Annotated in this window: 98 protein-coding genes, 3 tRNA genes and 1 pseudogene (2 of these 102 running past the window's edge); 56 read left to right on the plus strand and 46 right to left on the minus strand. The window is 61.7% G+C overall.

Translation table 11 applies throughout. The features are described 5' to 3' along the window. Both proB and Q8K09_RS10495 read left to right on the plus strand, forming a co-directional pair. Positions 1-147 carry the end of a glutamate 5-kinase gene (proB, locus tag Q8K09_RS10490; RefSeq protein WP_305254912.1) on the plus strand. 972 nt of this gene lie to the left of the window's left edge, so the window shows 147 of its 1119 coding nt (coding positions 973-1119); its start codon lies beyond the left edge, outside the window; the stop codon is at positions 145-147. A gap of 127 nt (positions 148-274) precedes the next feature. Then, positions 275-733, plus strand: a complete 459-nt coding sequence (locus Q8K09_RS10495) for a CreA family protein (RefSeq protein ID WP_305255061.1) — start codon at positions 275-277, stop codon at positions 731-733. 524 nt (positions 734-1257) lie between these two features. On the opposite strand, the gene rpsT is transcribed toward Q8K09_RS10495, so the two are convergent. Further along, positions 1258-1536: a 30S ribosomal protein S20 gene (gene rpsT, locus Q8K09_RS10500; RefSeq protein ID WP_305254913.1), complete on the minus strand. Its 279-nt coding sequence runs from the start codon at positions 1534-1536 to the stop codon at positions 1258-1260. Between the two features lie 195 nt (positions 1537-1731). On the opposite strand from rpsT, the gene murJ reads away from it, so the two are divergent. The 6 genes from murJ to ispH all read left to right on the plus strand — a co-directional run bounded on the left by murJ (position 1732) and on the right by ispH (position 9494). Beyond that, positions 1732-3276, plus strand: coding sequence for a murein biosynthesis integral membrane protein MurJ (murJ, locus tag Q8K09_RS10505; RefSeq protein ID WP_305254914.1), 1545 nt, complete (start codon positions 1732-1734; stop codon positions 3274-3276). A 76-nt stretch (positions 3277-3352) separates the two neighbouring features. Continuing rightward, the gene (gene ribF / locus Q8K09_RS10510; protein WP_305255062.1) at positions 3353-4312 is read left to right on the plus strand and encodes a bifunctional riboflavin kinase/FAD synthetase; all 960 of its coding nucleotides are present in this window, start codon (positions 3353-3355) and stop codon (positions 4310-4312) included. A 14-nt stretch (positions 4313-4326) separates the two neighbouring features. Beyond that, positions 4327-7158, plus strand: a complete 2832-nt coding sequence (ileS, locus tag Q8K09_RS10515) for an isoleucine--tRNA ligase (RefSeq protein ID WP_305254915.1) — start codon at positions 4327-4329, stop codon at positions 7156-7158. 309 nt (positions 7159-7467) lie between these two features. Then, a complete protein-coding gene (gene lspA, locus Q8K09_RS10520) occupies positions 7468-7968 on the plus strand; it encodes a signal peptidase II (RefSeq protein ID WP_305254916.1) in 501 nt (166 codons plus the stop codon). Then, positions 7965-8402: a peptidylprolyl isomerase gene (locus Q8K09_RS10525; protein ID WP_305254917.1), complete on the plus strand. Its 438-nt coding sequence runs from the start codon at positions 7965-7967 to the stop codon at positions 8400-8402. Before lspA ends, Q8K09_RS10525 begins: the two co-directional genes overlap by 4 nt. Before the next feature lie 147 nt (positions 8403-8549). Next, the gene (gene ispH, locus Q8K09_RS10530; protein ID WP_305254918.1) at positions 8550-9494 is read left to right on the plus strand and encodes a 4-hydroxy-3-methylbut-2-enyl diphosphate reductase; all 945 of its coding nucleotides are present in this window, start codon (positions 8550-8552) and stop codon (positions 9492-9494) included. 287 nt (positions 9495-9781) lie between these two features. Here ispH and Q8K09_RS10535 read toward each other — a convergent pair whose 3' ends face one another. From Q8K09_RS10535 to Q8K09_RS10570, 8 genes are read right to left on the minus strand one after another with little or no spacing between them, the layout of a single operon-like run. Then, positions 9782-10222 (minus strand): type IV pilin protein, encoded by a 441-nt coding sequence (locus tag Q8K09_RS10535; protein WP_305254919.1) that lies wholly within the window; start codon positions 10220-10222, stop codon positions 9782-9784. Then, on the minus strand, positions 10222-14700 hold the full coding sequence (locus Q8K09_RS10540) for a PilC/PilY family type IV pilus protein (protein WP_305254920.1): 4479 nt from the start codon (positions 14698-14700) through the stop codon (positions 10222-10224). The genes Q8K09_RS10535 and Q8K09_RS10540 overlap by 1 nt, the downstream gene beginning before the upstream one ends. A 15-nt stretch (positions 14701-14715) precedes the next feature. Continuing rightward, the gene (locus tag Q8K09_RS10545) at positions 14716-15042 is read right to left on the minus strand and encodes a hypothetical protein (RefSeq protein ID WP_305254921.1); all 327 of its coding nucleotides are present in this window, start codon (positions 15040-15042) and stop codon (positions 14716-14718) included. 10 nt (positions 15043-15052) lie between these two features. Further along, on the minus strand, positions 15053-15589 hold the full coding sequence (locus Q8K09_RS10550; RefSeq protein ID WP_305254922.1) for a PilX N-terminal domain-containing pilus assembly protein: 537 nt from the start codon (positions 15587-15589) through the stop codon (positions 15053-15055). Between the two features lie 11 nt (positions 15590-15600). Further along, positions 15601-16434 carry a PilW family protein gene (locus Q8K09_RS10555; RefSeq protein WP_305254923.1) on the minus strand — a complete coding sequence of 278 codons (834 nt, stop codon included), beginning with the start codon at positions 16432-16434 and terminating at the stop codon, positions 15601-15603. Continuing rightward, positions 16431-16991, minus strand: a complete 561-nt coding sequence (gene pilV / locus Q8K09_RS10560; RefSeq protein ID WP_305254924.1) for a type IV pilus modification protein PilV — start codon at positions 16989-16991, stop codon at positions 16431-16433. The genes Q8K09_RS10555 and pilV overlap by 4 nt, the downstream gene beginning before the upstream one ends. A 16-nt stretch (positions 16992-17007) precedes the next feature. Beyond that, on the minus strand, positions 17008-17592 hold the full coding sequence (locus tag Q8K09_RS10565; RefSeq protein ID WP_305254925.1) for a GspH/FimT family pseudopilin: 585 nt from the start codon (positions 17590-17592) through the stop codon (positions 17008-17010). A 41-nt stretch (positions 17593-17633) separates the two neighbouring features. After that, on the minus strand, positions 17634-18158 hold the full coding sequence (locus tag Q8K09_RS10570; RefSeq protein ID WP_305254926.1) for a GspH/FimT family protein: 525 nt from the start codon (positions 18156-18158) through the stop codon (positions 17634-17636). Positions 18159-18255: 97 nt separating this feature from the next. Here Q8K09_RS10570 and thiO point away from each other — a divergent pair, with 97 nt between their 5' ends. Further along, positions 18256-19347, plus strand: a complete 1092-nt coding sequence (thiO, locus tag Q8K09_RS10575) for a glycine oxidase ThiO (protein ID WP_305254927.1) — start codon at positions 18256-18258, stop codon at positions 19345-19347. Between the two features lie 412 nt (positions 19348-19759). On the opposite strand, the gene Q8K09_RS10580 is transcribed toward thiO, so the two are convergent. Then, positions 19760-20761, minus strand: a complete 1002-nt coding sequence (locus Q8K09_RS10580; RefSeq protein WP_305254928.1) for an outer membrane protein assembly factor BamD — start codon at positions 20759-20761, stop codon at positions 19760-19762. A gap of 317 nt (positions 20762-21078) precedes the next feature. Between Q8K09_RS10580 and rluD the strand changes: the two genes are divergently transcribed. The 6 genes from rluD to clpB all read left to right on the plus strand — a co-directional run bounded on the left by rluD (position 21079) and on the right by clpB (position 29210). Then, positions 21079-22053 (plus strand): 23S rRNA pseudouridine(1911/1915/1917) synthase RluD, encoded by a 975-nt coding sequence (rluD, locus tag Q8K09_RS10585; RefSeq protein ID WP_305254929.1) that lies wholly within the window; start codon positions 21079-21081, stop codon positions 22051-22053. Further along, positions 22053-22790, plus strand: a complete 738-nt coding sequence (gene pgeF / locus Q8K09_RS10590; RefSeq protein WP_305254930.1) for a peptidoglycan editing factor PgeF — start codon at positions 22053-22055, stop codon at positions 22788-22790. Before rluD ends, pgeF begins: the two co-directional genes overlap by 1 nt. A gap of 261 nt (positions 22791-23051) precedes the next feature. Next, entirely contained in the window at positions 23052-23288 is a 237-nt protein-coding gene (locus tag Q8K09_RS10595; RefSeq protein ID WP_305254931.1) for a PP0621 family protein, read from the plus strand. After that, positions 23278-24870 (plus strand): PAS domain-containing sensor histidine kinase, encoded by a 1593-nt coding sequence (locus tag Q8K09_RS10600; protein ID WP_305254932.1) that lies wholly within the window; start codon positions 23278-23280, stop codon positions 24868-24870. The genes Q8K09_RS10595 and Q8K09_RS10600 overlap by 11 nt, the downstream gene beginning before the upstream one ends. A 2-nt stretch (positions 24871-24872) precedes the next feature. Further along, positions 24873-26210, plus strand: coding sequence for a sigma-54 dependent transcriptional regulator (locus Q8K09_RS10605; RefSeq protein ID WP_305254933.1), 1338 nt, complete (start codon positions 24873-24875; stop codon positions 26208-26210). Between the two features lie 435 nt (positions 26211-26645). After that, complete coding sequence (clpB, locus tag Q8K09_RS10610) at positions 26646-29210, plus strand: ATP-dependent chaperone ClpB (RefSeq protein WP_305254934.1); 2565 nt, start codon at positions 26646-26648, stop codon at positions 29208-29210. Positions 29211-29904: 694 nt separating this feature from the next. On the opposite strand, the gene Q8K09_RS10615 is transcribed toward clpB, so the two are convergent. Both Q8K09_RS10615 and Q8K09_RS10620 read right to left on the minus strand, forming a co-directional pair. Continuing rightward, the gene (locus Q8K09_RS10615; RefSeq protein ID WP_305254935.1) at positions 29905-30237 is read right to left on the minus strand and encodes a PilZ domain-containing protein; all 333 of its coding nucleotides are present in this window, start codon (positions 30235-30237) and stop codon (positions 29905-29907) included. Between the two features lie 16 nt (positions 30238-30253). After that, positions 30254-32590: a DUF1631 domain-containing protein gene (locus Q8K09_RS10620; protein WP_305254936.1), complete on the minus strand. Its 2337-nt coding sequence runs from the start codon at positions 32588-32590 to the stop codon at positions 30254-30256. Positions 32591-32800: 210 nt separating this feature from the next. On the opposite strand from Q8K09_RS10620, the gene Q8K09_RS10625 reads away from it, so the two are divergent. From Q8K09_RS10625 to Q8K09_RS10635, 3 genes are all read left to right on the plus strand, one after another. Continuing rightward, positions 32801-32876: transfer RNA gene (locus Q8K09_RS10625), tRNA-Asn, on the plus strand. A gap of 10 nt (positions 32877-32886) precedes the next feature. Then, a tRNA-Pro gene (locus tag Q8K09_RS10630) sits at positions 32887-32963 on the plus strand. A 5-nt stretch (positions 32964-32968) separates the two neighbouring features. Beyond that, a tRNA-Lys gene (locus Q8K09_RS10635) sits at positions 32969-33044 on the plus strand. 189 nt (positions 33045-33233) lie between these two features. Here the strand turns inward: Q8K09_RS10635 and Q8K09_RS10640 are convergent. From Q8K09_RS10640 to Q8K09_RS10655, 4 genes are all read right to left on the minus strand, one after another. After that, positions 33234-34541 carry an NAD(P)/FAD-dependent oxidoreductase gene (locus Q8K09_RS10640; RefSeq protein ID WP_305254937.1) on the minus strand — a complete coding sequence of 436 codons (1308 nt, stop codon included), beginning with the start codon at positions 34539-34541 and terminating at the stop codon, positions 33234-33236. 150 nt (positions 34542-34691) lie between these two features. Further along, positions 34692-34865, minus strand: coding sequence for a DUF3094 family protein (locus Q8K09_RS10645; protein WP_305254938.1), 174 nt, complete (start codon positions 34863-34865; stop codon positions 34692-34694). 82 nt (positions 34866-34947) lie between these two features. Beyond that, positions 34948-35442, minus strand: a complete 495-nt coding sequence (locus tag Q8K09_RS10650) for an MOSC domain-containing protein (protein ID WP_305254939.1) — start codon at positions 35440-35442, stop codon at positions 34948-34950. 355 nt (positions 35443-35797) lie between these two features. Then, positions 35798-36427 (minus strand): DUF1780 domain-containing protein, encoded by a 630-nt coding sequence (locus Q8K09_RS10655; RefSeq protein WP_305254940.1) that lies wholly within the window; start codon positions 36425-36427, stop codon positions 35798-35800. 480 nt (positions 36428-36907) lie between these two features. Between Q8K09_RS10655 and Q8K09_RS10660 the strand changes: the two genes are divergently transcribed. Together Q8K09_RS10660 and Q8K09_RS10665 are read left to right on the plus strand one after the other, a co-directional pair. Continuing rightward, positions 36908-37597, plus strand: a complete 690-nt coding sequence (locus Q8K09_RS10660; protein ID WP_305254941.1) for an energy-coupling factor ABC transporter permease — start codon at positions 36908-36910, stop codon at positions 37595-37597. A gap of 156 nt (positions 37598-37753) precedes the next feature. Continuing rightward, the gene (locus Q8K09_RS10665) at positions 37754-37969 is read left to right on the plus strand and encodes a hypothetical protein (RefSeq protein ID WP_305254942.1); all 216 of its coding nucleotides are present in this window, start codon (positions 37754-37756) and stop codon (positions 37967-37969) included. A 429-nt stretch (positions 37970-38398) separates the two neighbouring features. On the opposite strand, the gene yacG is transcribed toward Q8K09_RS10665, so the two are convergent. Beyond that, entirely contained in the window at positions 38399-38605 is a 207-nt protein-coding gene (gene yacG / locus Q8K09_RS10670; RefSeq protein WP_305254943.1) for a DNA gyrase inhibitor YacG, read from the minus strand. Further along, on the minus strand, positions 38602-39210 hold the full coding sequence (gene coaE / locus Q8K09_RS10675) for a dephospho-CoA kinase (protein ID WP_305254944.1): 609 nt from the start codon (positions 39208-39210) through the stop codon (positions 38602-38604). Before coaE ends, yacG begins: the two co-directional genes overlap by 4 nt. Positions 39211-39432: 222 nt before the next feature. On the opposite strand from coaE, the gene Q8K09_RS10680 reads away from it, so the two are divergent. Continuing rightward, positions 39433-39966, plus strand: a complete 534-nt coding sequence (locus tag Q8K09_RS10680; protein ID WP_305254945.1) for a transposase — start codon at positions 39433-39435, stop codon at positions 39964-39966. A gap of 217 nt (positions 39967-40183) precedes the next feature. Here the strand turns inward: Q8K09_RS10680 and Q8K09_RS10685 are convergent, their stop codons facing one another. Genes Q8K09_RS10685 through pilB form a run of 3 tightly spaced genes read right to left on the minus strand, consistent with a single transcriptional unit; the run spans position 40184 to position 43987 of the window. Further along, positions 40184-41056 (minus strand): A24 family peptidase, encoded by an 873-nt coding sequence (locus Q8K09_RS10685; RefSeq protein WP_305254946.1) that lies wholly within the window; start codon positions 41054-41056, stop codon positions 40184-40186. Between the two features lie 3 nt (positions 41057-41059). Then, positions 41060-42280 carry a type II secretion system F family protein gene (locus tag Q8K09_RS10690; RefSeq protein ID WP_305254947.1) on the minus strand — a complete coding sequence of 407 codons (1221 nt, stop codon included), beginning with the start codon at positions 42278-42280 and terminating at the stop codon, positions 41060-41062. Between the two features lie 3 nt (positions 42281-42283). After that, entirely contained in the window at positions 42284-43987 is a 1704-nt protein-coding gene (gene pilB / locus Q8K09_RS10695) for a type IV-A pilus assembly ATPase PilB (RefSeq protein ID WP_305254948.1), read from the minus strand. A 234-nt stretch (positions 43988-44221) separates the two neighbouring features. Here pilB and Q8K09_RS10700 point away from each other — a divergent pair, with 234 nt between their 5' ends. The 6 genes from Q8K09_RS10700 (at position 44222) to Q8K09_RS10725 (ending at position 47821) form a co-directional block, all read left to right on the plus strand. Beyond that, the gene (locus Q8K09_RS10700; RefSeq protein WP_305254949.1) at positions 44222-44407 is read left to right on the plus strand and encodes a prepilin-type N-terminal cleavage/methylation domain-containing protein; all 186 of its coding nucleotides are present in this window, start codon (positions 44222-44224) and stop codon (positions 44405-44407) included. Between the two features lie 35 nt (positions 44408-44442). Beyond that, a complete protein-coding gene (locus tag Q8K09_RS10705) occupies positions 44443-44907 on the plus strand; it encodes a hypothetical protein (RefSeq protein ID WP_305254950.1) in 465 nt (154 codons plus the stop codon). Positions 44908-44993: 86 nt separating this feature from the next. Continuing rightward, complete coding sequence (locus tag Q8K09_RS10710; RefSeq protein ID WP_305254951.1) at positions 44994-45173, plus strand: prepilin-type N-terminal cleavage/methylation domain-containing protein; 180 nt, start codon at positions 44994-44996, stop codon at positions 45171-45173. 83 nt (positions 45174-45256) lie between these two features. Then, entirely contained in the window at positions 45257-46066 is an 810-nt protein-coding gene (locus tag Q8K09_RS10715; protein ID WP_305254952.1) for a hypothetical protein, read from the plus strand. A gap of 1 nt (position 46067) precedes the next feature. Further along, positions 46068-46907, plus strand: a complete 840-nt coding sequence (locus Q8K09_RS10720) for a hypothetical protein (RefSeq protein WP_305254953.1) — start codon at positions 46068-46070, stop codon at positions 46905-46907. Beyond that, positions 46904-47821: an ABC transporter ATP-binding protein gene (locus Q8K09_RS10725; protein WP_305254954.1), complete on the plus strand. Its 918-nt coding sequence runs from the start codon at positions 46904-46906 to the stop codon at positions 47819-47821. Before Q8K09_RS10720 ends, Q8K09_RS10725 begins: the two co-directional genes overlap by 4 nt. 442 nt (positions 47822-48263) lie before the next feature. On the opposite strand, the gene Q8K09_RS10730 is transcribed toward Q8K09_RS10725, so the two are convergent. From Q8K09_RS10730 to nadC, 5 genes are all read right to left on the minus strand, one after another. After that, complete coding sequence (locus tag Q8K09_RS10730; protein ID WP_305254955.1) at positions 48264-48623, minus strand: type II toxin-antitoxin system PemK/MazF family toxin; 360 nt, start codon at positions 48621-48623, stop codon at positions 48264-48266. Then, positions 48617-48865: an antitoxin gene (locus Q8K09_RS10735; protein ID WP_305254956.1), complete on the minus strand. Its 249-nt coding sequence runs from the start codon at positions 48863-48865 to the stop codon at positions 48617-48619. The genes Q8K09_RS10730 and Q8K09_RS10735 overlap by 7 nt, the downstream gene beginning before the upstream one ends. Before the next feature lie 332 nt (positions 48866-49197). Beyond that, positions 49198-49482, minus strand: a complete 285-nt coding sequence (locus Q8K09_RS10740; protein WP_305254957.1) for a type II toxin-antitoxin system RelE/ParE family toxin — start codon at positions 49480-49482, stop codon at positions 49198-49200. Next, positions 49472-49714, minus strand: coding sequence for a CopG family ribbon-helix-helix protein (locus Q8K09_RS10745; protein ID WP_305254958.1), 243 nt, complete (start codon positions 49712-49714; stop codon positions 49472-49474). Before Q8K09_RS10745 ends, Q8K09_RS10740 begins: the two co-directional genes overlap by 11 nt. Positions 49715-49814: 100 nt before the next feature. Further along, positions 49815-50663, minus strand: coding sequence for a carboxylating nicotinate-nucleotide diphosphorylase (nadC, locus tag Q8K09_RS10750; RefSeq protein WP_305254959.1), 849 nt, complete (start codon positions 50661-50663; stop codon positions 49815-49817). A gap of 321 nt (positions 50664-50984) precedes the next feature. On the opposite strand from nadC, the gene Q8K09_RS10755 reads away from it, so the two are divergent. The 5 genes and pseudogenes from Q8K09_RS10755 (at position 50985) to Q8K09_RS21285 (ending at position 57663) form a co-directional block, all read left to right on the plus strand. Then, positions 50985-53273 (plus strand): DUF1631 domain-containing protein, encoded by a 2289-nt coding sequence (locus tag Q8K09_RS10755; RefSeq protein WP_305254960.1) that lies wholly within the window; start codon positions 50985-50987, stop codon positions 53271-53273. Between the two features lie 459 nt (positions 53274-53732). Then, entirely contained in the window at positions 53733-54296 is a 564-nt protein-coding gene (ampD, locus tag Q8K09_RS10760; RefSeq protein WP_305254961.1) for a 1,6-anhydro-N-acetylmuramyl-L-alanine amidase AmpD, read from the plus strand. Further along, positions 54293-55129: a regulatory signaling modulator protein AmpE gene (gene ampE, locus Q8K09_RS10765; protein ID WP_305254962.1), complete on the plus strand. Its 837-nt coding sequence runs from the start codon at positions 54293-54295 to the stop codon at positions 55127-55129. The genes ampD and ampE overlap by 4 nt, the downstream gene beginning before the upstream one ends. 1472 nt (positions 55130-56601) lie before the next feature. Further along, positions 56602-56805: pseudogene (locus Q8K09_RS21280) on the plus strand (HAMP domain-containing protein); the annotation flags it as partial. Between the two features lie 153 nt (positions 56806-56958). Next, complete coding sequence (locus tag Q8K09_RS21285) at positions 56959-57663, plus strand: methyl-accepting chemotaxis protein (RefSeq protein ID WP_370869511.1); 705 nt, start codon at positions 56959-56961, stop codon at positions 57661-57663. A gap of 274 nt (positions 57664-57937) precedes the next feature. Here the strand turns inward: Q8K09_RS21285 and Q8K09_RS10775 are convergent, their stop codons facing one another. Both Q8K09_RS10775 and cra read right to left on the minus strand, forming a co-directional pair. After that, positions 57938-58720, minus strand: a complete 783-nt coding sequence (locus Q8K09_RS10775; RefSeq protein WP_305254964.1) for a TatD family hydrolase — start codon at positions 58718-58720, stop codon at positions 57938-57940. Positions 58721-58860: 140 nt separating this feature from the next. Next, entirely contained in the window at positions 58861-59856 is a 996-nt protein-coding gene (cra, locus tag Q8K09_RS10780; RefSeq protein ID WP_305254965.1) for a catabolite repressor/activator, read from the minus strand. A 169-nt stretch (positions 59857-60025) separates the two neighbouring features. Between cra and ptsP the strand changes: the two genes are divergently transcribed. The 4 genes from ptsP (at position 60026) to Q8K09_RS10800 (ending at position 66216) form a co-directional block, all read left to right on the plus strand. Continuing rightward, positions 60026-62902 (plus strand): phosphoenolpyruvate--protein phosphotransferase, encoded by a 2877-nt coding sequence (ptsP, locus tag Q8K09_RS10785; protein WP_305254966.1) that lies wholly within the window; start codon positions 60026-60028, stop codon positions 62900-62902. Further along, a complete protein-coding gene (gene pfkB, locus Q8K09_RS10790) occupies positions 62902-63837 on the plus strand; it encodes a 1-phosphofructokinase (RefSeq protein WP_305254967.1) in 936 nt (311 codons plus the stop codon). Before ptsP ends, pfkB begins: the two co-directional genes overlap by 1 nt. A 21-nt stretch (positions 63838-63858) precedes the next feature. Then, positions 63859-65586: a fructose-specific PTS transporter subunit EIIC gene (locus Q8K09_RS10795; RefSeq protein WP_305254968.1), complete on the plus strand. Its 1728-nt coding sequence runs from the start codon at positions 63859-63861 to the stop codon at positions 65584-65586. A gap of 231 nt (positions 65587-65817) precedes the next feature. Then, positions 65818-66216, plus strand: coding sequence for an endonuclease domain-containing protein (locus Q8K09_RS10800; protein WP_305254969.1), 399 nt, complete (start codon positions 65818-65820; stop codon positions 66214-66216). A gap of 183 nt (positions 66217-66399) precedes the next feature. On the opposite strand, the gene Q8K09_RS10805 is transcribed toward Q8K09_RS10800, so the two are convergent. After that, positions 66400-67983, minus strand: coding sequence for a peptide chain release factor 3 (locus Q8K09_RS10805; RefSeq protein ID WP_305254970.1), 1584 nt, complete (start codon positions 67981-67983; stop codon positions 66400-66402). A gap of 434 nt (positions 67984-68417) precedes the next feature. Between Q8K09_RS10805 and Q8K09_RS10810 the strand changes: the two genes are divergently transcribed. After that, positions 68418-69581, plus strand: a complete 1164-nt coding sequence (locus Q8K09_RS10810; protein WP_305254971.1) for a type III PLP-dependent enzyme — start codon at positions 68418-68420, stop codon at positions 69579-69581. A 193-nt stretch (positions 69582-69774) separates the two neighbouring features. Here Q8K09_RS10810 and Q8K09_RS10815 read toward each other — a convergent pair whose 3' ends face one another. The 5 genes from Q8K09_RS10815 to Q8K09_RS10835 all read right to left on the minus strand — a co-directional run bounded on the left by Q8K09_RS10815 (position 69775) and on the right by Q8K09_RS10835 (position 75962). After that, entirely contained in the window at positions 69775-71352 is a 1578-nt protein-coding gene (locus Q8K09_RS10815; protein ID WP_305254972.1) for a sulfite reductase flavoprotein subunit alpha, read from the minus strand. A 128-nt stretch (positions 71353-71480) separates the two neighbouring features. After that, on the minus strand, positions 71481-72356 hold the full coding sequence (locus Q8K09_RS10820) for a DUF4198 domain-containing protein (RefSeq protein WP_305254973.1): 876 nt from the start codon (positions 72354-72356) through the stop codon (positions 71481-71483). Between the two features lie 60 nt (positions 72357-72416). Next, entirely contained in the window at positions 72417-72929 is a 513-nt protein-coding gene (locus tag Q8K09_RS10825) for a DUF2271 domain-containing protein (RefSeq protein ID WP_305254975.1), read from the minus strand. A gap of 10 nt (positions 72930-72939) precedes the next feature. Further along, on the minus strand, positions 72940-73533 hold the full coding sequence (locus Q8K09_RS10830; protein WP_305254976.1) for a PepSY-associated TM helix domain-containing protein: 594 nt from the start codon (positions 73531-73533) through the stop codon (positions 72940-72942). A gap of 194 nt (positions 73534-73727) precedes the next feature. Next, positions 73728-75962 carry a TonB-dependent receptor domain-containing protein gene (locus Q8K09_RS10835; protein ID WP_305254977.1) on the minus strand — a complete coding sequence of 745 codons (2235 nt, stop codon included), beginning with the start codon at positions 75960-75962 and terminating at the stop codon, positions 73728-73730. A gap of 394 nt (positions 75963-76356) precedes the next feature. On the opposite strand from Q8K09_RS10835, the gene Q8K09_RS10840 reads away from it, so the two are divergent. From Q8K09_RS10840 to Q8K09_RS10870, 7 genes are all read left to right on the plus strand, one after another. Beyond that, positions 76357-78609, plus strand: coding sequence for a catecholate siderophore receptor Fiu (locus tag Q8K09_RS10840; protein ID WP_305254978.1), 2253 nt, complete (start codon positions 76357-76359; stop codon positions 78607-78609). Between the two features lie 77 nt (positions 78610-78686). Further along, positions 78687-79364 carry a Fe2+-dependent dioxygenase gene (locus tag Q8K09_RS10845; protein WP_305254979.1) on the plus strand — a complete coding sequence of 226 codons (678 nt, stop codon included), beginning with the start codon at positions 78687-78689 and terminating at the stop codon, positions 79362-79364. A gap of 1 nt (position 79365) precedes the next feature. Further along, positions 79366-80478, plus strand: coding sequence for an alpha-hydroxy acid oxidase (locus Q8K09_RS10850; protein ID WP_305254980.1), 1113 nt, complete (start codon positions 79366-79368; stop codon positions 80476-80478). A 212-nt stretch (positions 80479-80690) separates the two neighbouring features. Continuing rightward, complete coding sequence (locus tag Q8K09_RS10855) at positions 80691-83213, plus strand: sulfite reductase flavoprotein subunit alpha (protein WP_305254981.1); 2523 nt, start codon at positions 80691-80693, stop codon at positions 83211-83213. A 184-nt stretch (positions 83214-83397) separates the two neighbouring features. Then, positions 83398-84144, plus strand: a complete 747-nt coding sequence (locus Q8K09_RS10860; RefSeq protein WP_305254982.1) for a 5-oxoprolinase subunit PxpA — start codon at positions 83398-83400, stop codon at positions 84142-84144. After that, positions 84141-84818 (plus strand): 5-oxoprolinase subunit PxpB, encoded by a 678-nt coding sequence (gene pxpB, locus Q8K09_RS10865; protein WP_305255063.1) that lies wholly within the window; start codon positions 84141-84143, stop codon positions 84816-84818. The genes Q8K09_RS10860 and pxpB overlap by 4 nt, the downstream gene beginning before the upstream one ends. Continuing rightward, positions 84815-85735, plus strand: a complete 921-nt coding sequence (locus Q8K09_RS10870; protein WP_305254983.1) for a biotin-dependent carboxyltransferase family protein — start codon at positions 84815-84817, stop codon at positions 85733-85735. The genes pxpB and Q8K09_RS10870 overlap by 4 nt, the downstream gene beginning before the upstream one ends. A gap of 228 nt (positions 85736-85963) precedes the next feature. On the opposite strand, the gene Q8K09_RS10875 is transcribed toward Q8K09_RS10870, so the two are convergent. The 6 genes from Q8K09_RS10875 to Q8K09_RS10900 all read right to left on the minus strand — a co-directional run bounded on the left by Q8K09_RS10875 (position 85964) and on the right by Q8K09_RS10900 (position 92745). Continuing rightward, the gene (locus Q8K09_RS10875) at positions 85964-86944 is read right to left on the minus strand and encodes a peptide ABC transporter ATP-binding protein (protein WP_305255064.1); all 981 of its coding nucleotides are present in this window, start codon (positions 86942-86944) and stop codon (positions 85964-85966) included. After that, on the minus strand, positions 86944-87912 hold the full coding sequence (locus tag Q8K09_RS10880; protein WP_305254984.1) for an ABC transporter ATP-binding protein: 969 nt from the start codon (positions 87910-87912) through the stop codon (positions 86944-86946). The genes Q8K09_RS10875 and Q8K09_RS10880 overlap by 1 nt, the downstream gene beginning before the upstream one ends. A 141-nt stretch (positions 87913-88053) precedes the next feature. Further along, positions 88054-88959, minus strand: a complete 906-nt coding sequence (locus tag Q8K09_RS10885; RefSeq protein WP_305254985.1) for an ABC transporter permease subunit — start codon at positions 88957-88959, stop codon at positions 88054-88056. Between the two features lie 150 nt (positions 88960-89109). Then, entirely contained in the window at positions 89110-90120 is a 1011-nt protein-coding gene (locus Q8K09_RS10890; RefSeq protein ID WP_305254986.1) for an ABC transporter permease subunit, read from the minus strand. Positions 90121-90219: 99 nt separating this feature from the next. Next, the gene (locus tag Q8K09_RS10895) at positions 90220-91818 is read right to left on the minus strand and encodes an ABC transporter substrate-binding protein (RefSeq protein WP_305254987.1); all 1599 of its coding nucleotides are present in this window, start codon (positions 91816-91818) and stop codon (positions 90220-90222) included. A 213-nt stretch (positions 91819-92031) separates the two neighbouring features. Then, positions 92032-92745 carry an SIMPL domain-containing protein gene (locus Q8K09_RS10900; RefSeq protein WP_305254988.1) on the minus strand — a complete coding sequence of 238 codons (714 nt, stop codon included), beginning with the start codon at positions 92743-92745 and terminating at the stop codon, positions 92032-92034. A 289-nt stretch (positions 92746-93034) separates the two neighbouring features. On the opposite strand from Q8K09_RS10900, the gene Q8K09_RS10905 reads away from it, so the two are divergent. The 3 genes from Q8K09_RS10905 to Q8K09_RS10915 all read left to right on the plus strand — a co-directional run bounded on the left by Q8K09_RS10905 (position 93035) and on the right by Q8K09_RS10915 (position 96000). Further along, positions 93035-94288, plus strand: coding sequence for an ATP-binding protein (locus Q8K09_RS10905; protein WP_305254989.1), 1254 nt, complete (start codon positions 93035-93037; stop codon positions 94286-94288). Positions 94289-94301: 13 nt separating this feature from the next. Then, positions 94302-94862 carry a response regulator transcription factor gene (locus Q8K09_RS10910; protein ID WP_305254990.1) on the plus strand — a complete coding sequence of 187 codons (561 nt, stop codon included), beginning with the start codon at positions 94302-94304 and terminating at the stop codon, positions 94860-94862. A gap of 196 nt (positions 94863-95058) precedes the next feature. Then, complete coding sequence (locus Q8K09_RS10915; RefSeq protein WP_305254991.1) at positions 95059-96000, plus strand: AEC family transporter; 942 nt, start codon at positions 95059-95061, stop codon at positions 95998-96000. Between the two features lie 50 nt (positions 96001-96050). Here the strand turns inward: Q8K09_RS10915 and Q8K09_RS10920 are convergent, their stop codons facing one another. The 5 genes from Q8K09_RS10920 to gatC all read right to left on the minus strand — a co-directional run bounded on the left by Q8K09_RS10920 (position 96051) and on the right by gatC (position 101077). Next, complete coding sequence (locus Q8K09_RS10920; protein WP_305254992.1) at positions 96051-97145, minus strand: calcium/sodium antiporter; 1095 nt, start codon at positions 97143-97145, stop codon at positions 96051-96053. A gap of 98 nt (positions 97146-97243) precedes the next feature. Continuing rightward, positions 97244-97690 (minus strand): septal ring lytic transglycosylase RlpA family protein, encoded by a 447-nt coding sequence (locus Q8K09_RS10925; RefSeq protein WP_305254993.1) that lies wholly within the window; start codon positions 97688-97690, stop codon positions 97244-97246. Between the two features lie 60 nt (positions 97691-97750). Continuing rightward, entirely contained in the window at positions 97751-99199 is a 1449-nt protein-coding gene (gatB, locus tag Q8K09_RS10930; protein WP_305254994.1) for an Asp-tRNA(Asn)/Glu-tRNA(Gln) amidotransferase subunit GatB, read from the minus strand. 139 nt (positions 99200-99338) lie between these two features. Further along, positions 99339-100793 (minus strand): Asp-tRNA(Asn)/Glu-tRNA(Gln) amidotransferase subunit GatA, encoded by a 1455-nt coding sequence (gatA, locus tag Q8K09_RS10935; RefSeq protein WP_305254995.1) that lies wholly within the window; start codon positions 100791-100793, stop codon positions 99339-99341. Then, positions 100790-101077, minus strand: a complete 288-nt coding sequence (gatC, locus tag Q8K09_RS10940; protein WP_305254996.1) for an Asp-tRNA(Asn)/Glu-tRNA(Gln) amidotransferase subunit GatC — start codon at positions 101075-101077, stop codon at positions 100790-100792. The genes gatA and gatC overlap by 4 nt, the downstream gene beginning before the upstream one ends. Positions 101078-101412: 335 nt before the next feature. Between gatC and mreB the strand changes: the two genes are divergently transcribed. The 8 genes from mreB (at position 101413) to tldD (ending at position 112430) form a co-directional block, all read left to right on the plus strand. Beyond that, positions 101413-102450: a rod shape-determining protein MreB gene (gene mreB, locus Q8K09_RS10945; protein WP_079203152.1), complete on the plus strand. Its 1038-nt coding sequence runs from the start codon at positions 101413-101415 to the stop codon at positions 102448-102450. Positions 102451-102587: 137 nt separating this feature from the next. Continuing rightward, positions 102588-103505: a rod shape-determining protein MreC gene (mreC, locus tag Q8K09_RS10950; protein WP_370869505.1), complete on the plus strand. Its 918-nt coding sequence runs from the start codon at positions 102588-102590 to the stop codon at positions 103503-103505. After that, on the plus strand, positions 103502-103990 hold the full coding sequence (gene mreD, locus Q8K09_RS10955; protein WP_305254997.1) for a rod shape-determining protein MreD: 489 nt from the start codon (positions 103502-103504) through the stop codon (positions 103988-103990). Before mreC ends, mreD begins: the two co-directional genes overlap by 4 nt. A gap of 41 nt (positions 103991-104031) precedes the next feature. Continuing rightward, the gene (locus Q8K09_RS10960; protein ID WP_305254998.1) at positions 104032-104652 is read left to right on the plus strand and encodes a nucleoside triphosphate pyrophosphatase; all 621 of its coding nucleotides are present in this window, start codon (positions 104032-104034) and stop codon (positions 104650-104652) included. Positions 104653-104707: 55 nt separating this feature from the next. Then, positions 104708-106165, plus strand: a complete 1458-nt coding sequence (gene rng / locus Q8K09_RS10965; RefSeq protein ID WP_305254999.1) for a ribonuclease G — start codon at positions 104708-104710, stop codon at positions 106163-106165. A 31-nt stretch (positions 106166-106196) separates the two neighbouring features. Continuing rightward, on the plus strand, positions 106197-110024 hold the full coding sequence (locus Q8K09_RS10970; RefSeq protein ID WP_305255000.1) for a YhdP family protein: 3828 nt from the start codon (positions 106197-106199) through the stop codon (positions 110022-110024). Positions 110025-110116: 92 nt separating this feature from the next. Then, the gene (locus Q8K09_RS10975; RefSeq protein WP_305255001.1) at positions 110117-110971 is read left to right on the plus strand and encodes a carbon-nitrogen hydrolase family protein; all 855 of its coding nucleotides are present in this window, start codon (positions 110117-110119) and stop codon (positions 110969-110971) included. 16 nt (positions 110972-110987) lie between these two features. After that, positions 110988-112430 carry a metalloprotease TldD gene (gene tldD / locus Q8K09_RS10980; RefSeq protein WP_305255002.1) on the plus strand — a complete coding sequence of 481 codons (1443 nt, stop codon included), beginning with the start codon at positions 110988-110990 and terminating at the stop codon, positions 112428-112430. 48 nt (positions 112431-112478) lie between these two features. Here tldD and yjgA read toward each other — a convergent pair whose 3' ends face one another. Further along, complete coding sequence (yjgA, locus tag Q8K09_RS10985) at positions 112479-112997, minus strand: ribosome biogenesis factor YjgA (protein ID WP_305255003.1); 519 nt, start codon at positions 112995-112997, stop codon at positions 112479-112481. 116 nt (positions 112998-113113) lie between these two features. On the opposite strand from yjgA, the gene pmbA reads away from it, so the two are divergent. Continuing rightward, positions 113114-113503, plus strand: the start of a protein-coding gene (pmbA, locus tag Q8K09_RS10990; protein WP_305255004.1) for a metalloprotease PmbA. Its footprint extends 957 nt past the window's final position; only the first 390 of its 1347 coding nucleotides appear in the window; the start codon lies at positions 113114-113116; its stop codon lies beyond the right edge, outside the window.

Raw genomic sequence — 113503 nt, forward strand, 5'->3', positions numbered from 1 at the left:
GGGCGCGAAATCGCCCGTGGCCTGGCCAACTACAGTGCGCTCGAGGCGCAAAAGATCATCGGTCAACCGTCGGATGCCATCGAAAGGTTGCTCGGTTATGTCGATGAGCCCGAGTTGATTCATCGGGATAATTTGATCTTGGTCTGAAACCTATTCAATGTTTGCTGTGCGTCCGCCTTGCAGCGTTGAGCGCGGGCTCGCAAAGCTTCAGTGCGGCCCGAAGCGAGCAGTGTTTATGTGCAGCTAATTCTGGTCTGAGGATGTGGTAATGCGAATGCGCAAAGTGCTGCTGGGTGCGCTGCTGGTGTTGCCGATGTGTGCGTCGGCCGAGCAGATAGGTGAGGTGTCCACGGTGTTCAAGTGGATGGGGGCGAACGACAAGATCGTGGTCGAGGCCTTCGATGATCCCAAGGTGGCGGGCGTGACCTGCTATCTGTCGCGCGCCAAGACTGGCGGGGTCAAGGGTAGTCTGGGGTTGGCCGAGGACCGTGCCGAAGCCTCGATCGCCTGTCGTCAAACCGGGCCGGTCAGTTTCAATGCTGGGCTGAAAGACGGTGAAGAAGTGTTTCGCGAGCGCACCTCGCTGGTATTCAAGACCATGCAGGTGGTGCGATTCTTCGATGAAAAGCGCAACACCCTGGTCTACCTGGTGTACAGCGATCGGGTGATCGAAGGCAGTCCGCAGAATGCGGTGACTGCCATTCCGATCATGCCCTGGCCGGAAAAAACCTGAGAGGCTGTGTCTGCGTGAGCGGGTAAGTGTGCGCTGTCGTCGAGCCGTAGGGCGCGCCGTGCGCGCCGGGGTGACGCGGGCATGATCTGATCAATCTATTCGGTGCGCGCAGCACACCCTACGGTGCGTAACCGCTCCCATGCCCAAGCCCTCCATCGCGTCTGCAATCATTCAGCGTCATGGATGGCTGCGCTCAAATCGTAGGGTGCGCCGTGCGCTCTGGGGTGACGCGGGCTTGATCTGTTCAATCTATTCGGTGCGCGCAGCACACCCTACGGTGCGTAACCACTCCCATGCCCAAGTCCGCCATCGCGTCTGCCGTCATTCAGCGTCATGGATGGCTGCGCTCAAATCGTAGGGTGCGCCGTGCGCACCATGTCCCCGCAATCAATGGTGCGCACGGCGCACCCTACGTCGGTCAATCGCGGCAGCTCGGGTGGGGCACCGCTAATCGTTTTCAGGCAATAAAAAACCGACCCTGAGGTCGGTTTTTTAAGAACTAGCAGTAAAGCGTGAGTCGCTAATTAAGCGGCTACTGCTTCGCTGAGGGCCTTGATATGGCCATTCAGGCGGCTTTTATGGCGCGCTGCTTTGTTCTTGTGGATGATGCCTTTGTCGGCCATACGGTCGATGATCGGCACAGCCAGGGTGTAAGCGGTTTTTGCTACGTCAAGATCTTTGGCGTCAATAGCCTTGACCACGTTCTTGATGTAGGTACGGACCATGGAGCGCTGGCTGGCGTTATGGCTACGACGCTTCTCAGCCTGTTTTGCGCGTTTTTTGGCAGAAGGTGTATTGGCCACCGTCAAGCTCCTCGAAAAAAAACTGTGGGTTACAAACAAATAAGGCCGCGAATAATGCCGATATGAGAGCTTGCTGTCAAGCCTGTTGGCTTTTACCTGTGCTGGCCTGACCAGTGGTGGACCGCTACACTCATTGCCTTTGCACGCCGACGGATTGTCCGTGGCTGTGCTTGTTTGCGGAAACCGAATTATTACATGAATTTGCTCAAGTCGCTGGCCGCTGTCAGCTCCATGACCATGCTTTCGCGTGTACTGGGCTTTGTGCGTGACACCATTATTGCTCGCACCTTCGGTGCTGGCGTGGCTTCGGACGCCTTTGTGGTGGCGTTCAAGCTGCCAAATCTGTTGCGTCGAATTTTTGCCGAGGGCGCCTTTTCCCAGGCATTTGTGCCGATTCTGGCTGAGTACAAGACCCAGCAGGGCGATGAGGCGGCGCGTACTTTTCTTGCTTACGTGACCGGACTGCTGACCCTGGTGTTAGCCCTGGTGACCTTTATCGGGATTCTCGCTGCACCCTGGATTGTCTGGATATCGGCCCCGGGCTTCGCCGACGAGGCCGACCGGTTCGCCCTGACCACCGATCTGCTGCGGGTGACGTTCCCCTATATCCTGTTGATTTCCCTGTCGTCGCTGGCTGGGGCGGTGCTCAATACCTGGAATCGCTTCTCGGTGCCGGCCTTCGTGCCGACCCTGCTAAACCTCAGCATGATCGTCTTCGCGTTATTTCTGACGCCCTATTTCGACCCGCCAATCATGGCCCTGGGCTGGGCAGTGTTGGTGGGTGGCCTGTTGCAGCTGCTGTTCCAGCTGCCGCATTTGCACAAGATCGGCATGCTTGTGCTGCCGCGCCTGAATCTCAAGGACACCGGCGTGTGGCGCGTGGTGAAGCAAATGGGGCCGGCGATTTTCGGTGTGTCGGTCAGCCAGATCTCGCTGATCATCAATACCGTCTTCGCGTCATTTCTGGTCGCAGGCTCGGTTTCCTGGATGTACTACGCCGACCGCCTGATGGAGCTGCCAGCGGGTGTGCTGGGTGTTGCGCTGGGGACTATTCTGCTGCCGGCCCTGTCGAAGACTCATTCCGGTGCCAGTCGCGAGGATTATTCCAGGCTGCTCGACTGGGGGTTGCGCTTGTGCCTGGTGTTGGCGCTGCCCAGTGCGGTCGCGTTGGCGATTATCTCCGAACCGCTTATCACCTCGCTGTTCCAGTATGGCAAGTTCACTGCGGCCGATACGCTGATGACCCAGCGCGCCCTTATTGCGTATTCGCTGGGGTTGGTTGGCATCATCCTGGTGAAAATTCTTGCGCCGGCCTTCTACGCCCAGCAGAACATCAGGACTCCGGTGCGGATCGGCCTGGTAACGCTGCTGGCGACTCAGGCAATGAATGTGCTGTTTATTTTCGTGATTCCCCTGGCCCATGCCGGCCTGGCGCTGGCCATCGGTCTGGCGGCCTGCCTGAATGCCGGGCTGTTGTACTGGCAACTGCGCAAGCGCGATATGTTTCAGCCGCAGCCGGGCTGGGCGCTGTTCCTTTGCAAGCTGCTGCTGGCGTTGCTGGCGATGGCGGCTGTGCTGCTACTGAGCATGCAGCATCTGCCAGCGTGGGCGGACGGCACTATGCTCTGGCGTCTCCTGCGCCTGGGTGGGCTGGTCGGGGTGGGATTGCTGGCTTATTTGAGCGTGTTGGCGTTGCTGGGCTTTCGGTTACGGGATTTTGCCCGGCGCAGCGCGCTCTGATGGAAGCTGATTTGCTGCCTGTCGTCCACTGCCCGGTGTGCGTATAATCGGCGACTTTATGAGCAAGAAGCACGCTATGCAGCTGGTTCGAGGCCTACACAATCTGCGGCCCCAGTATCGGGGCTGTGTCGCCACTATTGGCAATTTCGACGGCGTCCATCGTGGCCATCAGGCCATTCTGGCGCGCCTGCGTGAGCGCGCGGCCGAGTTGGCGCTGCCCAGTTGTGTGGTGATTTTCGAGCCGCAGCCGCGCGAATTCTTTGCCCCCGATACAGCGCCGGCGCGCCTGACACGCTTGCGCGACAAACTCGCGTTGCTTGCCGCCGAAGGTGTCGATCGGGTGCTATGCCTGAGCTTCAATCCACGCTTGCGTGAGTTGAGCGCCGCCGAATTCGTCCAGACAGTCCTGATCGACGGGCTGGGTGTGCGGCATCTGGAGGTCGGCGATGACTTCCGCTTTGGCTGCGACCGGGTCGGCGACTTCGCCTTTCTGGAACAGGCCGGTGAGCGCGAAGGCTTTACCGTCGAGGCCGCCGCGACGGTCGAGTTGGATGACGTGCGTGTCAGCAGTACCCGGGTGCGGCAAGCGCTGGCTGCGGGTGATTTCGCCTTGGCCGAACACCTGCTGGGTCGTCCGTTCCAGATCGCCGGACGCGTATTGCACGGGCAAAAGCTCGGGCGTCAGCTGAACGCACCTACCGCCAACGTGCAGCTCAAGCGCAAGCGCGTGCCGCTGAGCGGGGTTTACCTGGTCAGCACCGAGGTGGACGGTCAGCCGTGGCCGGGTGTCGCCAACATCGGCGTGCGCCCGAGTGTGGCGGGCGATGGCAGTGCCCATCTCGAAGTGCATTTGCTGGATTTTGCCGGTGATTTATATGGCCGGCGTTTGACGGTGGCATTCCACCACAAGCTGCGTGAAGAGCAGCGCTTCGCCTCACTCGAGGCACTCAAAACGGCCATTGCTGCCGATATTGCCGCCGCCCGTGCCCATTGGCAGGGTCAACCGCACAACCTGTTGGCAGGGCCAACCGTTTAAATGAAGAGCCTGAAATGACCGACTACAAAGCCACGCTAAATCTGCCTGATACCCAGTTCCCGATGAAGGCTGGCCTGCCGCAGCGCGAGCCGCAGATTCTGCAGCGCTGGAACGACATGGGTCTGTATCAGAAGCTGCGGCAGCTGGGTGAAGGCCGGCCGAAATTCGTCCTGCACGACGGCCCGCCCTATGCCAACGGCAGCATTCATATCGGTCATGCGGTCAACAAGATCCTCAAGGACATCATCACTCGCTCCAAGACCTTATCCGGGTATGACGCCCCCTACGTGCCGGGCTGGGATTGTCACGGTCTGCCGATCGAGCACAAGGTCGAGACCACCTTCGGCAAGAATCAGCCGTCCGACCTGACTCGTGAGCGCTGCCGCACCTATGCCGGCGAGCAGATCGAAGGGCAGAAGGCCGACTTCATCCGTCTCGGCGTGCTTGGCGACTGGGACAACCCCTACAAGACCATGGACTTCGCCAACGAAGCCGGCGAGATCCGCGCCCTGGCCGAGATGGTCAAGCAGGGCTTCGTGTTCAAGGGCTTGAAGCCGGTCAACTGGTGTTTCGACTGTGGATCGGCCCTGGCCGAAGCTGAAGTCGAGTACCAGGACAAGAAATCCGATGCCATCGACGTGGCATTCCCGGTCGAAGATGCCGACAAGCTGGCCGCCGCCTTCGGTTTGGCCAGCCTGAGCAAGCCTGCCAGTATCGTGATCTGGACCACTACGCCCTGGACCATCCCGGCTAACCAGGCGCTCAACGTCCACCCCGAATTCAATTACGCCCTGGTTGATACCGGCGACAAACTGCTGGTCCTGGCCGAAGAGCTGGTCGAAAGCAGCTTGCAGCGCTTCGGTCTGCAGGGCGAGGTGATTGCCATCGCCAAAGGCGAGACGCTTGAGCTGATCCGTTTCCGTCATCCGTTCTACGCGCGTTTTTCGCCAGTCTACTTGGCCGATTACGTCGAGCTGGGTGCGGGTACCGGTGTTGTCCATTCGGCGCCGGCCTATGGCGAGGACGACTTCCGTTCCTGCAAAGGCTACGGCATGAGCAATGACGAGATCCTCAGCCCGGTGCAGAGCAATGGCGTGTATGTCAGTGATCTACCGTTCTTCGGCGGCCAGTTCATCTGGAAGGCCAACCCGAATATCGTCGCCAAGCTCGACGAAGTCGGTTGCCTGCTTAAGCATGAAGCCATCCAGCACAGCTACATGCACTGCTGGCGGCACAAAACTCCGCTGATCTACCGCGCCACGGCGCAGTGGTTTGTCGGCATGGACAAGCAGCCCAACGAAGGCGACAGCCTGCGCCAGCGGGCGCTGGCCGCCATCGAGCAGACCGCATTCGTCCCGGCCTGGGGCCAGGCGCGCCTGCACGGCATGATCGCTGGTCGTCCCGACTGGTGCATCTCGCGTCAACGTAACTGGGGCGTGCCGATCCCGTTCTTCCTGCACAAGGAAAGCGGTGAGCTGCACCCGCGCACCGCCGAGCTGATGGAAGCCGTAGCCGTGCGCGTCGAGCAGGCGGGCATCGAAGCCTGGTTCAAGCTGGATGCCGCCGAGTTGCTCGGTGACGAGGCCGCTCAGTACGACAAGATCAGCGACACCCTGGACGTCTGGTTCGACTCCGGCACCACCCACTGGCACGTGCTGCGCGGCTCCCATCCGCTCGGTCACGCCACCGGCCCGCGCGCCGATCTGTACCTGGAAGGCTCCGACCAGCACCGTGGCTGGTTCCACTCATCCTTGCTGACCGGTAGCGCCATCGACGGTCACGCGCCCTATAAAGAGCTATTGACCCACGGCTTTGTGGTCGACGAGAACGGTCGCAAGATGTCCAAGTCGATGGGCAACGTGGTCGCTCCCCAGGAAGTCAACGACAGCCTGGGCGCCGACATCCTGCGCTTGTGGGTCTCGTCCACCGACTACTCCGGCGAAATGGCCGTGTCCAAGGTGATCCTGCAGCGCAGCGCCGACTCCTACCGGCGCATTCGCAACACCGCGCGCTTCCTGCTATCCAACCTCAGCGGTTTCGACCCGGCGCAGCACGTGCTGCCGGCCGCGGACATGCTCGCCCTGGATCGCTGGGCGGTGGACCGCGCCTTGCTGCTGCAGCGCGAAATCGAAGAAGCCTACGGCAGCTACCGTTTCTGGAATGTCTACCAGAAGGTGCATAACTTCTGCGTGCAGGAGCTGGGCGGCTTCTACCTCGACATCATCAAGGATCGCCAATACACCACCGCCGCCGACAGCGTGGCGCGGCGTTCTTGCCAGACCGCACTGTTCCACATTGCCGAAGCGCTGGTGCGCTGGATCGCGCCGGTGCTGTCGTTCACCGCTGACGAGTTCTGGCAGTACCTGCCGGGCGAGCGCAACGAATCGGTGATGCTCAATGGCTGGTACCAGGGCCTGAGCGAGCTGCCGCAAGATTTCGAGCTGAGCCGCGAATTCTGGGAGCGGGTCATGGCGGTCAAGGTCGCGGTCAACAAGGAAATGGAAGGCCTGCGCGCAGCCAAGGCCATCGGCGGCAACCTGCAGGCTGAGGTGACGCTTTATGCCGAAGACAGCCTGATCGCCGACCTGAGCAAGCTCGGCAATGAGCTGCGCTTCGTGTTGATCACCTCCACCGCCAGCCTGGCACCGCTCGCCAGTGCGCCAGCGGATGCCGTAGCCACCGAAGTTCCAGGCCTGAAGCTGAAGATCGTCAAATCCGGCCATGCCAAGTGCGCTCGTTGCTGGCACCATCGCGAAGACGTCGGCGTCAACCCGGCGCACCCGGAAATCTGCGGTCGCTGTGTGGACAACATCGAAGGCGCCGGCGAGGTTCGTCACTATGCGTGATGGCAGCCGCGCCGCTGTGCACTGTAGGACAGCCCCCGTCGTCCAGGCGCCGCGCTGTCGCGCAGCAAGCGGGAGGCTCAAGGATCAAGCCGTAGGATGGGTTAGGCGCCCGCAAATTGACCTGCTGCCAGCAGAGCAAATGCGCCGTAACCCATCATCGATATTCGCCCTGCCAGCGGCTGCCGGCATAAATCGCCCGATGGGTATCGCTGCGCTCAACCTACGCGGCCGCGCCATCCTACGGTTACTGGCTCCTGCAAGACTTGGTGCAGATTTAATTTCTTCTACAGAAAAACCTGGAGGGCATTCATGAGCGCCCGTTTTGGCCGGTTGCCCTGGCTATGGTTGAGCCTACTGGTATTCGTGATCGATCAAGCCAGCAAGTTCTGGTTCGACAACAACCTGACCATGTACCAGCAGATCGTGGTGATCCCTGAATACTTCAGCTGGACCCTGGCCTACAACACTGGCGCGGCCTTTAGCTTCCTGGCCGGTGCCTCGGGCTGGCAGCGCTGGTTCTTCGCGGCTATCGCCGTGGTGGTCAGCGTAGTGCTGGTGGTCTGGCTCAAACGCCTGAAACCGGACGAAACCTGGCTGGCCATGGCGCTGGCGCTGGTGCTCGGCGGCGCGCTGGGCAATCTGGTCGACCGTGTGGTGTTTGGCCATGTGGTCGACTTTATTCTGGTGCACTGGCAGCACCGCTGGTACTTCCCGGCCTTCAATGTCGCGGACGCCGCTATTTCCCTTGGTGCCATCCTCTTGGCGCTGGATATGTTCAAAAGCAACAAGTCCGGAGAAACCACCCCATGACTGACGTACGTATCGGGCCGGACAGGGAAGTCACCCTGCATTTCGCCCTAAAACTGGAAAACGGCGACGTGGTCGACAGCACCTTCGACAAGCAGCCGGCCACTTTCAAGGTCGGCGACGGCAATCTGTTGCCGGGTTTCGAGTCCGCTCTGTTTGGCTTCAAGGCCGGCGACAAGCGCACCGTGCAAGTGCTGCCCGAGCATGGCTTCGGCCAGCCTAACCCGCAGAACGTGCAGATCATGCCGCGCAGCCAGTTCAAAGACATGGAACTCTCCGACGGCCTGCTGGTGATCTTCAACGACGCCGCCAATGCCGAGCTGCCGGGCGTGGTCAAAGCCTTCGACGACAGCCAGGTGACCATCGACTTCAACCACCCGCTGGCTGGCAAGGCGCTGAGCTTTGATGTGGAAATCATCGCGGTCAAAGCGCTCTAGCTAGCGTCTCTGCTTCTGTGGGAGCGGCTTTAGCCGCGAAGCCCTTGCGGCTGGCGGCTACTGCCGCCCCCACGGTCTTGCCGGCCCACCCTACGAGTGATCCCGCGTTACACTCTTCATCCTCAAGTTCCCGCGTGCCGAGGCCCCATGCATATCAAACTCGCCAACCCCCGCGGCTTCTGTGCCGGTGTCGACCGGGCCATCGAAATCGTCAACCGCGCCCTGGAAGTCTTCGGTCCGCCGATCTACGTGCGCCATGAAGTGGTGCACAACAAGTTCGTGGTCGAAGACCTGCGCGCCCGCGGCGCCGTCTTCGTCGAAGAGCTGGATCAGATCCCCGATGATGTCATCGTCATCTTCAGTGCCCACGGCGTATCCCAGGCCGTGCGCAGCGAAGCCGAACGGCGTGGTTTGAAGATATTCGACGCCACCTGCCCGCTGGTGACCAAGGTGCATATGGAAGTGGTGCGCTACAGCCGTGAAGGTTGCGAATGCATCCTTATCGGCCACGCCGGTCACCCGGAAGTCGAAGGCACCATGGGCCAGTACGACGCCAGCAACGGCGGCGCCATCTACCTGGTGGAAGACGAGGCCGATGTCGAGCGCCTGCAAGTGCGCAACCCCGAGGCCCTGGCCTTCGTCACCCAGACCACCCTGTCGATGGACGACACCAGCAAGGTCATCGACGCTTTGCGCGCCAAGTTCCCGGCCATTGGTGGACCACGCAAGGACGACATCTGCTACGCCACCCAAAACCGCCAGGACGCGGTCAAGCAACTGGCCGCCGAAAGCGACGTGCTGCTGGTGGTCGGCAGCCCCAACAGCTCCAACTCCAACCGCCTGCGCGAACTGGCCGACCGCATGGGCACCCCGGCCTACCTGATCGACGGTGCCGAGGACCTCAAACGCGAATGGTTCGACGGCGTTGCCAGCATCGGCATCACCGCCGGCGCCTCAGCCCCCGAGGTGCTGGTGCGCGGCGTGGTTAGTCAATTGCAAGCCTGGGGCGCGGTAGGGGAAAGCGAGCTGGAAGGGCGGCCGGAGAATGTGACGTTCTCGATGCCGAAGGAGTTGCGGGTGAGGCAGGTGTAAGGCTTAAGGCTGCGCTGCCGGGCCGCCGAGCGCACGGAGCGAAGCCGGAAGCGATAACCCGCCAGAATCGCGCGCGGCTGAACCATCGGTGCATGCAGCCTACAGCGAGCGTCACCCTACCGATTACAGGTTATCCAAGGTCGAGGAGTTGTTCGAGATCGTAGGGCGGCTTCGGAGCGCAGAGACAACCCGCACGTTTGCTCCGCGCCGCCGAACCATAGTGCATTGCCTTCGGCGAATGTCACGCCCCAAGGATCACGGATTGCTTCCGATCCACTCTTAGTCACTTACCAGCAGGTTTGCACTGTGCCTGTTCCCGTCTCGGCTTTTACTCCTCGACTGTCCAGGCTGAGGTTGCCGCACTGGCTATCGCCTGTTTGTGGGCCAGTAGTGGTTGCAACCAGTCGCACGCAGCGGGAAATAGGGGTTCCCGCTGCGCAGACTTCGGCCGCAATACTGTAGCGCTGTTCGTCACTGATCACGGGAGCATTGGCTGCTGTGTTAGGGAATGCTAGGCCGCCGACTCCCAGGTTGGCGGTATAAGTTTGGTTCTGTGAGTAGAACCGTTCCTGTGTCTGCATGATCTGGGTCAGTTTGGCATGGCCATCGGAGCGGCCCGACTTGAGCATGTATTGCTGGTAGCTAGGGTAGGCTATTGCGGCAAGTATGCCGATTATAGCCACCACAATCATCAACTCGATCAGCGTGAAACCGCGCTGGTATCGCATCAGTTTTCTCTCCAGTAAGTGGTTGTAACTGGGGCGGGATTCTCACAGAAATCCGCGCCATCGACACAGCCGTCTGGGCCTCCACCACTCCCGCCCGCAGCCCCTAATCCGCCAATTTCTGAACCATTGACGATATTTGGAGTGCCATCATCGGAAAATATGATGGCCGGCGATGGCGGGATACCCGAGCGCACCAAAGCGTAGCTGCGGATAGGTACCTCGTTCTTGCTGAAGATCGCACTGGCATCGCTCAGGCTCAAGGCGTATGAACGGCCACGTCCTACGTCTGGGCCGCAGGTGGTTATGGTCTCTCCACGGGGGCTGAAAGTGTTGAACAAAACGGCGCCGCGGAAGGAGAGCGATGCGGAGAGCACCTTTTCTCCTTTGGGTAGGCGCAAGAACCAGCCTTGGCTATTGTCCAGTAGCGTTTTGTTGGGTACGTAGTTGTTGCCTGGGGTAAGTTGTGCATAGAGCTCGTTGATGTCTTGGCGTAAGGCTGGCAAGCCGTTGTCGGTATCAAGAGTGGCAAGCTGGGCCTGATCGATCAGGTACTGGTAGGCCTCGAACGTCGCCAGATCATCCCCGTAGATGGCTTTGGCCGCTGCGAGTTGCTCGGCGCTCAGAAGTCCGGAGCTTTCGTCGTAGGCAGCGGTGGATATTGCATTTGCTTCTGCCTGAGCGGTCGCTGCTTGGCTAACGAGTGCTGAGCGCTCGGTCTCTAAGGATTGAAGCAGTGCGATGTTGCCGGCCAGGTTGGTCGCGGTATTAGCCAGTTCTGTGTTTTTAGCGATTTCTTCTCGAGCCAGAAGCTCTTCCACGCTCTGCAGTGGTCCGGACTGTGGTCCTGTAAGGGCCTGCAAGCCATTCAGGGCCGTCTGGATACCAGCTGTGTCGCTGCTGCTGATGGCGCTTTTCAACTGGGTTAAAGCATCTTGCAGTGCGGTCTTGCTGTCACCGGAGTTCAGCTCATCGCGTTTGGCAGACCCGGGAGCGTCGGCATAGTCTTGATTCAGGCTATCCAGGCCAGCTTGAAGGGTGTTGATGGTGTCGTCATCCGCTGATGCGGCCTTAGCCGCGACGATTGCCTGTTCCTTGTCCAGAATTTGCTGATAGAGCGATCCCAGTTCGCTTTGTAGGTTGGTCAGTGTGCTGTAGAGCCCTACCAGGGACTCGGCTTGGGTATGCAGTACGTTCTTCTTGTCAAAGGCTGCTTGTGCTACCGCAGCAGCGCTGCTGTACGCGCTAATAGCAGCAGTTTCTGCTGCAGTTGCAGCGTCCAGGTTTGCCACCGTCTCTGGGGTCGAGAGGGCGTCATCAGCTGCTTGCGCGGACTCCTTGGCGGTAACAGCGGCGGCTTTGTTGGCAGCGGCGCTATTGTAGGCGGCATCTTTATCTGCCAAGTCGGCATCCGCTTCAGCGCGTGCTTGTTGCATGGCTGCCAAGCTCTGCTGGCTTTCAAGCAGGCCTTGCTGGAGTGTGCTTTGCTCAGTGCTTTCTGCGGCATGGGCAAGCAAATAGGGATCGGCTGCCATAATGGCGTCAATTTCGGACTGTTTGTCATTGGCGCTGCTGTTGGCTTGGAGCATGGCGTTGTACTTGGCAGTGAAGAGCGATGCGTCCTTGTGCGCGTTGAATGCATCGCGGGCGGATGCTACGGATTGGTTGAGGGCATTGATCAGGGCCTCCGCCTCTGCGATATCTTCTAGAATCCCTGCAGCCTCGGCATCGGTAAGGTCGACACTGGATACATCGACCAGATCGCTTTCAGTGATCGGCTTGTCTGGACTGATTTCAGTGGCCCCGTATGCATAGCTTGCAGGCTTGTTGAAGACATTGGCATCGCGTAGCACATAGAAGCGATCAATGGTGTCTTCGCTGAGCGGGTGCGCCCGATAACCTGAGCCAAGAGAGATGGTGAAGTACGTCTTTCCGCCGCGCTCCCGAACCAATGCGACGTCCGGAGTGCTGAAGAACCGGCGGTTATTCAGTGCGGAGTCCCCTCCGACGCTAGCGATGCGACCGCCAGTGGCCAGGTTGGCGGCGCCCGTGTTGGCGTTATTAATATCGAAGCGGAACACCTGAGCGCGGCTATCAGCGGCATAAAGGATATCGGCCAGGCCATCACTGTTGATGTCGATGACTACGGGGTCGGCCGGCATGCTGTGAGTCATGCTGGCCAGTTTCAGGTTGGCGCCGGTGTCGGAAGCATTGCTGGCGCGCCAGATCAACTGGCCGGTGTCGGCGTTGACGATATACAGGCTATTGCCATAGTTGTCGTTGGCGGTAGGGGTGTTGGGGCTGTCAACGTCCTGAATCGGGTCGTAGCCGCCAGTAAAGATCAGCACCTTGGTGGCTGTGCCGTTGACCTTGATGCTTGCCAGTTTTGGTGTCGACCAGGTTTGGCCGAGTTTCTCGAAGCCGGGGGTTGAATCGGTAGTTGTACCGCCCTTGATCACCCATTTGAGTGCCGGGGTGTTGATGTTCCCCACATCCAGGGCGTAATAGTTGCGGCCACCACGACGCATGCCGGCATAGAGAATACTTTTTGTGATATTGCGGGTTTTTGCCGTTGTGTCGAGACTGCCGTACTCAACCCATAGATTGAACTGGCCGTCCATGCCATAGCGCTTGGCATCGGATCCCTTGGGGTCCTGATAATAGGCATTGAGGTTGGACAGCAGTTCCTTGGGAATGAAGGCGAATTTTTCCGCGCCGGTCTTGGGGTCTACCGCATGGATAAAGCCTTCATTGGTGCCGAAGAACATATAGAGCTGTTCAGGGGAAGTGGCTGTGCCGTTCTTGGCAGCCTCGACGCGTACCAAGTCTTCATCGGTCTTGTAGGCCACCAGGCGCGGTTCGTTATGCAGGACGTCAGCAAGCTGCAAGCGCGCCTGGCTTGTGAGGGGGTCGATCCCTCTGCCCCACTTGATGGCGTTCTCTCTGGCTGTGTCCGAGCCGGTTGCCGTGCCAACACCGAGCATGGTTTTGCTAATGGCGGTGTTGGATGTCGTCAGATCATGGGCGCTGCTGGTTAATGACACGCTTCCTGTTACACCTGCCGACGCGGTGGGCGAGCGATCAGTCGCTGTCCAGGTGAACAGATTGCGCGCGTCGGGGTTGCTCAGCAGGCCAGCGATTCCGCCTTTTGCTACGTCACGACCATCCTGAAGCGACCAGTAACTCGATGCACTTTCCTTGAAAAAACCGGTTGCTTCATCAACCGCAGGTTGACCATTTTTATCAACGATTTGCGCTGCAGTCTTGTTGCCGTTGACGTCGGTGGTTTCCGCCTGGAATTTGTAGCGTTTAACGTTGCCGACCCAGCGGGCACCTTCCGCAGGGCGGAACAGGGCGTAGTAAAGGTCGTTGCGGTAGCCCAGGTTGTTGTAGGCGCTTACCGCGACGCTAGGGGTGGCGAAGGTCGTGTTTTCCGCAAGAATTTCCACCAGAATCGACTTGAGTGCAGTCACCAGGCCAGAGGTATCGTCGGTGGTGAAGTAGCGGCCATTGCCTGCACTAGCCGTGTTTTGCAGCAGGGTTTGGTTGGTAGCAAAGCCGATGGTGTAAGTGCTGATCGTCTGCTTGCCGGGCTGCGAAGAGCTAACGTCTTGGTTGGCCAAATGCTCGGCAAGGTGAGGCATGCACTCGCCACTGTAGTTGCTACTGCTAGTACCCGGGTTACGGCAGTTGGCGTTGGCAGTGGTGTATTGCGTGTTAGCTGCCCCCGCGACGCTGATCAATGAGCGAATGTCGTTGTTGGCGGCGTTGTCATAGGTGGGGGCTCCGTCGGTGAGCAGAATTATATTGCTCTTCTGGCAGGAGTATTGGATTGGGCTGGAATAATTGCCTCCACTCTTGGATGAGGAAACACTTGGTTTAGAGGTCAAATAACCGCTGCCACTGCTATTTTCATAAGCTGCATAAGTGCTGCCACCAAACTTCGGTGCTGCGCCTTTCATATAAAGCGCAGCCTCATAGAAGGATTCTGAAAGAGGAGTATTAGGGTACGCGTAAAGGCTGTTTAGCTCTGTCTTGAAGTCATCGGCAACCGTGCTTGCTCGTCTTACGGGGATGGCAACCATCCCGCCTTGCATATTGCTGCCGCCGTCTGCGTAGGCGTCAAAGTGCATCAGTCCAATATTGACATCGTCGCTTAAGCGCAATTCTTCAATAAGCTCGTTGGTTACGTCTTTGACGACTTGCAGTCGAGTCTTGCGATAGGTTTTGTTTTTTCCACTCCCGCTCTCAACACAGCGGTTGCGAATACCTCTATCCGAAATTTCGCAGGTGGTTCCATTTACTGCAGCATCCATAGACCCCGAGTTATCGATGACGAACATCAGATTGGGGCGAACCTGCTGATCCTCTGGAAGGCTGCGGCTGACATAAATCTCCGTGTCGTCAGCTAGTGCAGTTTGCAGGGTGAGGCTTATATAACAGAAGCTGCCAAGGACAAAAGCAAACGGGCGAATGTTCATATTTATGATGTCCTGTTATTTGGCAACGATTTCGCTGATGGCGTCGATCGGCTTGCTGCGAATGAATACGGTGCCTATCAATGTTTGCCCATCTTGCAGCGCATTGGCCGCTGTCTTGCGACCTTGGATATAGAGTTGTGCGTCGGGAGTGAAGGGCAGCAGGCGCAGAGGGCAATCTGGGCAGGGAGACAGTTCGCCGTACGGGTAACCGCCAGTCATACGGACAGTGACGGTCGCCATTTCCAGCGGGCTATAGCTATTTATATCGCTATCTTCGGCATGGGTAATGCCTGTCAGTAGCAGGGTGGCGGTCAGGGCGAAGTAGGCGGTCAATCGGCTCATGGTATTTCCCCTAACCTTTGGTGTTCATGAAGATAATGCCCTGCGATTGCTCGGAGTAGGCGCCGTTGTCCATTTGCGAGCGGGTTTGCAGTTCATAGTCGGTGCATTCGAAGCGCTCGACGTTGGCCCCGGTACAGAGGCTTGTTTTGGTATAGCGAACCACGGTGAAACCTGGGGCTGGAATGGGCGTCGTAGTGTCTACGGCCCTTCTGGTCGTGTTGGGTAGGCCGAGTTGCTTGAGTTCGGTGGCGGTGAGTTTCTGTGGGTAACCGTCTGCGCCATTACTGAACGATCCTGCGTTTATTGCATCGAGTAGCGGTGCGCGTCCTAGCAAGCTGGCATTGAAGGCGAGCAGTTCTGAGCGAATTTCGTTCTGTGCCTGTTGGAATGTTTCATTACGGAACTGCGAGTTGCTGGCCATGCGTTCTTCCAGCGTGGAGAACTGCATGGCGGTGATGCCTGCAATAGTGAGTACGACCAGAAACACCAGCGCAACGATCAAGGTGGCACCGGTTTGGCGGGAGTGGGTTGCAAGGGTCATGTCCATAGTGCCGAGCCTCAATAGGTATTACGCAGCTTGATAGTGGTAGTGAATATTTGCCGGGATTTGCCGTCGTTAAAGGAGATGGGGGCTGCATCCAGCAGTACATATTGGCGAGCAGGGGCAGGGGGACTAACGGCGTTCATTGAATTGGCCAAGACGGCAATACGGACGGCCAGCACATTTTCCCAATTGCTTACGCGATCCGCAGAGACGTATTGATTGACACTGCTGGTATCGCCTCCTGTGCTAATGCCATATTGCACTTGCAAGGCATCTATACCGTCGATAAGCCTTTGTGCTGTTGCTCCAGTTACCCAGCCACCGCGAGTGTTTCTTGATCGGCAGCCAAGTGCTGGGTGGGGCTCTCCGTTGGCAGGGTCGGCCTCGATGATCACAAATTGGTTGATGATTATGTCCGTGTCATTAATGGCATGGGTACCTGTGCCATTCACGCCAAGACAATCGCGGCGCAAATTATCCTGGATGCGTGGCTGAAGTACGAATGCGACGTTATCCGACTCTTCATCGACGCCTTGGCTGCTACAGGTGCCCGAATCATTGCAGATGCCATTGCCGGGACTGGCGATAGTGGAGGGTAGGCTTACGGATAAATTGGCTGCTTCGACATAGCCGGCATGGCGTGCGCTTTGGGCGATAAATTCGAGCGCGAACCGGCCATTCTCCTGCAGGCGCGATGCAGACTCATTGCTGGCATAGGTTTGTTTCGATGAGAGGAAAACCTGGACAACCCCTGTCATCAGCAGGAGGCTGATCACCAAGGCGACTAGCAGTTCGACGATGGACATCCCGCATTGACGATATTGCAGGCTCTGTCGGCGGTGGCTCATCGTTCTATCCTCAGTTCAGATGTCGATCCATCTTTTGTAGCGGATCGGCTGCTTTTGGACAGCCAGTTCAAGCTCAGATCCAGGTCGTTTCCGTCACTTTCGGCATCGAGTAATGTTCCTGCCTCTGGCGGGATAATGAAATCCCGACTATTGAAGCGTGCATCAATGGTGTTGAAGGTCGCGATATCGACGTAGCTGCATTGGGCTTCCCAAGTATCGAATGCTGCCATCTCCTGCGCATTGCAGTTGCTGGCCGTAATCTTGGAAGCGCTGCTGGGGTTGTAATGGTCTGCACACATTCTGGCGGGCAGTGCTGCGCAGTTTGGCGCTGCTGCGTACTGAGCAGCAGTTCCGTCCGGGTTAGCCCGCATACGTTCGATTAGATCCTGCATAAGCCAAACAGACTGAGAGCGTTGTCCGCTGTCGGCAGTACTTTGCAGGGCGTTAAGTTGAAGTGCCGCCAAGCCAAGCAGTCCAACGGTAAAAATTAGCAAGGCGACCATTACCTCGATCAACGAGGCGCCCTGTTGTCTGTGTTTCTGTTTTGGTAGGTTCATGATGCTTCCTCCTCGATCAGCTGCAAGCCGCGTCTCTAGTCATGTGTTTGACTTCTGCCCGGCCTTGGCGATTCAGGCTGATGCAGCGAGCGCTTTCCCCGGTAACCTTCAAATTGGGCGATGTTATTGCCAGTGCTGCGTTGGTTTGGGTGGTCGTGCCATCACGACGGAAGACAAGTACCGGAGGGTTGGCTATGCCAGAACTGGTGATGCTGACGCCGTTGGCTGAAGAGAACACCCGCACTACATCAGCATGATTGCAGCTGTTGATGGTGCTGGGGCCGACACACCAGCCCGCGCTCCATCCGTTGGCTGTCCCCGTTACGGGGATTAGCCGGACATCTCGATTGAGCTTGATGGCTTCACTGCGAGCAAAGGCAAGTGACAGCATCATTTCATTGGTCTGGGAGCTCACGCGTTGTTTAATGGCGAAGTCACCCATGGCGGGAATCGCTATCGACAAGATGACTCCCAGCAGTGCCAGGGTGATCATCAGTTCGATCAGGGTAAAACCGGATTGTTGCTTCATCGTCTCTGATCCTTTTAGCTCTACTGACATCATTGCCAGCAACCTGTCGAGCTTCAAATCGATATGAGACATCCGGTTTCTTTGTGGTGCTGAGTGGTCGGCTCAGGTTGCGCTTACAAGGGACAGCGAGCTTCACTGCTTGAAACTTTCATGCGCCCTTGTCGGTTGATTACGATTGCGCCAGGTTTGGCGCTACCCTGTCGAGGGCATAGGCTCATGGTGCCATTGCTGACAAAGGTCACGCCTTGGCTGCTGAAATGTATCGAGTTAGTAGGCCGCATGCCGCGCCAGTTCAGCGCTATTCCGCTAGGGAGTTGCAGCGTGCTGATGATTTCCTCGCCAGGATCCAGACGACGGTTGCCGTTGCTGTCGATAAAGCTACTCAGGCTTTCAGTCCATTGTTGGCTGCAAGTCTCTTGTACTGTCAGCGGACATAGTGTGACTCGACTTTGCCGAGTCATGGCCAAATAGCGGGCCTGGGTGGCCATATGGAAGAGGTCGGTTTGTAGGCTGTGCATTTTCTGCTTGTGTATCCAGCCAGAGACAGCTGGAGTGGCAATGCCAAGCAATGATGCAGTCAAAGCCAGTGCCATAAGCGCTTCGAGCAAGCTGAAGCCTGCATTCGAGGAAGATCTCATCCTGAGTTCCTAAATGTTGTCCCTAACACCGATATGACCTTAGTCCATTTTGTGGGTTTGTCTGCTTTTTTTGTCTGGGTATGCGGAGCGTGATGTTTTGACTGAGATAGTGATAGTCGGCGGGGGGATTGCCGGGCTGCTGACAGCGCGCAATTTAGGTGCCGCGGGTTGCCAGGTAGTACTGGTAGAGCGCGGAGCGATAGGCTCTGAATCTTCTTGGGCCGGTGGCGGTATCGTCTCGCCGCTGTACCCCTGGAACTACAGCCCAGCGGTGACGGCGTTGGCGCACTGGTCGCAGGATTTCTATCCGCAGCTGGGGGCGAAGTTGCTGGAGGATACCGGTGTCGATCCCGAGGTGTATGTCACCGGTTTGTACTGGCTAGATCAGGAACAGGCCGCCCCCTTGGCCTGGGCTGCGCGTGAGCAGCGGCCGATGCAGGCGGTCTCCGTCGAGTCTGTTTACCGGGCGGTGCCGGCGTTGGCCGGTGGCTTCTCGCAGGCGTTGTTCATGTCGGGGGTGGCCAATGTGCGTAATCCGCGCTTGATCAAGGCACTACGTGCCGCGCTGGCGCAGATGCCGAATGTGACGGTGCATGAGCAGTGCGCGGTAAGCGGGTTTATCCGCGAGGGCGAGCGGATTTGTGGCGTGCATACCTCCGCCGGCGAGATGCGTGCCGATCGCGTGGTGGTTGCCGCTGGTGCCTGGAGTGGCGAGTTGTTGCGCAGCTTGAGTATCGAGTTGCCAGTCGAGCCGGTGAAGGGGCAGATGATCCTCTACAAGTGCGCCGAGGATTTTCTCAGCAGTATCGTGCTGGCCAACGGGCGCTATGCGATTCCGCGGCGCGATGGTCATGTCCTGATAGGCAGCACCCTCGAGCATGTGGGGTTCGACAAGACGCCTACCGAAGAAGCCCTTGCCAGTCTCAAGGCGTCGGCGGTCGGGCTGTTGCCAGCGCTGGTGGATGCCGAGGTGGTGGGTCATTGGGCCGGATTGCGCCCAGGGTCGCCGGAGGGGATTCCCTTTATCGGCCCGGTGCCGGGGCATGACGGGCTCTGGTTGAACTGCGGGCATTTCCGTAATGGCCTGGTGCTGGCGCCGGCCTCCTGCCAATTGTTGACCGATCTGCTGCTCGGGCGTGAGCCGATCATCGATCCGACGCCATACGCGCCCGAAGGGCGTTTGGGTTGAGAGCTCATGCTCAACGGGGCGCATCATCCCGTGCGGGGGCGGCGTTTTTGTAGGATGGCGTTGAGCGCAGCGATACCCATCACCGCGATCTGCGGCAAACCAATAAAATCCGCCGGAGGGGCAACTGTTTGATGGGTATCGCTGCGTTCAACCGCATCCTACGAAAGCCCTGCGGTCACCAATCGGCCAGTGCGTCGTCGGCAGGCACGCGGTCTGCGCTGTTAATCCAGTGGTCTAGTTTTGCGGGTGCATGCAGGGTGTTGTGATGGGTATCGCTATGCTCAACGCCATCCTACAGAAGCCCAGGCGCCAGCCCGTGGATCGGATTATTCCCCGCCCATAAAAAATGCCGCGCACTTGTTTAGAGTGCGCGGCATTTTGCTGAAGCTCGCGGTTGAGGCGGTTCAGTTGCTCAGTCGAACAGGCCGAAGGTCATGTAGCTGAACCAGGAGCGCTTGCTGCCTTGGGCTGCCTGGCTGGCTTGATCTTCGCTGGTCGATTTCAGCTCTTCGGGGATTTGTTCGGCAGCGTCTTCGTACTGACGGATCACGTCCTGGCTGGCGCGGGTTTCGCCTGGCGGCAGCGGCGTATCGCTTTCGATCAGGCCGAGAGTGGCCTTGGCCAGCCACGAGCGGCTGTCGCTTTCTTCCTCGCGCGGCACGAATTTGCCGTCGACCAGGCTGGGGTGATCCGGGTAGTTGAGCGTGAGGGTTTCCAGGCTGGTTGCGGCCAGTTCGTCCAGGGTCAGGCGCTGGTAAGCCTCGGTCATGACTGCCAGGCCATCGGCAACCGATGGCGTTTCCTGGAAGTTTTCCACCACATAACGGCCACGGTTGGCTGCGGCGACGTAAGCCTGGCGAGTCAGGTAGTAGTGAGCTACATGGATTTCATACGCGGCCAGCAAGTTGCGCAGGTAGATCATGCGCTGCTTGGCATCCGGGGCATAGCGGCTGTTCGGGTAGCGGCTGGTGAGCTGGGCGAACTCGTTGTAAGAGTCGCGAGCGGCACCGGGGTCGCGCTTGGTCATGTCCAGCGGCAGGAAGCGGGCAATCAAGCCGCGATCCTGGTCGAAGGAGGCCAGGCCCTTGATGTAGTAGGCGTAGTCGACATTCTGGTGCTGCGGATGCAGGCGAATGAAACGCTCGGCTGCAGACCTTGCAGCTTCCGGCTCGGCGTTCTTGTAGTAGGCGTAGACCAGCTCCAGCTGAGCCTGTTCGGCATAGCGGCCGAACGGGTAGCGTGACTCGAGAGCCCTGAGCTTGGTCACCGCACTGGTGTAGCTCTTGTTGTCCAGATCGCTTTGAGCCTGCTGGTACAGCTCGGTCTCACTCAGGTTCTCGTCGAGAACCTCTTTGGACGAGCAGGCAGCGGTAAGGGCGAGGATGGCGATCAGCAGCAGGTGTCTCACTTGCATGGCGGCTTGCGTCCCTGTGACGGCGGCTGTCTTGAGCAAAGCCGTCCTGTTATGATGAGCGCCCCCGGTGACCCTGGGGCAAAGACGCCGTATTTAACCACAAGCGCGTAGCCGAAACCAAAAGTAGGTCCAGCTGGCATTTCATTTTGGCCGCAGGCTTACGGGTTGCGCTGCAAATGCAGCCAGTTCGTAGTGACGGGCTGGCCAATGTAGTGGCTACTGGGCGGCGTCTCACGCCTTGCCTGGCCTGATTTGTCGCGGCAATCGGCGTGTAATGACCCATCCACCGACCCTTGAGTCCCCCATTGTTGCCGAGCATGTCCCCTATTAATAAGCAGACCATTGAACTGAACGCCGAGGTGCCCACTGATATGGGCGGTCAACGCCTCGACCAAGTCGCCGCCCAACTGTTCGCTGAGCACTCGCGTTCGCGCCTGACTGCCTGGATCAAAGACGGGCTGTTGACTGTCGATGGTGCCGTGGTTCGCCCGCGTGACATCGTGCACGGCGGGTCGTTACTGGCGCTGCGCGCCGAACAGGAGGCCCAAGGTGAATGGGTCGCCCAGGACATCCCTCTGGACATCGTCTATGAAGATGACCACATGTTGGTGATCAACAAGCCTGCGGGGCTGGTGGTGCACCCGGCCGTAGGGCACGCCGATGGCACCCTGCTCAACGCCCTGCTGTATCACATACCGGATATCGTCAATGTGCCGCGCTGCGGCATCGTCCATCGCCTGGACAAAGACACCACCGGGCTGATGGTGGTGGCCAAGACCATCGAAGCGCAGACGCGCCTTGTCGATCAGTTGCAAAAGCGCACGGTCAGCCGGATCTACGAGTGCATCGTGATTGGCGTGATCACCGCTGGCGGCAAAATCGACGCGCCCATTGGTCGTAGCGCAGCGCAACGCCAGCGCATGGCGGTCAGCGATGGCGGCAAGCCGGCAGTCAGCCACTATCGGGTGCTGGAACGCTTCCGCTCGCATACCCACTCGCGGGTCAAGCTGGAAACCGGGCGTACTCACCAGATTCGCGTGCACATGAGTCATGTCGGCTATCCGCTGGTCGGTGACCCGGTCTACGGCGGGCGTTTCCGCATCCCGCCTGCAGCCAGCCAGACCATGGTGCAGACCCTCAAGGAATTCCCGCGTCAGGCGCTGCATGCACGCTTCCTTGAGCTGGATCATCCTGTTACCGGGCAGCGGATGAAGTGGCAGTCACCGCTGCCGGATGACTTCGTGTGGCTGTTGACGCTGCTGCGTCAGGATCGCGAGGCGTTTATCGGGTGATGTCACAGGCTGCTCATGACTGGCTGACGCCAGATTGGCCGGCACCCGCCTGGGTCAGGGCCTGTATTACGACGCGCAGCGGCGGCCTCAGTGCCGCGCCCTTCGACAGCTTCAACCTCGGTGAGCATGTCGAGGATGATCCTGTGGCCGTGGCCAAGAACCGCCAGCGCCTGATCAGTCAGTTGGGCTGCAAGCCGGCCTGGTTACGTCAGGTGCACGGCGTTAGCGTCGTGTCTGCCGAACCGGGCGACGTCGCCGAAGCCGACGCCAGCTGGACTGCCACGCCGAATGTGGCCTGTACCGTGATGACTGCCGATTGCCTGCCGGTGCTGTTTTGCGACCGTGCCGGCAGTCGTGTCGCCGCGGCCCATGCGGGCTGGCGCGGGCTGGCTGGCGGTGTGCTGGAGGCAACCCTGGATGCGTTGGCCGTAGTGCCAGAAGACGTACTGGTCTGGCTTGGGCCGGCGATTGGTGCGCAAGCCTTTGAAGTCGGTGCCGAGGTGCGCGACGCCTTCATGGCCGCGCATCCTCAGGCTGGCGAAGCCTTTGTTGCCAGTATTAATCCGCATCGTTTTATGGCTGATATTTATCAGCTGGCGCGGATCCGCCTGGCGGCGTGCGGCGTTACGGCGGTGTACGGTGGCGGTTTCTGCACCTACAGCGATCCGCGCTTTTATTCCTACCGTCGCGCCGCCCAGACCGGTCGCTTCGCCTCATTGATCTGGCTGGCCAGATAAGCCTGTAGATCGCGCGGCACTCAAGCTGGCGGGCTGTCCCTGCGCGCCGAGCGGACGGCGGCCCGGCCGGCCTATGATCTCGGGCAATCCGCTAATTCGGGGTAATCCGCAATTGCGGTATGGTCTGGCTGCCGAGCCGCTGATTGTTGCCAACCAGCCAGCAGAATAGCCGCTGTGCTGACGTGACATCCGTGGCTAAACTGCAAGGCTTTCCAATAAACTGCCTTCAATCATCTGCCTTTCCGACAAGAAGAGAGCGTTATGGGCCTGTTCCGCCTGCTGTTCTGGATAGCCATTATCGTCGCCGCCTTCTGGCTCTGGCGGCGCTTTACCCGCCCTGCGAAGCGCTCCGAGCAACACCGGGAAAGCCCCGCGCCCATGGAGCGTTGCGCCCATTGTGGGGTGTATCTGCCTCGCGAAGAGGCGTTGAGCAATGCTGGAGACTGGTATTGCAGCCAGGCCCATCTCAAGCAAGGCCCCAAACCTGGTGAGCGTTGAAGCCCTAGCGCTCAGCGGTATTCAGGGCCGCCGTGTACTGCGGCTCTATCATTTTTATCGCCTGACCATCGGTGTGCTGCTGGTGTTGCTGATCTCCAGCGACATGGATGCCCAGTTGCTGAAGCTGGCCCACGCTGAGCTGTTTCGCTATGGCAGCTGGTTTTACCTGATTCTGAATATCCTGGTGGTCGCGCTGGTCAAGCGGCCCGCGCACCTAGGGCAGATCTTCAGTCTGGCCCTGGTCGATGTGATTCTGCTGTCTGCGCTGTTCTATGCGGCCGGCGGCACGCCCAGCGGGATCGGCAACTTACTGATCGTTGCGGTGGCCATCGCCAATATCCTGCTGCGCGGACGCATCGGTCTGTTGATTGCTGCCGTTGCCGCCATCGGCCTGATCTACCTGACCTTCTACCTCAGCCTCAGTCGCCCGGAAGCCAGCGCTCAATATGTGCAGGCCGGAGCGCTCGGCGCCCTGTGCTTTGCCGCGGCCCTGCTTCTGCAGGGACTGACCCGGCGCCTGCAAGCCAGCGAAAGCCTGGCCGAACAGCGCGCCGCGGACGTGGCCAGCCTGGAAGCCCTGAATGCCCTGATCCTGCAGCGTATGCGTACCGGCATCCTGGTGCTCGACGAGCAGCATCGGGTGCTGCTGGCCAACCAGGGCGCGCTGCACCTGCTCGGCCGCGATGCGTTGGCTGGCAAAATTCTCGACCCGCACTGCCCGGAACTGGTCAAGCGCCTGCAGCAATGGCAGCACAATCCAAGCCTGCGTCCCTCGAGCCTGCAGGCGTTTGCCGATGGCGCGGTATTGCAGCCGAGCTTCATCGCCCTGCAGCGCAGCGGCGAGCGGCACACCCTGGTGTTTCTCGACGATATTTCGCAGATTGCCCAGCAAGCCCAGCAGCTAAAACTCGCCTCCCTCGGCCGCCTGACCGCCGGCATTGCCCACGAAATCCGCAACCCGCTCGGCGCGATCAGCCATGCGGCGCAGCTGCTGCAGGAGTCGGAAGACCTGCATGGCCCCGATCAGCGCCTGGCGCAGATCATTCAGGATCACTCGCGGCGCATGAACCTGGTGATCGAGAACGTTCTGCAGCTGTCGCGCCGGCGCCAGGCCGAGCCGCAACTGCTGGACCTGAAATACTGGCTGCACCGTTTTGCCAGCGAGTTTCGCAGCTCGGCGGCGCCCGGGCAGACGCTGCATCTGGAAACCAAGAGCGGCACCGTGCAAACCCGCATGGACCCTCATCAGCTGACTCAGGTGCTGACTAATCTGGTGCAGAACGGCCTGCGCTACAGCGCGCAGAACAATCCGCAAGGGCAGGTCTGGCTGCGACTATTGCGCGATGAAAGCAGCGATCTGCCGGTGCTGGAAGTCCTCGATGACGGCCCAGGCGTGTCGCCCGAGCAACTGCAGCACATCTTCGAGCCATTCTTCACCACGGAAAACAAAGGCACCGGCCTGGGCCTGTATATTTCCCGCGAGCTGTGCGAAAGCAACCAGGCGCGACTCGACTACAAACCGCGCGAAGGTGGTGGCAGCTGCTTTCGCATCACCTTCGCCCATCCACGCAAACTGAGCTGACCATGACCCGCCAGAGAGCCCTGATCGTCGACGATGAGCCCGATATCCGCGAACTCCTGGAAATTACCCTGGGTCGTATGAAGCTCGACACCCGCAGCGCGCGCAACGTCAAGGAAGCGCGTGAGTGGCTGGCCAAGGAGCCGTTCGACCTGTGCCTGACCGATATGCGCCTGCCCGACGGCACGGGTCTGGATCTGGTGCAGCACATCCTGCAGCGCCATCCCCAGGTGCCGGTCGCGATGATCACCGCCTACGGCAGCCTGGACACCGCGATTAATGCGCTGAAAGCCGGCGCCTTTGACTTCCTGACCAAGCCGGTCGACCTCGCCCGCCTGCGTGAACTGGTCGCCACCGCCCTGCGCCTGCGCTCGCCGGACAGCCAGGAGCTGCCGGTCGACAGCCGCCTGCTCGGTGAGTCGCCGCCAATGAAGGCGCTGCGCAAGCAGATCCTCAAGCTCGCGCGCAGCCAGGCGCCGGTGTATATCAGTGGCGAATCCGGCAGCGGCAAGGAGTTGGTCGCGCGCCTGATCCACGAGCAGGGCGGTCGTGGCGAACAACCCTTCGTGCCGGTGAACTGCGGCGCGATCCCGTCGGAGCTGATGGAAAGCGAGTTCTTCGGCCACAAGAAGGGCAGTTTTACCGGCGCCATCGAAGACAAGCAGGGCCTGTTTCAGGCCGCCAATGGCGGCACCCTGTTCCTCGATGAAGTTGCTGACTTGCCCTTGCCGATGCAGGTCAAACTGCTGCGCTCGATTCAGGAGAAAGCCGTGCGCGCCGTCGGTGGCCAGCAGGAACTGGTGGTCGATGTGCGCATTCTCTGCGCCACCCACAAAGACCTGGCTGGCGAAGTCGCCGCCGGGCGCTTCCGCCAGGATTTGTACTACCGCTTGAACGTCATCGAACTGCGCGTGCCACCGCTGCGCGAGCGCCGCGAAGACATCGCCCACCTGACCGAGGTGATGCTCAAGCGCCTGGCCGAAGGCCCCGGCTTGAGCCCGGCCAGGCTCGACAGCGATGCGCTGGACAAGCTCAAAAGCTATCGCTTCCCCGGCAACGTGCGCGAGCTGGAGAATATGCTCGAACGCGCCTACACCCTCTGCGAAGACGACCGCATCACTGCTGGCGACCTGCGCCTGGCCGATGCCTGCGGTGCCGGCGAAAACGGCGACGCCAGCCTGGCGCAGATCGACAACCTGGAAGATCACCTGGAAGACGTCGAGCGCAAGCTGATTATGCAAGCCCTCGAAGAAACCCGCTGGAACCGCACCGCAGCCGCCCAACGCCTGGGCCTGAGCTTCCGTTCGATGCGCTACCGGCTGAAGAAGCTGGGGATCGACTGAACGCGCAATAAACGCTGCGCCGTAACCCATCATGGGCGCAACGCAGGTCTGGCGCCCGATGGGTATCGCTGCGCTCAACCCATCCTACGAGTCCCGACCAACGCGGCCGACCCCTTCGGCAAAGTCGTGGAGTGCCGCGATTTTAGGCGCCCATAAATTGGCCTGCTGTCAGCAGAGCAGATGCGCCGTAACCCATCATGGGCGCAACGCAGGTCTGGCGCCCGATGGGTATCGCTGCGCTCAACCTATCCTACGAGCCTCGACCTGCGCGGCCCGGCCATCCAGCTAAACCGCGTTGCGCCGCTGGGCATGACTCAGATCAACGTTGCCGCGCTTGAAACTTGCACAATCGTCCTCATCTAGTCTTCATCTCGCAGGCTTTCAGTACAGGGGTGTTCATCGCGCCGGCCTGCTTTTAATAGGAAGGATGATGCAATGCGAATCGACCGTTTAACCAGCAAGCTGCAACTTGCACTCTCTGACGCCCAATCCTTGGCCGTCGGCCTCGATCATGCCGCTATCGAGCCACTGCACCTGATGCAGGCGCTGCTCGACCAGCAGGGCGGTTCGATCAAGCCGCTGCTGATGCAGGTCGGCTTCGACGTAGGCAGCCTGCGCCAGGCATTGAGCAAAGAGCTCGATCAGCTGGGCAAGATCCAGAACCCGACCGGCGACGTCAATCTGTCCCAGGATCTGGCGCGCTTGCTCAATCAGGCCGACCGCCTGTCCCAGCAGAAGGGCGACCAGTTCATCTCAAGCGAACTGGTGTTGCTCGCCGCGCTGGACGAAGGCACCCGCCTGGGCAAATTGCTGCTCGCCCAGGGCGTGAGCAAGAAAGCCCTGGAAAACGCCATCAGCAACCTGCGCGGTGGCGATGCGGTGAATGACCCGAATGCTGAGGAGTCGCGCCAGGCTCTGGATAAATACACCATCGATCTGACCAAGCGCGCCGAAGAAGGCAAGCTGGACCCGGTAATCGGCCGTGACGACGAAATCCGCCGCACCATTCAGGTATTGCAGCGCCGCACCAAGAACAACCCGGTGCTGATCGGCGAACCGGGCGTGGGCAAGACCGCGATTGTCGAAGGCCTGGCCCAGCGCATCGTCAATGGCGAGGTGCCGGATGGCCTGAAGGACAAGCGCGTGCTGTCGCTGGACATGGGTTCGCTGATCGCCGGGGCGAAATTCCGTGGCGAGTTCGAGGAGCGCCTGAAGGCGGTGCTCAACGAGCTGGGCAAGCAGGAAGGGCGGATCATCCTGTTTATCGACGAAATCCACACCATGGTTGGCGCCGGCAAGGCCGAAGGCTCCATGGACGCCGGCAATATGCTCAAGCCGGCCCTGGCCCGTGGCGAGTTGCACTGTGTCGGCGCCACCACGCTCGACGAGTACCGCCAGTACATCGAGAAGGACGCCGCCCTGGAGCGGCGCTTCCAGAAGGTGCTGGTCGACGAGCCGAGCGAGGAAGACACCATCGCCATCCTCCGTGGCCTCAAGGAGCGCTATGAGGTGCACCACAAGGTGGCGATCACCGACGGCGCGATCATTGCCGCGGCCAAGCTCAGCCATCGCTACATCACCGACCGCCAGCTGCCGGACAAGGCCATCGACCTGATCGACGAGGCGGCCAGCCGCATCCGCATGGAAATCGACTCCAAGCCGGAAGTGCTCGACCGTTTGGAACGCCGGCTGATCCAGCTCAAGGTCGAGGCCCAGGCGTTAAAGAAAGAGGACGACGAGGCGGCGATCAAGCGCCTGGAGAAACTCAAGGAAGACATCGCCCGCCTGGAGCGTGAGTACGCTGATCTGGAAGACATCTGGAAGGCAGAAAAAGCTGAGGTACAAGGCTCGGCGCAGATCCAGCAGAAAATCGAACAATCGCGCCAGGAGCTGGAAACAGCGCGGCGCAAGGGTGACCTGAGCCGCATGGCCGAACTGCAGTACGGCATCATCCCGGATCTGGAGCGCAGCCTGCAGATGGTCGACCAGCACGGCAAGACCGAGAACCAGCTGCTGCGCAGTAAGGTCACCGAGGAAGAAATTGCCGAAGTAGTGTCCAAGTGGACCGGCATTCCGGTGAGCAAGATGCTTGAAGGCGAGCGCGACAAGCTGTTGAAGATGGAAGGTCTACTGCACCAGCGGGTGATCGGCCAGAAAGAAGCGGTGGTCGCCGTGGCTAATGCGGTACGGCGTTCACGCGCCGGGTTGTCCGACCCAAATCGGCCAAGCGGCTCCTTTCTCTTCCTCGGCCCGACCGGGGTGGGCAAGACCGAGCTGTGCAAGGCTCTGGCCGAGTTCCTCTTCGACACCGAGGAGGCGCTGGTGCGCATCGACATGTCCGAGTTCATGGAGAAGCATTCCGTGTCGCGGCTGATCGGTGCCCCGCCCGGCTATGTCGGCTACGAAGAGGGTGGTTACCTGACCGAGGCGGTACGCCGCAAACCCTACTCGGTGATCCTGATGGACGAGGTGGAGAAGGCTCACCCGGATGTGTTCAACATCCTTTTGCAGGTCATGGAAGACGGCCGCTTGACCGACAGTCACGGGCGCACCGTCGATTTCAAGAACACCGTGATCGTGATGACCTCCAACTTAGGCTCCGCGCAGATCCAGGAGCTGGTCGGTGATCGCGAGGCGCAACGCGCGGCGGTGATGGATGCGGTGAGCACGCACTTCCGCCCGGAATTCATCAACCGTATTGATGAGGTGGTGATCTTCGAGCCGCTGGCCCGCGAGCAGATTGCCGGCATCGCGCTGATCCAGCTGAACCGTTTGCGTCAGCGTCTGGCCGAGCGCGAGCTGGGTCTGGAGTTGAGCGATGAGGCCTTGGACAAGCTGGTTGCCATCGGTTACGACCCGGTCTACGGCGCGCGACCGCTGAAGCGGGCGATCCAGCGCTGGATCGAAAACCCGCTGGCGCAGTTGATCCTCGCCGGCAAGTTCGGCCCAGGCAGCACCGTCACCGGCACGGTCGAAAACGACGAAATCGTTTTCGTCTGAGCCCCAGCTGCACTGAAAACGCCCCGTCACGGTTAGCGCCGTGCGGGGCGTTTTTCATGGGGTCGCGGCCTGGTAGTGAGCCTGCAGACACGGCTCTTGTAGGATGGGGCGGGCCGCGCAGGCTTGAGCGCAGCGATACCCATCGGCGGCCACGCGGGTCAAGGGTCAAGCTGTGGCGTAGCCCAATAAGCCCCGGCGCAATCCGGGGGCGGTTGGGCGGGTGCTGGAGTTTGCCGGGTTTTCTCCAGATCGTCGTGATGGGTATCGCTGCGCTCAACGCCATCCTACGAGCGCGCACAGCGTTGAACGGGTCGAAAACGACGAAATCGTTTTCGTCTGAGCCCTAGCTGCACTGACAACGCCCCGTCACGGTTAGCGCCGTGCGGGGCGTTTTTCATGGGGTCGCGGCGGTCTGGATTTCAGTGGGATGTGTCGGGTGGCGGTCCTGCGCTGATACCGCGCCCCCCGGCGGGCCATTGGCGGTCCTGCGCCATTCGCGGCCAAGGCCCCTCCCACAACGGCGCCAGCGCACCGCAGCTTATTCATTCGCGACCAGGCCCGCCCTCACAAGAGCACCACCGCCCTGTAGGAGGGGCCTTGGCCGCGAACCGTGGTTCAAACTCGAAAACCGCGCGAGACGCAAAGAGATACGCCCGCACAAGGCGACAGTTTTTTCATGCCATGCCGCCAGTGTTTAAAGATGCTCGAGCAGCACGTCCAGTGCGGTGGCCTGGTCGGGTTCCAGTTCGATGATATGAAAACCGGCCCAGCAGTGTTGGCCGTCGGCGCCGGGGCGGCTCCATAGGCAGTCGGCGCTCAGCTGGATCTCGCCGACCCCATCAATCACCTGTTCGCTGACCAGGCGACATTCGACCACGGTGTCTGCTCGGTGCGGCGTGTCGCTGAACAGCATAAAGCCGTCAGCGGAGAGGTCTGCCACGCGGCCGAGGCGCTGCCCGCTGCGCAGGTCGAAGACTTCCAGATGCAGCTCGGTGCTGTGACGGCTGTGCTGACGACGATCATCCATGGCGGCTCCTGGCGGGTTAGCGGGATTTGCCCGTGCGTTCGCTAAAGCGCTGCAGCACACGATAAATGGCGTTGAGGGCGCGATCCACCAGCGGTGCATCGCGTTCGGGTGGAACGATGCGGGCAATGCCTTGTTCCATTTCGCTGGCCAGCAGGGTCAGGGGTTTGATCGTCGCCCGCTGGCCGCTGTGATCGACAAACATGTAATTGCGTGTGGTCGGGCTAAACCAGGAGAGCTTGAGTAGGCGGGGCTGGTTGTCCGTGAGGAACTCGAACCAGGTGCCGAACTCGATCTGTGTCAGCTCTTGGGCAAATGTCTGCGCGCGAGCAGATAGACCAGACTCCTGTGGCGCCAGAGTGGCGAGCAGCGCGTCCTCGCCGAGCATGGCGCCGAGTGCGCTTGGCGCCAGCTGCGGGGTAAATGTGTCGGCAAGCTGTGGTTGTTTGGCTTGCGCGGCGTACTGGCATGCGACCAGGTCTTGCAGCAGGCGGCGGATGCCGTCCTCGTGGTAGCCGCCGAGCAATTGCAGGCCTTTGCGCACATCGTCCAGCAGGGTCACGCGCAGCGCCTGCAATTGTTGGCGGCCATTCTCATCCAGTGGCGTGCCGCTCCAGGCCAGCTGCTCAGCCACTTCACAGGTGCGCTGCCATTCGCTGCTGCTTTCGCCGTGGCGCAGCAGGGTGAATACCAGTACGTCGGCCCACGTCAGTTCGAGGAAGTTGCGAATGATCCCCGGCGGGCGGCGTTGGTGCAGGCTGCGGGCAATCACCTCGAGAGCCTGCTGGCGGGCGCCGAGTAATTTATCGCGCCCTTTGGCGGCTTCTACGGCGCGACGCTCGCGCAGTTCGACCTTCTGCTTGAGTGTGGCGGTGTATTCGTCGAACTGCGTGAGCAGCCCCTCGAACAGCATTATGGCGTCAGGGTTCGCTCTGATTACCTGTTCAACCACCCATTGCATTTTAGCCAGCAGGGCGCGCTCATTGGTTTCGCCACCATAGAGCACGCCTGCTTGGGCCATACCATTGAGCAGGCGCCGCGCCGGGTGGGTGTGCTGGGTGAATAGCGCCCTGTCTTGCAGTGCCACTCTCAGGTAAGGGGTGTGCAGGTGAGACAGGACGGTTTTGTAGCTGTCGAGCAGGCAGTTGTCATCCAGAATGAAGTCGAACAGCATGCCGACCAGATCAATCACGTCGGCTTCCTTGTCCGACAGTTTCTGTTGGCCTGGGCGCTGGCTGAAGGCTTCCAGTTGTCGCTGCAAGTCGGCTTTTAAACCACCGACACGCTGTGGACGCTGCAGGCGCTGCGCCAGTTCATCGGCAGACTCGTGTTGCATGCGGTTCAGGGCATCGAGCAGATCGCCAGCGCTGTAGGTGCTGGTGGCGTTGGGCGGGGTATAACTGGCAATGCTGGGCGTGCCGCCGAGCAGGGGTGCACCAATATCCCGCTGGCGATGTTTGCCGAGCAGGGCGGTCAGGCTCTGCAGCAGTGCCGTCGGATTACTCGGGGGCGGCCCGTCGAGGTCGAGCGGTTCTATCGGGGCCGCGCTTGCCGATGGGCTGCCAGTCGCCTGGGGATTGGCCTCTGCCGTCCGTGCCGTTGTGGTGACGGGGGTGTGCGTGGTTGGGGCAGGACGCGAGTTGGCAGCGCGTTGCGCACTGTATTTAAGGTCGGGCACCACGCCAGCATCTATCAGGCGTTGATTGAGGGCGCTATATACAGTGTCGAGGCTGAGCATCACATGCTTGTCGAACAAACTGTAGAGAATGGTTTTGATCTGCAGCGGCAGTGGATTGGTTGCCAGGGCCTGGCGAAATGCCTGGGCAATCATCTGCGGGCCGAAGGGGTTGTTGCCTTCGCCCAGTTGCTGTCCATTGTTGAGCAGCGCCAGGCGCTGCTCCAGTGCATATAGTTGCTGTGCGCAGCGAGATCTGACCTGGCTGACCATAGTAGTGATCAGCAGGCTTTCCTCGTACTCCTCGTTTTGTATCAGGGAGAGCTGTTCGGCATCCAGTTCGGTGGTGCAGGGCGCAGGCTTTAGCTTGCCTTCAAGGAAGTCGGAGAAATTCTGCGAGATTGTCTGGTGGTAGGTTCGTTCGATCTGCGGCCGCTGTTTGCGAATCTCGCGCATGCTCTCGAAGAACAGATTTTGCACCTGATTATTCTCGGCCTTTTCCGCACACTCGAACAATGTGTCATCGACCTGGCCGAAAACCCCCGTCAGTTGCTCCGCCAGACGGTTCATCACCAGCTTGCGGCAGCTTTGTACCAACTCGCCAAAACGTGGCTGAATGCCACGACTGGCCAGGGTTGGCGCTGGTTTCTGCGTGCTTGGTGGGTTGTCCTGGTTGCTCATGGACTTTCCTGGTTAAGGCTGTGTGGCGAACGTACCCTGAGCTGATCACACTCAAAGTAGATATAGCAGGCCGTCACTCACGTGCAAAGCATTGTCATAAAAGCAATTTAAGGGGTTGACAGGTTTCTTAAGATCCGTAGAATGGCGCGCCTCAGACACGGGAAACGGTTTACGCCAAAGCCTAGTGAAAGAGAACTGAAAGCACGAAGTTCCGCGATAGCTCAGTCGGTAGAGCAAATGACTGTTAATCATTGGGTCCCAGGTTCGAGTCCTGGTCGCGGAGCCAATCTTTCAATCGGGGTATAGCGCAGTCCGGTAGCGCGCCTGCTTTGGGAGCAGGATGTCGGGAGTTCGAATCCCCCTACCCCGACCATTTTTGGGTCGTTAGCTCAGTTGGTAGAGCAGTTGGCTTTTAACCAATTGGTCGTAGGTTCGAATCCCACACGACCCACCATTTTCACCTGCAGTTGTTTGCAGCGTTGAATCTTAAGGTTGAGATGAGATGTTCATCGGCAACCGTAAAAAAGCGCCCTCCGGGGCGCTTTTTTTATGGGTGCGATTTGTGTGCTTGCACCGGGCGTAGGGTGCGCCATGCGCACCGGCGTCCGTGACGGTGGCATGGGTGACGCACCCTGCGCTGCGATCAGTGCAGCTTCAGGCGTGGCTCGGTGCTGCGGCCGATGCGGTCGCTGAGCATCAGCAGCATGGTGCGCAGCGGGCCGTACAGCGCCATCTGGTGCATGCGATAGAGCGAGACGTAAAACACTCGGGCCAGCCACCCTTCGAGCATTACGCTGCCCGTGAGGTTGCCCATCAGATTGCCGATCGCGGAAAAACTCGACAGCGAAATCAGTGAGCCGTAATCGCGGTAGCGGTATTCCGGCAGGGCCTGGCCCTGGCTTTCGATGCGCAGTTTCAGCGACTTGGCCAATAGCGACGCTTGCTGGTGAGCGGCTTGGGCGCGTGGCGGTACATTGCGGCCTTCGCTGCCGGGTTGCGGGCAGGCGGCGCAGTCGCCGAAGGCGAAGATATTGTCGTCGCGGGTAGTTTGCAGGGTAGGGCGCACCTGCAGCTGGTTGATCCGATTGCTTTCCAGGCCGTCAAGATCCTTGAGGAAGCCGGGCGCACGAATCCCCGCAGCCCAGACCTTGAGGCTGGCGGTAATGGTGTCGCCCTGGGCGGTGATCAGGGCGTCGCGGGTCACCTGGCTGACCGACGCGTTAGTCATGACCGTCACCCCGAGTTTTTCCAGGGTCTTGTGCACCGGCTTGCTGATTCGCTCCGGCAGCGCCGGCAGCACCCGTGGCCCGGCTTCGATCAGGGTGATGCGCATGTTTTCCGGACGGATGCTGTCCAGCCCATACGCTGCTAATTGATGCGCGGCATGGTGCAGTTCGGCAGCCAGTTCCACGCCCGTGGCCCCAGCGCCGACGATGGCCACGTTGATTTGCTCGGTGGTATCGCTCTGGCTGGCGTGGGCGCGTAAATAGTGGCTGAGCAACTGGCGATGGAAGCGCTCGGCCTGCTCGCGGGTGTCGAGAAACAGGCAGTTCTCGGCAGCGCCTGCGGTGCCGAAATCGTTGGTGGTGCTGCCAACTGCGATCACCAGGCTGTCATAGCCCAGTTGCCGCTCGGGCACCAACACCTCGCCACGCTCGTCGAGTGTGGCACTGAGCGTGACGCGTTGTTCGGCGCGGTCGAGGCCAGACATGCGCCCGAGCTGGAACTCGAAGTGATTCCACTTGGCCTGGGCCACGTAGTTCAGTTCGTCTTCCGAGGAATTCAGCGAGCCGGCGGCCACCTCGTGCAGCAGCGGTTTCCAGATGTGCGTCAGGTTGGCGTCGACCAGGGTGATGCTGGCTTTGCCGCGTTTACCCAGAGTTCTACCCAGGCGGGTAGCAAGCTCCAGGCCGCCGGCACCGCCGCCGACGATCAGGATTCGATGGGACATTGATCACTCTCACAAGGCTTGGAAAAAATTCGTTAACGAGGTGGTGAAAACCGCCGTGGCGTGACGTCAGCCGGGGGCGCCTGGAGGCAGCCACAACCGGCGGGCGTTTTTCACATCATCTTCAGTGTTGCCGGGCGAGCGCAAAGCAGCTCATAGCACCAGGCGACCCAGAAGACGGCTCAGCAGGCCCATAGCAATCACCGCAATGAGAATGATCAACAGCAGGCGCCATACCTTGAAAGGTTGACGTTCAACTTGATGCTGCGGGGCACTCAGGTACTGGTCGACGCGTTTTTGATCGTCGGGACTCAGGCGGCTGGACATAGGAACCTCTAAGGGTCAGGCCGTGCGAAAACGTCAGGGTTCTCGGGCGGCCTGTGGATGATGGCTATTTTAGCCGTGGCATTCACAATGGCTCAACGTGCAGGTCGTCACTCAGGCGAATAATCCCGCCCTGCAGCACTCTGGCGGTGATGCCGCCGTGGCCGCGCACCGCCTGGAATGTGCCGCACCCAAGGCGCTCTTCAAGCCGCGCGCAGGGCTGGCACCAGCCGGTGGTTTCCAGAACAGCCTGGCCGATGCGAAAGCGCCGGCCTTTGAGGCTGAACAGGTTGATACCACTGATGGCGATATTACGCCGTAAATCCTGCGGCACAATCGGTTGGTTGGCGGGGCGGCCGAGCAGGGCGCTGATCACCGCCAGATGCTCCCACTGGATCAACGTGACCTGCCGCGCATTGCGTGGCCCCGGGCGGCTGTGGTCGCCGGTCAGGCCGGCTTCGCGGCGTGCCTCCACCGCATCCAGCTCGAGCATGGCGCCACGCGAGGCAGGGCGCACACCAATCCAGCGCACCTGGCCATGTTGCGGCACGGCGGCGAGCAATTCTTGTAGTGGACTCATTGCTGCTCAATGTCCCTTGCGTGACTCGTGAGGTGGAGCGGCTGTCGCGTCAACCATCAACTGTCGGCGCGCTGTCGCGCCGCAAACTGTGTAGGAGCCAGCTTGCTGGCGATGCTTTTGATCTGCAAGGATCGCCAGCAAGCTGGCTCCTACAGGGGTCATGTTCATATTAAATTTCTACATATAAAACAATTAGTTATCTTGTGTCTGATGGGGGTCAGCTGGCTGACGATGCTTTTGATCCACCAATCACCAGGACGCCGGATCGCCGCAAGCAGGCGCCTACGAAAAATACGGGTTTCGGCAAGATTCGACATTGCTACAGCGTTCCAGGCCCTTCTCACCGGCTCGACCCTCACAGGCTGATTCCGACATCGAACAATACGCTGCGGCCGAGATTAGTGCGCAGAAAATCTGGGGCGTCTGGATGCGCGAACAAGACCCGCGCAAAGGTCGGGCCAACCAGCGACAGCGAACGCCAGCCCTGACGCAGAAACTCGGTGGGCGGCGGGAAGTGACTGTTGAAGTCGGGCACGACGCGCTTCAGGCTGACGAACGCCAGCATGTCCAGTTCGCCGGTGTCGAGGCCGCGTTCGCTATAGTTGTGCGCTTTTTTGCGCAGTGTCGGGGCCAGGCGTGCCTGCAGTTCTGCGGCGCCGATGCGCCGTGGTTTGGCTTCGCGGCGCACCAATTGACTGAGGGAGAAGGCGCTGCGCCGCCGCTCCACCTCGGCGCGCCACTCATCGTTAAGGCGCCGGCCTTCATCCAGTACGTAAAACACCTCGAAGTTGGCCTCGCGAAACAACACGTCCGGCGGCTCCTGCTCCGCCGCACCGAACTCCTCAAGCCGATGACTGACATTCAAGGCTTGCAGCAGGCGCTGGCACATCCAACGCTCCCGCTCCCACTTGCGGGCATTGGAAAGAAACGCGTTAGCCTGCTCAGCCTGGTGCGTGAGCAAGCGCAAATAATCTGAATCATCCATGCCTACAGCTTAGCCCGCAGTCGCGCAGGCTTGGTAGCCCAGAAAGATGAATGCGCTGCCTATCACCCCGTAGATGGATCGGCCACGTAGGATGGCGTTGAGCGCAGCGATACCCATGCTGTAGCGTTGAGCGCAGCGATACCCCTCAAGCGGTTTATGTCTGTACCTGCACGCATGGCGAATATCGATGATGGGTTAAGGCGCGGTTGTTCTGCTGGCGGCAGGTCAATTTGCGGGCGCTTAACCTACGCGGGCCGCCCCATGCTTCGGTCTGAATCATCCATGCCTGCAGCTTAGCCCGCAGTCATGTGGGTGGTATCCCGGAGAGATTAATGCGCTGCCAGAGCTTCGCGGCTGAAGCCGCTCCCACGGGAGTAGGGGCGCTGGTTTGCGCTTTGCTTCAGCCGCGAAGCTTTTATTCGCCGCCGCGCGCGGGTGTAGACTGGTTGCGTTCATTCTTCAGGGGTTGGGTGCTTAGTCATGATTGCTGCCGAATTACTCTCACCCACCAGCCAGGTCGTCGGCTGGGTCATCTATCTGCCTGTGCTGCTCTGGGCCATATGGCGGGCGCCGTGGCTGGAGTTGTTCAGCGACCAGCGCCGCCAGCATTTGCTGTTCGGCACGGTGCTCGTGCTGTTCGTGCTGTGGCTGGTGCGCCGCGACTTTGACTCGGGGCTGTCTTACCACTTCATCGGTATGACGGCGGTGACGTTGCTGCTCGACTGGCCGCTAGCGATCCTTGCCGGTTTTGTCGCCCAGCTTGGCATGCTCCTGCTGGGTCGGCAGGACATGGCAGCTCTGGGCATGAACGGCGCGTTACTGGTGCTGATACCGGTGCTGGTCACCGAGCTGTGTGCGCTGCGGGTCGAGCGCGCTCAGTCGCGCAATCTGTTTGTGTACATCTTTTTCAGCGGCTTTTTCCCCGCGGCACTCGCTACGCTGCTCTGCATCTTCGCCGGGCTGGGCGTGTTATGGGTCGACGGCTTGTTCCCGATGCCGCCCTGGCTCGAAGACTTCGTCGGCTACCTGTGGCTGGTGATATTCCCCGAGGCGTTTATCAACGGAATAGTCGTCACCGCGCTGGTGGTGTTCTATCCCGACTGGCTGGAAACCTTCAATGGTTCGCGCTACCTGGCGGCGCCCTGGAAGGACGACAACAAGCCACAGTGATGGCGCAGGCTTCAGCAAGCTGATCGGGTTTGCCGCGTTGACTCAGATCAACAAGCCCGCTCACGAGTCTGCCAGGCTCTGCGAGCAAGAGTGGCAGGGTAGGTTGCTCAGTCCGCTCTTGCGATCACTTACGATTACAACAGCGGAGGCAACCTCATGGGTGTACACGAATGGGCCAGGCAGCAAGTTGAGCAGAGCCTGCAGCAGGCGTCAGCACAGGGTTTCGATCCCGCGCTCGGCTTGCGCGCCTTGCTTGGCGCGGTGGTGGAGCGCAGCCGCGCTGAGCGCGAAGCCAAAGACCTGGCCGCCGAACTGCAGTTCCTCGCCGAAAACCTCGACGATGAGCGCGACTACAGCTTCATGCGGCCCTGATCCGGCGCATCACTCGCCGCCCGTAGGGTGCGCCATGCGCACCAGCCGCTGTGCTCATGGTCGGGAATGCTGGTGCGCGCGGCGCACCCTACCGTCAGATTTGTTGGCGCATCCCCGAGCCATGCCACCGCCCGTAGGGTGCGCCATGCGCACCAGCTGCTGCGCTCATTGCCGGGATGATTGGTGCGCGCGGCGCACCCTACCGTCAGATTTGTCGGCTCATCCCTGAGCCATGCCACCGCCCGTAGGGTGCGCCATGCGCACCAGCCGCTGCGCTCATTGCAAGGATGATTGGTGCGCGCGGCGCACCCTACCGCCAGATTTGTCGGCGCATCCCTGAGCCATGCCACCGCCCGTAGGGTGCGCCATGCGCACCAGCTGCTGTGCTTACTGCCGGGAATTTTGGTGCACGCGGCGCACCCTACCTCGTCAATGCTGACGCGGTGGTTGATCCAGGTCGCTGGAGAACAGGTCGTCTTCCAGGTCGCCGCCGGGGATGGCGTGCTCTTCCGAGGCCCAGGCGCCGAGGTCGATCAGCTTGCAGCGATCCGAGCAAAACGGCCGTTGTGGGCTCTGTGGGCCCCATTCGACCGGGGCGTTGCAGGTCGGGCATTTCACGATAGTAGGTTGGCTCATGACTGGCCTCCGCGCAGGGTCAGGTAAAAAGTGTGCAGGCGTTCGACTTCGCTTTGCAGCCAGGTCAGGTCGCGATCATTGAGCAGCACATCATCGGCATGCTGCAGGCGTTGTTCGCGGCTGGTCTGGGCCTTGAGAATCGCCTGCACCTGTTCGGCCGAGCTTTGGTCGCGCTGCATGGCGCGTTGCACTTGCAGGTCTTCAGGGGCATCGATCACCAGCACCCGCTGGGTCAAACGCTGCTGGCCAGACTCGACCAGCAACGGCGACACCAGAATCGCGTAAGGCGACTCGGCGCGCGCCAGGTATTGGCTGATCTCCTGGCCGATCAGCGGGTGCAGCAGGGTCTCCAGCCAGCGCCGTTGCTCGGGGTTCTGGAAAACCAGGCCGCGCAGCGCCGTGCGGTCGAGCTGACCGTCAGGCCGCAACACCGCTTCACCGAAGTGCTCGACAATTTTGGCCAGTGCCGGCGTGCCCGGCTCAACCACCCAGCGCGCCGCATGATCGGCATCGACCAAGTGCACGCCTTGATCGATAAAATGCTGCGCGACGGCGCTTTTGCCGCTGCCGATACCGCCCGTAAGGCCAAGGATCCAGGGTTTCATCTTCGCGTGCGGCTCTCGTTGGCCATAAACAGGGCTGCAATTGTAGAGCAGGAGCCAACGCCCTGGCGAATCGGGCGCCGGATCGCCTAGGCTTTGTAGGATGTGGTTGAGCGTAGCGATACCCATCAAGCGGTTGTGCGGTTGCAGCGATTCCCATCATTTAATCAACCCGCCCGGCATCAACTACACTGCCTAGCCTTACCCTGCAAAGGACTGCAGCCCATGACCGCTTACCGTCGCGATCACACGCCGGGCGCCACCTGGTTCTTCACCCTCAATCTGGCCGATCGCCAACGCGGGTTGCTTACTGCGCAGGTCGACCTGCTGCGCGCTAGCTTTGCCAGGGTCATGCGCCAGCATCCCTGGCGTATCGAGGCCATCGTCATTCTTCCCGATCACCTGCACGCCCTCTGTACCCTGCCGCCCGGCGATGCCGACTTTGCTGTGCGCTGGCGCCTGATCAAAACCGGCTTCTCCCGCGCATTACCTGGCGGTGAACAGATTTGCGCCAGCCGCCGGGGCAGGGGCGAGCGCAGTATCTGGCAGCGGCGTTATTGGGAGCACCGCATCCGCGATGATCAGGACTTCGTCCGGCATGTCGACTACATCCACCACAACCCACGTAAGCACGGCCACGTAGAACGAATAGCCGATTGGCCGTGGTCGTCCTTTCACCGCTATGTGCGGGCGGGTTTGTTGCCTGAAGATTGGGCCGGAAATGATGGTCCAGGCAGCGAATACGGCGAGCAGCAATGAGCAGATTGATCGTTTATAGCCAACCGCGTTTTGTAGGATGTGGCGGGCCGCGTAGGTCGGGCCGCGTAGGCTTGAGCGCAGCGATACCCATCAATCGGTTACCCAGCCGCCGGGTTTTATGGGTTTGCCGAAGATTGCCGTGATGGGTATCGCTGCGCTCAACGCTACAGCATGGGTATCGCTTCGCTCAACGCCATCCTACGGGACCTGCGTCATCCTATGAGCCAAACCCGGCAAATTGCAGGTAGGTTCCGGTGATCTGTTCGCCCCAGGTCAGGGCGATCCAGCCGGCGATGGCGAGGTAGGGGCCGAAGGGGATTGGGGTGCTGGTTTCGGCGTTGCGCAGGCGCAGCATGATAAGGCCGAGCACGGCGCCGACCAGCGATGACAGCAGGATGGTCAGCGGTAGTATTTGCCAGCCGCCCCAGGCGCCGAGCATGGCCAGCAGCTTGAAGTCGCCGTAGCCCATGCCTTCCTTGCCGGTCACCAGCTTGAACAGCCAGTACACCGACCACAGGCTCAGGTAGCCGCCAATCGCGCCCCACAGCGCGGCTTCCAGGCTGGTGAACAGGCCGAAGTAGTTGGCGATCAGCCCCAGCCACAGCAACGGTAGCACCAAGGCGTCCGGCAGCAGTTGATGGTCGGCGTCGATCAGGCTCATCGCCAGCAGGCCCCAGGTCAGCAGCAGCATGCCGGCGGTCTGCCAGGTAAAGCCGAAGTGCCAGGCCACGTACGCCGACAGCAAACCGCAGGCCAGTTCCACCAGCGGGTAGCGTAGGCTGATCGGCGCCTTGCAGCTGGAGCATTTGCCGCGCAAGAACAGGTAGCTGATTACCGGCAGATTTTCCCAGGGGCGAATCTCGTGGCCGCAGTGCGGGCAGCGCGAATTAGGCAGAATCAGGTTGAAGATAGGCCCGTGGGGCAGTTCCGGCAGTTCGAGAATTTCCCGAGCCTGGGCCTGCCAGTCGCGTTGCATCATCACCGGCAGGCGGTACACCAGCACATTCAAAAAGCTGCCGATCAACAGCCCCAGCAGCAGGCAAACCCACATAAAGGCCGACAGGTCGCCGGCCAAAAACTCTAGCAGCATAAATTAGCCAACCACCGAACCCAGCTGGAAGATCGGCAGGTACATGGCAATGATCAAGCCGCCTACCAGCACACCAAGCACCGACATGATCAGTGGCTCCATCAGCACGGTCAGGTTGTCGACGGCGTTGTCCACCTCGTCCTCGTAATAGCCGGCGACCTTGTCCAGCATCTCGTCCAGCGAGCCGGATTCCTCGCCGATGGCGGTCATCTGAATGGCCATGCTCGGGAAAATCCCGGTGCTGCGCATCGAGAAGTTCAACTGGGTGCCGGACGACACGTCATTGCGGATCTTGTGCACGGCATTGCGGAACACCACGTTGCCGGTCGCTCCGGCCACCGAGTCGAGCGCCTCGACCAACGGCACGCCGGCAGCGAAGGTGGTCGCCAGGGTGCGCGCATAACGCGCCACCACCGCCTTGTACATAATGTCGCCAACGATGGGCGCCTTGAGCAGGGTGCGGTCGAGGAAGTCGCGGAATTTCTCCGAGCGCTTGAACACCCATTTGAAGGTGAAGGCAATGGCGAAGATGCCAAGCGCAAACATGAACCACCATTCCTGCAGCCCGCGCGACATATTCACCACCACCTGGGTGAACGCCGGCAGTTCGGCGCCGAAACCGGCGAACACGCTCTCGAATTGCGGCACCACCTTGATCAGCAGGATCGCCGTGACGATCACCGCCACCACAATCACCGCGATCGGGTAGGTCATGGCCTTCTTGATCTTGGCCTTCAGTGCTTCGGTCTTTTCCTTGTAGGTAGCGACGCGGTCGAGCAGGGTTTCCAGCGCGCCGGACTGCTCGCCGGCATCGACCAGGTTGCAATACAGGTCATCGAAGTACAGCGGCTTCTTGCGCAGCGAGGCGGCGAAGCTGTTGCCCGCGGCAACCTCCTGCTTGATTTCATCGATCAGCTTGCGCATGTTCGGGTTGTCGAAACCCTCGCCGATGATGTCAAACGACTGCAGCAACGGCACCCCGGCCTTCATCATGGTGGCCATCTGCCGGGTGAACAGGGCAATGTCCAGCGGCTTGATCTTCTTGCCGGCGCTGAACAGCGACATCGGCTTTTTGCGCACCTTGAGCGGGTTGATACCCTGCTTGCGCAACTGGGCCCTGATCAGGGCAGGTGACTGCCCGATCAATTCGCCCTTCATCTTGCCGCCTTTCTTGTCGGTGCCTTCCCAGAGAAAAACACTGGTTGCTACAGCTTTGGCCGCCATCGGTTAGTCCTTTGTCACGCGGTTCACTTCTTCGAGGCTGGTGATGCCCTGCATGGCCTTCAGCAGGGCCGAAGTGCGCAGGTCATTGAAGCCGTCTTTGCGCATTTGCGCGGAGATATCAATGGAATTGCCTTCTTCCATGATAATCCGTTGCAATGCAGGCGTGTTTTTAACCACTTCATAAATTCCGATACGGCCCTTGTAACCGCCGTTGCAATTTTCACAGCCCACCGGCCCGTAAATCTTGAAGCTGCCGATCTGCTCTGCCGGGAAGCCTTCCTCCAGCAGCGCCTCACGCGGGATCTGCACTTCCTTCTTGCAATGCCCGCATAGCTTGCGCGCCAGGCGCTGGGCGATGATCAAACTGACCGAGGTGGCGATGTTGAACGAGGGTACGCCCATGTTGCGTAAGCGGGTCAGGGTTTCCGCGGCGCTGTTGGTGTGCAGGGTCGACATCACCATGTGCCCGGTTTGCGCTGCCTTGATCGCGATCGAGGCGGTGTCCAGGTCGCGGATCTCGCCGACCATGATGATGTCCGGGTCCTGACGCAGGAAGGCGCGCAGCGCGGCGGTAAAATCCATGCCCTGTTTGGGGTTGACGTTGACCTGGTTGATGCCTTCCAGGTTGATCTCCACCGGGTCTTCGGCGGTGGAGATATTCACGTCCACGGTATTGAGGATGTTCAGGCCGGTGTACAGCGACACCGTCTTGCCCGAGCCGGTCGGCCCGGTCACCAGGATCATGCCCTGCGGCTGCTTGAGCGCCGCCATGTACAGGTCTTTCTGCCCCGGCTCGTAGCCCAGCGCATCGATGCCCATCTGTGCGCTGGAGGGGTCGAGAATCCGCATCACGATCTTCTCGCCCCACAGGGTCGGGCAGGTGCTGACCCGAAAGTCGATCGACTTGGTTTTCGAGAGGCGCATCTTGATCCGCCCATCCTGCGGCCTGCGGCGCTCGGAAATATCCAGCGCCGCCATCACCTTCAAGCGTGCCGAGATGCGTGGCGCCAGCTGGATCGGTGGGCGGGCGATTTCCTGCAAAATACCGTCGGTGCGAAAACGCACCCGGTAGGTTTTTTCGTACGGCTCGAAGTGCAAATCCGAAGAGCCGCTCTTGATCGCGTCCAGCAGCATCTTGTTGACGAAGCGCACCACCGGCGCGTCGTCGGCACTTTCGCCGGCAACCCCGTCTTCCTTGTTGTTATCCACCGCCTGCACGTCGAGGCCGTCGAGGTCGACGTCGGCCAGGTCTTCCATGCCGCTGTTGGTCGACTCGAAGAACTTGTCGATGGCATCGCCAAGCTTGTCGTCCTCCACCAGCAGCGCTTCGGTACTGAGGCCGGTGCTGAACTGGATGTCGGTAACCGCCTGGTGGTTGGTCGGGTCAGACAGGGCCACGAACAACTTGTTGCCGCGCCGGTACAACGGCAGCACGCGGTGCTGGCGACACAGCTTTTCGCTGACCAGTTCGCGCGGCTGGCTGTCCTTGTCGATGGCCTTGAGGTCGCACAGCGGCACGCCGAACTGCTCGGAGGCGATTTCCGCCACTGCGCTGCTGCTGGCCAGCTTGTTCTGCACCAGGTAAGACACCAGCGGGATCTTGTTGCGCAGCGCCTGGGCCTGGGCCTGGGCGGCGGCGCGTTCATCGAGCAGTTCGGCGTTGACCAGTTGCCGAGCCAGGCCGGTCAGATTCGGAGCGTCGTTCATTGCAGCCTGCTAATCGAAGGGAGGCGGATGCTGCTGACTTATAGCCTATACGCGCGCCAAGCCCAAGTGCGGCAGCTACGGCTGACAAAAAACGTCAGTTGTTGCCGTGCTGGGTGCGGGCTGGTTTGTGCTGGGCTGCGGGCAATCCCTTGTTTGGCGTGTTCTGTTGAGTTGGCACGTCATCTGCTATATCCCTAGCAGGTCAACGACCTTAACCACACTAGGAGCTTATCCATGAAGTCTCTCAAGAAACAAAAAGGTTTTACCCTGATCGAGCTGATGATCGTAATTGCGATTATCGGGATTTTGGCTGCTATTGCTATTCCGCAGTTTAACGAGTACCGCGCTAGGGCCAACGATTCCACAGCTAACGCTGATGCGAAAAACGCCATCACCGTAATGACGGCTGCTCAGCGCTAGGCTGAAACCAACGAATCGTTTCTGGAGAAAAGATTATGAAAAAAGTAATTTTTGGATTGGTCGCTGGACTTGCTGTTTCAGCTAACGTAATGGCAGCAGATGCTGGTGCAGCTATTCCAAGTGGTACGGCCATTGATACAACGGTTGCAGCAGGTTGCTCGTTGTTATCTGAGGCAGTTGTCATAAACTTATCGAATAATGTTTTTGGTGCATATGCTTGCAACGTTGTAGACAACATCATTGCTGTTGCTACATGTCATCCGACTGGGCGCAAGGGCCCTGTAACCGTAGCTTGTCTTACTGACGCTACCACTCCGGTTCCAGGCTGCACAGCTACCCCAGATACTGGGGATGCAGCTAATGCGGGTACTGCATCGGTGCAAGGCGGGCTTGCCTACACTGGTAGTTCGAACGGTGGGCGTGTAGGTGGTACCAATGCGGCTACCTGTGTTGCTGGCGGTAACACCATCGCCGAGGCTGCAGCTGCAGCGCTACCTTAACCCGCGTAGGTTCAATAGAAAGAGGGGCTTTGAGGCTCCTTTTTTTATTGATGGTGAGCCTAGACAGTATGCAGTCGGAGCTTGGTATGAGGAAGCCTACGCGAGGTTTCAGTCTGATTGAACTAATGATTGTTGTTGCGATTATTGCGATATTGGCTGCAATCGCTGCGCCTTTATTTAACAATCACAAGGCGCGGGCTGCCGACGCCAGCGCTTTTGCAGATGCCAAAAATAGTATGCAAGTGATGGCTGCGGCGCAGAAGTAGTTTGGTTTATATTTGGCTCGATCGCGGTGGTTTTTTTACAGGCTAAGTACCTCCCTTTATTACTGCATGAGTTTATTGATGTAATGTCCATGTCTTCCGATTTTCTTGTCGCCATTCGTATCGCAGTACGGGCGCGGTTTTTTTTGTTCACGTTCTGGCTGTTTATCGTCTTGGTAGTAGTGGTTCTAATGGCAGCGCAGTTCAGTGCTCGTCAGCCTGCGACCGTTGCATTGGATATTGGCTTTTCGACTATTCGCCTGCTGTTGCCACTGGGGGTAGTGCTATTGATTCAGGAGTTGCTCTCCCGCGAGTTTGATCGGCGCTATTTCCTCAACTCACTGGCTTATCCGCGTCCACGGTATAAGCTGTTGCTTGGCCGTTTTGCCGCAGTTGCCGTCTTGACCCTTGGCCTGCTGCTGGCAATCGCGTTGTTGTTGGCGCTGCTGGTGGGGTTGATTAGCCAGGGTTATGCGCAGGGTACCCCGGTGGCGTTGGATCACCATTATCTGGTAAGTATTGCTTTTTTCGCGTTGGATTTGCTGCTGCTGACCGCGCTGGCCTGCCTGCTCGCCGTAGTCGCCTCGACCCCTAGCTTCGTACTGATCGGCACCTTTGGTTTTATGCTGGTGGCGCGCTCCTTTGCCGCCATTATTGAGTTGCTTACTCGTGATGCTTCGCTGGTCGGCGATGCCGAGAACTACCGCGCAGGTGTCGGCCTGCTTGGTTACTTGCTGCCGGATCTCGGCGCCTTGGATGTGCGCATGGTCGCCCTCTACGGCAGCATGGACTTCCTGCCCGCCGACTGGCCTTGGCTGCTGCTCTCCAGCCTGGCTTATATAGTTGCCTTGTTGGCGCTCGCAGTCTGGGCGCTGCAACGCAAGCGGTTTGCCTGATATGCGTAGCCGCTACGCTCCACTTTTGCTGGCTCTGTTGGGCTTTGCCTTGTTTGCCGGTATAGCCTTCTGGCGTGCCCAGCAGCCGTTGTCGCTCGAGCAACCGCAGGTACAGGATCGGGTGGTGATCGCCGCGCCTATCCTGCTGGCGCTGTATGGCGGCGATCGCTTCCTCGCCGCCGATCTGGAAACTATGCGCCTGGCTGCCACCGGGATACAGGATGGCCAGAGCGATACTAACTATCTGATCCGCGCCCAGCAGGTCGTCGCGCAGCTGAATGGCTGTCATGAAGACAACTATTACCTGGCCAACGGCCTGCTCACCTGGGGCGGCGCGGTCAGCGAGGGCAGTCAGGTGCTGCGTGCGGCGGTGCAGTGCCGTACCTGGGACTTTGCCCCGGCGTTTTTCTATGGCATCAATCTGGCGTTCTTCCAGCGTGATATCGCCGAGGCGCAGCGCATTCTCGAACTGGGCGCGCAGCGCTCGCCGGAGAATGCCGCAGGCCTGCGCAAGCTGGCGGTGATGCTGCAGGCGGAAACCTTCGCCGATGAAAAGCTGGCCTTGAATTACCTGCTGCAACAGCGCGATGCCGCCAGCGACCCCAAATTGCGCGATATGCTCGACAAGCGCGTCGTGCGCCTGCAAGGTCTGGTCACCCTGCGCCAGGCACAACGGCGTTTCGAGGCGGAAAACGGTGTGCTGACCAGGCTGGAGCAACTGGTCGAAGCCGGGCTATTGCCGGCCTTGCCGGATGACCCGCTCAGGCTCGGCTACGAGTTGCGCGAGGGGACAATCATTTTGAAGAAACTGAAAATCGCCGGCATGGAGGATCAGTCGTGAGTGCTGCACTGGAATTTCATGGCGTCAGCCAGACCTTTCGCGTCAAGGGCAAGGCGGTGCAGGCGCTGCGCGAGGTCAGCTTCAGCCTGGCCGAGGGCGAAGTGTTCGGCTTCGTCGGGCCCAATGGCGCCGGCAAGTCGACCACCATCAAGGTCATGCTCGACATCATCAACGACTACCAGGGTCGGGTCAGCCTGTATGGCACCTGCGCGCGCCAGGCCGAGGCGCGCCAGGGCGTGGCCTACGTGCCGGAAGCCCCGGCGCTGTACGAGCAATTCACCCCGCTGGAAATCCTGCGTATGGGCTTGTCCATGTACGGCATCCGCCGCGCGGACGAAAAGGCCTGGTGCCTAAACTGGCTGGAGCGCTTCTCCATCGGCGCCTCCGCCAACCGGCGCATCCGCGAGCTGTCCAAGGGCACCGTGCAGCGCGTGGCGCTGGCCCACGCCATGGTGGTGCAGCCCAGGTTGTTGGTGCTCGACGAGCCGCTGTCCGGCCTCGACCCGGTCGGGCGCAAGGATGTGGTGGATATCCTCAACGAGTACAAGAGCCAGGGCGGCGCGATCTTCTTCACCTCCCACGTGCTGCACGACGTCGAACGCATCGCCGACCGCTTCGGCTTCATCAACCAGGGCCAACTGCTGACCGTGCGCTCGCCCCGCGAACTGGCCGCCGAACGCGCCGACTACATGCTGGTGCGCTTCAACGCCGACCACGCCATCCACCCCGACGCCCGCCCACTGCGCGACGGCGAGTTCGAATACGAACTGACCCAAGCCGCACTGCCAGCCTTCATCGCCCAACTCAACCAGACTGGCGGCCACCTGCTCACGGTAAAACCGGCGGTATCGCTGGAAAGCGTGTTCTTCAAAATCCTCGACGCCGCCGCCGGCAAACCCCAGCCCACCCATTAGAATGCGGCGGCCCTCGGCGCTTTTGTAGGATGGCGTTGAGCGCAGCGATACCCATCAACCGGTTGCCAAACCGCCGAATTTTATTGGTTTGCCGCAGATTTTCGTGATGGGTATCGCTTCGCTCACCGCTACAGCATGGGTATCGCTGCGCTCATCCTACGCGGCCCGCACCATCCTACGGGGTCGTAGGCTTTTGTCGGATGCGGCGGGCCGCGGCGGCTTTTGTAGGATGTGGTTGAGCGCAGCGATACCCATCAACCGGTTGCCAAACCGCCGAATTTTATTGGTTTGCCACAGATCGCTGTGATGGGTATCGCTACGCTCAACCCCATCCTACGGGAGGTGACCGCAGCGCCTTTGTAGGATGTGGTTGAGCGCAGCGATACCCATCGGGAACCTCAGGGTCAGAGTCGATTTCTGGTACCGACCACTGATCTCCGCTCTACTCCTCCAGCAGAGCACCAACACAGTCGAGGACTTGCACGATGTCGGTCGGCGCTTGTTCTTTGAAGCTGGCCTTGCGCGCTCGCCAGTCAAGCGTGCGAACCTGATGGCTGTGAATGCTGCCCTGAGTGTCGGCACCAGAGCCCATCAACGTGACCAAGAACCCTTGGTCGCGTGCATTCTCAGCTCGGCCCTGAGATACCGGACAGACCAGCGCGAGTCCAAAGGCGTCGTTGAATTCACGTTTTGATAACACCAGGCAGTAATGCTCACCCTGCATCTCGCGACCGGTGGACGGGTCGACGTTCAAATGCCAGAGTTCACCTCGACCGGGCACACTCGGTGGACGCCTCACCATTGTTCGTTGCCGACCGCTGCCATTTCATCCCAGCCTTCGACCCGCGCCTCTTTCGGGGTCGCGGCAATCAGTTCGGCCAGGGTGGGTTTCTTTCGGCTGGGCTTTACCACCAGGGCATCCCCTTCGATTTTCCAAACCAGCTGGCAGCCGGCAACCAAATGGTTCTGGGCTGCAAACGCCGCCGGTACCGCCAAAATCAATGAGCCGCCCGAGCGGCGAAGCGCAACAGTACCCATGTCCATATCCTCTTCATGTTTTACATAAGTAAAACTAGGCATTGGTCAATAGGGAAATCTTGGCGTGGTAACCCTGCCGTGGACGCTCTACGTCCGTCGTGCTGAGGCGGTTTGGCACGGTTACCCCTTGTGTTTGCATGTGTGCAAGGTGGCGGATGATGGTGCGCGGCAATCTCCACGTTTACTGCGCTTGCGCCGCACAATCCGTAGGGTACGCTGGGCCGCACAGGCTGCGCGCACCAATGAACCCACACCACGGTCGCGGAAGTCGGTGCGCACGGCGCACCCTACGGGCGACGGTTTCGCACGCCAGATCGTAGGGCGGAATCGTAGTGCCGTTACCAGCGTTGCGGCTGGCTCCGTGAGGTATGAAATACCCGCAGTATCTCTATGATTTGGCGATTCACGCGGTAGGGGATCAGGTATCGGGAATCGAGTACGACTAACTCCCGAGTGCCGGGGACTCGGCCGGGGCGGCCAAGGTCGGGTTGGGTTTCAAGCAGGGCGATTGCTGCCAGGATGCGTGATGCGGTGCGTTGAGCTGCTTGTGGGTCTTCAGCTGCAATGAAAGCGATTTCTTCGTCCAGGTTGCGCAGGGCCGTCCGTAGCCATTTAATCTGCATTCACGCCCCACTTGTTGCGCAGCGCTGCTACTTCGGCAGGGCTTGCAAAGTCGCCATTATCGGCTTCGGTGAATGCGCTTTGGATTTCCCCGATCTGCCATTCGTTTAGCGCGATGTACTCGCGAATAGCTTCTGCAGCCAGAAAAGACCTGCTCCTGTTGGTCGATCCGGCCAGGGCGTCCAGGCGAGCCTTGGTGTCTTCCTCTAGTCGGATGGTCATTGTGGTGGACATGGCAATTATCCCTAGTGCGTGTTTGTGTACAAAGTAGCACATGATCGGTGCGGGACAAATTCTGACCTGAGGCCTGCGCCGTTTGCCGCGACCTGACTGCTTACAAGCTCAACCGCATCGATAAATCCACCGCCTTCACGTCCTTGGTCAGGGTGCCGATGGAGACGTAGTCGACGCCGGTTTCGGCAATGCTGCGCAGGGTGCTCTCGTTGACGCCGCCGGAGGCTTCAAGCTTGGCGCGGCCTTGGGTGATGGTCACCGCGTGGCGCATGTCGTCGAGCGACAGTTCGTCGAGCATGATGATGTCGGCGCCGGCGTCGAGGGCTTGTTGCAGCTCTGCCAGGCTTTCCACTTCGACTTCCACCGGTTTGCCGGGGGCGATCTTGTGCGCGGCTTGCACGGCTTCGACGATGCCGCCGCAGGCTGCGATGTGGTTTTCCTTGATCAGGAAGGCGTCGTACAGGCCGATGCGGTGGTTGTGGCAGCCGCCGCAGGTGACCGCGTATTTCTGCGCCAGGCGCAGGCCGGGCAGGGTCTTGCGGGTGTCGAGCAGTTTGACCGCGGTGCCGTGTACCAGGTCGGCGTAATGCTGGCAGCGGGTGGCGACGGCGGACAGGGTTTGGAGGAAGTTCAGGGCGCTGCGCTCGCCGCTGAGCAGGGCGCGCGCCGGGCCTTCGAGGTGGAACAGGACCTGGTTGGGGCTGACGCGCTCGCCGTCGCGTACTTGCCAGTGCACGGCAACGCGCGGGTCGAGCTGGCGAAACACGGCATCGACCCAGGCCGTGCCGCAGATCACGGCGGCTTCGCGGGTGATGATGGTAGCGTGGGCCAGGCGTTCGGCCGGGATCAGCTGGGCGGTGATATCGCCGCTACCAATATCCTCGGTCAGGGCGCGCCGCACATTAGCCTCGATTTCGGCAGTCAGGTCGGCGAGGGTTAGGTTCGGCATGGTCGGCTCCGCGGTCAGGGTCGGGCGATTATAGGGATTGCCGGCGGCGGTTGCAGCGAGATTGCGCGTCTGCGGCCGGGTACGGTGTGGTCTGGCCTTAATGGTTGCGTTGGTCGGGTAGTGCTCGTCGTTGTGCGGCGGGTGCTTTATATCTGTGACCTGTGTCATGTCCGCAGGAAAAGCTTGTTCGCGATGAGCGCGGCACACCTATAATGCTTTTAACTTAAATTGACGCCATAACTTTGACGTCACGGATGACGCTCGGTTTGTTGCGATGTAGATCGGTTGGCCCAGGCAGGGGCGGTCTGCGGGAGAGTCACAATGAAGACTGACGCGAATGTGGTGCACCTGAACAAGGTAGCCGCGGAGCAATCGCCCACTTCACCGGCAGGAAGACTGCCCGTGGCGCTCATTCATTTGCGCGACAAGGCCGTGCAACAGCTCAAGCAAGCCTTGCAGGCGTTGTTCGACAATGCCGACGATACGCTGTTCGAGATGGCCGATCGGGCAGCCAGCAATGGCGAGCAGAACGCCTTCTTTGAAGCCATGCGCGACCTGCGTCTGAAGCGCAAGAATATCGAGCGCAGCTTCCTGCAGAAAGTCATCGAGCCTTTCGCCACTCTCAATCAATACGAAATTGGCAAGCCGGTCGAGGCTGTTTCGTTCGACAGCCTGGCGCTGGTGCAGCACGACGAGCTGGAAGAGTCGGTGGCGTTGGACGCCATGGTGGCCAAGGTCATGAGCCGCGATGGCGTGGCGGTCAGCCACCTGACTACGCGGCTGAATGCGCTGGTCAGCAAGAAGCTCGACGACATGTCCAATCCGCTTGGTCCTGCTTTGCTGTGTGGCGCTTTTCTCGAGGCGTGCAGCAGCTTGGGGGTGGAGATCAAGGTCAAGCTGATCATCTTCAAGTTGTTTGAAAAATATGTGCTGGCCGATCTCGATCAGCTCTATGCCGAAGCCAATCAGAGTCTGGTCACTGCCGGTGTGCTGCCGGAGTTGAAGTCGGCGCCTGCACGGCGCAACCCGGAGCGTTCCGGGGCGGCTGGGCAGGTGGGTGGCATCACTGGTGAGCAGGCCGGTGAGGGCGTGCAGGAAGTGTTCGTGGCCTTGCAGACGTTGCTTGCCCAGGTGCGCGGCACCGGCTTGCCACGGCGCGAGCTGCCGGCCGATGCGGCGCCGATTACCAGTAATGACCTGCTGCGTTTGCTCTCCCATATGCAGCAGCATGCACCGGCGCAGGTGAGTAATGATTTCGACCTGCGCGAGCAGCTTGAACAGCTGCTCAGCCGCGCCAGCGTCAGGAGCGGCAAGGCGCGGGTGGTTGGTGAAGTTGATGAGGACGTTATCAATCTGGTGTCGATGCTGTTTGAGTTCATTCTCGATGACCGCACCCTGCCGGATTCGCTGAAAGCCTTGATCGCGCGTTTGCAGATTCCCATGCTCAAGGTTGCGGTGCTGGACAAGACTTTCTTCAGTCGCGGCAGCCATCCGGCTCGGCGTTTGCTCAATGAAATCGCCTCGGCCGCCCTGGGCTGGGGTGAGCAGGACGATAGCCAGCGCGACAGCCTGTATCAGAAGATCGAGCAGGTGGTGCAGCGCCTGCTCAATGACTTTGTCGACGACCCACTGATATTTTCCGAATTGCTGGCGGACTTTCTCGCCTTTACCGGTAACGAGCGGCGGCGCAGCGATCTACTGGAGCAGCGCACTCGCGATGCCGAAGAAGGCAGCGCCAGGGCTGAACTGGCGCGCCGCGAGGTGGAGCAGGTGCTCAATGAGCGCCTGCTGGGAAAGTGCCTGCCCGAGGTGGTGGTGCGCCTGCTGCAGGAGGCGTGGAGCAAGGTGCTGATGCTGACCTGCCTCAAGCACGGTGCCAACTCACTCGAGTGGCAGGCTGCGCTGGCGACCATGGATGATCTGGTCTGGAGTGCGCAAACCCACGAGGACCCACAGGCCCGTCTGCGTTTGCTCGAACTGGTGCCGGGTCTACTCAAGGCGTTGCGTGAAGGAATGGCCAGTGCGGCGTTCGACCCGTTTTCCACCGGCGAGTTTTTCAGTCAGCTGGAGGCGCTGCATGTGCAGGCGTTCCAGCGGTTCAAGCGAGTGATGCCGGCTGTCGACACGGTTCAGCGCGAGGTGCCGGCAGCGCTCGACGCTGAGATGAATGCGGCCTTGCCTGCGGGCGATGTCGAGATGCCCTTGCTGGAGCTGCCGCCAGCGCTAGAGCCACATGGTGTGGCGATGGTCGAGGTGGTCGAAGAAATCGTGCTGCTGGCGCCAGGTCGAAGCACCCCGGATGAGACCGAGATTTGCCTGCCAGATGATGACGAAGCCCTGCTGCAGGTGGATAACCTGCGCGTAGGCAGTTGGGTGGAGTTTCAGGAAGACGAGGAGTACAAGCTGCGCTGCAAGCTGGCGGCGGTGATCAAGCCGACTGGCAAGTACATCTTCGTCAACCGCACCGGCATGAAGGTGCTGGAAAAGACCCGCATGGGCCTGGCTGTGGAATTCCGCCGCAAGAGCATTCGCCTGCTCGACGATGCGCTGCTATTCGACCGGGCGCTGGAATCGGTGATCGGCAACCTGCGTAGGCTCAAGGGCACCTGAGGCTGTCTATGCGGCACTCGAGGCTGCCGTTGTAGGATGGTGCGGGCCGCGTAGGATGAGCGCAGCGATACCCATCAAGCGGTTGGTGCCTGTACCCGCCGGCATGGCGACTATCGATGATGGGTTACGGCGCCTTTGTTCTGCTGACGGCAGGTCAATTCGCGGGCGCCTAACCCATCCTACGAAATCGCGGCGTTCCACGTCCCGTAGGATGGTGCCGTCAGCTCCCGTAGGATGGCGCGGGCCGCGTAGGATGAGCGTAGCGATACCCATCAATCAGTCAACGGCCCTTCGCGGCCAAGGCCCCTCCTACGGTGCGAGGGTGTTCTTGTGGGGGGGGCTTGTCCGCGAACGCCGCAGGCCCATGAGCAAGTTTAGACGTGGTGACGATCAGCAATCGCCAGTGCTTGGCCCCGCTGCCGGCCTGCTCTAGAGTGGTGGCTCGTCCAAGGAGCCTTTATGCAGCTGGATCCCCGCAGTGGCTGGTGCCAAGGTGCACACCACTGTCCATCGCCCAATTTCAATCAGCGCCCGCAGGGAGAGGTTTCCTTGTTGGTGATCCATAACATCAGTCTGCCGCCTGGGCAGTTCGGCACCGGCAAGGTGCAGGAATTCTTCCAGAATCGCCTGATCGCCGATGAGCATCCATACTTTGCCGAGATTGCTAGCTTGCGCGTGTCGGCGCATTTTCTGATCGAGCGCGACGGCGCGGTCACCCAGTTTGTCTCGTGCGGCGAGCGCGCGTGGCATGCCGGGTTGTCGTGTTTTGCCGGGCGTGAAAACTGCAACGACTTTTCTCTGGGGGTCGAGTTGGAAGGCACCGATGAGCAGCCCTTCAGCGATGCGCAATATGCCGCATTGGTTGAGCTGACGGCCGAGTTGCAAAGGGTGTATCCGTCGCTCACCCTAGAGCGTATCTGTGGGCACAGCGATATCGCCCCGACCCGTAAAACTGATCCCGGCCCGGCGTTCGACTGGTCACGCCTGCGTGCCGCACTGATGGATAGGAAGGAGCACGTATGAGTTTTCTGGTGTTGTTGCTGGTGCTGTGGGTCGAGAAGTTTTCAGCGTGGCGCAACAAGATCCAGCAGGACGGCCCCTGGCTGCGGCTGTTGGCTAAAGTGGAGGGGCAAGCAGGCGGTGTCCAGAACCCATGGTTGGCGATTGCGCTGCTGGTGGTTCTGCCGCTGCTGGCGCTGGGTTTGCTGCTGATTGTGCTTGAGCCGCTGGCCTACGGTTGGTTGGTGTTGCCGGTGCACCTGCTGGTGCTTATTTACAGCCTCGGGCGGGGCGACTTGCAGGCGGCGCTCGGGCCGTTTCGCGACAGTTGGCGGCGCGGCGATAGCGAGGCCGCCTATCTGGTCGCCCGGCGTGACCTGGCTCTTGAAGCCGACGAGGAGGGCGCGCTGCTGCAGCGGGTGCAGGGGCATCTGGTGTGGCAGGCTTATCAGAGTTTCTTCGCGGTGATTTTCTGGTATGCCCTGCTTGGCCCGTTGGCGGCCTTGGCGTATCGGCTGTTGGCCCTGCTGGCCGAGCATGCTGGGCAGGAGAACTTGCGTGAACGCGCCGTGCAGTTGCGGCATGCCTTCGACTGGATGCCGGTGCGGGTGCTGGCGGCAAGCTTCGCCCTGGTCGGCAATTTTGTGGCGGTCAACCGGGCGTTGCTGCACGAACTGTTGAGCTGGGATATCACTGCTGCGCAACTGGTGATCGATGTCGGGCGCGCGGCGTGCGAAACGCCGGAGCCGGTGCTCGGTGAAGCCGGGGTGAGCAGCCTGGATGGCTTGTGGCAGCTGCTGGTGCGTGCGGCCGTGTTTTGGTACGCCGTGTTTGCCCTGTGGGAGCTGTTTTACTGAGCCACTGCGGTCGATGGGTTAGGCGCTCGCAACTTGACCGGTTGTCAGTAGAACAGGCGCGCGGTAACCCATCATCGTAGGTGTAGGCATAAATCGCCCGATGGGTATCGCTTTGCTCAAGCCTACGCGGCCCGCACCATCCTACGCGCCGCACCATCCTGCGTGACCGCAGCGCTTTTGTAGGATGGCGTTGAGCGCAGCGATACCCATCAACCGGTTGTCAAACCGCCGAATATTGTAGATATGCCGCAGATCATCGTGGTGGGTACCGCTTTGCTCAAGTCTGCGCGGCCTGCGCCATCCTGCGCTTACCTAAAGTTACAGAAACCCACGTCGATAACGGGTATACAAGGTAGGTGCTCAAGCAATGAGCTGCGCTACCGGCATCTTCCGTATTGATCAGGACGTCATGGGTCGGGATGCATGAGAGGCGATGGTTTTTACCATGGTCTTTCTGACTCGACTTTGTAGCGCCACATAACAATAAAAGTGGGAGACGCCCTTTGAAGACCGTGCTGTATCCGGCCATCGCGCTAATGAACCGCCTCAGCTTCGGCATGAAGTTCAGCTTGATCAGTGTCCTGTTCTTTCTGCCCATGCTGGTCACCAACTTTTATCTGGTGCGTGACTCCTACCGCCAGTTCGTCAGCACCCAGGCGGCGCTGGAGAGTCTTGAGCTGTTTGGCACGGCACTGCTGATGCGGCGCGATCTGGAACGCTTTGCCGGCCTGCTGGAAGTCAAAATGATGATCGGCCAGTCTGACAACTCAGGCGATCTCGATGCTCGAATCTCCCGTGAGCAGAGTGGGTTGGAGGCTTCGTTGCAGGGCTTGATGCCGGTTGCGCATGAGGCTGATCAAGTTGTCGAGTTCAACACTCGGCGTGACGAAATGATCGCCGATCTGCAGATCGTGAAACTCGATGATTCGCTGCAGAACAAAGCTGCCGTGGCGCAGAAGCTGCTGGGCAAACTGCAGGTGTTCATTCGGTTGGTCGCTAGTCAGGCGGGTCTGAGCCAGGATCGACAGAATGATGTGCGGCAGATGACCGAGCTGGTCTCCGTGGTTACGCCCAGGGTTACCGCGGCGTTGAGCGAGGGGCGTGCGGTAGGTGCCTACTCCCTGGGCCAGGGCTTCCTCAACTCTGCGGCGAGCATCAAGCTTGATGACCTGCTGCTTGAGTTGGAAAAACTCCATGGTGACTACGGGCAGAGTCTGCAAGACGCGCTGAATACCAGTCAGGACGCCCGTACGGCCCTGGAAAGTCTGGCCGAGGCCAGTCAGTCGACGCTGCAGGACGCTGTGCGGTTATTCGAAGACAAGGTGGTGGTCGCCGATACGCTGGACACGCCATGGCCACAGTTTTTCGATGAGGTCGGCGCAATAATCGGCACGACATACCAGTTCAACGATGCGGTGCTGGCATTCCTTGAGCAGCAACTGCAGGAGCGCCTGCAGGAAAATCGCGGACAGATGGCCTTGCTGGTGGTTGCGCTGGTGGTTGTATTCCTGCTGATCGGTTACCTCTATGGCGCCTTCTACGTGTCGACGCGCAGCACGTTGAAGAGCCTTGGTGAGGTTATGGACAAGGTTGCCGCAGGCGACATGACGGTTAGTTTCACGCCGCAAAGCAAGGATGAGTTGGGCGAGTTGGGGCTGGTGTTCAATCAAACCGTGAAGAAAATCCATGACTTGATCGAGCGGGTCGGTCAGACCGTGGTCGAGGTCGAGCGTCAGGCCGATAGCGTCGAGTTGGTCTCCGGTGAGAGCAACCAGGCGGTCGCCGGGCAGCGCAGCCAGATCGAGCAGGTGGCGACGGCGATGAACCAGATGTCCGCTACCGCCCAGGAAGTGGCACGCAGTGCGGCCGCGGCGGTCGATAGCGCGCAAAGCGTGAACCGCGAAACCGTTAACGGTCGCGCTTTGGTCGAGTCCCAGGTGGGCAGCATTCAGCGCCTGGCCGGTGAGATCGACCAGTCGGTGGTGGTGATCAATCAGCTGGCCAGCGACAGTGCCTCGATCAGCCAGGTGCTGGACGTGATCAAGGGCATCGCCGAGCAGACCAACCTGCTGGCGCTCAACGCAGCCATCGAGGCCGCGCGTGCCGGTGAGCAGGGCCGTGGTTTCGCGGTGGTTGCCGATGAAGTGCGCAACCTGGCCAAGCGCACTCAGCAGTCCACCGGGCAGATCGAGAGCATGATCGGCAAGCTGCAGGGTGGCGTCGGTGCGGCGGTCAAGGCGATGGGCGCCAGCCATCAGATGGCCAGTGGTACGGTCAGCGAGTCGGCCAAGGTGCAGCTGGCGCTGGAGAATATTCTTGCCGCGGTGGGCATGATCGTTGATCAGAGCCAGCAGATTGCCGCCGCCGCCGAGCAGCAGACTGCAGTGGCTCAAGATATCGATCAGAACATCGTCGAGATCAATCATGCCGGCGAGCGCGCAGCTGTCGGCGCCAGTCAGGCCGCGACAGCTAGCCGCGAACTGTCCGGGCTGGTGTTACGGCTTAAGCAATTGATTGGCGCGTTCCGCGTCTGAGCGTCGTCGCAGCACCGACAGGCCCGCCATTTGGCGGGCCTTGTTGTGTGTGGGCAGTTTGCCGGCGGCCGGCACACCCTGCAAAACTGTGCGCTTTCGTAGGATGGCGTTGAGCGTAGCGATACCCATCGACCGGTTGCCCGGCCGCCAAATTTTATTGGTTTGCCGCAGCTCGCCGTGATGAGTATCGCTGCGCTCAAGCCTACGCGGCCCGCCGCATCCTACGTGGGTATTCTGCCAAACGCTGTGGTCGCCGGTCGGTTGCGTTGTGGGCTCAGCGCGTCCAGCCAAACAATTGTTCGGCGTTGCGGCTGCTGGCTTTGGCCAATTGTTCCGGGCTGACGTTCATCAATCGCGCCAGTTCGGTGCAGATTTCCGGCAGGTATTGCGGGCTGTTGCGCTGGTGCGGGTGCATGGCGGGGGCCATGTCCGGGGCATCGGTTTCCAGTACCACGGCATCCAGCGGCAAACGCGTCAGGGTCTGTTGCAGGCGTTTGGCCTGGGGCCAGGTCGCTGCGCCGCCGAGGCCCAGCTTGAAGCCGAGCTTGAGGTATTCGCGGGCTTCTTCAACACTGCCGGCAAAGGCATGAATGATGCCGCCGCGCGACGGCTTGAGGCGTTTCAGGGTGGCGATGGTCGCGGCATGGGCGCGGCGTACGTGCAGCAGGGCGGGTAGCTCGAACTCGATGGCCAACTTGAGCTGCGCCTCGAATAGCCGTTGCTGCTGCTCGCGGTCCAGTTGCTCAAGAAAGTAATCCAGGCCGAATTCGCCCACCGCGCAGAGCTGCGGGTGGCCAGCCAGGCGCTGCAGCCAGTCACGCAATTCGCTCAGGTGTTCGGGGTGATGCTTGTCGAGGAACACCGGGTGCAGGCCAAAGGCGGCGTACAGGCCGGCATCGCCCTGCACCAGATCCCACAACCGTTGCCAATTGCCCTGATGCACGCCGAGCACCACCAGGCGCTCGACGCCCAATGCACGGCTGCGTGCGAGCACTTCGGTGCGGTCGGCGTCGAAGTCGGGGAAATCGAGGTGAGTGTGGGTATCGATCAGGCGCATGCATTGGATCATACGCCGCCCGGCTTTTTTGTAGGAGCCAGGGGGACGCCTAGTCCTTGCTGGCGATCAGCGGGTATGCGGTCCGATGGGCAATAGCCGGGACGCCGGACCGCAGCAAGGACTAGGCGTGCTCCTGGCGCCTACTGCACTCGGCGGATCTTGAGGATGCGCGGGATGGCCTCGATGCCCGGTTGGTAGTCATCCTGCTCGATGGCGCGCAGGATCAGAGCGAGGACACGGTCGGCGATTTGGGCGTGTTGCTGGGAGATTGCGTTGACCCGCAGTGGCAGAAAATCCAGCAGCTGAGTATCGCCGAAGGTGGCCAGGCGCAGGCCGTCGACGGTTGGCCCCGGCTGTTCCTGCAGGGCATCGAACACCCCTTCGAGCAGCACGTAGGCGGTGGTGACCAGCGCATCCGGCAGGTCGGCGGGGTTGTCCAGCAGGGCGCGCATCTGCCGGTAGCCGCTAGCGCGGTTGAACTGTTCGGCGTGGCTGACGCTGATGCTGCCGGCGAAACCGTTCAGGGCTTGGCGAAAGCCGCGTTCGCGGGCCTGGCTGATCGGCAGCTCCGGGCGCGCGCCGATCAGGGCGATATGCCGTGGCGGCGGGCTGAGCAGGCTGGCGGTGAGTAGGGCGCCGGCCTGCTGGTCGTCGCTGACCACCGAGCAGATGTGCGCAGGATCTAGGGCGCGGTCGACGGCGATCACCGGCACGCCAGCCGCGAGCAAGCGCAGGTAGGCCGGCTCATCTTGCGGCAGGCAACTGGCGACGATCAGCGCGTCGCAACGCCGCGAGCGGAACAGTTCGAGCAACTGGCGTTCGCTGTCTGGGTCGTCATCGGAGCTGGCGATCAGCAATTGGTAGCCGGCGGCGCGGGCGCGCTGTTCCAGTAGCTTGGCCAGGCGCGCATAACTGGGGTTTTCCAGGTCCGGCAGGATGAAGCCCAGGCAGCGACTCTGCCCGCGGCGCAGGCCAGCTGCTTGCTGGTCGGGGCGGTAGCCATGCCGTTCGACCACTTCCAGAACCCGCGCCACGGTGGCGGCGCTGATCCGCCGTTTGTCGGCCTGGCCGTTGATCACGTAACTGGCGGTGGTGACTGAAACCTGGGCCAGACGGGCGATGTCGCTGAGTTTCACGGGTGGGTTCCTGGGCGGGAAAAGGCAGGGCTTCAAGGATCGCCGATTATCAGGTAACGTGCCAGTCGTTAGGTGAAACGATTCAGCATGTGGCCGGAATGACTATTCTATGACGAGTAGTCGGGGGCTTCAGGCTAGCCGCGCCGTCAGTTGCCAGAGGATATCTTCAATGCTTGAGTTGAATGTCACGCAGATCCAGATGGGCCGCAGTGCCCCGGATAAACAGGCGGCGCTGGCGCTGCTTGCTGATTGCCTGATCGCCGATGATCTGGTGACTCCCGGTTATCTCGCCGGCATGCAGGCGCGCGAAGCGCAGGGTTCGACCTACCTGGGCCAGGGCATCGCGATTCCCCATGGCACGCCCGAAACCCGCGATCAGGTGTATCGCACCGGCGTGCGCCTGATTCAGTTCCCCGAGGGGGTGGACTGGGGCAATGGGCAGATGGTCTACCTGGCGATTGCCATCGCCGCCCGTTCCGATGAGCACCTGCGTTTGCTGCAGCTGCTGACCCGCGCCCTCGGTGAAGGCGATCTCGCCCCGGCGTTGCGCGTGGCCCTGGAGCCTGCGGCGATAGTTGCGCTGCTGCAAGGTGCGCCGCAGGAGCTGGCGCTGGACAGTCAATTGATCGGCCTGGGCGTGGCGGTCGAGGATTTCGACGAGCTGCTCTGGCAGGGCGCCCGCCTGCTGAAGAAGGCCGGTTGCGCCGATTCGGGCTTCGCCAACAGCCTGGCTTTGGGCCAGCCGCTGCCGCTGGGCAATGGCCTGTGGTGGTTGCACAGCGATCAGGCGGTGCTCAGCCCGGGTCTGGCGTTTGTCACCCCGGCGCAGCCGCTGGAGTATCAGGGGCAGCCATTGACCGGCCTGTTCTGCCTGGCCAGCCTGGGCGAGGCCCATCGGCAACTCCTCGAGCGGTTGTGCGATCTGCTGATCGAGGGGCGTGCGTCGGCCTTCAGCCAGGCGACCAGCAGCCGCAGCGTGCTTGAGGCCCTGGGCGGTGAGGTGCCCGCCGATTGGCCGATGTGTTCTGTGGTGCTGGCCAATACCCATGGTCTGCACGCGCGCCCGGCCAAGGCCTTGAGCGAAATTGCCCTGGCTTTTGCCGGCGAGGTGCGCGTGCGCCTGGCGGGCGAGGTGGGGGCCGGGGTGTCGGTCAAGAGCCTGAGCAAGCTGCTGGCGCTGGGCGCGCGGCGTGGTCAGACGTTGCAGTTCAGCGCCGAGCCGGCGATTGCCGGCGAAGTCCTGCCGGCCCTGGAAGCCGCCGTGTTGGCGGGCCTGGGGGAAAGCATCGAACCCTTGTCGCTGGCCGAGGCTGCGTTGCCGGTCAGCGTTGCGGCAACGCTCAGCGCGGCGCCCACGCTACAGGCGCCGGCTGCCGGGGCGCGGTTGCAGGCGGTTGCAGCTGCACCGGGTATCGCCATCGGTCCGGCGCTGGTACGGGTGCCGCCAGTGCTGGATTACCCGCAACAAGGCCAGGGTGCGGCCCTGGAGCGGCAGCGTTTGAGCGCGGCGCTGGAGCAGGTAAACACCGACATCCAGCGTTTGGTCGAGGCCACGGCCGAAGCCAATATCCGCGAGATTTTCATTACTCACCAGGCGATGCTGCGTGACCCGGCCCTGGGTGATGACGTGGCCGTGCGGCTTGACCAGGGGCTTAGCGCCGAGGCGGCCTGGGCTGGCGAGATCGAGACGGCCGCCGCCCAGCAGGAAGCCTTGCATGATGCGCTGCTGGCCGAGCGCGCCGCTGACCTGCGCGACATTGGCCGTCGCGTGCTGGCCCGGTTGTGTGGCGTCGAGGCGCTGCGCGAACCGGACGAACCCTACATTCTGGTGATGGACGAAGTGGCGCCTTCGGATGTCGCCAGCCTCAATCGCCAGCGCGTCGCTGGCATCCTCACCGCTCGCGGTGGCGCCACCGCGCACAGTGCAATTATCGCCCGCGCGCTGGGTATCCCGGCGGTGGTGGGCGCTGGTGCTGCGGTGCTGGCGTTGGCTCAGGGCACTGTGCTGTTGCTCGATGGCGATCATGGTCTGCTCCGCGTGGCGCCCGATCAGCAGACCCTGGAGCAGGCGATGCGCCAGCGCGAGGCCAGCGAGATTCGCCGCGAGCGCGCCCATGCCGAGCGCATGCAGCCGGCCGTGACCCGCGACGGTCATCGTCTGGAGGTGGCGGCTAATATCGGCGCCAGCGCTGAAACCGCCGCGGCGGTGGAGGCGGGCGGCGAGGCGGTCGGCTTGTTGCGCACTGAGTTGGTGTTCATGGATCACGCCCAGGCGCCGAACCAGGCCACCCAGGAAGCCGAGTACCGCCGCGTGCTGGATGCCCTCGATGGACGACCGCTGGTGGTGCGCACCCTGGATGTCGGTGGCGACAAGCCGCTGCCTTACTGGCCGATGCCGGCGGAGGTGAACCCATTCCTGGGCATGCGCGGTATCCGCCTCAGCCTGCAGCGCCCGGAAATTCTCGAAACCCAGCTGCGCGCCTTGCTCGCCGCCGCCGACGGACGGCCGCTGCGGATCATGTTCCCGATGGTTTGCTGCGTCGAGGAGTGGCGCACCGCGCGGGATATGGCGCTGCGCTTGCGTGAAGAAATGCCGCTGGCCGACCTGCAACTGGGGATCATGGTCGAGGTGCCGTCGGCGGCGCTGCTGGCACCGGTGCTGGCGCGCGAGGTGGACTTCTTCAGCATCGGCACCAACGACCTGACCCAGTACACCCTGGCCATCGACCGCGACCACCCGACCCTGTCGGCCCAGGCCGATGGCCTGCACCCGTCGGTATTGCGCCTGATCGGCATGACCGTCGAGGCCGCCCATGCCCACGGCAAGTGGGTCGGGGTGTGCGGCGAGCTGGCCAGCGACATGCTCGCGGTGCCCTTGTTGGTCGGCCTGGGGGTGGACGAGTTGAGCGTCTCGGCGCGCAGCATCGCGCTGGTCAAAGCGCGGGTGCGTGAGCTGGACTTCAGCCAGAGCCAGTTGCTGGCCCAGCAGGCCCTCGGTCTGGATAGCGCCGCGGCAGTGCGCGCCCTGGTGGAGGAGATCGGCTGATGGCACGCATTCTGACGCTGACCCTCAATCCGGCGCTGGACCTGACGGTGTCGCTCGATACTTTGCAGGCGGGCGCCGTCAATCGCAGCCTGGGGCTGAGCAGTCATGCCGCTGGCAAGGGCTTGAACGTGGCCCAGGTGCTCGCCGACCTCGGGCACAAGGTCACCGTTAGCGGTTTTCTTGGGCTGGCCAATGCGGCGCCTTTCGAGGCGCTGTTCGCACGCCGTGGTTTTGTCGACGCCTTCGTCCGCGTGCCTGGCGAAACCCGCAGCAATATCAAGCTGGCCGAACGCAGCGGGCGGATCACCGACCTCAACGGTCCGGGACCGCAGGTCGAGGCGAGCCATCAGACCGAGCTGCTCGAGGCGCTGGAACAGATCGTGGCCGGCCATGATGCCATCGTGGTCGCCGGTAGCCTGCCGCAGGGCGTCAGTCCCGCATGGTTCACCGGCCTGCTGCGCCGGTTGCAGGCATTCGGCTTGCCGCTGGCGCTGGACAGCAGCGGCGCCGCGTTGCGCGCCGGGCTGGCCGTGGCGCCGTGGCTGATCAAACCCAACGAGGAGGAACTGGCCGACGCCTGTGGCGTGTCACCGTCCTGCGTGGCCGATCTGCAAGCGGCGGCACTGCGTCTGCGTACCCAAGGCGTCGAGCATGTGCTGCTGTCGCGCGGCGCCGAGGGCGTGTTCTGGTTCGGCCCGGACATCGCGTTGCAGGCGCGGCCGCCGCAGGTCGCGGTGCTCAGTACCGTGGGCGCCGGCGACTCGCTGCTCGCTGCCACGTTACACGGCCTGCTGGCCGGTTGGCCGGCTGAGCGCACCTTGCGTCTGGCCACCGCAATTGCCGCGCAGGCGGTCACCCAGCTCGGTTTCGGTATTCACGACAGGGAACAACTGGCGCGCCTGGAAGCCGGCGTGACCATCGCATCCCTGAACTAAAACAATAATGAGGTCATTTCCATGAATCTGCTGATTGTCACCGCCTGCCCCAATGGCATGGTTACCAGCGTGCTCTGTTCGCGCCTGTTGCAAGCTGCTGCCCAGCGCCTGGGCTGGGCGAGCCAGGTCGAGGTGCATGACCCCAAGGCCATCGGCTCGCCACTGAGCGAGGCGGACATCGCCGCCGCCGAACTGGTGGTGGTGGTCAAGACCGGCGACTTGGCGCTGCAACGCTTTGTCGGCAAACGCCTGGTGCAGTCCACTCCGGCCGAAGCGCTGGTCGATCCGCAGCAGTTCCTGCTTGCCGCCGCCGAACACGCCGAGATCCTGCAGCAGGATGCGCCCGCGCTCGCTGCGGCGCCGGCCCGGCCGCGCCTGGTCGCGGTGACTGCCTGCCCGACCGGGGTGGCGCATACCTTTATGGCCGCCGAGGCCCTGCAGCAGGCGGCCGCGCAACTCGGCTACGACCTGCAGGTGGAAACCCGTGGCTCGGTTGGCGCGCGCAACGTGCTGGACGCCGCCGCCATCGCCGCCGCCGATGTGGTGCTGCTGGCCACCGATATCGAGGTGGAGACCGCCCGCTTCGCCGGCAAGAAGGTGTTTCGCTGCGGCACCGGGGTGGCCCTCAAACAGCCCCGCCAGACGATCGAACGCGCCCTGACCGAGGCGCAGCCCCTTAGCGGCGGTAGCCAGAGCGAGGCCGCCCAATCCGGCCAGACCGGGCCTTACAAACACCTGCTCACCGGCGTTTCGTTTATGTTGCCGATGGTGGTGGCCGGCGGCCTGATGATCGCCCTGTCATTCATCTTTGGCATCGAGGCCTTCAAGGAGGAGGGCAGCCTGGCTGCCGCGCTGATGCAGATCGGCGGCGAGAGCGCATTCAAACTGATGGTGCCGGTGCTGGCCGGCTACATCGCTTATTCGATTGCCGACCGCCCCGGCCTGGCGCCGGGAATGATCGGCGGCCTGCTTGCCAGCTCGCTGGGCGCTGGCTTTATTGGCGGCATCATCGCCGGTTTCCTCGCCGGTTACGCGGCCAAGGCCATCGCCCGCTGGGTGCAGTTGCCGGCCAGCATCGAGGCCCTGAAACCGATCCTGATCATCCCGCTGCTGGCCAGCCTGTTCACCGGGATGGTGATGATCTACGTGGTGGGCAAACCGGTGGCCGGCATGCTCGCCGGCTTGACCAGCTTTCTCGACAGCATGGGCAGCACCAACGCGATCCTGCTCGGTCTGCTGCTCGGCGGCATGATGTGCGTCGACCTCGGCGGGCCGATCAACAAGGCCGCCTACGCCTTCTCGGTCGGCCTGCTCGCCTCGCAGAGCTACGCGCCGATGGCCGCAGTGATGGCCGCCGGCATGGTGCCGCCGATCGGCATGGCCATCGCCACGCTGATTGCCCGGCACAAGTTCGCCCAGAGCGAACGCGAAGCCGGCAAGGCGGCTGGCGTGCTAGGGCTGTGCTTTATCTCCGAAGGGGCAATCCCTTTCGCCGCCAAGGACCCGTTCCGAGTGATCCCGGCCAGCATCGCCGGCGGCGCCCTGACCGGCGCCCTGTCGATGTACCTCGGCTGCAAACTGATGGCCCCGCACGGCGGCCTGTTCGTGCTGCTGATCCCCAATGCGATCAACTACGCGTTGCTGTATTTGCTGGCGATAGTGGCCGGCAGTGTGTTGACCGGTGTGGTGTATGCCGTAATCAAAAAAGGCGCGGCGGTGGAGCTGGTGGTGACGGGGGAGAAGGCGTAGGGGGTGTGTCAGCAAATGATTGCTCGCCTATATTTTCCGGTACAAGATTTTCCGGCACAAGATCACAACCGCATTGTAGGAGGGGCCTTGGCCGCGAATCGGGGGTTGCGAGTCGTGAGTCGCGGCATATCTGCTCGCGGACAAGTCCCCTCCTACGGGAGCAGCGGCGCACTGCGAATCGTGGCATACCCAGTTCTGGGGTGAGGGGCGAATTTCACACGGAGGTGAAGCATGTCCGATGTCCCCCAGCGGCCCACGACAGAGCAGCGTGAGTTTGCCAAGCAGTTGCGACGTGACCAGACCGACTGCGAACGGTTGCTCTGGCAACATCTGAGAAATCGCCAGCTCGGCGGTTTCAAGTTTCGTCGGCAATATCCCTTGCCGCCGTATGTGCTGGATTTCTACTGCGCAGAACTGGGCCTGGCGGTCGAGCTGGATGGTGGGCAGCATTTTAGTGATGAGGCGTTGCACAAGGATGCCGAGCGCAGTCGCTATCTGGAAAGGTATGGGGTGCGGGTGCTGCGCTTCAGTAACCGGGAGGTTTTGGCGCAGATGCCTGAGGTACTGGCCGAGATTTTGCGTCAGGCCGGGATCGCTGCCCCTCACCCCAGCCCTCTCCCCGGAGGGTAGAGGGAGCCGACCGTGTGAAGCCGATAATTGCAGTCTGTCTGTTGGCCTTGGCCTGGCACCATCGCCGTAGAGCCGATCGGTGTGTGCCTGCTAACCTTGATCTTTCCGTCACCGCCGATCAGCACCCTCTCCTTTTTAGGGAGAGGGCTGGGGTGAGGGTTGGCTTTCACCAGCGGTCGCCGATCAATGATGCTCGCGCGTCGCGCGGAACTTCACATCTGGCCAGCGCTCTTCCATCAGCGCCAGGTTGACCCGGGTTGGGGCCAGGTAGGTGAGGTGGCCGCCGCCGTCGATGGCGAGGTTTTCCACGGCTTTGTTGGAGAATTCCTCGAGCTTCTTCTTGTCGCTGCAGTCGATCCAGCGCGCCGACCAGACGGTGATCGGCTCGTAGGCGCACTCGACCTTGTATTCCTCTTTCAGGCGGCTGGCGACCACATCGAACTGCAGCACGCCGACCGCGCCGAGGATGATGTCGTTGCTGCGCTCGGGGAAGAACACCTGGGTCGCGCCTTCTTCGGCCAGTTGCTGCAGGCCTTGGCGCAGCTGCTTGGATTTCAGCGGGTCTTTCAGGCGTACGCGGCGGAACAGTTCCGGGGCGAAGTGCGGGATGCCGGTGAAGCCCAGAGCCTCGCCTTCAGTGAAGGTGTCGCCGATCTGGATAGTGCCGTGGTTGTGCAGGCCGATGATGTCGCCGGCGTAGGCCTCGACCAGCATCTCGCGCTCGCTGGAGAAGAAGGTCAGGGCGTCGCCGATGCGTACGTCCTTGCCCAGGCGCACGTGGCGCATCTTCATGCCCTGGCTGTACTTGCCGGAGCAGATGCGCATAAAGGCAATGCGGTCGCGGTGCTTGGGGTCCATGTTTGCCTGGATCTTGAACACGAAGCCGCTGAATTTCTCTTCCACCGGTTCTACGGTGCGCTCGTTGGCCACCCGCGCCAGCGGCTTGGGTGCCCAGTTGACCACTGCATCGAGCACATGGTCGACGCCAAAGTTGCCCAAGGCGGTGCCGAAGAACACCGGCGTCAATTGGCCATTGAGGAACTCGTCCTGGTCGAACTCGTGGCAGGCGCCTTGCACCAGTTCCAGTTGTTCGACAAAGCGCTCGTATTCGTCACCCAGGTGGGCGCGGGCTTCGTCGGAATCAAGCTTCTCGATGATCTTTACATCGGTGCGTTCGTGGCCGTGACCGGCGGTGTAGACGATGATGTAGTCGTCGGCCAGGTGGTACACACCCTTGAAGTCGCGGTAGCAACCGATCGGCCAGGTGATCGGCGCGGCCTTGATCTTCAGCACTGCTTCGATCTCGTCGAGCAGTTCGATCGGGTCGCGGATGTCGCGGTCGAGCTTGTTGATGAAGCTGATGATCGGCGTGTCGCGCAGCCGGCAGACGTCCATCAGGGCGATGGTGCGTGGCTCAACGCCTTTACCACCGTCGAGCACCATCAGCGCGCTGTCCACCGCAGTCAGGGTGCGGTAGGTGTCTTCCGAGAAGTCTTCGTGGCCGGGGGTGTCGAGCAGGTTGATCATGTGCTCGCGGTAGGGGAACTGCATCACTGAGGTGGTGATGGAGATACCGCGCTGCTTTTCCATCTCCATCCAGTCGCTGGTGGCATGGCGGTCGGACTTACGCGACTTCACCGTGCCGGCGATGGCAATCGCCTTGCCCATCAGCAAGAGTTTCTCGGTAATCGTGGTTTTACCGGCATCGGGGTGGGAAATGATGGCGAATGTGCGCCTTTTGGCGACTTCGGCGGCCTGCTTGCTCATGCTGGGGGAACCCGTCGACTGATAGTCGGTCTGTCAAAAAAGGGAGCGATTATAACGGCAAACGGCCCTCAGCGCGGCGACCTGTCATTTGCCTGGAAAAAGCGCTGTTTGCCGGGCTTTGTTCAGCATTTTGTGACGCCTTGTTTTGAATCCTCAACAGCCTGTCAGTTCGTCGATAAAACGTAGGCTGAATACGACAGTTTTTGATTGATCTAAGCTCCCCATGGTCTTAAAGTCCGCGCCCGAACGTCCATGCTGGCAACGATCCATCCGGCTCAAGTACTGACGACGAGAGATCCTGTTGGATTCTCGGCGACATAGCCTTGGGAAGTAGGCGAACCAAAGTGGGGAAACTGATCAGGCGTTCGCGGCTTTGCTGACAAAGCCAACCCCTCATTCATCTTTGTGTGTTTTTGCCATTTGGAGTCCCACGCATGCCGATCAAGCTCGACGATTACTACGCACCCGCCACCTTTCAGAAAATGAAGGCCTTCGCCGATCAGCACGAAACCCCATTCGTGGTGATCGATACCGCGACCATCAGCAAGGCTTACGATGATCTGCGCGCAGGTTTCGAGTTCGCCAGCGTTTATTACGCAGTGAAAGCCAACCCGGCGGTCGAGATCATCGAGCTGCTCAAGGACAAGGGTTCGAACTTCGACATCGCCTCGATCTATGAACTGGATCGGGTGATGAGCTGTGGCGTTGGCCCGGAACGTATCAGCTACGGCAACACCATCAAGAAAGCCAGGGACATTCGCTACTTCTACGAGAAGGGTGTGCGCATGTTCGCCACCGACTCGGAAGCCGACCTGCGCAATATCGCCAAGGCCGCACCAGGCTCGAAAGTCTATGTGCGCATCCTCACCGAGGGTTCGACCACCGCTGATTGGCCGTTGTCGCGCAAGTTTGGCTGCCAGACCGACATGGCCATGGATCTGTTGATCCTTGCCCGCCAGTTGGGCCTGGTGCCTTACGGCGTGTCTTTCCACGTTGGCTCGCAGCAGCGCGACATCGGCGTGTGGGACGCGGCCATTGCCAAGGTCAAGGTGATCTTCGAGCGCCTCAAGGAAGAAGACGGCATCGTCCTGCAGATGATCAACATGGGTGGCGGCTTCCCGGCCAACTACATCACCCGCACCAACAGCCTGGAAACCTATGCTGAAGAAATCATCCGCTTCCTCAAGGACGACTTCGGCGACGACCTGCCAGAAATCATCCTCGAGCCGGGCCGCTCGCTGATCTCCAACGCCGGTATTCTGGTCAGTGAAGTGGTGCTGGTGGCGCGCAAGTCGCGTACCGCCGTAGAGCGCTGGGTGTATGTCGATGTGGGCAAGTTCAGCGGCCTGATCGAAACCATGGACGAGGCGATCAAGTTCCCGATCTGGACCGAGAAAAAGGGCGAGATGGAAGAAGTGGTTATCGCCGGGCCGACCTGCGACAGCGCCGACATCATGTACGAGAACTACAAGTACGGCCTGCCGCTCAACCTGGCCAGCGGTGACCGCCTGTACTGGTTGTCCACCGGCGCCTACACCACCAGCTACAGCGCGGTGGAATTCAACGGCTTCCCGCCGCTGAAGGCTTACTACCTGTAAGTAGCCAGGCTGTTACTGACAAAACCCTGCTTCGGCAGGGTTTTGTGTTTTTGGGGTCATGTGTTCTGCAGTTGCGGCGGGTACAGGCCAGGGCCGTCGACGCGTGTGAGCACATTGCGCGCCGTCAGCGAGGCTGTCCCCTCACGTTGGTGCTTGGCCGCGGCCAGCGTAGGTGAGTGTTTCGCGCTGCCTTTCAGTACAGGTCGCGGCGGTAGCGGCCGCTGCTCCTTAGCGCGTCAAGATGCTCGCGGCCGAGCAGGCCGTGGAGCATGGCGTCGACCTCGCGGCCCATGCCTTCGAGGCTGCCGCACACCAGCAAGCAAGCCCCGCGCGCCAGCCAGGTGCGCAGTTCGTCGGCGGCGTCACGCAGCAGGTGCTGCACGTATACGGGCTGCGCCTGGTCGCGGGAGAAGGCGCGGTCGAGGCGGGTCAGGTGGCCGCTATTCAGCCAGCCTTGTAGCTCGGCGCCTAGCCAGTTGTCGCAGGTGGCATTGCGTTCACCGAACAGCAGCCAATGGCCGGGCTGGCCCAGGTGCTGGCGTTCGAGCAGGTGGGCGCGCAGCCCGGCCATGCCGCTGCCGCTGCCGATCAGGATCAGCGGCGCCGGAGTTGCCGGGCCATGAAACGCCGGGTTGCTACGGATGCGCAGGTCGATGCTGCCGCCCAGCGAGGCGTATTGGCAGAGCCAGCCCGAGCCCAGGCCCGGTCTGCCCTCGGCTTGGTATTGCTGGCGCACCAGCAGGTCAAGCTGGCCGCAGGCACTGCTCGAGGCGATGGAGTACGCGCGGTGGGGCAACGGTGTCAGGTTCGCCAGCAACTGCTCCGGCGTCAGGTTGCTGGCCATGGTGGGCGTATCCGGCAGCTGGCGTCGGCTCAGTGCCTCGCCCAGGAGCTGGCCATCGCTCAGCGGTGTGGCTGGGTTCAGGTCGTAGCGCTGCAACCAGGCATTTACCCGCGCTGGCGGTTGGCGCGGGCCGATCTCGACGAGATCGCCAGCCTGCCAGGGTGCCTCGCCATTCAGGTTGCGCAGGCTCAGGTGATAGAGGGGGCCGCCACGGCTGCCAGGATTGAGGTGGGTGCGGCGCTGCAGTTGCCAGGGTTGATAGTGCGCGGGTTGCCAGTCGACGAAGTCGCTGTCGCCGCTCAGGTGGCCCAGTTGCTGCTGCCAGTGGCGCAGGGTGGCGGGCGCGCCACGGTCCAGCTGCAGCAGGTCGAACAGCGGTTGGGCGTGCAGGGCGCGCAGGCGGCTGTCGAGGCGCTTGCCGAACGCGCAGAACTGCCGGTAATGGCTGTCACCAAGGGCCAGGATGGCGTACTGCAGGTTGTGCAGGCGCTGCTGCTGAGCCTGCAGTTGCTGCTCGAAACGGGCAGCGTTATCCGGTGCTTCGCCTTCGCCGTAGGTGCTGACCACAAAGATTACCCGCGTGCTCTGGCGCAGGCGCTCGACGCTCAGTTGGTTGAGGGGCAGGCACTGCACTGTCAGGCCTGCGGCGGCCAATTGGGCGCGGCTCTGTTCGGCCACTTGCTGCGCTTGTCCGCCTTGGCTGGCGTAGGCGATTAACAGTGCGTTCGGCGGGTTGTGCGCATCCCCCTTGGGCGTGCGCTGCTGCCGCCAGTAGTGCAGGCACAGGCCCAGGTAACCGAGGCCGATTAGTAATGCGCTGATCTCCCGTGGCGGGTGCAGCCACAGCAATCCGCCCGCCAGCAGCAGGCTGGCGCACAGAGGCCAGAAGTTGCTGGCTGCGCGCAGCCAGGGGTGTGGGGCATTCAAATGGCGATGTCCTGATGTTGCGGTTAACGCCTGCACGATCAGCGAACCGCAATCCACGGGGCGGGCTAGCCAAGTCGTCCGAGCGCGGTGCGCACGGCGCACCCTACGTGAGCGCCGTGCGTGTGGAGTTACGGGGCCAGCACTTCCAGGGTGGCGCTGTAGGAGGCGCGGCGCTCGGTGGCCGGTGCCGTGACGCCGTCCTTGCTGCTCAGCTCGGCTTCCAGCCAGTACATGCCGGCGTTCGGCCAGGTGATGCTGATCTTGCCGTTGGCGTCGCTGGTAGTTTTGATTTCGCCCAACTGATCGCGGTAACGGTTGCCACCCGGGATCACGCTGACTTCAACACCGGCGGCCGGCTTGCCATCGAGCAGCAGGTTGAACTCGGCCGCTTCACCGGCGAACAGGTCATTGGGGTGGGTGATCGGGGCCAGCTCCAAGCCAACGCCGGTGGTTTTCAGCACGGTCTCGCTGGGGTTGCCGGAGGTGACGAAGACTTCCATGCGGCTGCTGTTCTGGCTGACCTGGAGTTCTTCGGCGTTGGCCGGTACCTGCTTGGCGAAGTCGGCTGCGCTGCCCATCCAGCGGCGCATCTCGCCGTTTTCTTTGTAGCGAGCGGCCAGGCCGTTATTGGCGATGGCCAGTTTGTAGGTGCCTTTCTGGGTCAGGTGCAGGTCGAAGCTGCTGCGGTAACGGCCGAGGTTACCGTTCTCGGCTTTGGCGGCGCTGCCATCCGGGGCGAACAGTTGCAGCACGGCTGCCGGGCGTGGGCGCATGCCGGGTGGGCCGCCGACTGGGCTGGTGTCGAGGTTGCCGATGCCCTGGATGCGGATCGGGAAGTGCTCGAAGTAGAACAGGTCGTTGGACACGGCGGCGTCCACGGTAACCCACGGGTCTTCACCGGACAGCACGGTGGCTGAAGGCAGCATCCAGGCACGGTGGGCCTGGGCGGACAGCGGTAGGCAGATGGCCAGGGTCAGGGCGGTCCATTTTACGAGTGGGTGCATGGCGAGTTTCCTTATTGAATAGCTGAGCAGTGAATAAGCGGGGTTCATTACTGGCTGGGGTCAAGGGGTCAGCTGAAGCGTGACCTTGCCCAGCTCGGTTGCGCCTTGAGCGTTAAGCTCGGCAGCCTGTTGCGGCGGCCAGCTGAAAGGCAGACGCAGCAGTTCGCGGCCGCCGACTTCACGGACGGCTTCGACCACCAGTTGGTAGTCACCGGCGGCGAGTGCCTGCAGGGGCGGCTGGCTGCTGGAGAAGGTCAGGCTGTGGCTGCCCACGGCGCGAGTAGCCCCGCTGACGCCATCGACGGGCATCTCCAGGCTGCGGCCGCTCTTGCGCCACCACTGGCGCATGTCCTTGAGCCATTTTTCGCCTTCTTTGTCCTTGAGCTTCTGGTCGTACCACACCGACAGGTTGGCGACGTGCTTCTGATCCGGTTGCTCCAGCCAGATCGCCACATAGGGGCGGTGGTATTCAGCCACCTGCAGGCGCGGGATTTCCACGCTGAGCTGCAGTTCGGCGGCCAGGAGCGGGGTGCTGAGTAGGGCGCACAGGGGCAGTAACAGGCGTTTTGGCATAGCTATGTCCTTAATTAATAAACAGCAAAGCCAGCAGGGCCGGGAGTACCAGGCCGAGGGCAACCAGCGGCCAGGTGCTAGGGCGCGCACCGGCATAGCGTTGCAGCAAGAGCAGGCCGCTGAGGCTGAACAGCACGCAGAGACCGGCGAATACATCGATGAACCAGGACCAGGCGCTGCCGGTGTTGCGGCCCTTGTGCAGGTCGTTGAGGTAGGCGATCCAGCCGCGATCGGTGGACTCGTACTCCAACGCGCCAGACTCGATATCCAGGCTCAGCCAGGCATCGCCGCCGGGGCGTGGCAGGCCGATGTACAACTCGGCGTCCGACCATTCGGCGGAGCGAGCGTCCAGGCGCAGGGCCAGTTCGCCTTCCAGCCATTGGCGCAGGGCAAGCGGCAGGCCTTGGGTGGGTGTTTTCTCCTGTAACTCGACGCGCAGCCGTTCGGGCAATTGCGCCTGCTGGTTGAACACCTGCGGTTTGGCTTCGATCTGCGCCGCGTGATTGAGGGTGATGCCAGTGATGGAAAACAGCAGCATGCCGACCAGGCACAGGGCAGAACTGATCCAGTGCCATTGGCGGAGGGTGCCAAGCCAGGGAAGCATGTGAATCCTTTGCAGAGATTAACCAGCGCTGTGCGGCTGGCATTTTGGGGGGATGATTTTAAAGGGGCGCGTTAGTTGAATGCTAATAATTTACCAATAATATACATTCGCATTAATGGCGCGGTTCGCAGTCAAGCAAAAACCCGCTGGCTTTTGAGGCTGGCGGGTTTCGCTGCGGCAACAAACCTGGCGTTTTAGAAGGTGAGGTTGGCCGACAACCACAGGCGTCGACCTTCTTCCAGGGTGCCGGTGGTGGATGCGGCGCTCTGGATATAGCTCGATGCCCAGCCGGTGGTTCCGGTATTGGTGGTGTAGGTCTGGCCCTTGGTGAAGTCCTTGTCGAAGGCGTTGTACAGGGTGGCGTTCAGCGTCAGGTTCTCAGACGCTCTGTACGAGCCGCCGAGATGGAACACCTCGTAAGCGTTAAGGTCGCCGACCTGGTCCTGCAGCGCCTGGTTGGCCGCCGTGAGGTTTTGGTATTTGTCGGTGAAGCGCGCGCGTTCGCCACGGTATTCACCCTTGAACCACAGGGTCAGGCGATCGGTAGTGGTCCAGCTCAGGCGCGCATGGGCCATATGCTCCGGGGTGTTGGTCAGCGGCGCGCCCTGGTTGATGCCGCTCTTCTGTTCGCTGTCGGTGTAGGTGTAATTCATCGCCAGCTTCCAGGCTGGGGCGAACTGCCAGCCGCCTGCCAGCTCCAGGCCCTGGGTTTCGGCTTCGCCGATATTGACGCTCTGGGAGAAGTTCTCCTGGGTGAAGCCGCTACCCAGGCTCACGCAACCTGGCTGGTTCGGGTTGGCGGTGAAGTTGCAGTTGGCCAGTGGCGTACCGCTGTCGATCTTGTCCTTGAACGCGTTGTGGAACAGGGTGGCGTTGGCATCGAAACCGGCCAGATTGTCGAAGTACAGGCCGAACTCGGTGTTGGTAGTGATTTCCGGTTCCAGATCCGGGCTGCCAATGGTGATGGTGCGGCCCTGGGCGGTCACGCCGTTGATGCCGTCATGCAGCTGGTTCAGGGTCGGGGTTTTATAGCCACGGCTGATACCGCCTTTCATGGTCCAGTTTTCGTTGGTGTTCCACACCAGGTAGGCACGCGGACTGATGTGGCCGCCGAAGGCTTCGTGGTCTTCGTAGCGGGCGCCCAAGGTCAGGGCCAAGTCGTGGCGCAGGCGCCATTCGTCTTCGGCAAACAGAGCCCAGGAGGTTTGCTGAAACTCTTCCGAGGCAATGCCATCGGTGACATCGGCGTCCCAGTACTGACCGCCGATGGTGGCGATATGCGAGTCGCCGAGCGGGCTGACCAGCTTGCTGTCGAAGATCAGGTCGGTGGATTTCAGCTCACGGTCATCACCGGCCACTATGTTCGGGTAGCCGGTATAAGCCACGCCACGGGTGCCGGGAATGGTGCGGCCGATGGTTTCGGTGGTGTTATGGGTCAGGCTGCTGTCCAGGGTGCCGAAGCCGAGGCGGGCGGTGTGGCTGAGGGCGAACTGATCGCGCTCGAAGACCAGTTCGTCGTCATACCCGTTGATCGTGTTGGGTGCATTGACGGTGCAGCCATTTATCGCGTTGCCACCGCTTTTACCATCCAGTGTGCCGAGCTGGCAGTCGTCGTTGTTGTAGACCTGACGGCCTTGCTCGACGTCCAGAGAAAAATCGTGATTCTCATGCGGGGTCAGGGTTAGTCGAGCGCCGGCGGTGTAGTTGCGGCCTTCCACCGGCGAGGCGCCGCGCTTGCTGACGGTCGAATCGTCATCGAAGGTCAGATCGGACTCGCCCCGATCAAACACGTTGCCGCGTACGGCCAGGCCGAGCAGGTTGTCGATCACCGGACCGCTGGCATACAGGCTGGTGCTGCTGGTTTCGCCGTAGTCACGGTTTTCCTGGAAGGTGTGATCCAGGCTGATCGCCGCGCCCCATTGCTTGGCGACTTTCTTGGTGATGATATTGACCACGCCGCCCATGGCGTCGGAGCCGTAAAGAGTCGACATCGGGCCGCGGACTACTTCGATACGCTCAATGGCTGACATTGGCGGCATAAAGCTGGTGGCGGTTTCGTTGAAGCCGTTGGGGGTGACGTTGCCGGCGGTGTTCTGCCGGCGGCCATCAATCAGGATCAGGGTGTACTCGCTGGGCAAGCCGCGAATGCTGATATTCAAACCGCCGGTCTTGCCGGTGCCCTGGCGCACATCGATGCCTTCCACATCTTCCAGAGCCTGGGCCAGGTTGCTGTAGCGCTTTTGCTGCAGGTCTGTCTGGCTGATCACGCTGATGCTAGCCGGCGCTTCGGTGATTTTCTGTTCAAACCCTGATGCGCTGACTACGACGTCTTTCAGCGCAATCGGCTCGTTGGCGTGGGCGCTGGCGGCGAAGGCGCTGGCCAGGGCAATGGCGCTGGCCAAGGAAGTGCGGGGTAGGGCGTGCAACATCGGAAGGCTCCGGGCAATGGTCTGGATGACTTAAGTGATGCGAATTATAAGCATATGCAATTCTGTTTGAGAAACTGTTTCATTTGTAAGATGCGCTTGCGTCGCGATTGTTGAGCGCTGGGTGATGCAGTGGGAGTGGCTGTCACGCTGCTGGCGCTCATGGTTATGGCGTCGCTATGTGGGTCTGGCACATGCCGGCGGTGCGCTGCAGTGGGCGCGAGGAGCGGGCTGGATTGGCGGGTGCGGTAAATATTGCAAGTCCTTATCGAGAAGTTGTTGCCCTTGTATATGAGAATCATTAGCATGCGCAGCGCTTCACTCTTGCCTGCCTTGCTCCTCCTTCGGCGTCGCCAGCTTGCGGTGCGGGGAGGGCGCCTTTCCGTTGGGGACAACAATGACAATCCGTAGTCGCAAGCACCATAAAGTGAGTCACCTGGCCGCGTTGATCGCTGCAGCTCTCCCCGCAGTGGCTTTTGCCCAGACCGAGGCTGCTGGGGGGGAGTTGAACCTGCCCGAGATGGTCGTGACTTCCAAAGCCGAAGCGCCTTACAAGGCGAACAGGAGTGCCAATACCAAGCTGACCCAGCCGTTGCTCGATACACCGAAAACCATTCAGGTAATCAAGAAGGAAATGCTTCGCGAGCAGGGGGCGGGCAGCCTGATGGAAGCGCTGCGCAACACCCCCGGCATCACCATGCAGCTGGGCGAGAACGGCAACACCTCAGCCGGCGATACTTTTATGATGCGCGGCTTCTCCACGCAGAACTCGACCTTCGTCGACGGTGTGCGCGACCTTGGTGCGGTCAGCCGTGATGTGTTCAACCTCGAGCAGGTCGAAGTGGTGAAGGGCGCGGCGGGCTCGGATATCGGCCGCGGCGCGTCGTCCGGCTATATCAACCTGATCCCCAAGCTGCCGACCCTGACCAACGAAACCTTCGGCACCGTCGGCTACGGTACGGCAGACAAGAGCAACCTGACCGCCGATATCAACCGGCAACTGGGCGACAACTCGGCCTTGCGTCTGAACCTGATGCGTCGCGCGGGCGATGTCGATGGCCGCGATTACGTGGATAACAGCAGCTACGGTGTAGCGCCTGCTATTGCTTTCGGTTTGGACACGGCCACCCGGGTTTATGTCTATTCCCAGCACGTACGTCAGGACAACACCCCGGATGGCGGTATTTCCAGCATCGGCATGAAGGGTTTCTATAACGCCAATGCCGCGTTGAATGCCGGCGGCAAGGTCGATACCGAGAACTACTATGGCGCCAAGGGCGACTCCGAGCGGATCGACGGCGACATGTTCAGCGTCAAGTTCGAGCATGACTTCAATGACGCCCTGACCCTGCGCAACCTGTCGCGCTGGGGGCGTAGCAACAACGATCGCACCCTCACTGGCATCAACGCCCTGGCCGCGCCCAGTGCCGACCCAGACAGCTGGACGGTGAGTCGTTCGCGTCAGGTGGTCGACCAGGAGAACCAGATTCTCGCCAACCAGACCAGCCTGAACGCCGCGTTCGACACCTTCGGTCTGCGCAACGAGCTGGCTGCTGGTCTTGAGTTGATGAGCGAGAAACAGCTCAACCGTGGTTACGCCACTGCTGCCCAAACCATCGACGGTGTGGCCTACCCGGCTGTACCGGTTCCTCCGGCCAATCTCTACGACCCAAGTGCGCACGACGGCCTTGGTGACCCGTACAAGACCGGCGTCAACACCGACGGCGAAACCAAGACCGCAGCGCTCTATGTGTTCGACACCCTGCACCTGAATGAGCAGTGGCTGCTCAATGGCGGCGTGCGTTTCGAGCACTTCCGCACCGAGACCGACAGCGCGGCCCTGGCCAGTGGTGCGCTGGTACCGCGCAGTGCCTACGAGTCGGGTGACCTGACCAGTTGGAACACTGGTCTGGTGTTCAAGCCGCTGGTAAACGGCAGCATCTATTTGTCCTACGCCAACTCGATGACCCCGCCGGGCAGCGGTAACTTCAACCTGGCCGCGACCTCCGCTACTTCCTCCTCCAACGAGCAGGTAGGGCTGGAACCGCAGGAAACCGAACACGTTGAGCTGGGCACCAAGTGGGACCTGCTGGATGAGCGTCTGGCGCTGACCCTGGCGGCCTACCGCACCGAAAACGCCAATCAGGTCAGCTACGACTCCTTCACCGCTACCTACTTCCAGGAAGGCAAGACCCGGGTCGATGGCGTCGAGCTAGGGGTGGTCGGCCAACTGAGCAACTTCTGGCAGGTTTCAGCCGGTATCGCCCACATGGAAACCAAGCAGATCGACCAGTTCAGTACCTCTGCCGAGAACAGCGGCGTGCGCTGGTCGCCCGACCTGACCGCGACCCTGTGGACCTCCTACTCCCTGGGTGATCTGACCCTGGGTGGCGGCGCGCGCTATGTGTCCGAGCAGGAGCGGGTGATCACTGCCGGCGCTGATCTGGCTACCCAGAACATGCCGTCCATCCCGTCCTACTGGGTGACAGACGCGATGGTCGCCTACCGCGTCAATGACAACGTCAATCTGCGGGTGAACCTCTACAACCTGTTCGACGAGGAGTATATCGAGTCGCTGAACAACAGCGGCGCCCGTGCCCGTCTCGGCGCGCCACGTTCGGCGATGTTCACCACCGAACTCAGTTTCTGATAGAGCGACCCGCCTTACCTGAAGCCTGCGCGCAAGCGCGGGCTTCTTGCATTTCCATACATGTAGAGAGGATGTCGATGCTGCTGCATATCCCCCAAGTGTTGAGTAAACCGGACGTTGCCGCGCTGCGTACCGAGTTGGCGGCCCATGCCTGGGTCGATGGCGTGCAGACGTCCGGCGCCCAGGCGGCAAGTCTCAAGCAGAATCTGCAGTTCCCAGCGGATTCCCCGGCCTTTGCCGGGCTGGCGCAGCGGGTGGCGGAGGCATTGGCGCGCCATCCGTTGTTCGTTTCCGCAGTGTTGCCGCGGCAGATGTTGCCGCCAATGTTCAACTGCTACAGCGGCGGTGGTCGCTATGGCAACCATGTGGATAACGCCCTGCAACGCGACCGCTTCAGCGCGGATCAGGTGCGCACCGATGTGTCCACCACGGTATTTCTCAGCGAACCGGACGAGTACGACGGCGGCGAGTTAATTGTCGAGGACACCTACGGCGAGCACGAGATCAAGCTGGCGGCGGGCGATGCCATCATCTATCCGGCCACCAGTCTGCACCGCGTCGAGCCGGTAACCCGCGGCGCGCGTATCGCCTCCTTCCTCTGGACGCAAAGCCGGGTGCGCGATGCCTGGCAGCGCAAGATGCTCTTCGACCTGGACATGACCATCCTCAAGCTGCGCCACGACCTGGGCGACAGTGACGAGGTGGTGAGCCTGACCGGCACCTATCACAACCTGCTGCGCCAGTGGGCGGACTGAAATGACCTTGAGCGAACCCCTGAGCGCGATTCCGGCCGATCTGGTCGCGGCCTGCGATTACCAGCGCTATGCGCTGGCGCGCCTTGATGCCAATGCATTGGCCTACCTGCAAGGCGGCGCGGCGGATGAACTGACTTGCCAGGCCAATCTGGATACCTGGCGCGACTGGGCGATAGTGCCGCGCCTGCTGCGCGATCTGCGCGGTGGTCATACTCGCTGCACCTTGCTGGGCGATGAGTTGCAGCACCCTATATTGCTGGCGCCGGTGGCCTACCAGCAGCTGTTTCACGCCGAGGGCGAGCTGGCCAGCACCCTGGCTGCCGGAGTGATGGGCGGCGCCGCGGTGCTCAGCTCGTTCGCTTCCACGGCGCTGGAAGATGTCGCTGAGGCGGCGACCGGGCCGCTGTGGTTCCAGTTGTACTGGCAGGGCGACGGGCCCGCGACCCTGGCGCTGGCGCAACGTGCCGAGGCAGCCGGCTATCGCGCTTTGGTGCTGACGGTGGATGCGCCGGTGTCGGGGCTGCGCAATCGCGAGCAGCGCGCGGCCTTTGCCCTGCCGGACGGCATAGCCGCGGTGAATATCGCCAAGCCTCCAGTTTTGCCTCAGCTGCCGCCCGGTGGCAGCGCGGTTTTCGACGGCATGCTGGCCATCGCGCCGACCTGGGACGATGTGCGCTGGCTGTGCCGGCATAGCCGTCTGCCCATTCTGCTCAAGGGCATTCTGCATCCTGGCGATGCGCGCCTGGCAATAGAGACGGGGGCGGCGGGTGTGATCGTCTCCAACCATGGTGGCCGGGTGCTGGATTCGCAGTGGCCGGCGCTCAACGCCTTGCCCGGCATCCGTGGCGAATTGGGCGCAGAGGCGCTGATTCTGCTGGATGGTGGCATTCGACGCGGTACCGATGTGTTCAAGGCCCTGGCGCTGGGCGCCGACGCCGTGCTGATCGGCCGGCCCTATATCCATGCCCTGGCCACGGCTGGCGCGCTGGGCGTGGCGCATTTGCTCAAGCTGCTGCGCGAGGAGCTGGAGGTGGCCATGGCCTTGAGCGGCTGCCGCGAGCTGTCCAGTATTGGGCCGCAGGCGCTGCAATCGCTCAGGGGCAGCAATGAGTAGGGTGCGCTGTGCGCACCAGCACCCGCTGCAGGCGCACCCTACGATGGCCTCGGGCGCATGGATGCCACACCTTCTGGCGAGATAGTCGGGAAAGAACCTGTGTAAATGTGCGGTAAATCCATCGTTTTAGAAAGATAATGCAACTGCTTCTCAAATAGAATCGCGCCGCAGTGACAACCGCGGTGGCCGTCACTCCTGTCAGGTAGCTCCTCGTGTTCAAGAAAATCCTTTTCCAGCTGCATTGGCTGCTCGGCATCAGCGCCGGTCTGGTGCTGGCGCTGATGGGCCTGACCGGCGCGGCCTATTCGTTTCAGGACGAATTGCTGCGTGCGCTCAATCCCGAGGTGCTGCAGGTCGAGGTGCGCGCCGGCGGCGTGCTGACACCTGACGTGCTGGTGCCGCGTATCGAGGCGGCCAGCCAGCAGCGCGTAGTACGCCTGAATGTGGAAGCGGATGTCGAACTCGCCGGGCGGGTAGGTTTCGCACCGGCCGCGGGCGAGCGCCGTGGTGGGTCGCGTTACTTCGATCCCTACACCGGTGAGCTGCTGGGCGAGCCGCGTGGCCAGGGCTTTTTCGATCTGATGGTGGATTTACACCGCTCTCTTGCCATGGGCGAGTACGGCAAGCAGATCACCGCTGCCAGCACCCTGGCGTTGGTCTTCTTCTGCCTCTCCGGCCTCTATCTGCGTTGGCCGCGCCAGGCCTTGAACTGGCGCGCCTGGCTAAGCCTGGACTGGGCCAAGCGTGGCCGTGCGTTCAACTGGGACTTGCACGCGGTGGCCGGCACCTGGTGCCTGGCGTTCTACCTGTGTGCGGCGCTGACCGGGCTGTATTGGTCCTACGATTGGTACCGCGAAGGCCTGACTGGCCTGCTCACCAGCGAGCCCGCCGGTGAGCAGCGCAAGCGCGGCGACCGGCCAGCCGCCGGAGCCGTGCCAGCAGTGAACTACCCGGCACTCTGGGCCGGTCTGCAGCAAGCTGCCGGGCCGCAGTTGAGTGGCTACAGCTTGCGCCTGCCGGCCACGGTTGAGCAGCCGGTAACGGTGTTCTATATGCGTGACGACGCACCTCATGAGCGCGCGTTCAACCAGTTGGCGCTCGATCCGTTGAGCGGCGCGCCGGGCCGGCACAAGCGCTATGACCAGCAGGCGTTTGGCGATCAGCTGCTGACCAGCCTCTATGCCCTGCATGTGGGCAGCTACTTCGGCCTGCCCGGACGCATCCTGATGTTCCTGGCCAGCCTGGCGATGCCGCTGTTCGCCATCACCGGCTGGTTGCTCTACCTCGGCCGCCGGCGCAACAAGCGCGCGATGTTGCAGGCGCGTGGCGCTTTGCAGCCGAGCGCGGGGCAGGGCGATGGCTGGCTGATCGGCTTTGCCAGCCAGAGCGGCTTCGCCGAGCAGCTGGCCTGGCAAACCGCCGGGCAATTACAGGCTGCGGGTTATGCCGTCAGGGTGGAATCGCTGGCGCGTCTTGATCGGCAGGCCTTGAGTGAGGCGCAGCACGCGCTGTTCGTGGTCAGCACCTTCGGCGACGGCGAGGCGCCGGACAGCGCCCGTGGCTTCGAGCGCCAGATACTCGCTCGAACGCTGGATCTACCGCACTTGCGTTACGCCATGCTCGCCCTGGGTGACCGCCAGTATCAGCACTTCTGCGGCTTTGCCCTGCGGGTACAGGATTGGCTCGGCCGGCAGGGCGCCCAGGCCTTGTTCGAGCCGGTGCAGGTGGATGCCGGCGACGCGCTGGCGCTGGCCGATTGGCAGCGCCAACTCAGTGAACTGACGGGCGCTCAGCCGCTGCACAAGGGCGAAACGCCCTACGGCCTGTGGACGCTGACACGCCGAGAGCTGCTCAACCCCGGCAGCCAGGGCGCGCCGACCTATTTGCTGGGGCTGCGCGCCGAACGGCCGGCCGACTGGAGTGCCGGCGATATTCTTGAAGTGCTACCGCGCCAGGCCGTAAGCGTCATGCGGACCTGGATGCAGCGCTTCGGCCTGGATGGCCACCAGGCGGTCCATCTCGAGGGCATGCAGCAATCGTTACACCAGGCGCTGGCGACCCGGCAACTGCCGGACAGTTTCGCCCACCTGATCGGTTTGCAGCCCCAGGCCGTGGTGGATGCGCTGGTGCCGCTGGCAGCGCGCGAATACTCCATCGCTTCCTTGCCCAGCGACGGCGAGCTGCAGCTGATCGTGCGCCAGCAGCGGCATGCCGATGGCTCTCTGGGGCTGGGTTCCGGCTGGCTGACCGAAGGCGCGGCGCTGCAGGGGCAGTTGTTGGCGCGGGTACGGCGCAACAGCGCCTTTCATGCGCCTGAGGATGACCGGCCGCTGATTCTGATCGGTAATGGCACCGGTCTGGCCGGGCTGCGCAGCCTGCTCAAGGCGCGCATTGCTGCCGGTCACAGGCGCAACTGGCTGCTGTTCGGCGAGCGCAATGCGGCGCATGACTTCTATTGCCGGGATGAGCTGCAGGGGTGGCTGGCCTCCGGCGACTTGGCGCGCCTGGATCTGGCCTTCTCCCGCGACCAGGCGCACAAGGCCTATGTACAAGATCGCCTGGGCGAAGCCGCCGAGCTGCTGCGCGAATGGTTAGCCGATGGCGCGTCGATTTACGTCTGCGGCAGCCTCGAGGGCATGGCCGGCGGCGTCGACCGGGTGCTGCATGACGTGCTGGGTGAGGCCGCGGTCGGCGCGCTGGTCGAGCAGGGCCGCTATCGCCGGGATGTCTATTGAGGCTTAGGTCTTATGTTGATGCGCAAGATCTGCGGCAACCTAGGGTGGATGGCGCTTTACCCATCCACTAATGACAAAGGTGGATGAAAAAGGCGTCATCCACCCTACATGTCTCGATAGAGCGGCTTGCCCATAAACCAGGATCCACTGGTGCCGCTCTGGCTGTGGCTCTAAGCTTGTGCCCATGAACAGACGAATCCTGCTGAATTGCGACATGGGCGAGAGCTTCGGTGCCTGGAACATGGGCGACGATGCCTTGGCTATGCCCCTGGTCGATCAAGCCAACCTGGCCTGTGGCTTTCACGCCGCCGATCCGCTGACCATGCAGCGCACCGTCGCCCTGGCGGTGCGGTATGGGGTGAGTATCGGTGCGCATCCGGCTTATCCCGACCTGGTCGGCTTCGGCCGTCGGCATATGGCCTGCTCGCCGGAGGAGGTAACCGCCCAGGTGCTCTATCAGATCGGCGCGCTGGATGCCTTTTGCCGCGCGGCCGGCACTCAATTGGCCTACGTCAAGCCGCATGGCGCCTTGTACAACGACCTGGTGCGTGACGATGCCCTGCTCGGGGCGGTGCTGGAGGCCTGCGCCAGCTACCGCAAGGGCTTGCCGCTGATGGTCCTGGCGCTGGTCGACAATCGCCGCGAGCTGGAGTTTGCCGATGCCGCCGACGTGCCGTTGATTTTCGAGGCCTTCGCTGACCGTGCCTACCTGACTGACGGCCAATTGGCGCCACGCCGCCTGGCCGATGCACTGCACCGCGATCCACAGCGGATTCTCGATCAGGCCTTGGCCATCGCCCAGGGTGAAGCCTTTGCCGATATCGATGGCAAACCGTTGCAGCTGTGTGCCGACAGCCTTTGCGTACACGGTGATAACCCCGAGTCGCTGGCCGTGCTGCGGCGCTTGCGGGCGCTGCTGGACGCCACCTGATGCGCTTCGAACCGGCCGGCGCCGAAGCGCTGTTGCTGGTGCTGGCCGAGCAGCCTGACGCGCAGTTACCGTTGCGTATCGCCCTGCTGGCCGAGCGCATCCGTGCCGAACTGGGACCGCTGCTGCGTGACCTGGTGCCGAGCTGGACCAGCCTGCTGCTGCACTACGACCTGACCCGTACCGATCACCGGCAACTGGCCGAGCGCTTGAGCCCATTGCTGCCGCGCTGGCTCGCCGAGCCCTTGCCGGTCGAGAGCGGACGCCTGCATGAAATTCCGATCTGGTATGCCGGCGCCGACCTGGCCGAGGTGGCGCGTCTGTGCCGGCTAAATGTCGAGCAGGTGATCGAGCTGCACAGCGCCACCGAGTACCGGGTCGGCGCCATCGGTTTCGCTCCGGGCTTCGCCTACCTGGGCGGGTTGCCTGAACGGCTGGCTTTGCCGCGCCGCAGTACGCCACGCACGCGGGTGCCGGCTGGTAGCCTGGCCATCGCCGAGCGGCAGACGGCGGTCTATCCCCAGGCCTCGCCCGGTGGCTGGCACTTGCTTGGCTTGTGCCCCAGACGCCTGTTCGATGTTCAGGGTGAGCCGCCATGCCCGCTGGTGGTGGGCGACCGGGTGCGTTTCGTGGCGGTTAGCGAGCAGACTTTTCGTGCCGAAGGCGGGCCGTTATGAGTGGGCTGCGGGTACTCACGCCAGGGCCGCTGAGCCTGTTGCAGGATGGCGGCCGGCATGGCTGGCAGCACCTTGGTGTGTCGCCAGCCGGGGCGCTGGATCTGCACGCCGCCGCCTGGGCCAATCGTCTGCTGGACAACCCCTGGGGCACGCCGTTGCTGGAGATCGCCCTGGGTTATCTCGAGCTGCAGAGCGAGCTGGATACCTGGCTGGCGCTGACCGGTGCGCAGGTCGCGGCGACAGTCGACGGCGCGCCGCTGCCACCCTGGTCGCGTTTTCCCCTGCGCGCCGGCCAGCGGCTCAAGCTGGGCTACGCCCGCAGCGGCCAGCGCGCTTATCTGGCGGTAGCCGGTGGCTTCCGTGCGGCGCCGCAACTCGGCAGCGTCAGCACCCAGCAGCGTGAAGGCGTGGGCGGCTTGCAGGGCACGGGCGAGCCGTTGTGTGCTGGCGATCTGTTGCCTTGCCTGGCGGCGGATTTGCCCCGGGCGCTGAGCGTGCCCTGGCCCTATCAGCCGGACTACCGGGCACCGGTCTGCTTGCGGGTGATTGGTAGCGGCGATACGGCGGGCTTGGCGTCCGATCAGTTGCAGGCGTTCTTCGCGCGCAGCTGGCAGCTTAGTGCGCAGTCCGACCGCATGGGTGCACGCCTGCTCGGCGAGCCGCTGATTGCCCCCACGCAACAGTGGTCGCAAGGCGTCGGCCGCGGGGCGATCCAGTTGCCGCCCGACGGCCAGCCGATCATCCTTCAGGCCGACCACCAGACCATGGGCGGCTACCCGATCCTCGGCTGGCTGCACCCGCTCGACCAGGCCCGCCTGGCCCAGTGCCCGGCGCACCACGAGCTGCGTTTCAGCCCGGTCGGTATCGACCAGGCCCAGGCCGAGCTGCGCGCGTTTTATCGGTTCTTTGGGCGCTGATCCTGGTTCCGCCGCGAGCGTTTTTCGCGGGTATGGGGCTGGGCGTCGCCCCCGCTCCTAGGTAGGGGGCCAGTAACCCATCATTGCGGCGTACCTGCTGACACCCTGTTGGGTTACGCGGCGCCTCGAATCGGTGACTTGCTCGGCAATGCAGCCGCCGCTAACCCAACCTACGACTGCAACGATCGCCAGCAAGCTGGCTCCTACGAGGGTGGCACCAGGCTCCTTTTAGCCGTTGATCCGCTCCGCATGGTGGCAAGCCACCTGGCGCGCATCGAGCAGGCGCAGGTGCGGTTGTTCGACGCTGCAGCGCTCGGTGGCATACGGGCAACGCTGGTGAAAGGCGCAGCCGCTGGGCGGTGCCAGCGGGTTGGGCAGTTCGCCGACGATCCTGATCTTCGGCTTGCTCGGATCTGGGCGGATGGTCGGCGTCGCCGACAACAGCGCCTGGGTATAGGGGTGCAGCGGACGGCTGTAGATCAGCTGCTTGGCACCCATCTCGACCGGGCGGCCAAGGTACATCACCAGCACCTCGTCAGCGACATGACGCACCACCGATAGGTTGTGCGAGATGAACACGTAGGCGGTGTTGAACTGCTCCTGCAGGTCCATGAACAGGTTGAGCACCTGGGCCTGGATCGACACGTCCAGGGCCGAGGTCGGTTCGTCCGCTACCAGCACCTTGGGCGTGAGCATCATCGCCCGGGCCAACGCGATGCGTTGGCGCTGGCCGCCGGAGAACATGTGAGGGTAACGCTGGTAGTGCTCGGGACGCAGGCCGACCTGCTGCATCATCGCCTGCACCCGCTCACGGCGTTCGAGGCGTGACAGCGGTGTGTTGATCAGCAGCGGTTCGGCCAGTTGGTCGCCGATCTTCTGCCGCGGGTTGAGCGAGGCGTAGGGGTTCTGAAACACCATCTGCACGTCGCGACGCAACTGCTGGCGCTGCGCCTTGTTGGCGCCGGCGACTTCCTGCCCGGCGATCTGCAGCGAGCCGGAGGAGGGCTGCTCGATCAGGGTCAGGGCGCGGGCCAGGGTCGACTTGCCGCAGCCAGATTCGCCGACCACTGCCAACGTCTTGCCGGCCTGCAATTCGAAGGACACACCGTTCAGCGCCTGCACGATGGCGTGGGCCTTGAACAGACCGCGAGGCACGCTGTAGTGCCGGGTCAGCTCGCGGGCGCTGAGCACGCTGGTGGTGTCAGCCATCATGCGACCTCCTGATTCAAGGGATAGAAGCAGCGCACCGCGCCGTTAACCTGCGGCTCCAGCGTCGGGCGTTGCGCGTGGCAATGCTGCTGGACGTAAGGGCAGCGCGGCGCCAGCAGGCAACCCTGCGGGCGGTCGTAACGTCCCGGGACGATGCCGGGCAAGGTCGCCAGGCGCCGGGCGCCCAGGCTGTGTTCGGGAATCGCCTTGAGTAGCGCCTCGGTGTAAGGGTGCGCCGGCGCATCGAACAGCTGCGGCACGCTGCCGATTTCCACCGCCTGGCCGGCGTACATCACGCAGACCCGTTGCGCGGTTTCGGCGACCACGGCCAGATCGTGGGTGATCAACACCAGGCCCATGTCCTGCTCGCGTTGCAGGTCGAGCAGCAGCGCCATGATCTGCGCCTGGATGGTCACATCCAGCGCGGTGGTCGGTTCGTCGGCGATCAGCAGCTTGGGCTCGGCGGCGATTGCCATGGCGATCGCCACGCGCTGGCTCATGCCGCCGGAGAGCTGATGGGGGTAGGCGTCGAGGCGGCTTTCGGCGGCGGGGATTTCGACCCGTTCGAGCAGTTGCAGGGCGCGGCGGCGGGCATCCTTGGCGGACAGGTGGAGGTGCTGACGCAGCACTTCCTCGATCTGGAAACCCACGGTGTAGCTGGGGTTGAGGGCAGTCGCCGGGTCCTGGAAGATCATCGCCAAGTCCTTGCCGACAATACGCCGGCGCTGACGGCCCTTGAGGCGCAGCATGTCGGTGCCGTCGAACTGCAGGCAGTCGGCGCTGACTACGCCGGGAGCATCGATCAGGCCCATCAGCGCCAGCATGGTCACCGACTTGCCGGAACCGGACTCGCCGACGATGGCCAGCACCTCGCCCTTGTCGACCGAGAGGTCGAGGCCATCGACCACCGGCACGGCATTGGCGTCACCGAAACGCACGCTGAGGTTCTTGATGTCGAGCAGCTTCATGGGCAGCTCTCCGCACCGTAGGATGGGTTGAGCAGAGCGATACCCATCATTGTCAGCCGATCATTTCGATGGGTATCGCTGCGCTCAACCTTGCGCGGCCCGACCCATCCTACAAAGACAGTCATGTTCATTCGGGCCTCCTCACACGGCATTCTTCAGTTTCGGGTCGAGCGCGTCGCGCAACCCGTCGCCCATCAGGTTGATTGCCAGCACGCTGAGCAAAATGGTCAGGCCGGGCAGGGTGACTACCCACCAGGCGCGTTCGATATAGTCGCGCGCCGAAGCCAGCATGGTGCCCCACTCGGGCGTTGGCGGTTGTACGCCGAGGCCGAGAAAACCCAGGGCGGCGGCGTCGAGAATCGCCGAGGAAAAGCTCAGGGTGGCCTGCACGATCAGTGGCGCCATGCAGTTGGGCAACACGGTGACGAACATCAGGCGCGGCAGGCTGGCACCGGCCAGGCGCGCGGCGGTGACGTAGTCGCGGTTCAGTTCGCCCATCACCGCGGCGCGGGTCAGGCGCACATAGGACGGCAGCGAGACGATGGCGATGGCGAAGATGGTGTTGATCAGGCCAGGGCCGAGGATGGCGACGATGGCCACCGCCAGCAGCAACGACGGCAGCGCCAGCATGATGTCCATCAGGCGCATGATCGAGGGCCCGAGCAGGCGCGGAAAGAACCCGGCGATAAGCCCCAGCAGAATACCGGGGAGCAGCGCCAGCACCACCGAGGCCAGGCCGATCAGCAGCGACAGACGCGCACCAAAGATCAAGCGCGAGAGCAGGTCGCGGCCCAGTTCGTCGGTGCCCAGAAGGAACTGCCATTGGCCGCCTTCCAGCCAGGCCGGCGGGGTCAGCATGAATTCGCGAAATTGCTCGGTGGGATCGAACGGTGCCAGCCAGGGCGCGAATAGCGCACAGATCACCAGCACGATCATGAAGAACAGCCCGGCGACCGCGCCCTTGTTGTGGCTGAATGCCGCCCAGAACTCCTTGAGCGGCGAGGGATAGAGCAGGCTAGGGTCGAGTGGCGAGGTGGTGATCGTCATGCACGTGCCCCTGAGCATAAGTATGTAGCCCGGGTCGAGCGCAGCGACACCCGGGAGAGGGCATCCTGGGTATCGCTGCGCTCGACCCAGGCTACGGGTGAGGTTGGGTGCATCCAGCAGCCTGGTTGCAGGGACATGGCGAGCTCCTTGTTAGCGCTGATGGCGAATGCGTGGGTTGGCCAGGCCGTAGAGGATGTCCACCACGAAGTTGACCAGGATCACCAGGCAGGCGATCAGCAGGATGCCGTTTTGCACCACCGGGTAGTCGCGGGCGCCGATCGACTCGATCAGCCATTTGCCGATGCCCGGCCAGGAGAAGATGGTTTCGGTCAGTACCGCGCCGGCGAGCAGCGCGCCGACTTGCAGGCCGAACACCGTGAGTACCGGAATCAGCGCGTTGCGCAGGCCGTGGACGAACACCACCCGCGTCGGCGACAGGCCCTTGGCGCGGGCGGTGCGAATGTAGTCCTCGCCCAGCACTTCGAGCATCGCCGAGCGGGTCATCCGTGCAATTACCGCCAGCGGGATGGTGCCGAGCACGATGGCCGGCAGGACCAGGTGGTGCAGGGCATCGAGGAAGGCGCCTTGCTCGTCGCTGAGCAGGCTGTCGATCAACATGAAGCCGGTGACCGGCGGGATGTCGTAGAGCAGGTCGATACGCCCGGACACCGGGGTCCAGCCCAGCCAGACCGAGAAGAACATGATCAGCAGCAGGCCCCACCAGAAGATCGGCATGGAATAGCCGGCCAGGGAAATGCCCATCACCCCATGATCGAACAACGAGCCCCGTTTTAGTGCGGCCACCACCCCGGCGATCAGGCCCAGACTGCCGGCAAACAGCAGGGCGGCGAGGGCCAGTTCGACGGTCGCCGGGAACAGGGTGAAAAATTCACTCCACACACTTTCACGGGTGCGCAGCGATTGGCCCAGATCGCCCTGGGCCAGTTGGCCAATATAGTCGAGGTACTGGGCGTACAGCGGCTTGTTCAGGCCCAGGCGTTCCATGGCTTCGGCGTGCATCACCGGGTCGAGCCGGCGTTCGCCCATCATCACTTCCACCGGGTCGCCGGGGATCATGCGAATCAGGGCGAAAGTGAGCAAGGTGATGCCGAAAAAAGTCGGGATCAGCAGCCCCAGACGTCTGGCGATAAAAGACAGCATGCGAGTCGATGCTCCAGTGAGAATGCGCGTGCGCCTGGCTGGATGGCCGGGCGCTATCGTCAACGGCCGGGCAGGTGCCCGGCCACTTGCCTGGAGATATTACTCGACGCTTACCCCGTAGAAGGCGTTGAGCGCGAAGGGACTGATTTTGAAGTCCTTCACGCTGGTGCGCATCGGTTGATACACGGTGGAGTGGGCGATTGGGGTGATCGGTACTTCGCGCTTGAGAAGCACCTGGGCCTGTTGGTACAGCGCGGTGCGCTCGGCGACATCGGTGGTGCGCTTGGCCGCCTTGATCAGCTTGTCGTAATCGGCATCGCACCACTTGGAGAAGTTGTTGCCGTCCACCGCATCGCAGCCGTACAGAGTACCCAGCCAGTTGTCCGGGTCGCCGTTGTCGCCGCTCCAGCCGATCAGCATGGCATCGTGTTCGCCGGCCTTGGTGCGCTTGAGGTACTCGCCCCATTCGTAGCTGACAATCTTCACCTTGAGGCCGATCTTGCCCCAGTCGGCCTGGAGCATTTCGGCCATCAGTTTGGCGTTGGGGTTGTACGGGCGCTGCACCGGCATGGCCCATAGGGTGATCTCGGTGCCCTCGGCGACGCCGGCGGCCTTGAGCAATTCCTTGGCTTGCTGCGGGTCATAGGCGGCGTCCTTGATGCTGTCGTTATACGACCACTGGGTCGGCGGCATACCGTTGACCGCCAACTGACCGGCGCTCTGGTAGACCGCGTCGATGATTGCCTGCTTGTTCAAAGCCATGTCCAGCGCCTGGCGCACGGCGAGCTGGTCGAACGGCTTGTGCCTGACGTTGTAGGCGATGTAGCCAGCGTTGAAGCCGGGCTGCGACGGCATCTGGATATTCGGGTCCTTGGCGAGCGCCTCAAGGTCGGCCGGGCGCGGGAACAGGGTGACATGGCATTCTCCGGCCCTGAGCTTCTGCATGCGCACCGAGGCGTCGGTGTTGATGGCGAAGATCAAATTGTCGATCTTGACCTCATCCGGGTTCCAGTACGCCTGGTTGCCCTTGAAGCGGATCTGCGAGTCTTTCTGGTAGCGGCTGAACACGAAGGGTCCGGTGCCGATCGGCTTCTGGTTGATCTCGGCGGGCTTGCCAGCTTCAAGTAACTGCCCGGCGTATTCGGCCGAGTGGATCGAGGCGAAGCTCATCGCCAGGTTCTGGATAAAGGCGGCGTCCACCTCGTTGAGGGTAAACCTGACGGTCAGCTCGTCGAGCTTCTCCAGCGTGGCGATATTGCTGTCCATGCCCATGTCGGTGAAGTAGGGGAATTCGCTGGGGTAGGCCTTGCGGAATGCATGGTCCTTGTCGAGCATGCGGCCGAAGGTGAAGAGCACGTCGTCGGCGTTGAAGGTGCGGCTCGGCGTGAAGTAGTCGGTGCTGTGGAACTTGACCCCGGGCCGCAGGTGGAAGGTGTAGCTCAGGCCATCTGCAGCGATGTCCCATTTTTCCGCAAGACCGGGGATGACCGCGGTGCCGCCACGCTCGAACTGGGTCAGGCGATTGAATATGGTTTCGGCAGACGCATCGAAGTCGGTGCCGGTGGTGTACAGCCCCGGGTCGAACCCGGCTGGGCTGCCTTCGGAACAGAACACCAGGTTGCTCGCGGCCTGGGCCAGCGGGGTGCTGGCGAGTAGCCCAGCAATGACAAAAGCCTGGGTGAAGGCGTTTTTACGCATGATGACCTCATTGATTATTGTGGTTATTTGCGTGAGGGGACTCTTGTGTAGACCTCAATGACACTATGCACGGCATGTGCCGCCGACAAGGGGCATGAGGTCTTCAGCGTAGTAACTGCGGGTAAACTGTCGCATTTAGGCAATTTTCGTGGATCAAGCTGGCATTACGCCGCTATCTGGCGACAACGGCGTTGCCTGCTTTTGAGGCATGGTTCAGGGCATCTGCACTTCGATGACGCCGTCGGCATTGATCGTCACCTGGCTGGTGCCGGCTTCGATGTCTGGCGTCACCGTGGCATCCATCCTCTCGGCGCCTTTCATCGCGCTCATGCGCATCGGCATCGGTGGCTGGAAACCGCCGCTGTTGAGGCTCAGGTTGACCAGTTTGTAGCCGCTGCCACCCAGGGCGTCGGTGGCCAGTTGGGCGCGGGCCTTGAACGCCGCCACGGCCTCCTTGAGCAGGGTGTCTTCGTGGGTTTTGCGCGTGGCGTTGGCAATGCTGAAGTTCATCCCGCCCATCTTCATGGTCTGCAGCATCTCGCCGGTCAGTGTGGACAGGGCGCTGAAGTCAGCACTTTCCAGGCGCAGCTCGGCGCGTTCGCGCCAGGCGGTAATCTGCTGGCCCTTGTCATCGTAGACCGGGTAACTGTGGCGGCTGCCCATGGCCACGCTGACGCCCTTGGCCTTGCGCGCCTGGGCAATGCTGGCGTTGAGGGTGTTGCTGATCTGCGCAGCAAGTGCCGCCGGGTCGCTGTCTTGCGCTTCGCTATACAGGGTGACGTGCATCAGGTCGTGGGCGATTTCCTGATTGACCTCGGCGCGCAGCGCAATTTGGTTGTAGCGGGCCTCTTCGGCATGTGCCGCAAGGCTGAGCAGGCCGACGGCGCTGATGGTCAGGGCACTGGCGAGACGGGACAATGGCTGCATGACGATTCCTTGTTAGCGATGTGGGGGCAGAGTGTTGAATGTGTAGCCAAAGGTACACCTGACGTTTCGACTGTTTGGGTTAAATCTGGTTCATCGATGTGTGTTGTTTCTGTGCATGCCCAGGCGTCAGGCCACAACGGTAGGGTGCGCCGCGCGCACCAACCAACACAGGCCACAGCGCCGGATGCCGGTGTGCACGGTCCTGTGCTGCGGCCAGTTGTCGCAGCTGAGCAGGTCGAGCCTTGGTTATACTCGCGTGGCTCGGCAATCGAGCAATTTTGGAGAGTCCATGCTCGCACCCGTGCAGTTGTTGTCGGCCAGCCGGCAAAACCTCTGGCGTCTGACGCTGATCCGTATCCTGGTGTTGGCTGCCCAGGCGGGTTCTGTGGGCCTGGCCTATAAATCGGGCTTGCTGCCGCTGCCCTGGCAGGCGCTGAGCATCACGCTGGGTATTTCACTGCTGCTGTGTCTGCTGAGCGCACTGCGCCTGCGTGGTCCGTGGCCGGTCACCGAGGTGGAGTACGCGGTGCAACTCGGCTGCGACCTGGTCATCCATAGCGCGCTGCTGTACTACTCGGGTGGCTCGACCAACCCCTTTGTCTCGTATTACCTGGTGCCGCTGACCATCGCCGCGGCGACCTTGCCCTGGCTGTTTACCATGACGCTGTCCGGTCTGGCGCTGGCGGGCTACACCCTGCTGCTGGTGTGGTCGCACCCGCTGGATTTGCCGTCAGGTCCGCGTGAAAGCCTGCTGATCTACGGCATGTGGCTGAGTTTTGCCTTGGCCGCGGGGTTGATTACCTTCTTCGTCGCCAAGATGGCCGAGGAGCTGCGCGCCCAGGAGGAACTGCGCGCCGAGCGCCGCGAGGAAGGCTTGCGCGACCAGCAGTTGCTGGCGGTTGCCACCCAGGCCGCCGGTGCCGCCCATGAGCTGGGCACCCCATTGGCGACCATGAGCGTGTTGATCAAAGAGTTGCGCCGCGAGCATCAGGATCCGTTGTTGCAGGAAGACCTGGCGGTGCTGCAAGAGCAGGTCAAGCTGTGCAAAGAGACCCTGCAGCACCTGGTACGCGCTGCCGAAGCGGATCGGCGGCAGGCGGTGGTCGAACTGTCCTCGGTGGAGTGGCTGGAAACCACGCTTAATCGCTGGCACCTGATGCGTCCTGAGGCCACTTATCGCTATCAGTGCCTCGGGCGGGGCGCACCGCCACGGATGATGCCGCCAGCGGACCTGACCCAGGCACTGCTCAATCTGCTGAACAACGCCGCCGACGCCTGCCCGGACAAGCTGGACATTCGCCTCGACTGGGATCATCAATGGCTGAATCTGAGCATTCGCGATTTTGGCGCCGGGGTGCCACTGGCCATTGCCGAACAGCTCGGCAGGCCGTTTTTTACCACCAAGGGCAAGGGCTTCGGCCTGGGGTTGTTCCTTAGTCAGGCCAGCGTCACCCGTGCCGGCGGCACGGTAAAGCTGTATAACCATGAAGAAGGCGGCACGCTCACCGAGCTTAAGTTGCCGCGCGCCTATGGGCGAGCCTAAGGAAGCATCGAGTATGAGTGACGAAGTCCTGTTTGAAGGCGAAGAACAACCGCACCTGCTACTGGTTGATGACGACCCAACGTTTACCCGGGTCATGGCGCGGGCCATGAGTCGGCGTGGTTTACGTGTGTCGACTGCCGGTTCTGCCGAGGAGGGCCTGGCCCTGGCGGAACAGGATGTGCCGGATTACGCCGTGCTCGATTTGAAGATGGAAGGCGACTCCGGCCTGGTGCTGCTGCCTAAACTGCTGGAGCTGGATGCAGAAATGCGCGTGGTGATCCTCACCGGCTATTCGAGCATCGCCACCGCCGTTGAAGCCATCAAGCGCGGTGCCTGCAACTACCTGTGCAAACCGGCCGATGCCGACGACGTGCTGGCCGCGCTGCTCACCCAGCATGCCGATCTGGACACCCTGGTGCCGGAAAACCCGATGTCGGTGGACCGCCTGCAGTGGGAGCATATCCAGCGCGTACTCAGCGAGCACGAAGGCAATATCTCTGCCACCGCCCGCGCGCTCGGCATGCACCGACGCACCCTGCAGCGCAAATTGCAGAAGCGCCCGGTCAGGCGCTGAAAGGCCGTTGAAAAACCCAGGCGATACAGCACCGTAGCTCGGATGCAATCCGGGCTACCAGAGTGGCTGAGTGATGCCTTTCTTATCCGCCTCGCGGTATATCGTTATCGCTCGCGTAGAACGGAAAACCGCGAAGCGTTTTCCGTCGATGGCGTTATCATTAGTCCCCTAAGTAAATACGCTTCCAGGGGTCTCCATGTTCGCTGTAGTCCAGCAAACCCTCGCCATCACTGCGCCGGTGTTCTCGATGCTGTTTCTTGGTGTTGGGCTCAAGCGCCTGGGCTGGATCGACGATGCTTTTATCAATACCGCGTCGTCGTTGGTGTTTCGCGGCACCATGCCGGCGCTGTTGTTTCTCGGCATCGTCAAGGCGGACCTGAGCACGGCGTTGCAGCCCGCGCTGCTTGGTTATTTCGTGCTGGCGACCCTGGTGTGCTTTCTGATCGCCTGGGGTTGGGCTATCTGGCGCTGTCCGCAGGTGGAGCGCGGGATTTACACCCAGGGCGCGTTTCGCGGCAATAACGGCATCGTCGGTCTGGCGCTGGCCACCAGCATGTACGGCGACTATGGCTTGTCGGTCGGCGCGGTCTTGGGTGGGGTGGTAATCCTTTGCTACAACACGCTCTCGGCTATCGTCCTGACGATCTACAGTCCGCACGTCAAGTCCGGTCCCTGGGCCATCTGCAAGAGCATCCTGAGTAACCCACTGATCATCGGCGTGCTGGCGGCCATGCCGATCGCCTACTGGCAGTTGCCGTTACCGGACTGGTTGATGATTTCGACCCAGTACTTCGCGCAGATGACCCTGCCGCTGGCGCTGATCTGCATTGGCGGCACCTTGACCCTGGCCTCGTTGCGCGCGAGCAGCGGTATCGCCATCAGTGCCAGTCTGATGAAGATGGTCTGGCTGCCGTTGCTGGCAACCCTTGGCGCCTGGCTATGGGGTTTTCGTGATGCGCAACTGGCTATCCTGTTCCTGTATTTCGCCAGCCCCACAGCTGCCGCCAGCTTTGTCATGGCACGGGCGGTGAATGGTAACCATCAGTTGGCGGCGGCGATCATCGTGATCACCACCCTGGTTGCGGCGGTGACCATCAATATCGGTTTGCTGATGCTGCAGTGGGCCGGCTGGATCTAACTGCCTGCCGGGTAAGGCAAGGTGTCGATAGGCGGCCACGGCTCAACGGTCTAAGCGGTCTCGCGCTGCTTATGCCAGGCGCGCCCGGCGATTATCACCAAGGTCACTGCAGTCAGCGGTACTACGTAACCGAGCATGGCGTCGCCGAAGGTCTGGGCAAACGGTCGACCGGTGGCGAACAGCATCAGGTAGAGGGTGTAGGCCAGGTAGTAGGCGACAAACAGCAGGCCTTCCCAGCGGTTGATGCGGTAGCCGGCAAAGAAAATTGGCAGGCAGGCCACGGCCACGGCGATCATCACCGGGAAGTCGAAGGCCAGGGCGTTTGGCGATACCGAGATCGCCTGCGGCGATACCAGCGAGGCCAGGCCGAGCACGCAGAGCAGGTTGAAGATGTTGCTGCCGACGATATTGCCCACGGCGATATCCCGTTCGCCACGCAAGGCGGCCATCAGCGAGGTCGCCAGTTCTGGCAGCGAGGTGCCGATAGCCACCACCGTCAGACCGATGATCAGCTCGGACAAGCCAAGGGCGCGGGCCAGGCTGACGGCGCCTTCGACCAGAAAGTTGGAGCCGCTCACCAGCAGGACCAGGCCGGCGATAATCAGTGCCAGGTTGATCAACCAGGCATAGGGCTTGGGTGTTTCGTGCAGGCCGAATTCCTTGGTGAACTCATCGTCCTCGTTGCTGCTCTTGTCTCTCAGGCTGCTGATGATCAGGAAACCGGTGTAGGCCACTACGCCAGCGAACAGTAGCGCGCCATCGAGTTTGCTGAGGCTGCCGTCCCAGGCCAGGGCGTACACCACCAGGCTGGCACCGATCATGATCGGCACGTCCAGGCGGATCAACTGGCGCGACACGATCAGCGGAGCAACCAGGGCAGTCAAGCCGAGAATCAGCAGTACGTTGGCGATATTGCTGCCGATCACGTTGCCGATAGCCAGGTCGCCGCTGTTGTTGAAGGCCGCTTGCACACTGACAGCGGTTTCTGGCGCGCTGGTGCCGAAGGCAACCACGGTCAGGCCGATAACCAGTGGAGGGATACCGAATTGCGCTGCCAGTTTTGCGGCGCCTCGAACCAGCACCTCGGCGCCGGCGACCAGCAATACCAGGCCGGCAATCAGATAGACGAACGTCATAGGGGTCATTGCAAGGGGCTCCAGAAAAGTGCGGCTAGTTTAATCATCCGCAAGCGCCGCGCCAGTGGGGTGCGCGTCTATATTTTCAGGCTGGGTGCGAGGACGGCCTAGTCCCTCAACTGCTCGACGCGCACCGGCACAACGCCGGCGCGCAGCATGTCGATTCGCCCGGCGGCCTGGTGCGACAGGTCGATAATTCGTCCTTTGGCATACGGGCCGCGGTCGTTGATGCGTACCACCACGCTTTTATCGTTGCGCAGGTTGGTCACCCGTACGCGGCTGCCGAAAGGCAGGCTGCGGTGGGCTGCGGTGAGGGCGTGTTGGTCGAAACGCTCGCCGCTGGCAGTTTTATTGCCATGGTGGCGGGCGCCGTAATAGGAGGCCTGGCCTTCGGCGCTATAGCCGCCCGGTTTGATCCCCTGGCTGGTGCAGCCGACGAGCAAGGTCAATGCGCTGAGGATCAGGCTGTTGCGGATCAGCCTGGCTGTCCTTGGCCAGGATGCAAGCTGCGGGCTTGCTTGTTCCCGGATTGCATCCGGGCTACGAGTCGGCATAGATCCAATTCTCCACGCAGAAAAACGCCGGGCAAGCCCGGCGTCGATGGGGGCAAGTTGTCACCCTTCGAGCTTTTTCTTCAGCAGTTGGTTCACTTGACCAGGGTTGGCCTTGCCTTTCGAGGCTTTCATGGCCTGGCCGACAAAGAAGCCGAACATCTTGCCGCGCTTGGCCTCATCAGCGGCGCGGTACTGTTCAACCTGCTCGGCGTTGGCCGTCAGCACCTCATCCAGCATCGATTCGATGGCGCCGCTGTCGGTGACTTGCTTGAGCCCCTTGTGCTCGATCACCTCGTCAGCCGTCGCGCCTTCGCCAGCGGCCAGGGCCTCGAAGACCATCTTGGCGATCTTGCCGCTGATGGTGTTGTCCTTGATGCGCACGATCATCCCGCCCAGTTGCTCGGCGCTGACCGGCGACTGTTCGATATCCAGGTTGTCCTTGTTGAGCAGGCTGGACAGCTCGCCCATCACCCAGTTGGCGGCCAGCTTGGCATCGCCGCACACGGCATTCACGGCTTCGAAGTAGTTGGCCAGTTCGCGGCTGGCGGCCAGTACATCGGCGTCATAAGTGGACAGGCCGAACTCGCGCTCGAAGCGCGCGCGCTTCTCGACCGGCAACTCCGGCAGGCTGGCGCGGATCTCGTCGAGAAAGCTCTGTTCGATCACCACCGGCAGCAGGTCGGGACAGGGGAAGTAACGGTAGTCGTTGGCTTCCTCTTTGCTGCGCATGGAGCGGGTTTCGTCTTTGTTCGGGTCGTACAGGCGGGTTTCCTGAACGATTTTATTGCCGTCTTCGATCCGCTCGATCTGCCGTTGCACCTCATGGTTGATGGCTTTTTCGATAAAGCGGAACGAGTTGACGTTCTTTATCTCGGCGCGGGTGCCGTACTCGGCCTGGCCTTTGGGGCGTACCGAGACGTTGCAGTCACAGCGCAGTGAGCCTTCGGCCATGTTGCCGTCGCAAATCCCTAAGTAGCGCACCAGGGCATGGATCGCCTTGACGTAGGCCACCGCTTCCTTGGCCGAACGGATATCCGGCTCGGAGACGATCTCCAGCAGCGGGGTGCCCGCGCGGTTCAGGTCGATCCCGCTCATGCCGTGGAAGTCTTCGTGCAGGCTTTTGCCGGCATCCTCTTCCAGGTGCGCGCGGGTGATGCCGATGCGTTTTTGCGTACCGTCTTCCAGGGTGATGTCGAGGAAACCCTTGCCGACGATGGGGTGATCCATCTGGCTGGTCTGGTAGCCCTTCGGCAGGTCCGGGTAGAAGTAGTTCTTGCGCGCGAAGACGTTGCTCGGCGCGATTTCGGCATCAATCGCCAGGCCGAATTTACAGGCCATACGCACCGCTTCGGCGTTGAGCACCGGCAGGGTGCCGGGCATGCCGAGGTCAACCAGGCTGGCCTGGGTGTTGGGCTCTGCGCCGAAAGCGATGGCGCTGGCGGAGAAAATCTTCGATTGGGTGCTGAGCTGGGCGTGAATTTCCAGCCCGATTACGGTTTCCCATTGCATCTTTAGTGCTCCTCGAATTTGTTGCGGCCTGCCCTCTCGGCATCGTGCAGGTGTTCGTAGGAGCCAGCTTGCTGGCGATCAATAATGCCAAAGCATCGGGCTCCTACAGATTCAGGCGAGAGGTGTGCGGACGTATGCCTCAGAAGCCATTGGGTGTCTGTTTATGCCAGTCGCTGACTTGCTGGTACTGGTGGGCGACGTTGAGCAGGCGACCTTCCTGGAAGTAGTTACCGAGCAACTGCACACCGACCGGCAAGCCCTCGACGAAGCCGGCTGGCATCGACAGACCGGGGATGCCGGCCAGGTTAGCGGTGATGGTGTAGATGTCTTCCAGGTAGGCGGCGACCGGATCGTTGTTCTTTTCGCCGAGCTTCCAGGCCAGGTTCGGCGTGGTTGGGCCGAGGATCACGTCAACGTCATTAAAGGCCGTGACAAAATCATTCTTGATCAGTCGGCGGATCTTCTGCGCTTTCAGGTAATAGGCGTCGTAGTAACCGGCGGACAGCGCGTAGGTGCCGACCATGATCCGGCGCTTCACTTCCGCACCAAAGCCTTCGCCACGCGAGCGCTTGTAGAGGTCTTCAAGGTTGACCGGGTTTTCGCAACGGTAGCCGAAACGCACGCCGTCGAAACGCGACAGGTTGCTGCTGGCCTCTGCCGGCGCAATTACGTAGTAGGCCGGAATGGCGTGCTGCATGTTCGGCAGGCTGATGTCCTTGACTGTGGCGCCGAGCTTTTTCAGCTCCTCGACCACGGCCATGACTTTCTCGCCGATGCGTGCGTCCAGACCTGTGCCGAAGTATTCCTTGGGCAAGCCGATACGCAGGCCGGCCAACGGCTGGCTGAGAGCGGCAAGGTAGTCGTCAATGGGCTGATCGACGCTTGTGCTGTCCTTGGTGTCGAAGCCGGCCATGGCCTGCAACATCAGCGCGCAGTCTTCAGCGGTGCGCGCCAGTGGGCCGCCCTGATCAAGGCTGGAGGCATAGGCGATCATGCCCCAGCGCGAGACGCGGCCGTAGGTTGGCTTGATCCCGGTGAGGTTGGTCAGTGCCGCGGGCTGGCGAATCGAGCCGCCGGTGTCGGTGCCGGTGGCGGCTGGCAGCAGGCGCGCAGCCACAGCTGCAGCCGAGCCGCCGGAGGAGCCACCCGGTACGCGGGTCAGATCCCAGGGGTTCTTTACTGCGCCGTAGTGGCTGGATTCGTTGGCCGAGCCCATGGCGAATTCGTCCATGTTCAGCTTGCCAAGGGTCACGGCGCCGGCGCTGGCGAGTTTCTCGACCACGGTGGCGTTATACGGAGCCTTGAAACCGGTGAGGATCTTCGAGCCGCAGGTGGTCAGCACATCCTGGGTGCAGAACAGGTCCTTGTGGCCAATCGGCGCACCGAGCAGGGCGCCGTTCTCGCCAGCGGCGCGGCGGGCGTCGGCGGCTTTGGCCTGCTCGATGGCCTGGTCAGCGGTGACGGTGATAAAGCTGTTGAGCTGCGGGTCGAGCTGCTGGATACGGGTCAGCAGGCCGCGGGTCAGTTCTTCAGCGGAAAATTGTTTGGCAGCCAGTGCGCGGGCGATTTCAGCCAGGGTCAGTTGATGCATCACTCAATCACCTTGGGAACCAGATACAGGCCGTTTTCGACGGCCGGGGCGATGGCCTGATAGGCCTCGCGGTGGTTTTCTTCGGTTACTACGTCGGCGCGCAGGCGCTGGGTCGCTTCCAGTGGGTGGGCCAGTGGCTCGATCCCCGTGGTGTCGACTGCCTGCATCTGATCGATCAGGCCGAGAATGTTATTGAGTGTCTCGGTTGTGTGTGGAATTTCGCTTTCATTCAGGCCCAATCGGGCCAGATGGGCGATTTTTTCCACCTCGGAGCGTTCAAGCGCCATTGAGGTTCTCCAGTAGAGGGGCAGTCAGTAAAATGTGCGCGAGGCGCCATGTCTGAGCTGTGCAGGGAACGGATTCTGTGAGCGGGTGGTCAAAGGCCGCAATGATGGGCTTAAAGCCCCGAAAAACAGCCAATCTAACATATTGGCGCCTTGCTCAAAATCCCTGTCGTTGTTAGAGTTTGCCGCACTTTTTACCTGCTTACCTGCGTGTTGCTTGCGCGCTGCTTTGCACTCACATCGTCTGCGGGCTGTTTGTGTGTTGCTTTGCAGCCAAAATTACTTGCGCGTTACCCGCGCGTTGCTTTTACCCACGCGTTGCCTAGGGTCTCTATTCCATGTTCAAAAAACTGCGCGGCATGTTTTCCAGCGATCTGTCGATCGACTTGGGTACTGCTAATACCCTGATTTATGTGCGCGAGCGCGGTATCGTCCTGAATGAGCCGTCAGTCGTAGCCATCCGTACCCACGGCAATCAGAAGAGTGTTGTTGCTGTCGGTACCGAGGCCAAGCGCATGCTCGGTCGCACCCCGGGCAATATTGCGGCTATCCGGCCAATGAAGGATGGCGTGATCGCCGATTTCAGCGTTTGCGAGAAGATGCTGCAGTACTTCATCAACAAGGTTCACGAGAACAGCTTCCTGCAGCCGTCACCGCGCGTGTTGATTTGCGTACCGTGCAAGTCCACCCAGGTTGAGCGTCGTGCTATTCGTGAGTCGGCCCTGGGTGCCGGTGCACGCGAAGTGTTCCTGATCGAAGAGCCGATGGCTGCTGCTATCGGTGCCGGCTTGCCGGTTGAAGAAGCCCGTGGCTCGATGGTTGTCGATATTGGCGGCGGTACCACTGAAATCGCCTTGATCTCGCTGAATGGCGTGGTCTATGCCGAATCCGTCCGTGTGGGCGGCGATCGTTTTGACGAAGCCATCATTACCTATGTGCGTCGCAACTACGGTTCGCTGATTGGCGAATCCACCGCCGAGCGGATCAAGCAGGAAATCGGTACCGCTTATCCGGGCGGTGAAGTTCGTGAAGTCGATGTGCGTGGCCGTAACCTGGCCGAGGGCGTTCCGCGCGCCTTCACCCTCAACTCCAACGAAGTTCTGGAAGCCCTGCAGGAATCCCTGGCCACCATCGTGCAGGCGGTCAAGAGCGCGCTGGAGCAGTCGCCGCCGGAGTTGGCGTCGGATATCGCCGAACGCGGTCTGGTACTGACCGGTGGTGGCGCCTTGTTGCGCGACCTGGACAAGTTGCTGGCCCAGGAAACCGGTCTGCCGGTGATTGTTGCCGAAGACCCGCTGACCTGCGTCGCCCGTGGCGGCGGCAAGGCCTTGGACATGATGGATCGCCACACCATGGATCTGCTGTCCACGGAATAAGTCGTCTGCGCCAAGTCTCGAGCTGCAAGCCGGGTTTCCACTCGCTTGCAGCTTTTTGTTTGCTGCTTGACGCTTGAGAGGAGCTCGCCATAAAACCGCTATTTGCCAAAGGTCCTTCGCTCGGTGTACGCCTGCTGGTGTTCGTCGTGCTGTCGGCTGCGCTGATGGTGGTGGATGCGCGACTTACCGTATTGCAGCCGTTGCGCAGCCAGTTGGGGTTGATTGTTGAGCCGGTCTACTGGCTTGGCCGTTTACCAGTAACGCTATGGGCCGGCGCCACTCAGGAGCTCAGTTCGCGCAGCGACCTGGCGGCCGAGAACGAGAAGCTCAAGGCCGAGAGCCTGGTGATGCAGCAGCGCTTGCAGAAGCTGGCAGCGCTTACCGAGCAGAACGTACGCTTGCGCGAACTGCTCAACTCCTCGGCGTTGGTCGACGATGATGTGCTGGCTACCGAGCTGATTGGTATCGATCCGAACCCCTACACCCACCGCATCCTGATCGACAAAGGCAGTAAAGATGGCGTGCTGCTCGGTCAGCCGGTGCTGGATGCGCGCGGCCTGATGGGGCAGGTGGTCGAGGTGATGCCCTACACCTCGCGCGTGCTGCTGCTCACGGACACTACCCACAGCATTCCGGTACAGGTCAACCGCAATGGCCTGCGTGCGATCGCCAGTGGCACCGGTAATCCGGAGCGCCTGGAGTTGCGGCATGTGGCCGATACTGCGGACGTCAAGGAGGGCGACCTGCTGCTCAGCTCCGGGCTGGGCCAGCGCTTCCCCTCGGGCTACCCGGTGGCGGTAGTCACTGAAGTGATTCACGACTCTGGCCAGCCGTTCGCGATCGTTCGCGCCATGCCGACGGCCAACCTGAACCGCAGTCGCTACATGCTCCTGGTATTTACCGATCCACGTACTCCCGAGCAGCGCGCCAGCGATTCAGCTGAGGCGCAGGAGGAGGCGGATCGTCAGGCCCGTGAGCAATCCACGCCTTCGCCAGCGCAGCAGGATGGCGCGAGCGATACCCCGGCAACCCCTGCAGCGGAACCTCGCCAATGATCGCTCTGCGCGCGCGCAACGTCTGGGTGATCTGGCTTAGCCTGGCCCTGGCCCTGTTACTCAGCGTGGCCACCTTGCCCAAGTTCATGGAAGTCGGCCGGCCGTTGTGGCTGGCGCTGTTCCTGACCTACTGGGTGCTGGCCTTGCCGCAGCGGGTGGGCATGGCTACGGCTTGGTGCGTTGGCCTGCTGGCGGATGTGCTGAACGGGACGCTGTTGGGCCACAATGCCCTGACACTTACCCTGATTACTTTCCTGGTGCTAAGCCTGCATCAGCGTCTGCGCATGTTCCCCATGTGGCAGCAAAGCATGGTGCTGCTGGTGGTGTTCGGTCTGGCCCAGTTGGTCCACCTGTGGCTCAATGCCCTGACCGGTAGCCGTCCGCCGACCCTGGCGTTCGTCTTGCCGGCACTGGTCAGCGCACTGCTGTGGCCTTGGGTCTGTGTCATCCTGCGTGGTGTGCACAAGCGCCTCAGCGTTAATTGAGTGCGGCTGACCCTGCACGAACTCGACAGGGAGAAGTCCACATGACCACGCTTTATCTGGCTTCCGGGTCGCCGCGACGTCGCGAATTGTTGACCCAGATCGGCGTGCCCTTCCTCACGCAAATCGCCCCTATTGACGAAAATTCATTGCCAGAAGAGCCTCCGTGCGCCTATGTAGAGCGGCTGGCCCGTGCCAAGGCGCAGGCTGGACTGGTCGCCTTGGCTGATCCGCATGATGCTGTTGTGCTCGGTGCCGATACCGCAGTGGTTCTCGATGGACGGATTCTCGGCAAGCCGCAGGACCGCGCCGACGCCGTGGCGACCCTGAGCGCGCTATCCGGTCGTGAGCATCAGGTGCTGACGGCGGTAGCCTTGGCCTCGACCAGCAGAGTGGCCGTGCGGGTGGTTAGCAGTCGAGTGAGTTTTCGCTTGTTGGCCCCTGCAGAAATCGAAGCCTATTGGGCCACCGGCGAACCCCGGGACAAGGCTGGCAGTTATGGTATTCAAGGGTTGGCGGCAGTGTTCGTCAGTCAGTTGCAGGGCAGCTACTCGGCCGTGGTGGGGTTGCCCCTGTGCGAAACCGCTGAGTTGCTCGCAGAATTTGCTATTCCGTGCTGGCAGCCATTGCCAGTCCACAGCCAAGAAGATGCAGGTCGCGGGTGAGTGCTGAAGGTATGCGTTCCCTGGCTTGCCGCTTCGTCGGACAAGAGATAGAACCATGAGTGAAGAGATCCTGATCAACATCACCCCAATGGAATCACGCGTGGCGGTGGTGGAAAACGGTGTGCTGCAGGAAGTGCATGTCGAGCGTACGCAGAAGCGTGGCATCGTCGGCAATATCTACAAGGGCAAGGTGGTACGGGTGTTGCCAGGCATGCAGGCGGCGTTCGTCGATATCGGTCTGGACCGCGCAGCCTTTATCCATGCCTCGGAAATTTCCAGCCGTGAAGGCAGCGCGGTGGAAAGCATCAGTGCCCTGGTTCATGAAGGGCAAGCCCTGGTAGTGCAGGTGACCAAGGACCCGATCGGCAGCAAGGGCGCGCGGTTGACCACGCAGCTGTCGATCCCTTCGCGCTACCTGGTGTACATGCCGCGTACCAGCCATGTTGGCATTTCCCTGAGAATCGAAGACGAGGCCGAGCGCGAGCGTCTCAAGCAAGTGGTGGCTGATTGCGTTGCCGCCGAAGGTATCGCCGAGGCTGGCGGATTTATCCTGCGCACGGCTGCTGATGGCGTAGGCGCCGACGAAATTCTCGTCGATATCCGCTACCTGCGCCGCTTGTGGGATCAGATTGCGGCGCAGAAGCAGAGCGCACCGGCGCCGTCGGTTATCTACGAAGACCTCAGCCTGGCACTGCGCACCCTGCGTGACCTGGTCGGTCCGCGCACCGAGAAGATCCGCATCGATTCGCGGGAAACCTTTCAAAAGATCACGCAGTTCGTAGCCGAGCTGATGCCGGAAATCGCCGATCGCCTGGAGCATTACCCGGGCGAACGGCCAATTTTCGATTTATACGGCGTCGAAGACGAGATCCAGCGTGCGCTGGAGCGCAAGGTACCGCTGAAATCAGGGGGTTACCTGGTCATCGACCCGGCCGAGGCGATGAGCACCATCGACGTCAATACCGGCGCCTTCGTCGGTCACCGCACCCTCGAAGAGACCATCTTCAAGACCAATCTCGAAGCGGCTACTGCAATCGCCCGTCAGCTGCGCCTGCGCAACCTCGGCGGCATCATCATCATCGATTTCATCGACATGGAAGATGAAGAGCACCAGCGCCAGGTATTGCGCACGCTGGAGAAACAGCTGGAGCGCGATCACGCCAAGACCAACATTATCGGCATCACCGAGCTGGGCCTGGTGCAGATGACCCGCAAGCGCACGCGCGAGAGTCTCGAACAAATATTGTGCGAGCCGTGCAGTTGCTGCCAGGGACGTGGCAAGTTGAAAACGCCGGAAACCACCTGCTACGAGATATTCCGCGAGATCCTGCGCGAGGCGCGGGCCTACCAGGCCGAGGGCTATCGTGTATTGGCCAATCAGAAAGTAGTGGATCGCCTGCTCGACGAAGAGTCGGGCAATGTCGCCGACCTTGAAGCCTTTATCGGCCGTACCATCAAGTTTCAGGTCGAGACGATTTATTCCCAAGAGCAATACGATGTGGTGCTCCTGTGAATCCGTCCGTCGTGTTCAAGGTATGAACTGAATGGCGCGTCTGGCTGGTTTATTGGCAGTGGCGTTGCGCTGGGGACTTGGCTTGTGCGCGCTGGGCCTGATGTTGGCGGCGCTGTATGTCAGCCTCGGCCGCGAGCTGGTGCCGTGGGTTGCCGAGTATCGCCTGGAGGTCGAAGACAAAGCCACGGCGGCACTCGGTATGCCGCTGCGTATTGGTCGTCTTGAGGGTCGCTGGCAGGGCTTGGCGCCGCTGCTGATTGCCCATGACGTGCAGTTGGGCGAAGGGGCCAGCGCGCTGCGCCTGGATCAGGTGCGCCTGGTGCCAGACGTGCTGGCCAGCCTGTCGGCGGGTGAGCCGCGGCTGGCTAATCTTGAGCTGGATGGCGTGCAGCTCAGCTTGCATCAGGACGAGCAGGGCGCCTGGACGCTCAAGGGGCTGCCGCAACGCAGCGAGCCTGCAGCCCTGGATGTTGCTCAGGTATTGCAGCAGCTGCAAGCGGTCAACCGCCTGTCGCTACTCAACAGCCAGGTGACGCTGGAAGCCCACGAACTGCCGGCTTTGACCCTGACCTACGTCAACCTGACCCTGCGCAATGGCGCAATTCGCCAGCGCCTGGATGCCCGCCTGCTGCTGCCTGATGGCCAGCCGGTCGCCTTGCAGCTGCGTACCCGCCTGCAAGCCGAGCGCTGGCGTGACGTGCAAGCGCAGCTGTACTTGAGCCTGCCGCAAAGTGATTGGGCACGTTGGCTGCCGCCGAGCGTGACGCGCGAGTGGCGTCTCGAGCAGTTACAGGCCGGCGGTGAAGTCTGGCTGTCCTGGGCCGATGGCGCTTTGCAGCGGGCGGTCAGCCGCCTGCATGCGCCGCAATTGGCCGGCGCCTATGCCTCGCGTGAGGCGGTGCAGGTGCAGAACCTGGCGCTCAACGCCTACTTCGAACGGACCGAGCAAGGCTTAGAGTTGCTGCTGGATGATCTGGCGCTGAGCCAGGGCGAGACTCGCTGGGGCGAGGTGCAGCTGGCGGTCAGTCATCGCCAAGACAGTGAAGACGATGAGGAGCAATGGTCACTCAGCGCCGATCACCTGGATCTGGCACCGTTGCTGCCGCTGGTCAGCGCCCTGGCACCCTTGCCGGACAAGGCCATGGCACTGCTAGAAACCCTGCAGCCGCAGGGCGCCTTGCGCAATATCAAGCTGGATTACCTGCCGCAGGTCGAGGGCGACAAGCGCCTGCAGTTCGCTGCCAATCTCGAGCGCATCGGTTTTGCCGCCTACCTGGCCTCGCCAGCGGTAGAAAACATCAGCGGCAGTGTGGCGGGGGATCTGGGGCAGGGCGAACTGCGCCTGGCAGCTGAAAATTTCTCCCTGCACCTCGATACGTTGTTCCCCAAGCCATGGTTGTACACACAGGCCAATGCCCGGCTGACCTGGCAGCTGGATGAGCAGGCCTTCACCTTGCGCAGCCCTTATCTGCAAGTGGTCGGCGAAGAGGGGCCAATTGCCGGAGACTTCCTGATTCGCCTGATGTTTGATGCGGCGGCCGAAGACTACATGGACTTGCGCGTCGGCCTGCGTGATGGCGACGCGCGTTATACCGAGAAATACCTGCCGACCCGCGCGCCTGGTTTGAGTGCGGAGCTGGCCGACTGGCTGAAGAGCGCGATTCGCGCTGGCAAGGTTAATGAAGGTTATTTTCAATATCAGGGGTCGCTGAACAAAAACGCCGTCGATGCCGCGCGCAGCCTCAGCCTGTTCTTCGCCGTGGCAGACGCCGAGCTGGCCTTTCAGCCAGGTTGGCCGGCGCTGCGCGAGGCGCGTGGCGAGGTGTTTATCGAGGATAGCGGGGTGCGGGTGCGAGTGGCCGAAGGCCGCATACTCGATAGCCGGATACGCAACGCCACGGCGGACATTCCCCGTGCGTCAGCGGGGCAGGCACCGCGACTGCTGCTCAATAGCGAACTGCAAAGCAGTGTTGTCGATGCCCTGAAGATTCTCCAGGATACCCCCATAGGCACTGCCGAAACATTTGCCGACTGGGAAGGTGAAGGGGCGCTCTCTGGCAGGCTCAAACTCGATTTGCCACTGCGTAAAGGGCTGGCGCCGGCGGTGATAGTCGACTTCGCCAGCGAAGGTGCGCAGCTCACGTTGAGCAATCCTGCGCTGGAACTCAGCCAGCTGCAGGGCGCCTTCCGCTATGACACCGCCAGCGGGTTGAGTGCGCCGGATATTCGCGCACAAGTGCTCGGTCATGCCGTGCGCGGCAAGGCCATGGCGGAAGGTTCGCGCGGCCAGGCCCTTACGCGTATCGAGGCCCATGGCCAGGTGCCGCTGAGCAATCTGACGGCCTGGCTGGGCGTCACTGCGGCATTGCCTGTAAGCGGAACCTTGCCCTATCGGCTGCGCCTGAGTCTGGATGGTGCTGACAGCCAGTTGCGGGTGGATTCCAATCTGCAAGGCGTTGTTGTCGCGCTCCCTGCCCCCTTCGGTAAACCTGCCGCAGCCGAAAGTTATGCCGATTGGCGCATGACCCTGAGCGGCGGCGAGCGGCGCTATTGGCTGGATTATGCTGATCTGGCGAGTCTGGCCTTTGCGGCGCCCCCCGGTCAGCTTGCCAAGGGCCGCGGCGAGTTGCGCCTTGGCGATGGTCCGGCACTGTTGCCGGCGGCGAAAGGCGTGCGTGTGCGCGGACAGGTCAGCGAACTGGAGTGGTCGGCCTGGCAGACGGTGCTCAAGCCTTACGCCGGTGTGGCACGCGAGGATGCACAGCAGGTGTTCAAGGACGCGCAGCTGAAGATCGGTCGGTTCAGCGGCTTTGGCAGTACGCTCGACGACCTGACGGTCGGGCTCAAGCGTGCGCCTGCGGCCTGGTCGCTCGATCTGGATAGCCAGTTGCTGAAAGGTCGGGTCGATTTGCCGGATGCCGACGCGGCGCCTATCGCTGTCAATCTGCAGTACCTGCGTTTGCCGGCCGCCGCCGCCAAGGATGCTGTGGTCGAGGACAAACCAGATCCGCTGCTGGGCGTCGACCCACGGCAGATTCCCGCTCTCGACCTGCGTATCGCCCAGGTGCTGCAAGGTGCCGAGGCGCTGGGTGCCTGGTCGCTGAAAGCGCGGCCGAACGCCAGCGGGGTGCAGTTCAACGACCTGAGTCTGGAACTCAAAGGCCTGCAATTGACCGGTAGCGCCGGTTGGCAGGGTACGGCAGAGGCCAGCAGCAGTTGGTACAACGGGCGCATGCAGGGCAAAGACCTGGCCGATGTGTTGTTGGCCTGGAACTTTGCGCCGACGGCCAGCAGTGAGACCTTCCACCTGGATGTCGATGGCCGCTGGCCTGGCTCGCCAGCCTGGGTCAGTCTCAAGCGTTTTTCCGGCAGCCTGGATGCAACCTTGCGCAAGGGACAGTTCACTGAGGTGCAAGGACCGGCCTCCGCACTGCGGGTGTTTGGCCTGCTCAACTTCAATTCGATTGGGCGCCGCCTGCGCCTGGATTTCTCCGACCTGATCGACAAAGGCTTGAGCTATGACCGGGTCAAGGGGTTGCTGGTCGCCAGCGATGGGGTGTATGTCACTCGCATACCCATTACCCTGACCGGGCCATCGAGTAATCTGGAGCTGGACGGCACCTTGAACATGGCCGATGACTGGGTTGATGCCAAGCTGCTGGTGACATTGCCAGTCAGCAATAATTTGCCGCTGGCGGCTTTAATCGTCGGCGCACCAGCGATCGGCGGCGCCTTGTTTGTAGTGGATAAACTGCTGGGTGACCGTGTGGCGCGTTTCGCCAGCGTGCAATATGACGTCAAAGGCCGCTGGCAGGACCCGCAGATCACGTTCGACAAGCCTTTCGAGAAATCGCGCTGAGCAGTCATTCCACATCCGCTGCGCCAGACGATGCAGTCGCTGGCCATGGCTTGTAAGCTGAAGGCCTAATTCTCCACCGAGCAGGAGCATGCATGAGCCTCGCGGTGATTCAAATGGTCAGCCAGACCGATGTGCTGGCCAATCTTGCCCAGGCCCGGCGTCTGCTCGAGCAGGCCGCGGCGGGCGGGGCTCGTCTGGCTGTGCTGCCGGAGAACTTCGCTGCCATGGGGTGTCGCGACTTGGCGGCGCTGGGCCTTAGCGAGGCGCGCGGTGAAGGTCCGATCCTGCCCTGGTTGAAACAGGCCGCCCGCGACCTCAAGTTATGGATAGTGGCCGGCACTTTGCCCTTGCCGCCTGCAGGCCAGCCCGAGGCCAAGGCGCGGGCGTGTTGCCTGTTGTTCGACGAGCACGGTGAGCACGTGGCCCGCTATGACAAGCTGCATCTGTTCGATGTGGAGGTCGGCGACAGTCAGGGTAGTTACCGTGAGTCCGATGATTTCGCCCACGGCAGCCAGATTGTGCTGGCAGATACGCCCGTTGGGCGCCTGGGTTTGACTGTTTGCTACGACCTGCGCTTTCCTGAATTGTATGGCGCCCTGCGTGAAGCCGGGGCGGAGCTGATCAGCGTGCCAGCGGCTTTTACCGCGCTGACTGGGGCGGCGCACTGGCAGGTACTGGTACGTGCACGGGCCATCGAAACCCAGTGTTACCTGCTGGCTGCCGGGCAGGGCGGCACCCATCCAGGCGGCCGCGAGACTTTCGGTCATTCGGCCATCGTCGACCCTTGGGGCCGGGTGTTGGCCGAGCAGGCGCACGGCGAGGCGGTCTTGCTGGCCAGCCGCGATGCCATCGAACAGGCTACGATTCGCCAACGCATGCCAGTGAGTCGGCATAAACGATTTTTTGCAGCGGTCGAACCACGGCCGTCTGATTCGGAACAGCCATGAATGAGATGAAGCAGTTATGAGCGAGATGTTGTTATCCGTCAGTGAGCACCTGTTGGGTCCGGGCGGCTTGACCCTCGACCATCTGCCTGGGGTACTGGGTGAGTTGTCCGGGCCCGGTATCGATGCGGCCGATCTGTATTTCCAGAGCCAGGTGTCCGAGACCTGGGTGCTGGAGGACGGCATTGTCAAAGAAGGCAGTTTCAATCTCGATCAGGGTGTCGGCGTGCGTGCCCAGTCGGGTGAGAAAACCGGGTTTGCCTACAGCAACGCCATCACCGCCGAGGCACTAAGCCAGGCCTCCCGCGCGGCCCGCTCGATTGCCCGCGCCGGGCAGCATGCCCGGGTACAGGCCTTCAGCAGTCCGCAGGTGACTGCCCTGTATGCGCCGGACAACCCGCTGGATGTGATCGGTCGGGCGCAGAAGGTCGAGCTGCTCAAGCAGGTCGATGTGGCCACGCGCGCGCTTGATTCGCGGATCAAGCAGGTTACGGTCAGCCTCGCCGGTGTTTGGGATCGCATCCTGGTGGCGGCGCAGGACGGCAGTCTGGGCGTCGATATTCGCCCATTGGTGCGTTTCAATGTCAGCGTGATTGTCGAGCAGAACGGCCGCCGCGAGCGTGGCGGCCATGGTGGCGGTGGGCGTACCGACTACCGCTATTTCATGACCGAGGATCGCGCCATGGGTTACGCCCGCGAGGCGTTGCGCCAGGCGCTGGTCAATCTCGAAGCGATACCTGCACCAGCCGGCAGCATGCCGGTGGTGATGGGCGCCGGCTGGTCCGGAGTACTGCTGCATGAGGCAGTCGGCCATGGCCTGGAAGGCGACTTCAACCGCAAGGGCAGCTCCGCCTACAGTGGCCGGATGGGCGAGAAGGTCGCGTCGAGTCTGTGCACCATCGTCGACGACGGCACGCTGGCTGAGCGGCGTGGTTCGCTGAGCATCGATGACGAAGGTACGCCGACCCAGTGCACCACGCTGATCGAGAACGGAGTGCTCAAGGGCTATATGCAGGACAAACTGAACGCCCGCCTGATGGGTGTGGCGCGCACCGGCAACGGTCGTCGCGAGTCTTATGCCCACCTGCCGATGCCGCGCATGACCAACACCTACATGCTGGCCGGTGAAAGCGACCCGGAAGAAATCATCCGCTCGGTGAAGAAAGGCATCTATTGCGCCAACCTCGGCGGCGGTCAGGTCGATATCACCAGCGGCAAGTTCGTGTTCTCAACCAGTGAGGCCTACCTGATTGAGGACGGCAAAATCACTGCGCCGGTCAAGGGTGCAACCCTGATCGGCAATGGCCCCGAGGCCATGAGCCGGGTGTCGATGGTCGGTAACGACCTGGCCCTGGACAGCGGCGTTGGCACCTGCGGCAAGGACGGCCAGTCAGTGCCGGTTGGCGTCGGTCAGCCGACCTTGAAGATCGATGCGATTACTGTGGGTGGGACGGGGGGCTGATTGCTGTGCTTGGTGGGGGCGGCCAAGGCCGCTCCCACCGCGTGAGACTCAGCGCAGCCCGCGCTGGGCTTCGTCCAGTTCGCGGATGTATTTGAAGATTTTGCGCGAGGCCGCAGGGGCTTTTTCCTGCGCCAGTTCGTGCTGAGCCTGGCGGATCAATTGACGCAGGTGTTGCCGGTCTGCTTCAGGATAGTCGCCAACAAAGGCTTCCAGGGTGTCGTCGGTGCCGTTGATAAGACGATCCCGCCAGCGCTCCAGGCCATGAAAGCGTTCATTGTATTGGCGAGTAGACGCATCAAGCTGGTCGAGCAGGGTAAGAATCGCGTCGATGTCCTGGTCGCGCATCAGCCGGCCAATAAACTGCATATGACGTTTTTTCGCAGAATTGGCGGTGTGTTTGGACGCTTCTGCAAGGGCGCGGCGCAATTCGTCGGTCAGCGGCAGTTTGTTGAGCAGGTCGAGCTTCAGGCTGGTCAGGCGTTGACCCAGGTCTTGCAGAGCATGCAGCTCGCGTTTGACCTGGGTTTTACTCTTCTCGCCGGAGAAGTCATCAAGATATTCAGGCATGGGGGCGGTCCAATGGAAAACGTCGCCATGATAGCAAGTATCCAGCTGCAAGCGTTCGGCCCGCCGTATCACGCGCGACGCTCGCAGTAGATCCCGACAGATTCTTAGGAGTGGTTATGAGTGCAGTAGATGTTGTCGGCCCCGAGGCCGTGCCGCAGTTGCAGGCGCAAGTAGAACAGATTATCGCCGAGGCCAAGAGGCAGGGTGCCAGCGCCTGCGAGGTGGCTGTATCGGTGGAGCAAGGCTTGTCCACCTCAGTTCGCCAGGGTGAAGTCGAGACGGTCGAGTTCAACCGTGACCAAGGTTTCGGTATCACCCTGTATGTCGGCCAGCGCAAGGGCTCGGCGAGCACCTCGGCCAGTGGCGATGCCGCTATCCGGGAAACCGTAGCGGCAGCGTTGGCGATCGCCAAGCATGCTTCTGAAGACGAGGCTGCAGGCTTGGCCGATGCCGCGCTGATGGCCCGCGAGTTGCCGCAGTTGGATCTATATCACGCCTGGGGCATC

Origin of the sequence: Pseudomonas sp., assembly GCF_030683065.1 — a bacterium.
GTDB lineage: Bacteria > Pseudomonadota > Gammaproteobacteria > Pseudomonadales > Pseudomonadaceae > Aquipseudomonas.

What these genes read in the sequence shown, in the direction of transcription:
- yacG (WP_305254943.1), bottom strand. Translation starts at nt 38,605, where the DNA reads ATGAGCCAACCTACTATCGTGAAATGCCCGACCTGCAACGCCCCGGTC.
- murJ (WP_305254914.1), top strand. Translation starts at nt 1,732, where the DNA reads ATGAATTTGCTCAAGTCGCTGGCCGCTGTCAGCTCCATGACCATGCTT.
- Q8K09_RS10830 (WP_305254976.1), bottom strand. Translation starts at nt 73,533, where the DNA reads ATGCTTCCCTGGCTTGGCACCCTCCGCCAATGGCACTGGATCAGTTCT.
- rluD (WP_305254929.1), top strand. Translation starts at nt 21,079, where the DNA reads ATGTCCCCTATTAATAAGCAGACCATTGAACTGAACGCCGAGGTGCCC.
- ribF (WP_305255062.1), top strand. Translation starts at nt 3,353, where the DNA reads ATGCAGCTGGTTCGAGGCCTACACAATCTGCGGCCCCAGTATCGGGGC.
- Q8K09_RS10645 (WP_305254938.1), bottom strand. Translation starts at nt 34,865, where the DNA reads ATGTCCAGCCGCCTGAGTCCCGACGATCAAAAACGCGTCGACCAGTAC.
- Q8K09_RS10920 (WP_305254992.1), bottom strand. Translation starts at nt 97,145, where the DNA reads ATGACCCCTATGACGTTCGTCTATCTGATTGCCGGCCTGGTATTGCTG.
- Q8K09_RS10835 (WP_305254977.1), bottom strand. Translation starts at nt 75,962, where the DNA reads ATGTTGCACGCCCTACCCCGCACTTCCTTGGCCAGCGCCATTGCCCTG.
- Q8K09_RS10870 (WP_305254983.1), top strand. Translation starts at nt 84,815, where the DNA reads ATGAGTGGGCTGCGGGTACTCACGCCAGGGCCGCTGAGCCTGTTGCAG.
- Q8K09_RS10620 (WP_305254936.1), bottom strand. Translation starts at nt 32,590, where the DNA reads ATGAGCAACCAGGACAACCCACCAAGCACGCAGAAACCAGCGCCAACC.
- Q8K09_RS10700 (WP_305254949.1), top strand. Translation starts at nt 44,222, where the DNA reads ATGAAGTCTCTCAAGAAACAAAAAGGTTTTACCCTGATCGAGCTGATG.
- Q8K09_RS10775 (WP_305254964.1), bottom strand. Translation starts at nt 58,720, where the DNA reads ATGCGCCTGATCGATACCCACACTCACCTCGATTTCCCCGACTTCGAC.
- Q8K09_RS10850 (WP_305254980.1), top strand. Translation starts at nt 79,366, where the DNA reads ATGACCTTGAGCGAACCCCTGAGCGCGATTCCGGCCGATCTGGTCGCG.
- Q8K09_RS10525 (WP_305254917.1), top strand. Translation starts at nt 7,965, where the DNA reads ATGACTGACGTACGTATCGGGCCGGACAGGGAAGTCACCCTGCATTTC.
- Q8K09_RS10605 (WP_305254933.1), top strand. Translation starts at nt 24,873, where the DNA reads ATGACCCGCCAGAGAGCCCTGATCGTCGACGATGAGCCCGATATCCGC.
- Q8K09_RS10875 (WP_305255064.1), bottom strand. Translation starts at nt 86,944, where the DNA reads ATGGCTGACACCACCAGCGTGCTCAGCGCCCGCGAGCTGACCCGGCAC.
- gatB (WP_305254994.1), bottom strand. Translation starts at nt 99,199, where the DNA reads ATGCAATGGGAAACCGTAATCGGGCTGGAAATTCACGCCCAGCTCAGC.
- Q8K09_RS10535 (WP_305254919.1), bottom strand. Translation starts at nt 10,222, where the DNA reads ATGCGATACCAGCGCGGTTTCACGCTGATCGAGTTGATGATTGTGGTG.
- Q8K09_RS10550 (WP_305254922.1), bottom strand. Translation starts at nt 15,589, where the DNA reads ATGGACATGACCCTTGCAACCCACTCCCGCCAAACCGGTGCCACCTTG.
- yjgA (WP_305255003.1), bottom strand. Translation starts at nt 112,997, where the DNA reads ATGCCTGAATATCTTGATGACTTCTCCGGCGAGAAGAGTAAAACCCAG.
- Q8K09_RS10960 (WP_305254998.1), top strand. Translation starts at nt 104,032, where the DNA reads ATGACCACGCTTTATCTGGCTTCCGGGTCGCCGCGACGTCGCGAATTG.
- nadC (WP_305254959.1), bottom strand. Translation starts at nt 50,663, where the DNA reads ATGCCGAACCTAACCCTCGCCGACCTGACTGCCGAAATCGAGGCTAAT.
- Q8K09_RS10720 (WP_305254953.1), top strand. Translation starts at nt 46,068, where the DNA reads ATGCGTAGCCGCTACGCTCCACTTTTGCTGGCTCTGTTGGGCTTTGCC.
- Q8K09_RS10545 (WP_305254921.1), bottom strand. Translation starts at nt 15,042, where the DNA reads ATGAGCCGATTGACCGCCTACTTCGCCCTGACCGCCACCCTGCTACTG.
- Q8K09_RS10690 (WP_305254947.1), bottom strand. Translation starts at nt 42,280, where the DNA reads ATGGCGGCCAAAGCTGTAGCAACCAGTGTTTTTCTCTGGGAAGGCACC.
- Q8K09_RS10755 (WP_305254960.1), top strand. Translation starts at nt 50,985, where the DNA reads ATGAAGACTGACGCGAATGTGGTGCACCTGAACAAGGTAGCCGCGGAG.
- Q8K09_RS10925 (WP_305254993.1), bottom strand. Translation starts at nt 97,690, where the DNA reads ATGCCGACTCGTAGCCCGGATGCAATCCGGGAACAAGCAAGCCCGCAG.
- Q8K09_RS10895 (WP_305254987.1), bottom strand. Translation starts at nt 91,818, where the DNA reads ATGCGTAAAAACGCCTTCACCCAGGCTTTTGTCATTGCTGGGCTACTC.
- Q8K09_RS10660 (WP_305254941.1), top strand. Translation starts at nt 36,908, where the DNA reads ATGATTGCTGCCGAATTACTCTCACCCACCAGCCAGGTCGTCGGCTGG.
- Q8K09_RS10595 (WP_305254931.1), top strand. Translation starts at nt 23,052, where the DNA reads ATGGGCCTGTTCCGCCTGCTGTTCTGGATAGCCATTATCGTCGCCGCC.
- Q8K09_RS10710 (WP_305254951.1), top strand. Translation starts at nt 44,994, where the DNA reads ATGAGGAAGCCTACGCGAGGTTTCAGTCTGATTGAACTAATGATTGTT.
- Q8K09_RS10890 (WP_305254986.1), bottom strand. Translation starts at nt 90,120, where the DNA reads ATGCTGTCTTTTATCGCCAGACGTCTGGGGCTGCTGATCCCGACTTTT.
- ampE (WP_305254962.1), top strand. Translation starts at nt 54,293, where the DNA reads ATGAGTTTTCTGGTGTTGTTGCTGGTGCTGTGGGTCGAGAAGTTTTCA.
- Q8K09_RS21285 (WP_370869511.1), top strand. Translation starts at nt 56,959, where the DNA reads ATGTCCGCTACCGCCCAGGAAGTGGCACGCAGTGCGGCCGCGGCGGTC.
- Q8K09_RS10740 (WP_305254957.1), bottom strand. Translation starts at nt 49,482, where the DNA reads ATGCAGATTAAATGGCTACGGACGGCCCTGCGCAACCTGGACGAAGAA.
- Q8K09_RS10975 (WP_305255001.1), top strand. Translation starts at nt 110,117, where the DNA reads ATGAGCCTCGCGGTGATTCAAATGGTCAGCCAGACCGATGTGCTGGCC.
- Q8K09_RS10650 (WP_305254939.1), bottom strand. Translation starts at nt 35,442, where the DNA reads ATGAGTCCACTACAAGAATTGCTCGCCGCCGTGCCGCAACATGGCCAG.
- mreB (WP_079203152.1), top strand. Translation starts at nt 101,413, where the DNA reads ATGTTCAAAAAACTGCGCGGCATGTTTTCCAGCGATCTGTCGATCGAC.
- Q8K09_RS10685 (WP_305254946.1), bottom strand. Translation starts at nt 41,056, where the DNA reads ATGCTGCTAGAGTTTTTGGCCGGCGACCTGTCGGCCTTTATGTGGGTT.
- mreD (WP_305254997.1), top strand. Translation starts at nt 103,502, where the DNA reads ATGATCGCTCTGCGCGCGCGCAACGTCTGGGTGATCTGGCTTAGCCTG.
- pgeF (WP_305254930.1), top strand. Translation starts at nt 22,053, where the DNA reads ATGTCACAGGCTGCTCATGACTGGCTGACGCCAGATTGGCCGGCACCC.
- Q8K09_RS10860 (WP_305254982.1), top strand. Translation starts at nt 83,398, where the DNA reads ATGAACAGACGAATCCTGCTGAATTGCGACATGGGCGAGAGCTTCGGT.
- Q8K09_RS10825 (WP_305254975.1), bottom strand. Translation starts at nt 72,929, where the DNA reads ATGCCAAAACGCCTGTTACTGCCCCTGTGCGCCCTACTCAGCACCCCG.
- ptsP (WP_305254966.1), top strand. Translation starts at nt 60,026, where the DNA reads ATGCTTGAGTTGAATGTCACGCAGATCCAGATGGGCCGCAGTGCCCCG.
- Q8K09_RS10905 (WP_305254989.1), top strand. Translation starts at nt 93,035, where the DNA reads ATGCTCGCACCCGTGCAGTTGTTGTCGGCCAGCCGGCAAAACCTCTGG.
- Q8K09_RS10845 (WP_305254979.1), top strand. Translation starts at nt 78,687, where the DNA reads ATGCTGCTGCATATCCCCCAAGTGTTGAGTAAACCGGACGTTGCCGCG.
- Q8K09_RS10580 (WP_305254928.1), bottom strand. Translation starts at nt 20,761, where the DNA reads ATGCAAGTGAGACACCTGCTGCTGATCGCCATCCTCGCCCTTACCGCT.
- Q8K09_RS10745 (WP_305254958.1), bottom strand. Translation starts at nt 49,714, where the DNA reads ATGTCCACCACAATGACCATCCGACTAGAGGAAGACACCAAGGCTCGC.
- Q8K09_RS10640 (WP_305254937.1), bottom strand. Translation starts at nt 34,541, where the DNA reads ATGTCCCATCGAATCCTGATCGTCGGCGGCGGTGCCGGCGGCCTGGAG.
- rng (WP_305254999.1), top strand. Translation starts at nt 104,708, where the DNA reads ATGAGTGAAGAGATCCTGATCAACATCACCCCAATGGAATCACGCGTG.
- Q8K09_RS10840 (WP_305254978.1), top strand. Translation starts at nt 76,357, where the DNA reads ATGACAATCCGTAGTCGCAAGCACCATAAAGTGAGTCACCTGGCCGCG.
- Q8K09_RS10665 (WP_305254942.1), top strand. Translation starts at nt 37,754, where the DNA reads ATGGGTGTACACGAATGGGCCAGGCAGCAAGTTGAGCAGAGCCTGCAG.
- tldD (WP_305255002.1), top strand. Translation starts at nt 110,988, where the DNA reads ATGAGCGAGATGTTGTTATCCGTCAGTGAGCACCTGTTGGGTCCGGGC.
- Q8K09_RS10615 (WP_305254935.1), bottom strand. Translation starts at nt 30,237, where the DNA reads ATGGATGATCGTCGTCAGCACAGCCGTCACAGCACCGAGCTGCATCTG.
- pilB (WP_305254948.1), bottom strand. Translation starts at nt 43,987, where the DNA reads ATGAACGACGCTCCGAATCTGACCGGCCTGGCTCGGCAACTGGTCAAC.
- pfkB (WP_305254967.1), top strand. Translation starts at nt 62,902, where the DNA reads ATGGCACGCATTCTGACGCTGACCCTCAATCCGGCGCTGGACCTGACG.
- Q8K09_RS10655 (WP_305254940.1), bottom strand. Translation starts at nt 36,427, where the DNA reads ATGGATGATTCAGATTATTTGCGCTTGCTCACGCACCAGGCTGAGCAG.
- coaE (WP_305254944.1), bottom strand. Translation starts at nt 39,210, where the DNA reads ATGAAACCCTGGATCCTTGGCCTTACGGGCGGTATCGGCAGCGGCAAA.
- clpB (WP_305254934.1), top strand. Translation starts at nt 26,646, where the DNA reads ATGCGAATCGACCGTTTAACCAGCAAGCTGCAACTTGCACTCTCTGAC.
- Q8K09_RS10540 (WP_305254920.1), bottom strand. Translation starts at nt 14,700, where the DNA reads ATGAACATTCGCCCGTTTGCTTTTGTCCTTGGCAGCTTCTGTTATATA.
- Q8K09_RS10495 (WP_305255061.1), top strand. Translation starts at nt 275, where the DNA reads ATGCGCAAAGTGCTGCTGGGTGCGCTGCTGGTGTTGCCGATGTGTGCG.
- Q8K09_RS10915 (WP_305254991.1), top strand. Translation starts at nt 95,059, where the DNA reads ATGTTCGCTGTAGTCCAGCAAACCCTCGCCATCACTGCGCCGGTGTTC.
- Q8K09_RS10570 (WP_305254926.1), bottom strand. Translation starts at nt 18,158, where the DNA reads ATGAGATCTTCCTCGAATGCAGGCTTCAGCTTGCTCGAAGCGCTTATG.
- Q8K09_RS10800 (WP_305254969.1), top strand. Translation starts at nt 65,818, where the DNA reads ATGTCCGATGTCCCCCAGCGGCCCACGACAGAGCAGCGTGAGTTTGCC.
- Q8K09_RS10805 (WP_305254970.1), bottom strand. Translation starts at nt 67,983, where the DNA reads ATGAGCAAGCAGGCCGCCGAAGTCGCCAAAAGGCGCACATTCGCCATC.
- Q8K09_RS10730 (WP_305254955.1), bottom strand. Translation starts at nt 48,623, where the DNA reads ATGGTGAGGCGTCCACCGAGTGTGCCCGGTCGAGGTGAACTCTGGCAT.
- Q8K09_RS10735 (WP_305254956.1), bottom strand. Translation starts at nt 48,865, where the DNA reads ATGGACATGGGTACTGTTGCGCTTCGCCGCTCGGGCGGCTCATTGATT.
- pilV (WP_305254924.1), bottom strand. Translation starts at nt 16,991, where the DNA reads ATGAACCTACCAAAACAGAAACACAGACAACAGGGCGCCTCGTTGATC.
- ampD (WP_305254961.1), top strand. Translation starts at nt 53,733, where the DNA reads ATGCAGCTGGATCCCCGCAGTGGCTGGTGCCAAGGTGCACACCACTGT.
- Q8K09_RS10680 (WP_305254945.1), top strand. Translation starts at nt 39,433, where the DNA reads ATGACCGCTTACCGTCGCGATCACACGCCGGGCGCCACCTGGTTCTTC.
- Q8K09_RS10810 (WP_305254971.1), top strand. Translation starts at nt 68,418, where the DNA reads ATGCCGATCAAGCTCGACGATTACTACGCACCCGCCACCTTTCAGAAA.
- Q8K09_RS10705 (WP_305254950.1), top strand. Translation starts at nt 44,443, where the DNA reads ATGAAAAAAGTAATTTTTGGATTGGTCGCTGGACTTGCTGTTTCAGCT.
- Q8K09_RS10970 (WP_305255000.1), top strand. Translation starts at nt 106,197, where the DNA reads ATGGCGCGTCTGGCTGGTTTATTGGCAGTGGCGTTGCGCTGGGGACTT.
- Q8K09_RS10565 (WP_305254925.1), bottom strand. Translation starts at nt 17,592, where the DNA reads ATGTCTCATATCGATTTGAAGCTCGACAGGTTGCTGGCAATGATGTCA.
- Q8K09_RS10910 (WP_305254990.1), top strand. Translation starts at nt 94,302, where the DNA reads ATGAGTGACGAAGTCCTGTTTGAAGGCGAAGAACAACCGCACCTGCTA.
- Q8K09_RS10900 (WP_305254988.1), bottom strand. Translation starts at nt 92,745, where the DNA reads ATGCAGCCATTGTCCCGTCTCGCCAGTGCCCTGACCATCAGCGCCGTC.
- gatC (WP_305254996.1), bottom strand. Translation starts at nt 101,077, where the DNA reads ATGGCGCTTGAACGCTCCGAGGTGGAAAAAATCGCCCATCTGGCCCGA.
- Q8K09_RS10795 (WP_305254968.1), top strand. Translation starts at nt 63,859, where the DNA reads ATGAATCTGCTGATTGTCACCGCCTGCCCCAATGGCATGGTTACCAGC.
- Q8K09_RS10715 (WP_305254952.1), top strand. Translation starts at nt 45,257, where the DNA reads ATGTCCATGTCTTCCGATTTTCTTGTCGCCATTCGTATCGCAGTACGG.
- Q8K09_RS10555 (WP_305254923.1), bottom strand. Translation starts at nt 16,434, where the DNA reads ATGAGCCACCGCCGACAGAGCCTGCAATATCGTCAATGCGGGATGTCC.
- Q8K09_RS10880 (WP_305254984.1), bottom strand. Translation starts at nt 87,912, where the DNA reads ATGAAGCTGCTCGACATCAAGAACCTCAGCGTGCGTTTCGGTGACGCC.
- ileS (WP_305254915.1), top strand. Translation starts at nt 4,327, where the DNA reads ATGACCGACTACAAAGCCACGCTAAATCTGCCTGATACCCAGTTCCCG.
- Q8K09_RS10885 (WP_305254985.1), bottom strand. Translation starts at nt 88,959, where the DNA reads ATGACGATCACCACCTCGCCACTCGACCCTAGCCTGCTCTATCCCTCG.
- Q8K09_RS10820 (WP_305254973.1), bottom strand. Translation starts at nt 72,356, where the DNA reads ATGCACCCACTCGTAAAATGGACCGCCCTGACCCTGGCCATCTGCCTA.
- ispH (WP_305254918.1), top strand. Translation starts at nt 8,550, where the DNA reads ATGCATATCAAACTCGCCAACCCCCGCGGCTTCTGTGCCGGTGTCGAC.
- lspA (WP_305254916.1), top strand. Translation starts at nt 7,468, where the DNA reads ATGAGCGCCCGTTTTGGCCGGTTGCCCTGGCTATGGTTGAGCCTACTG.